General features: G+C 62.5%; 101 protein-coding genes, 1 tRNA gene and 1 pseudogene (2 of these 103 only partly in view). 47 read left to right on the forward strand and 56 right to left on the reverse strand.

What is annotated here, in order from left to right; translation table 11 throughout:
* From gpgF to H621_RS29220, 5 genes and pseudogenes are all read right to left on the reverse strand, one after another.
* Positions 1–547, reverse strand: partial view of a glucosaminyl phosphatidylglycerol flippase gene (gene gpgF, locus H621_RS0110480; RefSeq protein WP_028943352.1) — the 5' portion only. Its footprint begins 467 nt before the window's first position; only the first 547 of its 1014 coding nucleotides appear in the window; its start codon is at positions 545–547; its stop codon lies off the left edge, out of view.
* Positions 544–1296: an N-acetylglucosaminyl phosphatidylglycerol deacetylase gene (gene gpgD / locus H621_RS0110485; protein WP_028943353.1), complete on the reverse strand. Its 753-nt coding sequence runs from the start codon at positions 1294–1296 to the stop codon at positions 544–546. The genes gpgF and gpgD overlap by 4 nt, the downstream gene beginning before the upstream one ends.
* Positions 1289–2410, reverse strand: a complete 1122-nt coding sequence (gene gpgS / locus H621_RS0110490) for an N-acetylglucosaminyl phosphatidylglycerol synthase (protein WP_028943354.1) — start codon at positions 2408–2410, stop codon at positions 1289–1291. Before gpgS ends, gpgD begins: the two co-directional genes overlap by 8 nt.
* Before the next feature lie 142 nt (positions 2411–2552).
* Positions 2553–3317, reverse strand: a complete 765-nt coding sequence (locus tag H621_RS29215; RefSeq protein WP_371261989.1) for a methyl-accepting chemotaxis protein — start codon at positions 3315–3317, stop codon at positions 2553–2555.
* A 93-nt stretch (positions 3318–3410) separates the two neighbouring features.
* Positions 3411–4433 (reverse strand): annotated as a pseudogene (locus H621_RS29220) (HAMP domain-containing protein); the annotation flags it as partial.
* 170 nt (positions 4434–4603) lie between these two features.
* Between H621_RS29220 and H621_RS0110505 the strand changes: the two are divergent.
* A complete protein-coding gene (locus H621_RS0110505; protein ID WP_028943356.1) occupies positions 4604–6082 on the forward strand; it encodes a helicase HerA-like domain-containing protein in 1479 nt (492 codons plus the stop codon).
* A 53-nt stretch (positions 6083–6135) separates the two neighbouring features.
* On the opposite strand, the gene H621_RS0110510 is transcribed toward H621_RS0110505, so the two are convergent.
* Positions 6136–7608: an inorganic phosphate transporter gene (locus tag H621_RS0110510; RefSeq protein ID WP_028943357.1), complete on the reverse strand. Its 1473-nt coding sequence runs from the start codon at positions 7606–7608 to the stop codon at positions 6136–6138.
* Positions 7609–7947: 339 nt separating this feature from the next.
* Positions 7948–8148 carry a hypothetical protein gene (locus tag H621_RS0110515; protein ID WP_028943358.1) on the reverse strand — a complete coding sequence of 67 codons (201 nt, stop codon included), beginning with the start codon at positions 8146–8148 and terminating at the stop codon, positions 7948–7950.
* Positions 8149–8727: 579 nt separating this feature from the next.
* Between H621_RS0110515 and pcaR the strand changes: the two genes are divergently transcribed.
* From pcaR to pcaC, 9 genes are all read left to right on the forward strand, one after another.
* Positions 8728–9603, forward strand: a complete 876-nt coding sequence (gene pcaR / locus H621_RS0110520) for a pca regulon transcriptional regulator PcaR (protein WP_209420936.1) — start codon at positions 8728–8730, stop codon at positions 9601–9603.
* Between the two features lie 278 nt (positions 9604–9881).
* Positions 9882–11228, forward strand: coding sequence for a 4-hydroxybenzoate transporter PcaK (gene pcaK / locus H621_RS0110525; protein WP_028943360.1), 1347 nt, complete (start codon positions 9882–9884; stop codon positions 11226–11228).
* 149 nt (positions 11229–11377) lie between these two features.
* Positions 11378–12238 (forward strand): CoA transferase subunit A, encoded by an 861-nt coding sequence (locus H621_RS0110530; protein ID WP_028943361.1) that lies wholly within the window; start codon positions 11378–11380, stop codon positions 12236–12238.
* Complete coding sequence (locus H621_RS0110535) at positions 12235–13014, forward strand: CoA-transferase subunit beta (protein ID WP_028943362.1); 780 nt, start codon at positions 12235–12237, stop codon at positions 13012–13014. The genes H621_RS0110530 and H621_RS0110535 overlap by 4 nt, the downstream gene beginning before the upstream one ends.
* Positions 13011–14216, forward strand: coding sequence for a 3-oxoadipyl-CoA thiolase (gene pcaF / locus H621_RS0110540; RefSeq protein ID WP_177431060.1), 1206 nt, complete (start codon positions 13011–13013; stop codon positions 14214–14216). Before H621_RS0110535 ends, pcaF begins: the two co-directional genes overlap by 4 nt.
* 119 nt (positions 14217–14335) lie before the next feature.
* A complete protein-coding gene (locus H621_RS0110545; RefSeq protein WP_028943364.1) occupies positions 14336–15625 on the forward strand; it encodes an MFS family transporter in 1290 nt (429 codons plus the stop codon).
* A gap of 19 nt (positions 15626–15644) precedes the next feature.
* Entirely contained in the window at positions 15645–17009 is a 1365-nt protein-coding gene (locus tag H621_RS0110550; protein ID WP_028943365.1) for a 3-carboxy-cis,cis-muconate cycloisomerase, read from the forward strand.
* A gap of 11 nt (positions 17010–17020) precedes the next feature.
* Entirely contained in the window at positions 17021–17812 is a 792-nt protein-coding gene (pcaD, locus tag H621_RS0110555) for a 3-oxoadipate enol-lactonase (protein ID WP_028943366.1), read from the forward strand.
* Between the two features lie 10 nt (positions 17813–17822).
* The gene (gene pcaC / locus H621_RS0110560; RefSeq protein ID WP_028943367.1) at positions 17823–18215 is read left to right on the forward strand and encodes a 4-carboxymuconolactone decarboxylase; all 393 of its coding nucleotides are present in this window, start codon (positions 17823–17825) and stop codon (positions 18213–18215) included.
* A 48-nt stretch (positions 18216–18263) separates the two neighbouring features.
* On the opposite strand, the gene H621_RS0110565 is transcribed toward pcaC, so the two are convergent.
* From H621_RS0110565 to H621_RS0110580, 4 genes are read right to left on the reverse strand one after another with little or no spacing between them, the layout of a single operon-like run.
* Positions 18264–18764: an Mpo1 family 2-hydroxy fatty acid dioxygenase gene (locus tag H621_RS0110565; protein ID WP_028943368.1), complete on the reverse strand. Its 501-nt coding sequence runs from the start codon at positions 18762–18764 to the stop codon at positions 18264–18266.
* A 57-nt stretch (positions 18765–18821) separates the two neighbouring features.
* Entirely contained in the window at positions 18822–20423 is a 1602-nt protein-coding gene (locus H621_RS0110570) for an arylsulfatase (RefSeq protein ID WP_028943369.1), read from the reverse strand.
* 9 nt (positions 20424–20432) lie between these two features.
* Complete coding sequence (locus H621_RS0110575) at positions 20433–21257, reverse strand: ABC transporter ATP-binding protein (protein ID WP_028943370.1); 825 nt, start codon at positions 21255–21257, stop codon at positions 20433–20435.
* Positions 21254–22849, reverse strand: a complete 1596-nt coding sequence (locus H621_RS0110580) for an ABC transporter permease (RefSeq protein ID WP_028943371.1) — start codon at positions 22847–22849, stop codon at positions 21254–21256. Before H621_RS0110580 ends, H621_RS0110575 begins: the two co-directional genes overlap by 4 nt.
* A 277-nt stretch (positions 22850–23126) precedes the next feature.
* Here H621_RS0110580 and H621_RS0110585 point away from each other — a divergent pair, with 277 nt between their 5' ends.
* The gene (locus H621_RS0110585) at positions 23127–24173 is read left to right on the forward strand and encodes an ABC transporter substrate-binding protein (protein ID WP_028943372.1); all 1047 of its coding nucleotides are present in this window, start codon (positions 23127–23129) and stop codon (positions 24171–24173) included.
* Here H621_RS0110585 and H621_RS0110590 read toward each other — a convergent pair.
* A complete protein-coding gene (locus H621_RS0110590) occupies positions 24130–25056 on the reverse strand; it encodes a LysR family transcriptional regulator (RefSeq protein WP_028943373.1) in 927 nt (308 codons plus the stop codon). The genes H621_RS0110585 and H621_RS0110590 overlap by 44 nt on opposite strands.
* 182 nt (positions 25057–25238) lie before the next feature.
* Between H621_RS0110590 and H621_RS0110595 the strand changes: the two genes are divergently transcribed.
* Positions 25239–26144 carry a TauD/TfdA dioxygenase family protein gene (locus H621_RS0110595; RefSeq protein WP_028943374.1) on the forward strand — a complete coding sequence of 302 codons (906 nt, stop codon included), beginning with the start codon at positions 25239–25241 and terminating at the stop codon, positions 26142–26144.
* 41 nt (positions 26145–26185) lie between these two features.
* Here H621_RS0110595 and H621_RS0110600 read toward each other — a convergent pair whose 3' ends face one another.
* From H621_RS0110600 to H621_RS0110615, 4 genes are all read right to left on the reverse strand, one after another.
* Positions 26186–27439: an OprD family porin gene (locus H621_RS0110600; RefSeq protein ID WP_028943375.1), complete on the reverse strand. Its 1254-nt coding sequence runs from the start codon at positions 27437–27439 to the stop codon at positions 26186–26188.
* A 297-nt stretch (positions 27440–27736) separates the two neighbouring features.
* Positions 27737–29191 (reverse strand): AdeC/AdeK/OprM family multidrug efflux complex outer membrane factor, encoded by a 1455-nt coding sequence (gene adeC, locus H621_RS0110605; RefSeq protein ID WP_028943376.1) that lies wholly within the window; start codon positions 29189–29191, stop codon positions 27737–27739.
* Positions 29188–32340 (reverse strand): efflux RND transporter permease subunit, encoded by a 3153-nt coding sequence (locus tag H621_RS0110610; protein ID WP_028943377.1) that lies wholly within the window; start codon positions 32338–32340, stop codon positions 29188–29190. The genes adeC and H621_RS0110610 overlap by 4 nt, the downstream gene beginning before the upstream one ends.
* Before the next feature lie 3 nt (positions 32341–32343).
* Positions 32344–33495, reverse strand: coding sequence for an efflux RND transporter periplasmic adaptor subunit (locus H621_RS0110615; RefSeq protein WP_028943378.1), 1152 nt, complete (start codon positions 33493–33495; stop codon positions 32344–32346).
* Between the two features lie 257 nt (positions 33496–33752).
* On the opposite strand from H621_RS0110615, the gene H621_RS0110620 reads away from it, so the two are divergent.
* Entirely contained in the window at positions 33753–34385 is a 633-nt protein-coding gene (locus tag H621_RS0110620; RefSeq protein WP_028943379.1) for a TetR family transcriptional regulator, read from the forward strand.
* Between the two features lie 50 nt (positions 34386–34435).
* On the opposite strand, the gene H621_RS0110625 is transcribed toward H621_RS0110620, so the two are convergent.
* The 3 genes from H621_RS0110625 to H621_RS0110630 all read right to left on the reverse strand — a co-directional run bounded on the left by H621_RS0110625 (position 34436) and on the right by H621_RS0110630 (position 37145).
* Entirely contained in the window at positions 34436–35893 is a 1458-nt protein-coding gene (locus H621_RS0110625) for an MDR family MFS transporter (protein WP_028943380.1), read from the reverse strand.
* A 98-nt stretch (positions 35894–35991) separates the two neighbouring features.
* A complete protein-coding gene (locus tag H621_RS28720; RefSeq protein ID WP_167332102.1) occupies positions 35992–36165 on the reverse strand; it encodes a hypothetical protein in 174 nt (57 codons plus the stop codon).
* Positions 36166–36236: 71 nt separating this feature from the next.
* Complete coding sequence (locus H621_RS0110630; RefSeq protein ID WP_028943381.1) at positions 36237–37145, reverse strand: LysR family transcriptional regulator; 909 nt, start codon at positions 37143–37145, stop codon at positions 36237–36239.
* 102 nt (positions 37146–37247) lie between these two features.
* Here H621_RS0110630 and H621_RS0110635 point away from each other — a divergent pair, with 102 nt between their 5' ends.
* Positions 37248–38132 (forward strand): MBL fold metallo-hydrolase, encoded by an 885-nt coding sequence (locus tag H621_RS0110635; RefSeq protein WP_028943382.1) that lies wholly within the window; start codon positions 37248–37250, stop codon positions 38130–38132.
* Between the two features lie 30 nt (positions 38133–38162).
* The gene (locus H621_RS27025; RefSeq protein ID WP_051270504.1) at positions 38163–38810 is read left to right on the forward strand and encodes an NAD(P)-dependent oxidoreductase; all 648 of its coding nucleotides are present in this window, start codon (positions 38163–38165) and stop codon (positions 38808–38810) included.
* A 4-nt stretch (positions 38811–38814) separates the two neighbouring features.
* Here H621_RS27025 and H621_RS0110645 read toward each other — a convergent pair whose 3' ends face one another.
* The gene (locus H621_RS0110645) at positions 38815–39717 is read right to left on the reverse strand and encodes a LysR substrate-binding domain-containing protein (protein WP_028943383.1); all 903 of its coding nucleotides are present in this window, start codon (positions 39715–39717) and stop codon (positions 38815–38817) included.
* A gap of 114 nt (positions 39718–39831) precedes the next feature.
* Here H621_RS0110645 and H621_RS0110650 point away from each other — a divergent pair, with 114 nt between their 5' ends.
* Both H621_RS0110650 and H621_RS0110655 read left to right on the forward strand, forming a co-directional pair.
* Positions 39832–41469: a 5-guanidino-2-oxopentanoate decarboxylase gene (locus H621_RS0110650; protein ID WP_028943384.1), complete on the forward strand. Its 1638-nt coding sequence runs from the start codon at positions 39832–39834 to the stop codon at positions 41467–41469.
* Positions 41466–42905 carry an aldehyde dehydrogenase family protein gene (locus H621_RS0110655; RefSeq protein ID WP_036989684.1) on the forward strand — a complete coding sequence of 480 codons (1440 nt, stop codon included), beginning with the start codon at positions 41466–41468 and terminating at the stop codon, positions 42903–42905. Before H621_RS0110650 ends, H621_RS0110655 begins: the two co-directional genes overlap by 4 nt.
* A 114-nt stretch (positions 42906–43019) precedes the next feature.
* Here the strand turns inward: H621_RS0110655 and H621_RS0110660 are convergent, their stop codons facing one another.
* Positions 43020–43949, reverse strand: a complete 930-nt coding sequence (locus H621_RS0110660; protein ID WP_028943386.1) for an AraC family transcriptional regulator — start codon at positions 43947–43949, stop codon at positions 43020–43022.
* A 202-nt stretch (positions 43950–44151) separates the two neighbouring features.
* Between H621_RS0110660 and H621_RS0110665 the strand changes: the two genes are divergently transcribed.
* Both H621_RS0110665 and H621_RS0110670 read left to right on the forward strand, forming a co-directional pair.
* Positions 44152–44460 carry an antibiotic biosynthesis monooxygenase family protein gene (locus H621_RS0110665; RefSeq protein ID WP_028943387.1) on the forward strand — a complete coding sequence of 103 codons (309 nt, stop codon included), beginning with the start codon at positions 44152–44154 and terminating at the stop codon, positions 44458–44460.
* A 38-nt stretch (positions 44461–44498) separates the two neighbouring features.
* Positions 44499–44729 (forward strand): hypothetical protein, encoded by a 231-nt coding sequence (locus H621_RS0110670; RefSeq protein ID WP_028943388.1) that lies wholly within the window; start codon positions 44499–44501, stop codon positions 44727–44729.
* Here the strand turns inward: H621_RS0110670 and H621_RS0110675 are convergent, their stop codons facing one another.
* The 6 genes from H621_RS0110675 to bglX form a co-directional block, all read right to left on the reverse strand.
* Complete coding sequence (locus H621_RS0110675; protein ID WP_028943389.1) at positions 44730–45341, reverse strand: flavin reductase family protein; 612 nt, start codon at positions 45339–45341, stop codon at positions 44730–44732.
* A gap of 113 nt (positions 45342–45454) precedes the next feature.
* The gene (locus H621_RS0110680) at positions 45455–45742 is read right to left on the reverse strand and encodes a hypothetical protein (protein WP_028943390.1); all 288 of its coding nucleotides are present in this window, start codon (positions 45740–45742) and stop codon (positions 45455–45457) included.
* Positions 45743–46009: 267 nt separating this feature from the next.
* Positions 46010–47329 carry an MFS transporter gene (locus tag H621_RS0110685; RefSeq protein WP_028943391.1) on the reverse strand — a complete coding sequence of 440 codons (1320 nt, stop codon included), beginning with the start codon at positions 47327–47329 and terminating at the stop codon, positions 46010–46012.
* A 172-nt stretch (positions 47330–47501) separates the two neighbouring features.
* Positions 47502–48833: a sigma-54-dependent transcriptional regulator gene (locus H621_RS0110690; RefSeq protein WP_028943392.1), complete on the reverse strand. Its 1332-nt coding sequence runs from the start codon at positions 48831–48833 to the stop codon at positions 47502–47504.
* Positions 48833–50584: a sensor histidine kinase gene (locus H621_RS0110695; RefSeq protein WP_028943393.1), complete on the reverse strand. Its 1752-nt coding sequence runs from the start codon at positions 50582–50584 to the stop codon at positions 48833–48835. The genes H621_RS0110690 and H621_RS0110695 overlap by 1 nt, the downstream gene beginning before the upstream one ends.
* A gap of 60 nt (positions 50585–50644) precedes the next feature.
* Positions 50645–52936: a beta-glucosidase BglX gene (gene bglX, locus H621_RS0110700; protein WP_028943394.1), complete on the reverse strand. Its 2292-nt coding sequence runs from the start codon at positions 52934–52936 to the stop codon at positions 50645–50647.
* Positions 52937–53120: 184 nt separating this feature from the next.
* Here bglX and H621_RS0110705 point away from each other — a divergent pair, with 184 nt between their 5' ends.
* From H621_RS0110705 to H621_RS0110720, 4 genes are all read left to right on the forward strand, one after another.
* Complete coding sequence (locus H621_RS0110705) at positions 53121–53723, forward strand: LemA family protein (protein ID WP_036989687.1); 603 nt, start codon at positions 53121–53123, stop codon at positions 53721–53723.
* Complete coding sequence (locus tag H621_RS0110710; protein ID WP_028943396.1) at positions 53723–54469, forward strand: TPM domain-containing protein; 747 nt, start codon at positions 53723–53725, stop codon at positions 54467–54469. Before H621_RS0110705 ends, H621_RS0110710 begins: the two co-directional genes overlap by 1 nt.
* Before the next feature lie 27 nt (positions 54470–54496).
* Positions 54497–55114: a TPM domain-containing protein gene (locus H621_RS0110715; protein WP_028943397.1), complete on the forward strand. Its 618-nt coding sequence runs from the start codon at positions 54497–54499 to the stop codon at positions 55112–55114.
* Between the two features lie 106 nt (positions 55115–55220).
* A complete protein-coding gene (locus H621_RS0110720; protein ID WP_028943398.1) occupies positions 55221–56444 on the forward strand; it encodes a class I SAM-dependent methyltransferase in 1224 nt (407 codons plus the stop codon).
* A 123-nt stretch (positions 56445–56567) separates the two neighbouring features.
* On the opposite strand, the gene H621_RS0110725 is transcribed toward H621_RS0110720, so the two are convergent.
* From H621_RS0110725 to H621_RS0110745, 5 genes are all read right to left on the reverse strand, one after another.
* Positions 56568–57455, reverse strand: a complete 888-nt coding sequence (locus tag H621_RS0110725; protein WP_028943399.1) for a DMT family transporter — start codon at positions 57453–57455, stop codon at positions 56568–56570.
* Between the two features lie 100 nt (positions 57456–57555).
* Positions 57556–60108: a TonB-dependent receptor gene (locus H621_RS0110730; RefSeq protein ID WP_036989689.1), complete on the reverse strand. Its 2553-nt coding sequence runs from the start codon at positions 60106–60108 to the stop codon at positions 57556–57558.
* A 113-nt stretch (positions 60109–60221) separates the two neighbouring features.
* Positions 60222–61169: a FecR family protein gene (locus H621_RS0110735; RefSeq protein WP_028943401.1), complete on the reverse strand. Its 948-nt coding sequence runs from the start codon at positions 61167–61169 to the stop codon at positions 60222–60224.
* On the reverse strand, positions 61166–61705 hold the full coding sequence (locus tag H621_RS0110740; protein ID WP_028943402.1) for an RNA polymerase sigma factor: 540 nt from the start codon (positions 61703–61705) through the stop codon (positions 61166–61168). Before H621_RS0110740 ends, H621_RS0110735 begins: the two co-directional genes overlap by 4 nt.
* 85 nt (positions 61706–61790) lie before the next feature.
* A complete protein-coding gene (locus H621_RS0110745; protein ID WP_028943403.1) occupies positions 61791–62813 on the reverse strand; it encodes a DUF4917 family protein in 1023 nt (340 codons plus the stop codon).
* Between the two features lie 110 nt (positions 62814–62923).
* Between H621_RS0110745 and H621_RS0110750 the strand changes: the two genes are divergently transcribed.
* Both H621_RS0110750 and H621_RS0110755 read left to right on the forward strand, forming a co-directional pair.
* Positions 62924–63997, forward strand: coding sequence for a glycerophosphodiester phosphodiesterase (locus H621_RS0110750; RefSeq protein ID WP_028943404.1), 1074 nt, complete (start codon positions 62924–62926; stop codon positions 63995–63997).
* Positions 63998–64066: 69 nt separating this feature from the next.
* Positions 64067–64702 (forward strand): LysE family translocator, encoded by a 636-nt coding sequence (locus tag H621_RS0110755; RefSeq protein WP_028943405.1) that lies wholly within the window; start codon positions 64067–64069, stop codon positions 64700–64702.
* Between the two features lie 58 nt (positions 64703–64760).
* Here H621_RS0110755 and H621_RS0110760 read toward each other — a convergent pair whose 3' ends face one another.
* The 6 genes from H621_RS0110760 to H621_RS0110785 all read right to left on the reverse strand — a co-directional run bounded on the left by H621_RS0110760 (position 64761) and on the right by H621_RS0110785 (position 70558).
* Positions 64761–66449 carry a SulP family inorganic anion transporter gene (locus H621_RS0110760; protein ID WP_028943406.1) on the reverse strand — a complete coding sequence of 563 codons (1689 nt, stop codon included), beginning with the start codon at positions 66447–66449 and terminating at the stop codon, positions 64761–64763.
* 242 nt (positions 66450–66691) lie between these two features.
* Positions 66692–66765: transfer RNA gene (locus H621_RS0110765), tRNA-Gly, on the reverse strand.
* A 157-nt stretch (positions 66766–66922) separates the two neighbouring features.
* On the reverse strand, positions 66923–67810 hold the full coding sequence (locus H621_RS0110770; RefSeq protein ID WP_028943407.1) for an alpha/beta fold hydrolase: 888 nt from the start codon (positions 67808–67810) through the stop codon (positions 66923–66925).
* A gap of 320 nt (positions 67811–68130) precedes the next feature.
* Positions 68131–68823, reverse strand: coding sequence for a pseudouridine synthase (locus H621_RS0110775; protein WP_028943408.1), 693 nt, complete (start codon positions 68821–68823; stop codon positions 68131–68133).
* 27 nt (positions 68824–68850) lie between these two features.
* Complete coding sequence (locus H621_RS0110780) at positions 68851–69072, reverse strand: cysteine-rich CWC family protein (protein WP_028943409.1); 222 nt, start codon at positions 69070–69072, stop codon at positions 68851–68853.
* The gene (locus H621_RS0110785; RefSeq protein ID WP_028943410.1) at positions 69065–70558 is read right to left on the reverse strand and encodes a sensor domain-containing diguanylate cyclase; all 1494 of its coding nucleotides are present in this window, start codon (positions 70556–70558) and stop codon (positions 69065–69067) included. Before H621_RS0110785 ends, H621_RS0110780 begins: the two co-directional genes overlap by 8 nt.
* Before the next feature lie 213 nt (positions 70559–70771).
* On the opposite strand from H621_RS0110785, the gene H621_RS27030 reads away from it, so the two are divergent.
* Entirely contained in the window at positions 70772–71146 is a 375-nt protein-coding gene (locus H621_RS27030; protein WP_084167952.1) for a hypothetical protein, read from the forward strand.
* Positions 71147–71151: 5 nt separating this feature from the next.
* On the opposite strand, the gene H621_RS0110795 is transcribed toward H621_RS27030, so the two are convergent.
* Positions 71152–72258, reverse strand: coding sequence for an enoyl-CoA hydratase/isomerase family protein (locus tag H621_RS0110795; protein ID WP_028943411.1), 1107 nt, complete (start codon positions 72256–72258; stop codon positions 71152–71154).
* A 127-nt stretch (positions 72259–72385) separates the two neighbouring features.
* On the opposite strand from H621_RS0110795, the gene ung reads away from it, so the two are divergent.
* Positions 72386–73078 (forward strand): uracil-DNA glycosylase, encoded by a 693-nt coding sequence (ung, locus tag H621_RS0110800; protein WP_028943412.1) that lies wholly within the window; start codon positions 72386–72388, stop codon positions 73076–73078.
* Between the two features lie 46 nt (positions 73079–73124).
* Here the strand turns inward: ung and H621_RS0110805 are convergent, their stop codons facing one another.
* From H621_RS0110805 to H621_RS0110825, 5 genes are all read right to left on the reverse strand, one after another.
* A complete protein-coding gene (locus tag H621_RS0110805) occupies positions 73125–74168 on the reverse strand; it encodes an AbrB family transcriptional regulator (RefSeq protein ID WP_028943413.1) in 1044 nt (347 codons plus the stop codon).
* The gene (locus H621_RS0110810) at positions 74161–75675 is read right to left on the reverse strand and encodes a tripartite tricarboxylate transporter permease (protein ID WP_028943414.1); all 1515 of its coding nucleotides are present in this window, start codon (positions 75673–75675) and stop codon (positions 74161–74163) included. Before H621_RS0110810 ends, H621_RS0110805 begins: the two co-directional genes overlap by 8 nt.
* A gap of 1 nt (position 75676) precedes the next feature.
* Positions 75677–76135, reverse strand: a complete 459-nt coding sequence (locus H621_RS0110815) for a tripartite tricarboxylate transporter TctB family protein (protein ID WP_028943415.1) — start codon at positions 76133–76135, stop codon at positions 75677–75679.
* A gap of 86 nt (positions 76136–76221) precedes the next feature.
* Positions 76222–77202 carry a Bug family tripartite tricarboxylate transporter substrate binding protein gene (locus H621_RS0110820; protein ID WP_028943416.1) on the reverse strand — a complete coding sequence of 327 codons (981 nt, stop codon included), beginning with the start codon at positions 77200–77202 and terminating at the stop codon, positions 76222–76224.
* 34 nt (positions 77203–77236) lie between these two features.
* Entirely contained in the window at positions 77237–78526 is a 1290-nt protein-coding gene (locus H621_RS0110825; protein WP_028943417.1) for an OprD family porin, read from the reverse strand.
* Between the two features lie 203 nt (positions 78527–78729).
* On the opposite strand from H621_RS0110825, the gene H621_RS0110830 reads away from it, so the two are divergent.
* Together H621_RS0110830 and H621_RS0110835 are read left to right on the forward strand one after the other, a co-directional pair.
* Positions 78730–79401, forward strand: coding sequence for a response regulator (locus H621_RS0110830; protein WP_028943418.1), 672 nt, complete (start codon positions 78730–78732; stop codon positions 79399–79401).
* A complete protein-coding gene (locus H621_RS0110835) occupies positions 79394–80773 on the forward strand; it encodes a sensor histidine kinase (protein WP_028943419.1) in 1380 nt (459 codons plus the stop codon). Before H621_RS0110830 ends, H621_RS0110835 begins: the two co-directional genes overlap by 8 nt.
* Here H621_RS0110835 and H621_RS0110840 read toward each other — a convergent pair.
* The gene (locus H621_RS0110840; protein ID WP_028943420.1) at positions 80770–81579 is read right to left on the reverse strand and encodes an HDOD domain-containing protein; all 810 of its coding nucleotides are present in this window, start codon (positions 81577–81579) and stop codon (positions 80770–80772) included. The two genes, H621_RS0110835 and H621_RS0110840, sit on opposite strands and share 4 nt — an antisense overlap.
* Before the next feature lie 61 nt (positions 81580–81640).
* A complete protein-coding gene (gene ygfZ, locus H621_RS0110845; protein ID WP_028943421.1) occupies positions 81641–82582 on the reverse strand; it encodes a CAF17-like 4Fe-4S cluster assembly/insertion protein YgfZ in 942 nt (313 codons plus the stop codon).
* Between the two features lie 165 nt (positions 82583–82747).
* Here ygfZ and H621_RS0110850 point away from each other — a divergent pair, with 165 nt between their 5' ends.
* Both H621_RS0110850 and H621_RS0110855 read left to right on the forward strand, forming a co-directional pair.
* Positions 82748–83002 carry an FAD assembly factor SdhE gene (locus H621_RS0110850; protein WP_028943422.1) on the forward strand — a complete coding sequence of 85 codons (255 nt, stop codon included), beginning with the start codon at positions 82748–82750 and terminating at the stop codon, positions 83000–83002.
* A complete protein-coding gene (locus H621_RS0110855) occupies positions 82986–83438 on the forward strand; it encodes a protein YgfX (protein WP_028943423.1) in 453 nt (150 codons plus the stop codon). Before H621_RS0110850 ends, H621_RS0110855 begins: the two co-directional genes overlap by 17 nt.
* Here H621_RS0110855 and nadB read toward each other — a convergent pair.
* A complete protein-coding gene (gene nadB / locus H621_RS0110860) occupies positions 83407–85023 on the reverse strand; it encodes an L-aspartate oxidase (protein WP_028943424.1) in 1617 nt (538 codons plus the stop codon). The two genes, H621_RS0110855 and nadB, sit on opposite strands and share 32 nt — an antisense overlap.
* Before the next feature lie 431 nt (positions 85024–85454).
* Here nadB and rpoE point away from each other — a divergent pair, with 431 nt between their 5' ends.
* The 11 genes from rpoE (at position 85455) to pdxJ (ending at position 95448) form a co-directional block, all read left to right on the forward strand.
* On the forward strand, positions 85455–86036 hold the full coding sequence (gene rpoE / locus H621_RS0110865; RefSeq protein WP_010220971.1) for an RNA polymerase sigma factor RpoE/AlgU: 582 nt from the start codon (positions 85455–85457) through the stop codon (positions 86034–86036).
* Positions 86037–86067: 31 nt separating this feature from the next.
* Positions 86068–86658 (forward strand): RseA family anti-sigma factor, encoded by a 591-nt coding sequence (locus tag H621_RS0110870; RefSeq protein ID WP_028943425.1) that lies wholly within the window; start codon positions 86068–86070, stop codon positions 86656–86658.
* Between the two features lie 12 nt (positions 86659–86670).
* Entirely contained in the window at positions 86671–87636 is a 966-nt protein-coding gene (locus tag H621_RS0110875; protein ID WP_028943426.1) for a MucB/RseB C-terminal domain-containing protein, read from the forward strand.
* 218 nt (positions 87637–87854) lie between these two features.
* Positions 87855–89234, forward strand: coding sequence for a DegQ family serine endoprotease (locus H621_RS0110880; protein ID WP_167332104.1), 1380 nt, complete (start codon positions 87855–87857; stop codon positions 89232–89234).
* Positions 89235–89423: 189 nt separating this feature from the next.
* Positions 89424–91223: a translation elongation factor 4 gene (gene lepA / locus H621_RS0110885; RefSeq protein ID WP_028943428.1), complete on the forward strand. Its 1800-nt coding sequence runs from the start codon at positions 89424–89426 to the stop codon at positions 91221–91223.
* A 5-nt stretch (positions 91224–91228) separates the two neighbouring features.
* Positions 91229–92083 carry a signal peptidase I gene (gene lepB, locus H621_RS0110890; protein WP_028943429.1) on the forward strand — a complete coding sequence of 285 codons (855 nt, stop codon included), beginning with the start codon at positions 91229–91231 and terminating at the stop codon, positions 92081–92083.
* A gap of 129 nt (positions 92084–92212) precedes the next feature.
* Positions 92213–92338 (forward strand): hypothetical protein, encoded by a 126-nt coding sequence (locus H621_RS29105; RefSeq protein ID WP_256585885.1) that lies wholly within the window; start codon positions 92213–92215, stop codon positions 92336–92338.
* Entirely contained in the window at positions 92335–93024 is a 690-nt protein-coding gene (gene rnc / locus H621_RS0110900) for a ribonuclease III (protein WP_028943430.1), read from the forward strand. Before H621_RS29105 ends, rnc begins: the two co-directional genes overlap by 4 nt.
* A complete protein-coding gene (era, locus tag H621_RS0110905) occupies positions 93017–93919 on the forward strand; it encodes a GTPase Era (protein ID WP_028943431.1) in 903 nt (300 codons plus the stop codon). Before rnc ends, era begins: the two co-directional genes overlap by 8 nt.
* Positions 93920–93976: 57 nt before the next feature.
* Positions 93977–94660, forward strand: a complete 684-nt coding sequence (recO, locus tag H621_RS0110910) for a DNA repair protein RecO (protein WP_028943432.1) — start codon at positions 93977–93979, stop codon at positions 94658–94660.
* Positions 94661–94722: 62 nt separating this feature from the next.
* Positions 94723–95448, forward strand: coding sequence for a pyridoxine 5'-phosphate synthase (gene pdxJ / locus H621_RS0110915; protein WP_413694615.1), 726 nt, complete (start codon positions 94723–94725; stop codon positions 95446–95448).
* Between the two features lie 98 nt (positions 95449–95546).
* On the opposite strand, the gene H621_RS0110920 is transcribed toward pdxJ, so the two are convergent.
* Entirely contained in the window at positions 95547–96929 is a 1383-nt protein-coding gene (locus tag H621_RS0110920; protein WP_028943434.1) for a heavy metal sensor histidine kinase, read from the reverse strand.
* Positions 96926–97600, reverse strand: coding sequence for a heavy metal response regulator transcription factor (locus H621_RS0110925; RefSeq protein ID WP_028943435.1), 675 nt, complete (start codon positions 97598–97600; stop codon positions 96926–96928). The genes H621_RS0110920 and H621_RS0110925 overlap by 4 nt, the downstream gene beginning before the upstream one ends.
* Positions 97601–97804: 204 nt before the next feature.
* Here H621_RS0110925 and H621_RS0110930 point away from each other — a divergent pair, with 204 nt between their 5' ends.
* From H621_RS0110930 to H621_RS0110950, 5 genes are all read left to right on the forward strand, one after another.
* Positions 97805–99064: a TolC family protein gene (locus H621_RS0110930; protein WP_156905608.1), complete on the forward strand. Its 1260-nt coding sequence runs from the start codon at positions 97805–97807 to the stop codon at positions 99062–99064.
* Between the two features lie 58 nt (positions 99065–99122).
* On the forward strand, positions 99123–100361 hold the full coding sequence (locus H621_RS0110935; RefSeq protein WP_028943437.1) for an efflux RND transporter periplasmic adaptor subunit: 1239 nt from the start codon (positions 99123–99125) through the stop codon (positions 100359–100361).
* Between the two features lie 18 nt (positions 100362–100379).
* Positions 100380–103541, forward strand: a complete 3162-nt coding sequence (locus H621_RS0110940) for an efflux RND transporter permease subunit (protein ID WP_028943438.1) — start codon at positions 100380–100382, stop codon at positions 103539–103541.
* Positions 103542–103675: 134 nt separating this feature from the next.
* Positions 103676–104965, forward strand: a complete 1290-nt coding sequence (locus H621_RS0110945) for an OprD family porin (RefSeq protein ID WP_051270517.1) — start codon at positions 103676–103678, stop codon at positions 104963–104965.
* Between the two features lie 98 nt (positions 104966–105063).
* Positions 105064–105264, forward strand: a complete 201-nt coding sequence (locus H621_RS0110950) for a hypothetical protein (protein ID WP_028943440.1) — start codon at positions 105064–105066, stop codon at positions 105262–105264.
* A gap of 72 nt (positions 105265–105336) precedes the next feature.
* Here the strand turns inward: H621_RS0110950 and cmoB are convergent, their stop codons facing one another.
* From cmoB to H621_RS0110990, 7 genes are all read right to left on the reverse strand, one after another.
* On the reverse strand, positions 105337–106293 hold the full coding sequence (cmoB, locus tag H621_RS0110955) for a tRNA 5-methoxyuridine(34)/uridine 5-oxyacetic acid(34) synthase CmoB (protein ID WP_028943441.1): 957 nt from the start codon (positions 106291–106293) through the stop codon (positions 105337–105339).
* Positions 106290–107033: a carboxy-S-adenosyl-L-methionine synthase CmoA gene (cmoA, locus tag H621_RS0110960; protein ID WP_028943442.1), complete on the reverse strand. Its 744-nt coding sequence runs from the start codon at positions 107031–107033 to the stop codon at positions 106290–106292. Before cmoA ends, cmoB begins: the two co-directional genes overlap by 4 nt.
* A gap of 86 nt (positions 107034–107119) precedes the next feature.
* Entirely contained in the window at positions 107120–107512 is a 393-nt protein-coding gene (locus tag H621_RS0110965; protein WP_028943443.1) for a protease inhibitor I42 family protein, read from the reverse strand.
* A gap of 81 nt (positions 107513–107593) precedes the next feature.
* Positions 107594–110014 (reverse strand): endopeptidase La, encoded by a 2421-nt coding sequence (lon, locus tag H621_RS0110970; RefSeq protein WP_028943444.1) that lies wholly within the window; start codon positions 110012–110014, stop codon positions 107594–107596.
* 129 nt (positions 110015–110143) lie between these two features.
* Entirely contained in the window at positions 110144–112552 is a 2409-nt protein-coding gene (locus H621_RS0110975) for a glucose/quinate/shikimate family membrane-bound PQQ-dependent dehydrogenase (protein WP_028943445.1), read from the reverse strand.
* 61 nt (positions 112553–112613) lie between these two features.
* Positions 112614–113972 (reverse strand): carbohydrate porin, encoded by a 1359-nt coding sequence (locus tag H621_RS0110980; protein WP_051270506.1) that lies wholly within the window; start codon positions 113970–113972, stop codon positions 112614–112616.
* Positions 113973–114271: 299 nt separating this feature from the next.
* A protein-coding gene (locus H621_RS0110990) for a TonB-dependent receptor (protein ID WP_028943447.1) crosses the window boundary here: on the reverse strand, positions 114272–115343 show its 3' portion. The gene runs 968 nt beyond the window's last position; only the last 1072 of its 2040 coding nucleotides appear in the window; the start codon falls outside the window, past its right edge; its stop codon occupies positions 114272–114274.

Raw genomic sequence — 115343 nt, forward strand, 5'->3', positions numbered from 1 at the left:
GGCGCAACAGTCGCCCATTGACCCGCAGCAACGCCCGCCGACATTTCACCAGCGCTACTCCAGCCACCAGCATTCCGAACATCAGCAGCGCGCTGCCCGCCAACATGCCTTCGAGGCTTCGACCCAGGCTGTGGAACAGGGCATAGCCGGCAATCCCCAGCATGGCGCAGAGAAAGAACAGTAAATCGTTGATCTGGTCGGCGGCAAACACCGCCCCGCTGCGAGCGGGGCCGATCCGGTCACGGGCCAGCAGAGCCATCAGGGCCAGTGGCCCGCCGCTGCCGCCTGGGGTGGTGCAGATGGCAAACTCGGTGGCCATGATCACCCCCAGGCTTCGTACACGGCCCAGATTCGACCCCTGGCTGCCGAGTAACAGCCGCAGGCGGATGGCATTGATGATCCAGCAGAGCAGGATCATGCCCAGCAAGCCAAGCATCAGCCCGGGCGCAAAGGCACGCAGGCGGGTCAGCAGGTCGCTGCCACCGAGCAACGCCGGTACCAGCAGCGCAAGGATGAGCGCAAAGAGCAACCACGCCAGGCGCTTCACGATGCCAGCCAGGCTGATTTGGTCAGGGGAGTACGGCCTTGTTGCAACAACTGCTGCAAGGTTCGCATCCAGTACTGGCGGGAAAAACCGTGGCGCATATCTACCGGGTGCAAGCCCAGGCGAATCACGGGGGCTTGCTCAAGGCGCGCGGCCTGAAGCTCGCAGGCAATCCGCGACAATCCCCGTCGCCAGCTGCTGCGGGCACTCCACACAAGTCCGGGGGCCGCGACGGGGGAGAAGTGCGGCAATCGATAGAGGTGACGCGGGTCACTGGTGTACTGCAACGGCAACCTCCGCAGGGCCTGGCGAGTGCCCTCGCTCATCAACCAGGCCGGGGCGACGAAGCCTGCCAACGGCCAGTCGAATCGCTCGAACAGCGCCATGCCGGCCTGCAAGCGCTCCAGGGCAGTCGCCTGGTCGAGGCTATAGAACTCGCCTTCGTGGGTGTAGACGCGACGCATGAACCAGTTACCCGGCGAGTGCGGGGCCGGGCTGTCATCTAGGTGGTAATAGCCATGCAGGACCAGTTCGTCACCGCGATGCAGGCGCCAGTCCAGCAGTCGGCGAAAATGTTTGGCCTGTATCAGCGGGTCGCGCTTGTGAAAGTCGGGTACCACCAGCCAGGTCAGGGGGATGTTGCCCAAGGCATCCACTGCTTCGACGAATGGCTGGTAGTCCGGCCAGGTATGGGGCGCCACGTCGTGCAGCACCAGCAGCAGGCTGCGTCGGCTGTCAGTAAGGTCAGGCATGGGCACGTACCGGCAGGCTATAGCCGAGCACCGCACGGTAGTGGGCCAGCAGGCCGTTGACCACCGTGTCCCAGGCGTAATGCTGCTCGGCATGCAGGCGTCCTTGTTGGCCAAGCTGCGCGGCGCCTTGCTCGAAAACCTCCCGCACGGCCCTGGCCATGGCCAAGCCGTCATTGGGTTGGCACAGGCGGCCGAAGCGCTCGTCGACAATTTCCTCGAATGCGCCGGCCGCTACCGCAATCACCGGAATTGCACTGGCCATGGCCTCGAGAATCACCAGGCCGAAGGTCTCCTGATCGCCGGCATGGACCAGGGCATCGGCGCTGGCCAGTAGCCGCGCGACTTCATTGGCGGGGCAGAAGTGGTCGATGACTGTGACATTGGCTGGAACCATGGCGGGCATGTGCGAGCCGACCAGCAACAGGTGATAGTGCTTGCCCAGGCGCCTCATGCAGTCGAGCAGCACCGGCAGGTTTTTCTCTCGCGAGCCGCGGCCTGCAAACACCAGCAGGTGGGTGTTGTCGGCAATGTTCAACTGTTGGCGCACCGTGTTATCGCGGTGACGCGGGTGAAAGGCCGTGAGGTCGACGCCCAGGCGTTGTACATGAACGTTGTCGATACCCAGGCCTCGCAGTTTGTTGGCCATCACCTGGCTTGGGGCCAGGACCCGGTCGAAATTGCCGTACAGCTTGCTGACATAGGCTTCGACATTGGGAGTGAACCAGTTACCCATGCGGTTGCTGACCAGCAGCGGCAGATCGGAATGATAAAAGCCGATCACCGGCACATCGAGCTGGCGCCGCGCATCCAGGGCCGCCCAGGCGGTCAGGTAGGGGTCGCCGACCTCGATCAGGTCGGGTTGCAGATCGTGCAGCACGTTGCGCCAGGGGGCCAGGCGCAACGGGAAGCGGTAACCGTTACCGAAGGGCAGGGCCGGGGCGGGCACGTGGTAGATGCCATTGGCATGACTGGCGCTGGCGCCGGGAATCAACAGGCTGTGGCGGACATCGGGGGTGAGTCCAAGGCGGCGATGTTTGGCATCAAGATAAGTACGCACGCCGCCGCTGGCGGGGGCGTAGAACATGGTGATGTCAGCGATGTGCACGATCAGCATCCCTCCGAGATCGCATTCAGAGTGTGTCATCAGGCATTGGCATGCACCTGAGGACGCGCCCTAAGGTTGACCTCTGTTAAGGATAGTTTGTTCGATCGGGCTTAAGGGGAGGGGCAGCGGCGGGCGCGGCTGCCCCGGGCGCTTAGATGCGGAAGCTGCCCACCAGCTGTTTCAGACGGCTGGCTTGTTGCTCGAGGTCGGCGCAGGCGCGCAGGGTCGATTGCAGGTTCTCGACCCCTTCCTGGTTGAGCATGTTGATCTCGTTGATGTCCATGTTGATCGAGTCGACCACGGCCGTCTGCTCCTCGGTGGCAGTGGCCACCGACTGGTTCATGCCGTCGATCTCGCCGATGCGCAACGTGACGCTGCCCAGGCGCTCGCCGGCCTGGTTGGCGATTTCCACGCTGTCCTGGCTGTGGCGTTGGCTCTGGCCCATGGTATCGACCGACTCGCGCGCCCCTACCTGCAGCTCTTCGATCATGTTCTGTACCTGTTGTGCCGACTCTTGGGTGCGATGGGCGAGGTTGCGAACCTCGTCGGCGACCACGGCAAATCCGCGTCCGGCTTCACCGGCCCGCGCCGCTTCAATGGCGGCGTTGAGGGCGAGCAGATTGGTCTGCTGGGAAATGCTGGTGATCACTTCGAGGATTTGGCCGATGTTCACCGTCTTGCTGTTGAGCGTCTCGATGTGCGAGCTGGAGGTGCAGATCAAATCCGACAGACGGTTCATCGCCGCGATGCTGCGATCGACCACCTGCTGGCCTTCCTCGGCCAGGTGACGGGCAGAGCTTGCCTGCTGCGAAGCTTGCGCGGCGTTGTGGGCAATTTCCTGGGCGGCGGCGCCGAGCTGGTTGATGGCAGCGGCCACGCTGTTGGTGCGGTTGGACTGCTCGTCGGAGTTGACCATCGAGGAGTTGGAGGCGCTGACCACCCGCAGGGCGACTTCGTTGACCTGCTCGGTTGCTGACGACACTTCACGAATCGAGCCGTGGATACGTTCCACGAAGCGGTTGAATGCCGTGCCCAGGGTGCCGAATTCGTCGTGGTTGTGGATGGTCAGGCGTTTGGTCAGGTCGCCTTCGCCTTCGGCGATGTCTTCCATGGCCCGGGTCATGGTGTGCAGCGGTTGCAGCAACACGCGGATCAACAGGCCGAGCAGGGCGATGATGATCGCCACGGCCACCAGGGTGGCGATCACCGCCGAGGTGCGGAACTCGCTGAGCATTGCATAGGCTTTGTCTTTATCGACAGACAGGCCGATGTACCAGTTGGCCGAGGGCAGGCCCTTGACCGGGGCGAAGGTCAGCAGGCGGGTTTCGCCGTTGAGCTGGACTTCGCTGAGGTCCTTGGTCAGGCGCGGGGTGTTCTGCGGGAACAGGTCCGACAGCGACTTCATCACCAGGTCCTTGTCCGGGTGGACCAGGATTTTGCCCTGTTCGTTGACCAGGAAGGCGTAGCCCATGCCGCCGAAATTCAGCGAGTTGATGATTTCTACCAGGCCGTCCAGCGCCAGGTCGCCACCCACCACGCCGACATTGCGTGCGGCGGTGGCGACGACTGATATCACCATCTTGCCGGTGCTGACATCAATGTAGGGTTCAGTCAGGATCGGTCCGTTGGCAGCCATGCCGTCCTTGTACCAGGGGCGAACGCGTGGGTCGTAGCCATCGGGCATTTTGGTTTGCGGGCGAATGGTGAAACCACCGTTGACGTCACCCAGGTAGATCGTCAGAAAACTTGAGACCAGTGCTTGCTGACCGAGCAACGTGCCGATGTGTTCGGCATCGGGGTAGGTGGCAATGTTTTGTGCCACGTTTTGAACCAGGAGGATGCGGCCATCAAAAAGGCTCTTGATAGTGGTCGAAGTGCTGTCGCCCATCTCGGCAAGATAACTTTCCAGATCTTCGCGAATAGCATTACGCTGCAAGAAATCGTTGTACAAAGTAAAGAGTGTGAACGCGATCATGACGATCAGAGAAGCGGCCAGAAGGATCTTGTGGCTGAATCGGAGGCTTTTGTTCATAACGTGTCGGTCCGCTAAGGTTTTGTTATCCGGGTTCGTTCGCACAAAGAACAGTTTGAAAGCAGTGCAGGTCCCCTTTCCTTATCGGGCTATTCCTGTCTTTCTGGTGGTCTATCGCTAACTTGATATCGGCCGCTTCGAGCCAAAGCTTAAACAGAGGGTAAAAATACATGCCTGACTCTTCGCAGTTCATGCTCGGCGCGGATCTTGCCGGTCAACCGGTGTCCCAGGCCATGCGCCTGGCCAACCGCCATGGGTTGATCGCTGGCGCCACCGGCACTGGCAAGACCGTGACCCTGCAGCACATGGCCGAGGCCTTCAGCGATGCCGGCGTGGCGGTGTTCGCCGCCGACGTCAAAGGCGACCTGTGTGGCCTGGGCGCCGTGGGCAATCCGCAGGGCAAGGTGGCCGAGCGTATTGCCGGGATGCCCTGGCTCGAGCACCGGCCGCAGGCATACCCGGTCAGTCTGTGGGATATCCACGGCCAATCCGGCCATCCCTTGCGCACCACCCTCAGTGAAATGGGCCCGCTGCTGCTGGGCAACCTGTTGGAACTGAGCGACTCCCAGCAGGCTGCGCTCTATGCCGCCTTCAAGGTGGCCGACCGTGAAGGTCTGCTGCTGCTTGATATCAAGGATCTCAAGGCACTGCTGGCACATCTGAAGGACAACCCGCAGTTGCTGGGCGAAGACAGTGCGCTGATGACGACCGGCTCCAGCCAGGCGCTGTTGCGGCGCCTGGCCACCCTCGAGCAGCAGGGCGCCGAAGCGCTGTTTGGCGAACCGGCGCTGCAGTTGGAAGATATCCTGCGCCCGGATGCCGATGGTCGCGGGCGCATTCACCTGCTGGATGCCAGCCGCCTGGTGCATGAGGCGCCGAAGGTATATGCGACCTTCCTGCTGTGGCTGCTGGCCGAACTGTTCGAGCAACTGCCCGAGCGCGGCGATGCCGACAAACCATTGCTGGCATTGTTCTTCGATGAAGCGCACCTGTTGTTCAACGGCACGCCCAAGGCCTTGCAGGACCGGCTGGAGCAGGTGGTGCGGCTGATCCGTTCCAAAGGTGTCGGGGTGTACTTCGTCACCCAGTCGCCGAGTGACCTGCCTGATGATGTCCTGGCGCAGTTGGGCCTGCGTGTCCAGCATGGCCTGCGGGCGTTCACCGCCAAGGAGCAGAAGTCGTTGAGGGCCGTGGCAGAGGGTTTTCGTCCCAACCCTGCGTTCGACACCTTGAGTGTGCTGACCGAGCTTGGCATCGGTGAAGCGCTGGTGGGCACCCTGCAGGAAAAAGGCACGCCGGGCATGGTCCAACGGGTGCTGATCGCGCCGCCGCAGTCACGGATCGGACCCTTGAGCGCCGCCGAACGCACCGCGTTGGTTGCATCCTCTGCGCTGGGCGGGCGCTACGACAAACCCGTTGACCGTGAGTCGGCCTACGAAATGCTCACCGCGCGAAAGGGCGAAGCACCGACACCCGGGCAAGCGCCGGCTGCCGCAGAGGAGAGCCTGGCCGACAAAGCCGGTGAGTTCCTGCAGAGTGCCGCGGGGCAAGCGATCAAGTCGGCGGTGCGTCAGGCCGCCAACCAGTTTGGTCGTCAGCTGGTGCGTGGCTTGATGGGGTCGTTGCTGGGCGGCAGCAAGAAGCGCTGAATCGCAGGCATGAAAAAGGCGCCTTGAAGGCGCCTTTTTCAATGCGGGACAGTTCAGACGATGAACTTGGTCGCCAACCAGAACAAGGCTGCCGACAGACCCACGGTTGCCGGCAGGGTCAGTACCCAGGCCAGCAGGATGGTGCGCACGGTGCCGCCTTGCAGGCCGCTTTTGTTCGCGACCATGGTACCAGCCACGCCCGACGACAATACGTGGGTGGTCGACACTGGTAGGCTGAAGATGTTGGCCATGCCGATGGCACACGCCGCGGTGATCTGTGCCGACATGCCCTGGGCATAGGTCATGCCCTGCTTGCCGATCTTCTCACCGATGGTCAGTACCACGCGCTTCCAACCAACCATGGTACCCAGGCCCAGGGCCAGGGCAACGGCGATGATCACCCAGAATGGGGCGTATTCGGTGGTGGCGGTCAGGTCCTTGCGCAGTTTGTCCAGGTCAGCCTTTTCACGTGCCTGCAGGCCCGGCAGCTTGCCTACCTTCTTGGCCGTGTCGTCCAGGCAGAGCAGGTAGCGACGCACTTCGATGCGCTTTTCAGGCGTCAGCGAACGGTACTCGGTCACGCCCTTGAGCGAGTGCAGCAAGGCGTTGATGGTCGGCTCGGTCTGCTGCGGGTTGCAACTGAACTGCTCCGGCAGGTCGCCATCCTGAGCTTTGCCCAGGGCCAGGAACTCACCCAGGGTAGCTTCGTTGCGCTGGTAGAACTGGCTCAGGTGCAGGGTGGCGTCGCGGGTACGCTCGATCTGGTAGGTGGTGCTGTTGAGGTCCAGGACGAACTGCGCAGGAACGATACCGATGAGCACCAGCATGATCAGGCCGATGCCTTTCTGGCCATCGTTGGAGCCATGCACGAAGCTGACCGCCATGGCCGAGATCACCAGAACCAGACGGTTCCAGAACGGCGGGTGCTTTTTATCGTCGAGTTTGCGGCGCTGTTCAGGCGTCTTGTGCATCTTCGACAGCGGGCGCCACCATTTCAGGCCCAGCAACACCAGGGCTGCCACGGCAAAACCGGCCATGGGCGAGAGCACCAGGGACATGCCGATATCGATAGCTTTCTGCCAGTTGACCCCGTCACCCAATGGAATGTCGCTGATCAGGGCGTTGGCAAGGCCTACACCGAGGATCGAACCGATCAGGGTATGAGAGCTGGACGCCGGAATTCCGAAGTACCAGGTACCCAGGTTCCAGGCGATGGCTGCGGCCAGCAGGGAGAAGACCATGGCCAGGCCGTGGCCTGTGTTCACATTGATCAGCAGCTCTACCGGCAACAGGTGAACGATGGCATAGGCCACCCCGACACCGCCGAGCAGAACGCCGAGGAAGTTGAACACCCCGGAGAAGAACACCGCCAGGTGAGGCGGCATGGCTTTGGTATAAATGACTGTAGCTACCGCGTTGGCGGTGTCATGAAAGCCATTAATGAACTCGAAGGCGAGTACGAAGGTCAAAGCGAGCAGCAAGCTCACCAGTACCCAGGCATCAAGTCCGCTGAATAAATCGATCATGAAGGTTTTCTGACCCGGTCATAAGGGGGCGCGATTATGCCAGAAAAGCCTGTTAATCGATGCACTTGCTGCCGACCGGTTTACGCCGTTGCGACGCTGTCCCTCGGGTTAAAGTGTCGGGAACGATCAGGAAAACCCCCTCTAAAATCGGTAAAAATCCAGAAAATTTAAGGGTTTACGTTGTTGGTTGGCTGTAATGAAAAATTCAAACAACTGTATTAAATTTGTGAGATTACGTTACCAGTCACTGTAGGTCGCGTAACGATCGGTCTTGAGAATTTCGACCACGCGCACCCTCGGCCGCCTGCACCCGGCAGGCGGCAGCGACCCTTCGAGTGGCTAGCCTTCGTCGGTCTTGAGTTCTTTTTCTATTTTCTGCAGTTCCTGGGCAAACGCCTGGTCGAGGATGCTTGCGCGTTTGCGCCAAGGCTTGCGTTCAGGGTCGGGCTGGGCGGCGTAAGTGGTGACCTCTCCGCCGTAAACTTCCTTGTAACGTTGTTCCTGGCGCTCAAGTTCCGCGCGCAGTTCGTCTTTCGTCACAGTGCTACCTGTTGGTTGTGAATAAACTCTGGCGTTAACGCGTAAAAGCTGCGCAACAGCACAACTTGCACACGGCTACGCTGCCAGAGCGGCATAACTGTCGCAGCAACAGTAGGTTCAGAGTATGCATGCAGGAAGAATACTGATGTATTCAACCTTGCGGTAATTGCACCTGCCCTGCACCCAGTGAGTTCAGTCAGGCGCGGCTTGGATCCGAAGACCAACTGCCGGCGAGTGGGCACAGCACTTTATTATAGCTCGCACGTTACATAACGAAGTCAATCGGTATTCGCTGTTTGCTTATGACGGCGACCCCACCGTGTTTGTTACATCGGTATCGAGGTTCGGCCGGGGCAATTTCTTCAGGGGCAGGTGAGGCGAAAACCGAAGGAGAAAAAAACGGCCTCGCTTCGTGGGCAAGGCCGTGCCTGGGACTTCTACGGTGGGTACCTGACCAGTCTCTCCAAGAAGCCACATGGTGGCGGTAGAAAGGTATAAGCAATTGAGGGTGGCGGTCAATTGCGATTATCGGTCGTTGGTTCGATAATCGCCCCAGTGACCGTGTTGCCGAGGTGAACCATGACAGAAGAAATACCGCCCAAAGGGCCCGGGTTGAACGATCAGGTGCGCAGTTCGTTTGCGTCGCTGGCACCCCCCATCGTCGCTTCGCCGGCCAAGCGTATCCAGGCCTTCACCGGTGACCCCGACTTCATGACGTCGCTGGCCCGAGGGCTGGCTGTGGTCCAGGCGTTCCAGGAGCGCAAGCGCCACCTGACCATCGCGCAGATCAGCCACCGCACCGAAATTCCCCGCGCCGCCGTGCGCCGTTGCCTGCACACCTTGATAAAGCTGGGTTACGCCACCACCGACGGGCGTACGTATTCGTTATTGCCCAAAGTGCTGACCCTGGGGCATGCCTATTTATCGTCGACGCCGCTGGCGGTGTCGGCGCAGCCGTACCTGGACCGCATGAGCGACCAGTTGCACGAGGCCTGCAACATGGCCACCCTCGAAGGCGACGACATTCTTTACATTGCCCGTTCGGCGACGGTGCAGCGCCTGATTTCGGTCGACCTTTCGGTGGGGGGACGGCTGCCGGCCTATTGCACGTCGATGGGGCGAATCCTGTTGGCGGCCCTGGACGATGCCACCTTGCATGAATACCTGGAGCATGCCGACCTGCAAGCCAAGACCAGCCGTACCATTCATGACCCGGTAGCATTGCTTGAATGTCTGCAGCAGGTCCGCCAACAGGGCTGGTGCGTGGTCGACCAGGAGCTGGAGCAGGGCCTGCGCTCTATAGCTGTACCGGTCTACGATGCCTCCGGTCAGGTGCTGGCTGCGCTGAACGTCAGCACCCACGCGGGCCGGGTCAGCCGCAACGAGCTCGAGCAACGTTTCTTGCCCATCATGCTCGCGGCCAGCCGTGACTTGAGCGCCCAGCTGTTTGCCTGACACTGCACTTCCTGTTCGATAAACGCACACAGATGCGTTTATCGAATTGCGCCGATTCCGGCGTCTTATTAATGTCGCTCGCATCGGTCAGCCTGCCCTGACCGCCCATAATAATGAGCGAGAGGCGAATGCCCCCATGACTGATATCCCATCCAGGCACCGCCTGCAGCCGTTTCAGTACGCGCCGCGCGGCTGACCCGTACGCCTAACCGATCCTCTCCGTCTGTGCCGTTCACGCGCGCACCCGCACACCTGCGCGCTCCTACTGGATAAAAATAATGAACAGTCCCCACGCTGCTGTTGGAAACTGCCTTGATGTGCAGTTCTTCATCAATCAACAACCGCTGTCGCGCTATCAGTGGCGGGTGGTGATCCTGTGTTTTCTGATTGTTTTCCTTGATGGCCTGGACACGGCGGCAATGGGCTTTATTGCGCCAGCGCTGTCACAGGACTGGGGTATTGATCGCGCAAGCCTGGGCCCGGTGATGAGCGCCGCGCTGATCGGCATGGTGTTCGGCGCCCTGGGCTCCGGGCCACTGGCTGACCGCTTTGGCCGCAAAGTGGTGTTGGTGGGGGCGGTTGTACTGTTCGGCGCCTTCAGCCTGGCATCGGCCTACAGCACCAACGTCGACCAGTTGCTGGTGCTGCGTTTTCTGACCGGCCTGGGCCTGGGCGCAGGCATGCCCAATGCCACGACGCTGCTGTCCGAATACACGCCTGAGCGGCACAAGTCGCTGCTGGTGACCAGCATGTTCTGCGGCTTCAACCTGGGGATGGCCGGTGGCGGCTTCATCTCGGCCAAGCTGATCCCGACCTTCGGCTGGCACAGCCTGCTGCTGATCGGTGGTGTGCTGCCGCTGATCCTGGCCGTGGTACTGCTGTTCTGGTTGCCCGAGTCGGCACGCTACCTGGTGGTGCGTAACCGCGGCACCGACAAAGTGCGCAAGACCCTAGCCCCTATCGAGCCTTCCATTGTCGGCCAGGCGTCGAGTTTCAGCGTGCCGGAACAGAAAACCGTCAAGGCGCGCAACGTGTTTGCGGTGATCTTCTCGGGTACCTACAGCGTCGGCACGTTGCTGCTGTGGCTGACCTACTTCATGGGCCTGGTGATCGTGTACCTGCTGACCAGCTGGCTGCCGACCCTGATGCGCGACAGCGGCGCGAGCATGGAACAGGCTGCCTTCATTGGTGCTCTGTTCCAGTTCGGCGGAGTACTCAGTGCCGTTGCCGTGGGCTGGGCAATGGACCGTTACAACCCGCACAAGGTTATTGGCACTTTCTATCTGTTGGCCGGGGTGTTTGCCTACGCGGTCGGGCAGAGCCTCGGCAACATCACCTTGCTGGCGACCCTGGTGCTGATTGCCGGCATGTGCGTGAACGGTGCGCAGTCGGCCATGCCATCGCTGGCTGCGCGTTTTTATCCGACCCAAGGCCGGGCCACGGGTGTTTCGTGGATGCTGGGCATCGGTCGCTTCGGCGCCATCCTCGGTGCCTGGATGGGCGCCACCTTGCTGGGCCTGGGCTGGAACTTCGAGCAGGTGCTCACCGCGCTGGTGATCCCGGCAGGCGTTGCCACCGTGGCAGTGATCATCAAGGGCGTAGTCAGCCACGCCGACGCCACGTAGGAGCGGGTCATACAACTTGTTCGATAATCGAACGGTTAGTCGATTATCGGATTGTGCCGGCCAAAGCCCCACCGTAATCTGAATTCATACCGGCGCCACCCAAGGCGCCTTGCACACCGACCTCGACTCAGCATATCCAGGAGTCTGCAATGGCTGAAATCCTCTCGCTCCACGACGCCGTGAAGCAGTTCGTCCACGACGGTGACAGCGTCGCCCTCGAAGGCTTCACCCACTTGATTCCAACCGCCGCCGGGCATGAAATCATTCGTCAGGGCAAGAAAGAGCTGACCCTGGTACGCATGACGCCTGACCTGATTTACGACCAGCTCATCGGCTCCGGTTGTGCTCGCAAGCTGATCTTCTCCTGGGGCGGCAACCCGGGTGTCGGCTCCCTGCACCGTCTGCGCGATGCTGTCGAGAAGCAGTGGCCGCAAGCCATGGAAATCGAAGAGCACAGCCACGCCGACCTGGCCAACGCCTACGTCGCTGGCGCTTCGGGCTTGCCGTTCGCGGTACTGCGTGCCTACGCAGGCTCCGATCTGCCCAAGGTCAACCCGCTGATCAAGAGCGTTACCTGCCCCTTCACTGGTGAAGTCCTGGCCGCCGTCCCTTCGGTTCGCCCGGATGTCACCGTGATCCACGCACAGAAGGCTGACCGCAAGGGCAACGTACTGCTCTGGGGCATCCTGGGTGTACAGAAGGAAGCGGCCCTGGCAGCCAAACGCTGCATCGTGACCGTCGAGGAAATCGTCGACGACCTGAACGCGCCGATGAACGCCTGTGTACTGCCTACCTGGGCACTGTCGGCGGTATGCCTGGTACCAGGCGGTGCTCACCCGTCCTACGCCCATGGCTACTACGAGCGTGACAACCGTTTCTACCAGGCCTGGGACCCGATTGCTCGCAACCGTGAGACCTTCACCGCCTGGATCGACGAATACATTCGCGGCACCGCCGACTTCAACGAATTCAAGGCAAAACTGGCCAGCGCTTCGGAGGCTGCACAATGAGCTACTCCACCAATGAAATGATGACCGTCGCCGCAGCCCGTCGTCTGCGCAATGGTGCAGTGTGCTTCGTGGGCATCGGCCTGCCTTCCAAGGCCGCGAACCTGGCCCGCCTGACCTCGTCGCCCGACGTGGTGCTGATCTACGAATCCGGCCCGATCGGTGCCAAGCCGAGCGTACTACCGCTGTCGATCGGTGACGGCGAGCTGGCCGAAACCGCCGACACCGTGGTGCCGACCGGCGAAATCTTCCGCTATTGGCTGCAGGGTGGCCGGATCGACGTGGGCTTCCTCGGCGCAGCCCAGGTCGACCGCTTCGGCAACATCAACACCACCGTGGTGGGTGACTACCACCAGCCAAAAGTGCGCCTGCCAGGTGCCGGTGGCGCGCCGGAAATCGCCGGTTCCGCCAAGCAGGTGCTGATCATCCTCAAGCAGTCCAATCGCGCTTTTGTCGACAAGCTCGACTTCATTACTTCGGTCGGCCACGGCGAGGGCGGCGATTCGCGCAAACGCCTGGGCCTGCCAGGCGAGGGGCCGGTCGGCATTATCACCGACTTGTGCATCATGGAGCCGGAAGCCGGCACCCACGAGTTCGTGGTGACTTCGATTCACCCGGGCGTGACCCGCGAGCAGATTATTGCCGCCACCGGTTGGGCCATTCGTTTCGCTGACGATGTGGCCACCACTGTCGAACCAAGCGAAGTCGAGCTTACCGCCCTGCGTGACCTGGAAGCGCGCACTGCCGCCGCCCACGGCCAAGCGCCAGGAGAAGCCTGATGCGTGACGTATTTATCTGCGATGCCATCCGCACGCCCATCGGCCGCTTTGGCGGTGCCCTGGCCGGTGTGCGCGCCGACGACCTGGCGGCCGTGCCGATCAAGGCCCTGATCGAGCGCAACCCGCAGGTGCAATGGGATCAGCTGGACGAAGTGTTCCTCGGCTGCGCCAACCAGGCCGGTGAAGACAACCGCAACGTCGCCCGCATGGCACTGCTGCTGGCCGGCCTGCCGGACAGCGTACCGGGCGTGACCCTCAACCGTCTCTGCGCCTCCGGCATGGATGCGGTGGGCACCGCGTTTCGCGCCATTGCCAGCGGCGAGATGGAGCTGGCGATTGCCGGCGGTGTCGAGTCGATGTCCCGTGCCCCGTTTGTCATGGGCAAGGCTGACAGCGCCTATTCACGCAACATGAAACTGGAAGACACCACCATCGGCTGGCGCTTCATCAACCCGTTGATGAAAGCCCAGTACGGCGTCGATGCCATGCCGCAGACCGCCGACAACGTTGCCGACGACTACAAGGTCTCCCGCGCCGACCAGGATGCCTTCGCCCTGCGCAGCCAGCAACGCACTGCCGCTGCCCAGGCCGCAGGCTTCTTTGCCGAAGAGATCGTGCCGGTGCGTATCGCCCATAAAAAAGGCGAGACCATCGTCGAGCAGGACGAGCACCCACGTGCGGACACTACCCTCGAAGCACTGACCCGTCTCAAGCCGGTCAACGGCCCGGACAAAACGGTCACGGCCGGTAACGCCTCGGGCGTCAACGACGGTGCCGCCGCCCTGATCCTGGCGTCGGCCGAAGCGGTGAAAAAGCACGGCCTGACCCCTCGGGCCCGGGTTCTGGGCATGGCCAGCGCCGGCGTCGCCCCGCGCGTCATGGGCATCGGCCCGGTGCCTGCGGTGCGCAAGCTGACCGAGCGCCTGGGCGTGGCCGTCAGTGATTTCGATGTCATCGAACTCAACGAAGCCTTCGCCAGCCAGGGCCTGGCTGTGCTACGCGAACTGGGCCTGGCCGATGATGCACCGCAGGTCAATCCGAACGGCGGTGCCATCGCCTTGGGTCACCCGCTGGGCATGAGCGGTGCACGCTTGATCCTCACGGCTTTGCACCAATTGGAGCAGTCGGGTGGGCGCAAGGGCCTGGCGACCATGTGTGTAGGTGTAGGGCAGGGCCTGGCCCTGGCTATCGAGCGGGTGTAAACCAATGACCCCGGACAGGCGGCCCCCACGCAGGGTCGTGGGTCCGGGGTGATTGCTTGTGGAACAAGAGTGTTACTGGTTGTGTCTAGACTCCAGTAACCCTCCAAGAGTGAACTGTCATGACTTCAGCCTATTACACCGGTGAGGAACGCAGTAAGCGCATCTTCGCCATCGTCGGCGCCTCCTCGGGCAATCTTGTGGAATGGTTCGACTTCTACGTCTATGCCTTCTGTGCCATCTACTTTGCCCCGGCGTTCTTCCCCTCCGACGATCCGACGGTGCAACTGCTCAACACCGCCGGGGTATTCGCAGCCGGCTTTCTGATGCGCCCCATTGGTGGCTGGTTGTTCGGTCGCGTGGCCGACCGTCATGGCCGCAAGAATTCGATGATGATCTCGGTGCTGATGATGTGCGCCGGCTCTCTGGTCATCGCCTGCCTGCCGACCTACGCCTCGATCGGTGCCTGGGCGCCGGCGCTGCTGTTGCTGGCGCGCCTGTTCCAGGGCCTGTCGGTGGGCGGCGAATACGGCACCACGGCGACCTACATGAGTGAAGTGGCCCTGCGCGGCCAGCGCGGTTTCTTCGCCTCGTTCCAGTATGTGACCCTGATCGGCGGTCAGTTGCTGGCGGTACTGGTGGTGGTAATCCTCCAACAGTTGCTCAGCGAAGATGAACTGCGCGCCTGGGGCTGGCGCATTCCGTTCGTGGTTGGCGCTGTGGCCGCCGTGATCTCACTGCTGCTGCGCCGTTCGCTGGAAGAAACCAGCAGCGCAGAAACCCGTAACGACAAAGAGGCCGGCAGCATCAGCGGGCTGTTCCGCAACCACACGGCAGCCTTTATCACCGTGCTTGGCTACACCGCTGGCGGTTCGCTGATTTTCTACACGTTCACCACCTACATGCAGAAGTACCTGGTGAACACCGCTGGCATGAGCGCCAAGACCGCCAGCTTCATCATGACCGGCGCGCTGTTCCTGTACATGTGCATGCAGCCGCTGTTCGGCATGCTCTCCGACCGTATTGGCCGGCGTAATTCGATGCTCTGGTTCGGCGCCCTGGGCACCTTGTGCACGGTGCCGATCCTCATGACCCTGAAGACCGTCACCAGCCCGTTCCTGGCCTTCGTGCTGATCACCCTGGCGCTGTGCATCGTCAGTTTCTATACCTCCATCAGTGGCCTGGTCAAAGCCGAGATGTTCCCGCCGCAGGTGCGCGCGCTGGGCGTAGGCCTGGCCTATGCGGTGGCCAACGCCGTGTTTGGCGGTTCGGCTGAATACGTGGCGCTGGGGTTGAAATCCATGGGCCTGGAAAACACTTTTTACTGGTACGTTACCGCCATGATGGCGATCGCCTTCCTGTTCAGCCTGCGCTTGCCGAAACAGGCAGCCTACCTGCACCACGACCATTGACCTGTTGAAGGACTTGTAGATGAACCCGCGACCGGGCAATCAGCTGTTCGATGCCTACTTCACCGCAGTCGCCATGCGTGAAGTATTCAGTGACCGAGGCCGGGTGCAGGGCATGCTCGATTTCGAGGCTGCCCTGGCCCGGGCCGAAGCGGCCGTGGGGGTGATTCCGCAGGTTGCGGTGGCACCCATCGAGGCCGCCTGCCAGGCCGAGCACTATGACTATGCCGCGCTGGCCGAGGCCATCGGCATTGCCGGCAACTCGGCCATCCCGCTGGTCAAGGCACTGGGCAAGGTGATCGCCAGCGGAGTGCCCGAGGCCGAGCGCTATGTACACTTGGGCGCCACCAGCCAGGATGCGATGGACACCGGGTTGGTCCTGCAACTGCGTGCCGCCCTGGGCCTGATTGAAGACGACTTGCAGCGCCTGGCCGACGCCCTGGCGCATCAGGCCCAGGCCCATGCCGATACACCGTTGGCCGGACGTACCTGGTTGCAGCATGCAACGCCAGTCACCCTGGGCATGAAGATCGCTGGCTGGCTGGGCGCCTTGACCCGTCACCGCCAGCGTTTGCAGGAGCTCAAGCCACGCTTGCTGACACTGCAGTTCGGCGGCGCCTCCGGCACCCTGGCGGCACTGGGTGACAAAGCGCTGCCGGTGGCCGAAGCCCTGGCCCAGCAACTGGACCTGCAACTGCCCGAGCAACCCTGGCACACCCAGCGCGACCGCCTGGTGGAGTTCGCCTCGGTGCTGGGCCTGATCGCCGGCAGCTTGGGCAAGCTGGGTCGCGACATCAGCCTGCTGATGCAGACAGAAGCGGCGGAAGTGTTCGAACCGTCTGCACCGGGCAAGGGCGGATCCTCGACCATGCCGCACAAGCGCAACCCGGTGGGCGCTGCCGTATTGATCGGCGCTGCCACGCGAGTGCCGGGGCTGGTGTCGACGATGTTTGCCGCCATGCCTCAGGAGCACGAGCGCAGCCTGGGCTTGTGGCATGCCGAATGGGAGACCCTGCCGGAAATCTGCTGCCTGGTTTCCGGTGCGTTGCGCCAGGCGCAGATCATCGCCGATGGCCTGCAGGTGGATGCCGAACGCATGCGCCAGAACCTCGACCTGACCCAGGGCCTGGTGCTGGCCGAAGCGGTGAGCATCGTTTTGGCTCAACGCCTGGGCCGCGACAGCGCCCATCATTTGCTGGAACGCTGCTGCAAGCGCGCAGTGGCCGAGCAGCGACACCTGCGCGCCGTGCTCGGCGACGACCCACAGGTGAGCGCCGAACTTTCACCCGACGAACTCGATCGTCTGCTCGACCCCGCCCACTACCTTGGCCAGGCTCGCGCCTGGGTCGAGCGGGCGCTGGCCGAACATCACCGTTTCAATGCCTGAAGGAGGCTGCAGTGGCACAGGTACAACTCGCCGATGGCGCACTCAACTACCAACTCGACGGGCCTGAAGGCGCGCCGGTGCTGGTGCTGTCCAACTCGCTGGGCACCGACCTGCACATGTGGGACACCCAGGTGCCGGCCTTTACCGCGCACTTTCGTGTGCTGCGCTACGACACCCGTGGCCATGGCGGTTCGCTGGTGACCGATGGACCGTACAGCATCGAGCAACTGGGCCAGGATGTACTGGCGCTGCTCGACGCGCTGAAGATCGAACGCGCGCATTTCTGCGGCTTGTCCATGGGCGGGCTGATCGGTCAGTGGCTGGGCATCAATGCCGGCGAGCGCTTGAATCGCCTGGTCGTTTGCAACACCGCCGCCAAGATCGGCTCGCCAGATACCTGGAACCCGCGTATTGAAATGGTCCTGCGTGATCGCCAGGCGGCGATGGTCGGTTTGCGCGATGCCTCGATCGAGCGCTGGTTCACCCCGGGCTATTCCTCGACCAATCCGGATCAGGCCAAACGCATCACCGACATGCTCGCCGCCACCTCGCCAGAAGGCTATGCGGCCAACTGCGGTGCAGTGCGCGATGCCGATTTTCGCGATCAACTGGGCGAAATCAAGGTGCCGTTGCTGGTGGTGTCGGGCAGTCATGACGCGGTCACGCCGCCGTCGGGCGGGCTGTTCATCCAGGAGAACGTGGAGGGTGCCGAGTACGCTGAATTCCATGCCGCGCACTTGTCCAACGTCGAAGTGGGCGAGCCGTTCAGCCGCCGTGTGATCGACTTTCTGCTGGCCCGCTGAGGAGCATCCCGTGGACGAGAAACAACGCTACGAAGAGGGTATGAAGGTGCGTCGTGCGGTACTGGGCGATGCCCATGTCGATCGCAGCCTGAGCAACCTCACCGCGTTCAACGGTGAGTTCCAGGAGATGATCACCCGTCATGCCTGGGGCGATATCTGGACCCGCCCGGGTTTGTCGCGGCATACGCGCAGCCTGATCACCATCGCCATGCTGATCGGCATGAACCGCAACGAGGAGCTCAAGCTGCACTTGCGCGCGGCCGCCAACAACGGCGTAACCCGCGAAGAGATCAAGGAAGTGCTGATGCAGAGCGCAATCTACTGCGGTATTCCGGCGGCCAATGCCACCTTCCACCTGGCGGAGTCGGTGTGGGATGAGTTGGGGGTTGAGTCGCGGGGCTGAGGCCATCGCGGGGCAGGCCCGCGCCTACCGGCTGGTAGGCGCGGGCTGTCAAACCACAGGCCCGGCATTGCGCTCCACAGCCTGCTTCAATTCAGGGCACAGCCCCAGCAAGAATGCCAGTTCCGCCACCACGAACAACGGCCCGATGATCAGCCCGCTGACATCATCGACAAAGGCCGGTTTGCGCCCTTCGTAGTAATGCCCTACAAACTGGATCACCCAGCCCACCACAAACAATCCGAGCCCCGCACTGAGCCACACCAGCGTGCTCTGCACGGCCAGGGCCTGCCCGGCCCACAGGCACAAGCCCAGCAGCAAGGCCATGATCAGGCCGAAGCGTTGGTCCAGGCGCAGGTAATACCAGGCCGATGCCAATGCCAGCAGCAAGGCGGGCGACAGCCACATGCCCGCGATGGCGACCCCTGGGCGCGACAGCAGCACCGTGACCGCCACCACGATCATCGGGATACCGACAAAGTGGGTGACGATGTTGCGTGTATCCCGGTGGTAGGCGGCGTATTGGCTGAGGTGTTCGACCAGGGTTTTCATTATTGTTCCTCCTGTTGGGAGTGGGCAGGCCTCACTCCCCTCAGGATAGCCTGCCAGCTAGTCCGGCTGGAACGGTGACTCGCTGAGGATCACTCCGGTTTCTTCGACGTATTTCTGCCACTCGCCCAGCAGCGCTTGCAGCTTGGCCGGTTGGGCCTGCGCCAGGTCGTCGATTTCGCCCGGGTCTCTGGCCAGATCATACAGTTGCCAGGTGGCCGGCCCCACCGGGCCGGGAATGTACACGGCCTTCCATTGGCCCTGGCGAATGGCCCGGCGGCCGAACAGCTCCCAGCCGGTCACGGTGTTTTCGTCATGCACCTGCTCGGTTTCACCCGACAGGTAGCCCAGCCACGATTTGCCGCGCAATGGGGCAACGTCACGACCACGCCAGCGTTTCCCGGGGTGACGTACACCGGCGAGGTCCAGCAGGGTCGGGGTAATGTCCATCACCGTGCTGAACTGATGGCTGATCTGCCCTTGGCGCGCCAGGGCCGGGTAATGCACCAGTGCCGGTACCCGAATCCCCCCTTCGCTGGTGAAGGCCTTGAACAGCCGCGAAGGCGCCGTGGCCGCCTGCGCCCACTGCGGGCCATACCAGACGTAGGAGTTGGCGCGACCGATGTTCTCCAGGCTGTTGTCGTAGTGCTGGTCCAGGTAGCTGGCCAGGTGCGGGCCGAACTTGGGGAAGGCTTCGAGCAGCGCCCCTTCGGCACCGTTGTCGGACATGAACAGCACCAGGGTGTTGTCCAACTGGCCCTGGTTGCGCAAATAGTCCAGTACCCGGCCGATGTTCCAGTCCATGCGCTCGACCATGGCCGCGTAGACCTCCATCGAGCGTGCCGATCGCCGACGCTGTTCGTCGTTGAGGCTTTGCCAGTGGTTGTCGACCGGGTGGGCGCGCGTGTCGGCAGCGATCAGGCCCAGTTGGCGGAGTTTTTCCAGGCGTTCCTGACGCAGCACTTCGGGGCCGGCGTCATAGCGCCCCTTGTAGCGAGCGACCACCTCGGCTGGCGCCTGCAGTGGCCAGTGCGGAGCCGAGAAGGGCAGGTAGGCGAAGAACGGCCGGCTTTGGTCGCGCTCCTTGAGGTACTCGAGCAGCTTGTCGCCGAAGGCGTCCGAGGAATAGAACCCTTCGGGCAGTTGCTCGACGAAGGTTTCGTCTTCGATGTACAGCGCAGGCGTGGACTTGAGCAGGCGCGGGGTCTGCTCGTCGTAGGTCGGCTCGAAGCCGTAGTGGTTGGCCGCGCCCGGCAGCAGGGCAAAGGATCGTTCGAAGCCGCGCGCATGGGGCGCCAGTTCCGCTTTCAGGCCCAGGTGCCACTTGCCGCTCATCAGCGTCTGGTAGCCGGCTTCGCGCAGCAGTTCCGGGAGGGCCACCACACGGTCGTTCAGATGGCCTTCGTAGCCGGGCTTGCCGATTAGCTCCGGGGTCAGGGCTTCGGCCATGGTACCGATGCCGGCGATATGGTGGTCGGTGCCGGTGAGCAGCATCGAACGGGTTGGCGAGCAGGTCGGCGCGGTATGGAAGTCAGTCAGGCGCAGGCCGGCGTTGGCCAGGGCATCGAGGTTCGGCGTGGCGATTTCGCCACCGAAGGCGCCGAGGTCGGAGAATCCCAGGTCATCGGCAACGATGACCAGAAAGTTGGGGCGTTGGCTCATGGTCGGTTCTCAGTAGGCAAGGTAGGAGAGGGGCAGGTTGTGGATCTGGACCGGCGCGGCCGGCAGGTAGCGGTCGTCGGCGGTGAGTTGGTGCAGCAGTGCTTCGCGCAGGCGATGGAATGCCAGGCTTGAGCGCTGGCGCGGGTGGGGCAGGTCGATGCTGTGGATCTGCTTGATGCGGCCGGGGCGCGGTTCGAGTACCACCACGCGATCGGCCAGGAACAGTGCTTCCTCGACGTCGTGGGTCACCAGCAGGGTGGTGATACGCGCCCGTTCGCGGATCGCCAGCAGCTCTTCCTGCATCTGCTGGCGGGTCAGGGCATCGAGGGCGCCGAAGGGTTCGTCGAGCAGCAGGATGCGCGGGCTGGCCACCAGGCCACGGGCAATCGCCACCCGTTGGGCCATGCCGCCAGAGAGTTGGTGCGGGTAGGCCTGGCTGAAGTCCTCAAGCCCGACCAGGGCGATGTAGTGGGTAATGCGTTGTTCACGCTGCGCTGTGCTCAAGGGTTCGTTGACCAGGCCCAGGGCGATGTTTTCCCGCACCGTCAGCCAGGGAAACAGGCGATGCTCCTGGAATACGATGCCGCGCTCGCGACCGATGCCGGTCAGCGGCTGGCCGTCGATCAGGATCTGCCCCTGATAGTCGTTGTCCAGGCCGATCAATAGGCGCAGCAGGGTGGATTTGCCACAGCCGCTGGCGCCGACGATGGCGACGAACTCGCCGTCGGCGATCTGCAGGTTGAAGTCGCGGATGGCTTCCAGCTCGCCGCCGGCCACCGCAAAGTGTTTACCGACCTGATTGAAGCTGACCAAAGGATGGGCAATGGCGTTCATGCTCGTCTCCAGCGTGTGGCACGCGATTCGATGTGTTGTCCGAGGGCGCCCAACAGTGCGCCGGTGAGGCCGACCAGAAGCATCCCGGCCATGATCAAGTCCATGCGCAACAACTGCTGGGCGCCGATCATCAGGCTGCCGATGCCGCCACCGGAGGGCATGAAGTATTCGGCGCCGATGGTGCCGAGCCAGGCATAGATCAAGCCCACGCGCAGGCCGGCGAAAATCCCCGGTGCCGCCCCTGGCAGCACCAGCTGCAGCAAGCGCTGGCGCAGGTTCAGGTGCAGCACCCGGGCGGCCTCATCCAGTTGCGCGGAGCGGTTGGCGACACTGCGCTGGGTAGCGATGAACAGGGGGAAGAAGGCGGCCAGCCCGACAAATACCCACTTGGCCAGCTCGCCCAGACCGAACCAGGCGGTGAGCAACGGCACCCAGGCAAAGATTGCGATCTGCCGAACCCCGGCCAGGGTAGGGCCGAGCACGCGTTCGGCAGGGTGCGACAACCCCAGCCACAGGCCCAGGACAAAGCCCAGGCCGCCGCCCAGCAGCAACCCGCCCAGGGCGCGGCCGACGCTGACCACCAGGGCTGAGCTGAGCGAGCCGTCGAGCACGCCGTACCAGGCGGTGGTCAGCACTTGCCAGGGGGCGACCAGGATCTGTGCATCAACCCACTGCAATTGGTTGGCCAACTGCCAGAGCAGCAACAACCCCAGGGGTAGCACCAGCGCATGCAGCCGCTCCGCGCCTTGCAGCTGTTGCCCCCGCAGTTGCGCCCCAGGCGGATGCGGCCAATGCACCAGGCGCCGATCCAACCAGCCCAGGCCACGGTCCATGGCATAGCCAAGCAGCCCGATCACCACGATGCAGACGAAGACGATATCGAGCATGAACAGCTGGCGCGCCCAAACCATCAGGTAGCCGATGCCTTCACTGGAGGCGAGCAGCTCGACTGCCAGCAACGAGGACCAGCCGGTGGCCAGCGCCAGGCGTACTCCGGCAAGAAAGGCGGGCAAGGCCGCCGGCAGGATCAGCCGGGTGATCAGCAGAGGTCCTGGCAGCCTGAGCACTGCCGCCGCCTCACGCAGGCGCGGCTGGGCGTCACGCACGCCAACTAGGGTATGCAGAGTGACTGGGACGATGATCGCTTTGACCAGCACCACTAGCTTGAGCAGCTCGCCAATGCCGAACAACACCATGAACAGCGGCACCCAGGCGAGGGTCGGGATCTGTGCCAGGGCGTTGAAAGTAGGCATTACCAGGCGCTCGGCGCGGCGGCTGAAACCCAGCCAGGCACCCAGCACCGCACCGCTGGTGACCCCAGCCACCAGGCCGAGCAGTAAGCGTTGCAGGCTGATTGCCAGGTGCGACCAGAGTTCGCCATGGGCCAGCTCCAGTGCGCTCTGCCAGACCAGGCTGGGCGCAGGCAGTATCTGCTCGCTCATCCAGTGGTTGCGGCTGGCCAGCCACCATAGCAGCGCCAGCCCCAATGGCAGGTACCAGGCCTGCAGCCGCGCCCAGGGCCATGTGCCGGCCCCGCTCGGTGGCGGAGCAGGTGTGCTCAACGAGGGGCTGGATAATGATGCTCGGGCCATGGCGGACCTCCGTGGATTGAAATTTGTATATTCCTTTCAGGTATACAATTATCAATATCAATGCGAATAACTCATAAGAATGTGCATTTAAAACAGCTGGAAAGCGCCGTATCCAATGCATTTGAAGCATATTTTTCGTGTGCCACAGGCATAGTTGGGTGCAAGCCCCGTGGCAGCCCTCTTATGCTAATTAATTATTAAATTGTAATTTAATAGTATTTATTTGCAGCTTCAGGATGTGGTTAGCGTGGCCGTACCACTACAAGGAGCGCGTGCCATGAACCTGTCGATCAACCGTGTTTTCAGTCTGTTTGCCGCCCCCGCCCTGGCTGCCGTGGTCGGATGGCTACCGCCGCTGGCCCAGGCCAGTGCCGTGCGGGAAATCCGCATTGCCGTGCCGGACCTGAGTGCGGGTACGCAAAATTCGGGGGGCGGAATCAGTGATGTGCTGCGCAACCAGCAGTTGCTGGAAAAGGCCTTTGCTGCCGACGGCATCACCATCCAGTGGAACTACTTCAAGGGCGCGGGCCCGGTGATCAACGAAGCCTTCGCCAACGGCCAGGTGGACTTTGCCTACCTGGGCGATCTGGCCGCCATCATCGGCAAGGCCAATGGCGTCGATACCCGCCTTTTGTCGGCTACCGGGCGCGGCATCAAGCACTACCTGGGCGTGGTGCCCGGCAGTGACATCAAGACCTTGCAGGATCTCAAGGGCAAGCGCGTGGCGATCTTCCGTGGCACTGCCAGCCAGCTGTCGTTCGATGCTGCCCTGGCCAGCCAGGGCTTGAGCGAGAAGGACCTGAAGGTGATCAACCTGGACTTCAACGCGGCCGTCGCCGCCCTGGCCGCCCGGCAGATCGATGCCACCTGGGGGCTGTCGGGGTTGACGGCCCTGCAGGCCCGCGGCCTTGCCGATCTGCCGCTCAACACCCGCGACCTGGGCGGTGCCGGCAGCATCCAGGCGGTGCTGGTGGGGGCGGGCGCCTTTGTCGATGCGCATCCCGAGCTGGTCCAGCGCCTGCTCGATGCCCAGCAGCAGGCTGTGCAATGGTTGAGCCACGAGGCCAACAAAGAGGCCTATATCCAGCTGGTATCAGGGTTGGCGAGTTATCCGAAAGTGATCCTCGAGCGTGACTTGCAGGATGAGCCACTCAAGCACACCTTCCGCTCGAGCCTGGACCAGCCGTTCCTCGATCAGTTGCAGGCATCGATCGACCTGGCCGCCGAGCAACGCTTGATCCGCAAGCCGTTCAAAGTTGCCCAGTGGCTGGCGCCCCAGGCTATCCGGCCAGCACCTGCAGCGCTGGCTGCTGATCGAGGCTGATCAGGGTGTCGATCATGGCCTTCGCTGCTGGCGACAGGCGATAACCGCTGCGGCTGACAATGCCGCAGCGGGCGTTGAGGCTATCCAGGTTGGCCGGCAGGTTGCGCCAGTGCAGGCGTATCAGGCGACCCTGCTGGATGTCGTCGGCAAAGGCTTCCTCGGTACCAATACCGATGGCATCACTGCCTAATACCCGGCGTACAAGGGTTGGCAGGTGCTCGGTTTGCAGTTGCGCAGTGAAGTCAGTCTTGCCGCTGAGATTGGCCAGGAGCTTGCGCACGCCGGGCGGGATCAGCGTGGTGGCCAAGGGGTAGTCGAACATGTCGTTGGTCGACAGGCTGTCCTTGGCCAGCAAGGGATGCCCCGGCCGGCAGAAAAACAGCCCGCGACGGGGGCTCAGCGGCAAGGTGTGGAAGTTGGGGTCGGCCTCGAACTGGCGGATGTCCGCGACGAAGAACTCGATTTCCTCACGGTTCAAGGCTCGGCTGAGCTTTTCCCAGTTATCGACTTCAAGGCTGGTACGCACCTTGGGGTGGGCGTCGAGAAACTGCGCCAGCGCCCGGGGCACCAGATGCTCGGCAGGTGCCGGGCCGCAGCCGAAGTGCAATTCGCCGGCGTCGAGTTTGGTCATCTGCAGGACTTCGCTGTTGAGCAAGGCTGCGCCCTGCACCAGGCGCAAGGCGTGCTGCAGTACCACCTGGCCTTCCGGGGTCGGGCGCAGGTCCTTGTTGCCGCGATCCACCAGTACACATCCGAACTCTTGCTCCAGGCCTTGGATGCTGCGGCTGAAGGCTGGCTGGGTGATGCCCATGGCGTCGGCCGCGCGGACAAAACTGCGGTGTTCGTTGAGGGCGATGAAGTAACGCAGTTGGCGAAGATCCATATGCTTTCCCGGCATTCCAAAAATACGGCGAAGGTATTTGCCGCCACGAAGGCTCAGGTTTTAAATGCAAGCTCTTATTCCGTCAATGAAGCACTTGCAAATTTGTTATAGCTTATTTGCATATAGATAGCGCAAGTGTTCCATCGGCACTATTCGCAAAGCAGCCAGACGAGGGTCATACCATGAGCAATGCCGCACGCGCCGTAGCACCCGTCAGCCACGCGCTGGACATCCACCCGGTCGCCGGACGCATCGGTGCCGAGATCCGTGGGGTGCAGTTGAGCGCCGACCTTGAACCTGCCGTGATCGAGGCCATCCAGGCCGCGCTGGTACAGCACAAGGTCATCTTCTTCCGCGCCCAGCATCACCTCGATGACCAGGGGCAGGAAGCCTTTGCCCACTTGCTCGGCGAGCCGATTGCCCACCCCACCGTGCCGGTGCGCGAAGGCACCCGTTTCCTGCTGGAGCTGGACGGCGGTGAAGGGCGCCGGGCCAACTCCTGGCACACCGATGTGACCTTCGTGGATGCCTATCCCAAGGCTTCGATCCTGCGTTCGGTGGTGGCGCCCGAGTCGGGTGGCGACACCGTATGGGCCAACACGGCGACGGCCTATCAGGACTTGCCTGCCGAATTGCAGGCACTGGCCGATCAGCTGTGGGCGGTACACAGCAACGAGTACGACTACGCGGCGGCCAAGCCGAATGTCACCCTGGAGCAGCAGGAGAGCTATCGCCGGATCTTCACCTCCACGGTGTATGAAACTGAACACCCTGTGGTGCGGGTACACCCGGTCAGTGGTGAGAAAACCCTGCTGCTGGGCCACTTCGTCAAGCGCCTGAAGGGCTACTCGCAGTTCGATTCCACTCACCTGTTCAGCCTTCTGCAAAGCCACGTTACCCGCCTGGAGAACACCGTGCGCTGGCGGTGGCAGGCCGGTGACGTGGCGATCTGGGACAACCGCGCCACCCAGCATTACGCGGTGGATGACTATGGCACCCAGGGGCGGGTGGTGCGTCGGGTGACCTTGCAAGGGGATGTCCCGGTGGGCGTGACTGGGCAGCGGAGCCGGACGACGCGCGGGGTCTGATAGCGATTGCGGGGCAAGTCGAGACTTGCCCCGCGATGGTTTCACAGAATGCTGATCGGATAGCTGACGATGAGGCGGTTCTCATCAAAGGCGTTGCTGCTGTAGTCCCGGCGCATGGTCGAGTTGCGCCATTTGAACGAGAGGTTCTTCAGGGCGCCGGACTGGATCACATAGGCCAGCTCTGACTCCCGCGCCCATTCCTTGCCATCGGTGATCGCGCCGGTGTGCACGTTGTCACCGCTGATGTAGCGGTTCATCAAGATCAGGCCCGGCACGCCAACCCCGGCAAAGTTGAAGTCGTAACGCACCTGCCACGAGCGCTCCTGGGCGTTGTCGAAGCTCGAGTTGTAGCTGTCGTTGGCCAGGGTACCGCCGCTGGTACCGTTGACCCGCATCCAAGCGTCGTCGCCGCTGACTTTCTGCAGGCCGACGTAGAAGGTGCTGGCGCCATAGCGGGCCGAGAGCAGCGCCGAGGCGGTGCGGTTGTCGAGGTCGCCTGCGCGGGCTGCGCCGTCTTCCTTGCCAAGGAAGTAGCCAAGGTTGGCGCCCAGGGTCCAGTCGCCCAGCGGCTGGGTGTGGATCAGGTTGATGAACTGCTGGTTGTAGATGTCTTTGAGCTCGGCATTCCACAGGCCGATCTGCGTGCGCTTGTCGTTGAAGCTGTATTCGCCGCCGGCAAAGTTGAACCGGTCGGACGTGAAGGCCGCCCGGCCGTTCATCGACATGTCTTCCATGCTCGCATCGTTGCGCGGGCTGTTGCCGCGGAACTGGCCGGCATACAGGGTCAGGCCGGCGATTTCCTGGGAGGTGATCTGCCCGCCGCGGAAAGTCTGTGGCAGCGAGCGGCCGTCGTCCGAGCGCAGGATTGGTAGCACCGGCATCCATTCACCCACCTTCAGCTCGGTGTTCGATACCTTGGCCTTGAGCGCCACGCCCAGGCGGCCGAAGTCATCGGCCGGGCGACCGTCGTCATGTACCGGCAGCAGGTTGGTGTTAGCCGTGCCCCGGCCGCCATCGAGCTTGACCGAGTACAAGCCCAGTACATCCACGCCGAAGCCGACCACGCCCTGGGTGAAGCCGGAGCGGGCATCGAGGATGAAGCTCTGGGTCCATTCCTCGGCCTTGCCCTGAGGGTTGGCGGGGTCGACGAAATTGCGGTTGATGTAGAAGTTGCGCAGGTTGAGGCTGGCCTTGGCGTCTTCGACAAAACCACCGTCGGCCGCGAAGACGGGCAGGGCGCAAGTCATGGCCAGCAAGCCGGGAAGCAGGTGTCGTGCGGGTGGGAGTGCAGTCATGTTGTCTGTGTCTCTTGTTTTTATGTAAGCCGAAGCCATCCGCTGTGACGGTTAACGGTCACAGGCCGGGCAACGATCTTGGGGTAGAAACGTAGGAGTAGCTGCGAAAGGATGGTGCGGTGGCGGGCGGGGGTGAATCAATTCGTTACAGCCGGAGTTGGGCGATAATCGAACACTAACTGGTTGGTTAGTTTTGGAAGCATCGCGAGGCACGTTCGCTCCTGTGGGGGCGGGCTTGCCTCGCGAAGACATAAAAAAGCCCACCGCAAGGGTGGGCTCCTGAACCACAAGCCAGAATCAGCCTTTTGGCGTATCGACTGCTGCCTGCTGCTGCGCCTGACCGGTCTGCTCGTACCAGCCGCCGCCGAGGGCCTTGTACAGGTTGACCTCGCTGACCAGCTGCGACAGACGATCGCTGATCAACGCCTGCTGGGTGTTGAACAGCTGACGCTGGGCGTCGAGGAAGGTCAGGTTGCTGTCGACACCAATGCGGTAGCGACGCTCGGCCAGGCGGTAGTAGTCCTGGTTGGCGGCGACCAGGTCGCGTTGGGCCTGCAGCTGATCGTTGAAGGTCTTGCGCGCGGCGAGGCCATCGGAGACTTCCTGGAAGGCGGTCTGGATGGTTTTCTCGTACTTCGCGACGTTGATGTCCTTCTGGATCTTCGAGTAGTCAAGGCTGGCGCGCAGGGCACCGGCGTTGAAGATCGGCAGGTTGATCTGCGGCTGGAACAACCAGGTGCCCGAACCGCCCTTGAACAGCCCGTCCATGTCCGGGCTCAGGGTCCCGGCGTTGGCAGTCAGGCTGATGCTCGGGAAGAACGCTGCACGGGCCGCACCGATGTTGGCGTTGGCGGCCTTGAGCAGATGCTCGGCTTCCTGGATGTCCGGACGACGTTGCAGTACCTCGGACGGCATGCCGGCAGGTACTTCAGCCAGTACATCGCTGTCGAGGCTGCGCGCAGCAGGCAGGTCGGCCGGCAGGCCGGTACCGACCAGCACGGTCAGGCTGTTCAGGTCCTGGGCGACCAGGCGCTGGTACTGGGCCAGTTTGACCCGGGCACCTTCAACCGAGGTACGCGCCTGGCTCAAGTCCAGGGCAGAAGCCACACCCACTTCGTTGCTGCGCAAGGTCAGCGCATAGCTTTCCTCGTAGGTCTTGAGGGTGTCTTCGGTCAGCTTGAGCAGGGCCTGGTCGGCCTGCCAAGTGAAGTAGGCGTTGGCCACGCTGGCCACCAGGCTGATCTGGGTAGAGCGCCGGGCCTCTTCGCTGGACAGGTAGATTTCCAGTTGCTGCTCGGTAAGGCTGCGTACCCGGCCGAACAGGTCCAGCTCGTAGGCGCTCACCCCGAGGGTGGCCGAGTACTGGCTGGTGATCTCGGAATCACCGGTCTGCGACAGGTTGGCCGGCATCCGCTGGCGGCTGCCACTGCCGTTGGCGCTGACTGCCGGGAACAGGTCGGCCCGCTGGATGCGGTACTGCGCCCGGTAGGCATCGATGTTCAGTGCCGCGACCCGAAGGTCGCGGTTGTTGACCAGCGAGGTCTGGATCAACTGCTGCAGCGCCGGGTCATGGAAGAACTGACGCCAGCCCTGCTCGGCGGCAGCCACATCCGCCGACTCGGTCGGCGAATAGGCAGGGCCTTGCGGCCACTGCGCGGCCACCGGCGAGTCCGGGGTCTGGTAGTCAGGGATCAGCGAGCAGCCGCCAAGAATGAAAGCGGTTACCGCCAGGGACAACAGGGACTTACTCATTGCCCAGCCTCATAGCGTGGAGTTTCAGGTGTGGCGTCTTCTTCCGGCTTTTTGCTGCCGAACAGTGACGACACCGTAACGAAGAACAGCGGTACCCAGAAGATGGCCAGTACGGTGGCGGTCAGCATGCCGCCGATTACCCCGGTACCGATCGCATGCTGGCTGCCCGAGCCCGCACCGCTGGAGATAGCCAACGGTACCACGCCCAGGATGAACGCCAGCGAGGTCATGATGATCGGCCGCAGACGCATCCGGCAGGCTTCGATGGCCGCATCGATCAGGCTGCGGCCCTGCTCGTGCAGTTCCTTGGCAAATTCCACGATCAGAATCGCGTTCTTCGCCGCCAGACCAATGGTGGTCAACAGCCCCACCTGGAAGTACACGTCGTTGGACAGGCCACGCAGGCTGGTAGCCAGCAGGGCACCGATGATCCCCAGCGGTACCACGAGCATGACCGCGATCGGAATCGACCAGCTTTCATACAGCGCCGCCAGACACAGGAACACCATCAGCAGCGACAAGGCATACAGCGCCGGCGCCTGGGAACCCGACAGGCGCTCCTCGTACGACAGGCCGGTCCACGAGTAGCCGATACCCGCCGGCAATTGCGCGGCGATACGCTCGACTTCGAGCATGGCCTCACCGGTACTGTAGCCAGGGGCTGGCGCACCGAGGATTTCCATGGCTTCTACACCGTTGTAACGCGACAGCTTCGGTGCACCGTAGATCCACTCGCCGGTGGCGAAGGAGGAGAACGGCACCATCTCGCCGGCAGCGTTGCGCACGTACCACTTCTGCAGGTCTTCCGGGCTCATGCGTGAGCCGGGCTCACCCTGGATGTACACCTTCTTGACCCGACCGCGGTCGATGAAGTCGTTGACGTAGCTGGCACCCAGGGCAATCGACAGGGTGTTGTTGATGTCGGCAATGGTCACGCCCAGGGCACTGGCGCGTTCGTCGTCGACGGTCAGCTGGTACTGCGGTTCATCGTTCAGGCCGTTCGGACGTACTGCCGAGAGGATCTTGCTTTGAGCGGCCAGGCCGAGGAACTGGTTGCGCGCTTCCATCAGCTTGTCGTGGCCGACACCGGCACGGTCTTGCAGGAATACGTCGAAACCGGTGGCGTTACCCAGTTCCAGTACCGCAGGCGGGGCAAAGGCAAACACCATCGCGTCGCGGAAGCTGAAGAAGTGCTGCTGGGCACGGGCGGCCAGGTTGAACACGTTGTTCTCGGCAGAACGCTCGCCCCACGGTTTGAGCATGATGAAGGCCATGCCCGAGCTCTGTCCGCGGCCGGCGAAGTTGAAGCCGTTCACGGTGAACACGGAGGCCACGGTATCGGCTTCCTTGTCGAGCAGGTAGGCACGCATTTCATCGATCACCACTTGGGTCCGCTCGGCACTGGAGCCGGCCGGGGTCTGCACCTGGGCGAAGAGTACGCCCTGGTCTTCCTCGGGAAGGAACGCGGTAGGGATGCGCATGAACAGCCAGATCATGCCGACCATGATCAGCAAGTAGGCCAGCAGGTACGGTGCCTTGTGACGCAGGATGTTGCCCACGCCACGCTCGTAGCTTTTGACGCTGCGGTCGAAGTTGCGGTTGAACCAGCCGAAGAAGCCGCGCTTGGGCGTGCCATGCTCACCCTTCGGAATCGGCTTGAGCATGGTGGCGCACAGGGCTGGGGTGAAGATCAGCGCAACGATCACCGACAGGGCCATGGCCGACACGATGGTGATCGAGAACTGCTTGTAGATCACCCCGGTGGAGCCGCCGAAGAACGCCATCGGCAGCAGTACTGCCGACAGTACCAGGGCGATACCGACCAGGGCGCCCTGGATCTGGCCCATGGATTTCTTCGTCGCTTCCTTGGGTGACAGGCCTTCTTCGGCCATTACCCGCTCGACGTTCTCCACCACGACGATGGCATCGTCCACCAGCAAGCCGATCGCCAGCACCATGCCGAACATGGTCAGGGTGTTGATACTGAAGCCCGCCGCGGCCAGGATGCCGAAGGTGCCGAGCAGTACCACAGGCACGGTCATGGTGGTGATGATGGTGGCGCGGAAGTTCTGCAGGAACAGGTACATCACCAGGAACACCAGCACGATCGCTTCGATCAGGGTGTGGATTACCCCGCTGATCGACTCGGTTACCACTGGCGTGGTGTCGTACGGGAACACCGCTTTCATGCCTTCAGGGAAGAAGGGCTCGAGGTCACTGATGGTCTTGCGCAGGGCTTTGGCGGTGTCCAGGGCGTTGGCCCCGGTTGCCAGCTTGACCGCCAGACCCGACGCCGGCTTGCCGTTGAACTGGGCGCTGACGGCGTAGTTTTCACCGCCAAGCGCTACAGTGGCGACATCCTTCAGGCGCACTTGCGAGCCGTCGCGGTTGACCTTGAGCAGGATCTTTTCGAACTGCTCGGCGGTCTGCAGACGGGTCTTGCCGATGATGGTGGCGTTCAGTTGCTGGCCGGGCAGGGCAGGCAGGCCGCCGAGCTGACCGGACGACACCTGGACGTTCTGCGCCGCCACGGCGGTGCGTACATCGACCGGAGTCAGCTGGAACTTGTTCAGCTTGGCCGGATCGAGCCAGATCCGCATCGCGTACTGGGCACCGAAGACCTGGAAGTCACCGACACCCGCGGTACGCGAGATCGGGTCCTGCATGTTAGACACGATGTAGTTGGCCAGGTCGTCCTTGGACATGCTGCCGTCTTCGGATACCAGGCCGATCACCAGCAGGAAGTTCTTCACTGCCTTGGTCACGCGGATACCCTGCTGCTGTACTTCTTGCGGCAGCAGCGGGGTGGCCAGGTTCAGCTTGTTCTGCACCTGGACCTGGGCGGTGTCGGGGTTGGTCCCCTGCTCGAAGGTCGCGGTGATGGTCATGCTGCCGTCGGAGTTACTTTCCGACGATACATAACGCAAGTTGTCGATACCGTTGAGCTGCTGCTCGATCACCTGTACCACAGTGTCCTGCACGGTCTGCGCCGAGGCGCCCGGATAGGTCACGGCAATGGCGATGGCCGGCGGAGCAATGCTGGGGTACTGGTTGATCGGCAACTTCAGGATCGACAAGGCGCCGACCAGCATGATCACCAAGGCGATCACCCAAGCAAAGATCGGGCGATCGATAAAAAATCTCGACATGGTTTACTCCCCTTTGGCCCCTGCAGTCTTTGCATTGGCCTGGGTTGGCTGAGCAGGCTTGACGTTGGTGGCTTCGCTGACCTTGACCTCGACACCTGGCTTGACGAACTGCAAGCCTTCGGTGATCACCCGGTCACCGGCGTTCAGGCCTTCGGTGATCAGCCAGTCGCTACCGACGGTACGCGTGGCCTTGAGCTGGCGCAGCTCGACCTTGTTCTCCTGGTTGACGATCAAGGCGGTTGGCTGGCCCTTCAGGTCGCGGGTCACGCCTTGTTGCGGGGCGAGGATCGCCTGGGCGTTGACACCGGCTTTCAGTCGCGCGTGGACGAACATGCCCGGCAGCAGGTTGTGCTCGGGGTTCGGGAACACGGCGCGCAGGGTCACGGAACCGGTGGTCGGGTCGACCGACACTTCGGAGAACTCCAGGCGACCTTCCTGGCGGTAGGTGCTGCCATCTTCCAGGGTCAAGGTGACCTTGGCGGCGTTTTCACCGACTTTCTGCAACTGGCCGCTTTCCAGTTCACGGCGCAGCTTGAGCAGCTCGGCCGAAGACTGGGTGACGTCTACATAGATCGGGTCAAGCTGCTGGATCACCGCCATGGCATCGGCCTGGCCGTTGTTCACCAGTGCGCCTTCGGTAACTGCGGAGCGACCGATACGGCCGCTCAGTGGCGCCAGGACCTTGGTGTAGCGCAGGTCGATCTGGGCGCTGCGCAGTGAGGCTTCAGCCTGCAAACGTTTGGCTTGTGCGTCGTCGTATTCCTGGCGGCTGACCGCCTGTTCGGCCACCAGCTGCTTGTAGCGCTCGGACAGCGAACGGGTCGATTGCAGGTTGGCCTGGGCGCTGGCCAGGGTCGCTTCGTACACCGAAGGGTCGATCTGGTAGAGCTGCTGGCCCTCCTTGACCTCGGTGCCTTCCTTGAACAGGCGCTTGAGGATGATGCCATTGACCTGCGGACGCACTTCGGCGATCCGGTAGGCAGTGGTACGCCCCGGAAGATCGGAGGTGAGGGTATAGGCTTGGGTTTGCAGGGTGACGACGCCGACCTGAGGAGTTTGCGCTTCTGGCGCGGCCTCTTCCTTTTTACAGCCGCTGAGCAGTGTTGCCAGGGCGACGGCGGATACCAGAGCGGTAACAGCTGGCTTGAATTGCATGAAGATCCTCGGGTCGCAAGAGCTGAAGACGCTCAAGAATAAATGGAAAGGATGCGAATAGAAAAAAAGTTGTCGTGTGGATAAATAGCTTGCTAAGGAATATACTTACATTCATGGTTGTTTGTAAATACCTTGCAGGCGATGCCCCATGTCGTCGCAAGCCCAGAATTTAACCGGTAACAACCTGTAAAAAGTTGATCCGGCTCAGCCCCCGGGTGCTCGTGCATGTCCCCGGGTTTTGATGAGGTCGTACTGCCATGGTCCGTCGAACCAAAGAAGAAGCCCAGGAAACCCGCGCCCAGATTCTCGAAGCTGCGGAAAAGGCCTTCTACAAGCGCGGCGTCGCGCGAACCACATTGGCGGATATCGCCAAGCTTGCCGGCGTTACCCGTGGTGCCATCTATTGGCATTTCAACGACAAGGCCGAGCTGGTCGAAGCCATGCTCGACAGCCTGCACGAGCCGCTCGACGCCCTTGCCCGGGCCAGTGAAAGCGAAGAGGAGCTTGATCCGCTTGGCTGCATGCGCAAGTTGCTGGTCCAGCTGATGCACCAGATGGTGCTTGACCCGAAAACCCGGCGAATCAATGAAATTCTGCATCACAAGTGCGAGTTCACCGACGATATGTGCGAGATTCGCCAGCAACGGCAGACCTCGACGGTGGAATGTCATGCCCATATCGCGTTGTCGCTGGGCAATGCAGTGAAGCGCGGGCAACTGCCCGCCGATGTAGATCCGGATCGTGCGGCGATGGCGATCTACTTCTATATTGATGGCCTGATTCGCCGCTGGCTGTTGCTGCCGGAAAGTTTCGACCTCTTGGGTGAAGCGGAGCAGTGGGTCGATACTGGGCTGGATATGCTGCGCTTGAGTCCTTCCTTGCGCAAATGACACTTTGTGAAGGTTTGTGATGAATTGTTTCCACGGCCTTCACTCATTTCCTACTGGCGACCTCGCAATTGCCTATCCGGTAACGCCAATGCCGCTGCCAGCCCGAGCAGCGAGACCATTGCACTGCCGAGCAACAGATTGCGGAACGTCATCGTCAGCTCTTCCTGTATCTGCAGGCTCGGCTCGCCCGCCTTGAGGCTGCCGAGCAGTGCATCCCCAGCCAGGCTCAGGCCGCCATCCTGCAACATCGCCAGCAACAGTGCCGACATGCATGCCACGCCCATGGCACCGCCCAGTGAGCGGAACAGGTTGGTGGTGCTGGTGGCCACGCCGATATCCCGCGGCTCCACCGCGCTCTGGGTCGCCACCAGCGAGGTGGGGAACTGCAAGCCCGAGGCAATTCCGGTCAGGATCATGAACAGGCCACTGAGCCAGGCGGCTTGGGGGGGCGTGAACGCCATGCCGACAATGGCAAATGGCATCATCAACGCACCCCCCAGTATCTGTGGTTTGAAGCGACCGGTGAAACTGGTGAGGCGCCCCCCGCAATAGGCACCGATCGGCAAGCCGATGGCCAGCGGTAGCAGGTGCAGGGCCGCGCTGTCGGCGCCTGCGCCGGTAATGCTCTGGTAGCGCAGCGGCATCAGCATCGTCAGGGAGATGGCCTGGAAACTGGTGAAGAAAATGGTGCACCAGCACAGGGTGGCGACGGGGTTGGAGAACAACTTCAGTGGCAGCAAAGGCTCGGGCGCACGGCGTTCGTGAAGCACGAATACAGAAAGGCCGAGCAGGGCGCAGAGCAGCAGGCTCGCCACTTGTGAGGAGTACCAGGGGTGGCCCTGACCGATCAGGGTGATGCCCAGCAGCAAACTGCTCAGACCAAAAATCAGCAGGGCGGCGCCAACGTAGTCGACCCGCGCCCGACCTTGCGGCACCACCAGGGTTCGCAGCGCACGTCGGGTCACCCACCAAGCCACCAGGCCCAGCGGCAGGTTCAACCAGAACACCCCGCGCCATGACAGGTACTCGGTCAAATACCCGCCCAATACCGGGCCCGTGACACTGGCAAGCGCATACATGCTGCTGAAATAACCCTGGTAGCGACCGCGCTCCCGTGGCGGCACGAAGTCGCCGATGATTGCCTGGCTGACCGAAACCATGCCGCCGGCACCAATCCCTTGCAGTACCCGCGCCAGCACCAGTTGCTCCATGTTCTGGGCAACTGCGCAGAACAGCGACGCCAGGGTGAACAGCGCGGTACCGGTGAGGATCATCCGCCGCCTGCCATACAGGTCACCGAGCTTGCCATAGATCGGCACGGCCACGGTCATCGCGACCATGTAGCCAGAGATCACCCAGGCCAGGAGGCCGACATCGTTGAATTGCGCGGAGATCGCCGGCATCGACACGGCGACGATAGTCTGGTCCAGCGCGCCAAGGAAAATCGCCAGCATCAGGGCGACAAGCACACTGCGCAGGAGGGGTTGCGGGGTATTGAGTTGCGTCACAGGCCAGCTCTGAAGGCAGGGTTGTTCCACAGGCTCATTGCTGTGGAAGTGAGTGCTGGCCAGTGTACTCGATAGCTTGCTAAGCGTCTGCCCCGGTGTTACCTCAGGGCGCTCAGGGTTGCGGTGTGCGGCACGCAATGGGCAAGGCTGCAACTGGCTGCCGAATTTGGCTGATGGCGAGCCTGTTCGACGCGATAGGCGGCTGCGGAGTAGAGCCCGACCACCGAGACGATGGCAAAGACCACGGCGCATTTTCTGGATTTGAGGCCCATGATGCTCACCTCTTTCAACAGCACACAGGTGCTATTGAAAGCATAGGCCAGCTTTGCCAGCAGTGCCCGGTCTAGAGCAGATCGCGGTCCCATTCCGGCTCGGCGGTAAAACGCTCGGCGAGAAAGTCGAGCATGCTGCGCAAGGTGGCCGGCATGTGCTTGCGGGAGGTGTAGACGGCGGTCAGGTTCAGTTCCTGCGGGCGGGCCTTGGGCAGCAAGCGAACCAGTTCGCCACTACGCAGGGCGGCGGCGGTCTGATAGGTGGGCAGCATGGCAATGCCGGCGCCGGCCAGCGCCGCACGCTGCAGCGTCATGGCCTCGTTGGCGCTGATGTTGCCCTGCACCGGCACCGACACCACTTCGCCTTCCACGTCGAAATGCCAGAGGCTGCGGCCGAAGTAGGAGTGGGTCAGGCAATTGTGCCGGGCAAGGTCCTGGACCTGCTCTGGAACCGGGTGTTCGCGCAGGTAGGCAGGGGAGGCGCAGATCACCGAGCGGCAGACGCTCAGGCGGCGGGCGATCAGGTTGGGATCAAGGTCGTTGCTGGTGCGGATGGCCAGATCGATGCGTTCGTCCACCAGGTTGACCGTGCGATCGAGCATCTGCAGGTCGATCTTCACCCCAGGGTAGCGTTTGACGTAGTCGGCCAGTGCATCCATCAATTGCGCCTGGCCAAACGAAGTGCTGACACTGATGCGCAACTCGCCCCGCGGGGCATCATTTGGCGCGCTCACTGCGGCTTGCAGGTCGCCCGCCAGTTCCAGCATCTGCCGGCAGCGCGGCAAGGTTTCCTGGCCGGCGGCGGTCAGGCTCAGGCGGCGGGTGGTGCGCTGCATCAGGCGGGCCCCGACCCAGTCTTCAAGCTCTGCCAGATAGCGCGAAACCACGGGCCGTGAAAGGTCCAGATGCTCAGCCGCCGCCGATTGGCTGCCCAGGTCCACCACGCTGACGAAGACCCGCATTGCGGTCAGACGATCCATGATTTGCCCGATTTCAGAAATAAACTATGTCAAAGCATCGCATTTTTTGTATCGGTTCGTGCAACTAAGCTGTTGCTCAAGCCCACCCACAGGAATTGCCTGATGCGTCGTTCATTCTCCTTTCGCCGCTTGCTGCTGGCTTTCGCCACCTTGGGTGCGTTGGCTCAGGCCAATGCTGCCGGGCAGCTGCTGCAACTGGATGTCTATAACCCGGGTACGGATGCCTTGTTCCCGGTCAGCTCGGTGATCGTCAGTGGCAAGCACGACGCCATTCTTGTCGATGCCCAGTTCGGCAAAGCCCAGGCGGAGCAAGTTCTGGCCAGGCTGCAGGCCAGCGGCAAGCAACTGACCACCATCTATGTCAGCCATGGCGATCCGGACTATTACTTCGGCTTGCAGACCCTGACCGACGCCTATCCTCAAGCCAGGGTCGTGGCTTCGGCGGCAACGGTGGCGCACATCAAGCAAACCATGAACGCCAAGCTGGCGTACTGGGGCCCGCAGATGGGAACCGACAAACCGACCAGGCTAGTGGTGCCGGACGTGATGGATGGCAATCGACTGGCGCTTGAAGGGCAACAGTTGGAAGTGATCGGTCTCGATGGCCCACAGCCGGATCGCAGCTTCGTCTGGATTCCCTCGATCAAGGCGGTTGTCGGCGGTGTGGTGGTCGCGCAGAACCTTCACGTGTGGATGGCCGACACCCAGACGGTGCAGTCGCACAAGGACTGGCTGGCGACCCTTGCGCGCATTGAACAGCTCAAACCGCAGGTGGTGGTGCCGGGACACTATCTGGGACAGCCCGGCGAGTCGCTTGAAGCGGTGCACTTCACCGCCAGCTACATCCGCGCGTTCGACCAAGAATCCGCCAAGGCCGGCAATGCCGCCGAGTTGATTGCAGCAATGAAAAAGCGCTACCCGGACCTGGGTGAAGCGAGCTCGCTGGAGCTCAGCGCCAAGGTCGCCAAGGGCGAGATGAAGTGGTAGGCAACATTCAATTCTGACTGGAGGTGTTTCATGAGCAACATCGCAATCATCGGGGCGACCGGGCGTGCCGGCAGCCAATTGTTGGAAGAAGCGCTGCGTCGTGGTCACCGTGTCACTGCCATCGCCCGTGATCCGTCGAAACTGCAGGGCCGTGAAGGGGTGAAGACCGTGGCGCTGGATGTCAGCGATGCCGTGGGGCTGGAGCAGGCGCTGGCTGGGCATGACGTGGTGCTCAGTGCGGCGCATTTTTCCAGCATCAAGCCCCAGGCAATCATCGAACCGGTGAAGAAGGCCGGGGTCAAGCGCCTGCTGGTGGTGGGCGGGGCGGGTAGCCTGTTGTTGCCGTCGGGGCACAAGGTCATTGATAGCCCGGATTTCCCTGAAGCCTACAAGGCCGAAGCCACTGCTGGTGGGCATTACCTCGACACCTTGCGTCAGGAAAAGGAGCTGGACTGGACCTTTCTGTCACCCTCGGCCGAGTTCGTTGAAGGGCCACGCACTGGCAACTACAACACCGGCAAGGACCACTTGCTGATGGGGGCCGACGGCAAGAGCTGGATCAGTTTTGCCGACTACGCCATCGCCATGCTCGATGAGGTGGAAAAGCCAGCCCATTCGCGCCAGCGTTTCACGGTAGGAGCGGCTGTGGGAGCGGGCTTGCCCCGCGATAGCGTTTAACCTGTCACAGCGCCTCGTAGGGCAAGCCCGCTCCCACAGCGGCCTGCTCACACAGCCAGTCGAGCAATTCCTGCAGGGCCGGCGACGCCGAGCCTTGCGGGCGGACCAGGTAGTAGGCCTGCCCCGTACACACTTTTAGCGGGAAGGGCGTCACAAGCCGCCCACAGCGCAGGTCATCACCAATCAGCGACCAGTCACCAATCGCTACGCCGGTGCCCTGCGAGGCCATGGACATGGCCATGTCCAGGGTCTCGAAATGCTGGTTCTTGCCATGTCCAGCCAGGTGAGCACCGGCTGCACCGAGCCAGACGTTCCAGTCGTGCTGATCGCGTGTCGGGTGCAGCAACATATGCTGCTCCAGGTCCGCCAGCTGCCCCAAGGGCAGGGGGCCAGCCAGCAATTGCGGCGCACACACCGGCGTCAGTTGCTCATCGAACAGCTTCATCTTGTGCAAGCCATGATTGGGCGCCGCGCCATACACCACGGCGGCATCGAACACTTCCCGCCGAAAATCCACACCATGCTGCACCGTGGTGGTCAGTTCCACCGGTACCTCCGGGCGTAACGCTTGCCACTCCATCAGCCGTGGCAACAGCCAGCGCATTACGCAAGTGGGCGCCTTGAGCTGCAAGGTAGCGCTGCGCACGCCGACCTGCTGCACGCCTTCCTCGATCAGTGCGAACACCTGCTGGACCCGTGGCAGCCAGTCCTGGCCTTCACGGGTCAGGCTCAAGCCGCGCGCCTGGCGCAGGAACAGGGCATAGCCGAGGTGATCTTCGAGCCCGGCGATCTGGCGGCTGACGGCCCCCTGAGTAATGTGCAGCAGTTGTGCTGCGCGGGTGAAGTTGCAGCACTGGGCAGTGACCAGGAAGGTGTGCAGGGCGGGCAGGGGCGGGAGGCGTTTCATTGGGAGTCAGCCATGATCTGTAGACATGGCTAGTATGAGCTTTTATGCATTGTGCCGGTAGCGTTGCGGCGGTCCAATAAAGCCTGTTTTCAGCACAACGACAGGCACACGAACATGGCGACTTGCGGCGAAGTACTGGTCAAACTCCTTGAAGGCTATGGCGTGGACCATGTCTTCGGAATTCCCGGCGTGCATACCGTCGAACTCTACCGGGGGTTGGCGCGATCTTCCATCCGGCATATCACCCCGCGCCATGAGCAAGGTGCAGGATTCATGGCTGACGGTTATGCCCGCACCCGTGGCAAGCCGGGTGTGTGCTTCATCATTACCGGTCCTGGCATGACCAACATCACCACCGCCATGGGCCAGGCCTACGCCGACTCGATCCCGATGCTGGTGATTTCCAGCGTGCAGTCGCGCAATGCACTGGGTGGCGGGCGCGGCAAGCTGCACGAGCTGCCGGCCCAGGGCAGCCTGGTGGCCGGTGTCGCGGCCTTCTCGCATACGCTGATGAGCGCCGATGACCTGCCCATGGTGCTGGCCCGCGCCTTCGCCGTATTCGACGGTGCCCGGCCGCGTCCGGTGCATATCGAGATTCCCCTGGATGTACTTGTCGAAGACGCTGACCACCTGCTGGCCTGCGCACCGGTACGCGTTGCCCGTGCAGGCGCCGCACCGGCTCCGGTAGCGCAAATGGCGGCCTTGCTGGCTGGCGCACGTCGACCGCTGATCCTGGCCGGTGGCGGCGCCATTGACGCCAGCTCGGCGCTGACCCGTCTGGCCGAGTACCTGCAGGCACCGGTGGCCTTGACCATCAACGCCAAGGGTGTGCTGCCTTCGAGCCATCCGCTGCAAATCGGCTCGACCCAGTCGCTGGTGGCCACGCGTGCCCTGGTGGCCGAGGCGGACGTGGTGCTGGCAATCGGTACCGAGCTTGGTGAAACCGATTACGACGTCACCTTCAAGGGCGGTTTCGAAATACCTGGCCGTTTGCTGCGTATCGATATCGACCCAGACCAGACGGTGCGCAACTACCCACCAGAAATTGCCCTGGTGGCCGACGCCACGGTCGCGACCCAGGCCTTGCTGGTGGCCCTGGCCGAACTGCCGGCGCCAGTGCGCGGCAATGAATGGGGCGCCAGTCGTGCCGAGCGCCTGCGTGCAACGCTGCTGGCAGACTGGGACCTGCCGATGCACAGCCAGACGCGCATGCTCAAGACGCTGCTCGACACCCTGCCGGGCGCGATCCTGATCGGCGACTCGACCCAGCCGGTCTACACCGGCAACCTGACCCTGGACATGGACCAGCCACGTCGCTGGTTCAATGCCTCGACCGGTTACGGCACCCTGGGTTATGCCTTGCCGGCGGCCATGGGGGCCTGGCTGGGCAGTGCCGAAGCTATCAATGAGCGAGCGCCGGTGGTCTGCCTGATCGGCGATGGCGGCCTGCAGTTCACCCTGCCTGAGCTGGCCAGTGCCACCGAAGCACAGGTGCCACTGATCGTGCTGCTGTGGAACAACCAGGGCTACGAGGAAATCAAGAAGTACATGGTCAACCGCGCCATTGAACCGGTGGGCGTGGACATTCATACCCCGGACTTCATTGGTGTCGCCAAGGCGCTGGGCTGCGCAGCCGAGACTGTGGCGGGCGTCGAGTCGTTGCGTGAAGCGCTGCGCCAGGCTTGCGACCGCAAGGGGCCGAGCCTGATCGAAATCAACCAGCAGCAGTGGCAGCAGGCGGTGCAAGCATGATGAAGCTGCCAGGCCTTTTCATTGACGGTGTATGGCAACACGGGTCGCATCCGCTGATGGTGATCAATCCGAGCAACGAGCAGTTGCTGGCTGAAGTGCATGGCGGAGATGGGGCCGCCGTGGATCGCGCCACGGCGGCGGCTTGGGCAGCTTTCGGTGCCTGGTCGGGCAGCAGCGGCGCCGAGCGCGCCAAGGTGTTGCGGACCATCGCCGAGGGTGTCGAGCAACGCCGTGAGCGATTGGTGTTTCTGCAGGCCAGCAACAATGGCAAACCGCAGGCCGAAGCGCAGATGGATGTCGACGATGTGATCGCCACCTTCCGCTACTACGCCGAACTGGCCGATGGTCTGGATGCCGGACAGGACAGCGCGGTGGCACTGCCCAGCGATGACTTTGTCGCCCGCCTGCGGCGCGAGCCTTGCGGTGTCGTGGGGCTGATCGTGCCGTGGAACTTCCCCATGGTCACCACCGCCTGGAAGCTGGCGCCTGCCTTGGCAGCTGGCTGCTGTGTGGTACTCAAGCCGTCGGAAGTCACCCCGCTGGCAGAGTTGGAGCTGGCGGGCATCATTGCCGAGGCCGGTTTGCCGGAGGGCGTGTTCAACTTGGTGTGTGGCACCGGTATCGCCGTAGGTGTACCGCTGGCGGCGGACCCGCGCATCGCGAAGATTTCGTTTACCGGCAGCAACGCGGTAGGGGTGCAGGTGATGCAACGCGCCGCTGAAACCATCAAGGGCGTGAGCCTGGAACTGGGCGGCAAATCCTCATTGCTGGTGCTGGCGGAGGCCGACCTTGAACTGGCGGTTGAACTGGCTTGCCTGGGCGGCTTTTTCAACGCTGGGCAAATGTGCTCGGCGACCAGCCGGGTGCTGGTCGCCGAGGCCTTGTACCCGGATTTTATCGCCCGTTTGAAAACGCGTACCGAGATGATCAGGGTCGGTGAGCCGTTCACGGGCGAACATGAAATGGGTCCTCTGGTGAACGCGTTGCAGTACCAGCGCGTGCAAGGGCATATCGCGGCGGGCCTGGAGTCCGGTGCCCGGTTGCTGTGCGGTGGCGCGCGTCCGCTGGATCTACCCTGCGGCTATTTCATCAGCCCTACGGTGTTCACCGATGTGCCGCTGGACAGCGCACTGTGGCGCCAGGAGATCTTTGGCCCGGTGCTTTGTGTGCGGCCGGTTGCCAATGAAGCCGAGGCTGTTGCCCTGGCCAATGACAGCGAATTTGGCCTGGTGGCCAGTGTGATCAGCAACGATCTGGTGGCCGCCGAGCGTGTGGCCAATGCCTTGCAGGCGGGGCTTGTGTGGATCAACGCACCGCAGGTGATCTTCCCGCAGACGGCCTGGGGTGGTTACAAGCAGAGCAGCATCGGGCGGGAGCTTGGGCCTTGGGGGCTGAGCGCGTTCCAGGAGATCAAGCATGTGGTGAGGGCGGTTTAAGCGGTTCGCACTGTAGGAGCGGGCTTGCCCCGCGATAGCGAATGCCAGGTCGTAGCAGATGGGTTGGATGTGCCGGCCCTTCGCGGGGCAAGTCGAGACGTCGCACCGCCGCTCCTACAGGGTGCTGCGCAGGCGCGCCAGGTCGCGTACTGGCGGCGCGCCGTACAGCCGGCTGTACTCGCGGCTGAACTGCGACGGGCTCTCGTACCCCACCCGATACCCGGCCACCGCCGCTTCCAGGCCATCGTTGAGCATCAACCGCCGCGCCTCTTGCAGGCGCAGCTGTTTCTGGTACTGCAGCGGGCTCATGGAGGTGACCGCCTTGAAGCGGTGGTGCAGGGTCGAGCTGCTCAGGTTCACTTCCCGGGCCAGGTCGTCGATGCGCAGCTGGCGATGAAAATGCTGGTTCAGCCATTCGATGGCCTGGCACACCCGATGGGTCTGGCTGTTGGACATGGCAATCTCATACAGCCGGTAACCCTGCGGCCCGCGCAACAGGCGGTAAAGAATTTCGCGGCGAATCAGCGGCGCCAGCACCGCGATATCCTTGGGCGTATCCAGCAGGCGGATCAAGCGCAGCAAGGCATCGAGCAACTGCGGGTCGGTACGCTCCACATACAAGCCCCGGCCCGATGGGAGTGCCGGCACGCCCATCGGGCCGGCCTCGGCGATCAGGTTGTTGATCTGTGCCGGATCAATGTTCATCCGCACGCCAAGGCTCGGGTTCTCCGGGCTGGCCTCCAGCAATACGCCACTGATCGGCAATGCCACCGACAGCACCATGTAGTGCAACGGGTCGTAGACGTAGCGCTCATCGCCCAGGCAAATCTCTTTGCTGCCATGGGCCAGGATGCACAGGGCGGGCTCGGCCAGGGCCGGCATCGAACGCACGCTTTCGGTGTATTGCACCACGTACAAGTCTTCAATTGCCGATTCGACGTTGGCGGCGCGCGGTGCGTGACGACGTACCAGATCAGCCAGCTCCTGGCGTTGCTGCTCCAGGGCAGGATCGAGGATCTGGCGGTCAGGGGTGGCAGTGTTCATGGCGGCGATTCCGGATTAGAACCTGTGCAGCATAGGTTTGTGCAAGCAGTGACGCTAGCCGGGTGCTGTCGTCTGCTTGCCTGATCCTGCCGCGCGCAGGATCAGGCAATCGCGCGACAGGAATGGCCTAACGGCACGCGCGAGGCGTCGCCTAACCTGTGCAGCCTGGCAATAACAACTGGCTGCTCTAGGAGACATGCTCATGACCTCGTCGCATTTGGTCACCCACCTTGCTTTCATCCGGGCCAGCAGCGGTCGTTCAGTGGAACTGGGCGAGCGCTTGCGCCAACTGCTGGAACCGTCGAGACAGGCGCCGGGGTGCCTGCACTTCAACCTGCAACAGTCCCAGGCCGATGCCGATCTGTGGCTGTTGAGCGGTTTCTGGCGCGATCACCAGGCGATGAGCGGCTACTTTGCCTCGCCAACACTGGACCTGTTCGGCGAACTGGTTCAGGCCCAGGTGGTCGCCAGTCTCGACCTGCATACCTTTGGTGAGCCGTCTGCGGGTTAGAATGGCGGTTTCAGGCAATCGATGTGGATCTGAGGCACATGGCACGTAAAGAGTTTTCGCAGTTTGAAGCCGTTTCGGCAGCCGTCCGCGGTGAAGAAGGATACAACGCAGCAATCGCCGTCAAAGGCCTGGGCGCCACCGGCGCACCGCGCTTTCACAAGGTGCTTGAGGGGCAGACCTTCAAGACCGCCCTGGCCGCCGACGAAGCGGCCTGCGCCGAGCTGGAGCGCCTGCAGGGCGTCAGCGACGAGGCCGAGCTGATCTGGTAATCAGCCGTTGACTTGCGGGCGGGCCATCTTGAACAGGTTGCCCAGCTCGAAGTAATCCGCAGGACCACCCCCCCGCAGGATCGGCTGCGCCGCGGCGGTATCGTATATACCGTCCTTGAGCAGATGCTCGGCAATATGCACCGCTACTACTTCACCCAGGATCAACCAGCTTGGCACCAGCACCTGGTCTGCCCGTTGCAGTTGGATGATCTGGGTGACCTTGCACTCGAACGACACTGGGCTTTCCTGCACCCGGGGTACGGCAATGACCTTGGACGCCACGGGGGTCAGGCCACTCAAGGTGAACTCATCGACCTCGGGCGAAACGGCGGCGCAGCTCTGATTCATGGCCTCGGCCAGCGGGCGCGTGGCCAAGTTCCAGGCGAACTCACCGGTCTTCTCGATGTTGTTCAGGCTGTCTTTGCGCCCGACGCTGGAGAAGCCGATGATCGGTGGAATGTAGTTGAAGGCGTTAAAGAAGCTGTAGGGCGCGAGGTTCAGCCGGCCTTCGGCATCCTGGGACGAGATCCAGCCGATGGGACGTGGGCCGACGATGGCATTGAAAGGGTCGTGGGGCAGGCCATGGCCTTTTGCGGGTTCGTAGTAGTACATCTGCGCTGGCCGTAAGGCCTTTCCTGTGAGAAAGCGCCTAGTGTGCCAAGGCTTTGCCTGGCTGAAAACGATTAAGCCCGGCCGAAGCCGGGCTGACTGCTTCACATCAGGGCTTAACTGATGCGGTGGGCCTGGGTGCGATCGAAGCCATCTTCAGCGAAGCGGGCACCGCCAGTGCGGTCAAAACCGTCTTCGGCGAATTTGGCGGCGCCGGTGCGATCGAAGCCGTCTTCAGCGAATTTGGCAGCACCTGTGCGATCGAAACCATCTTCTGCATACGTAGCCGACTGGCTCTGGATAGCGCTGAAGCTGTGGGCGTTGGTGCGGTCGAAACCGTCTTCGGCGAAAGCGTTGGCAGCCAGTACCGAGAAGGCCAAGGTCAGGATCAGTTTGCTTTTCATGGTGGTTGCTCCGGGGTGGTGTGGGGTTGTTTGTTTCTATGGGTTCAATGCTACGCCGATTAAATTGATTAAAAAGCGCAAAAAATTACGCATAACAATCGTATTGTTCGATATTTGAGCGCGCGGCAAGCCCGCTCCTACCGGGTAGGAGCGGGCTTGCCGCGATTCACATCCTTACAATGAACCCCCCGGATTAATTACCCGTTAAACGAAAAAGGGGCGTCCATTGCTGGACGCCCCTTTTGGCTACCGGGTTTGGCCGAGGCTTCAGTCAGTGGTAATGCGCGAGTGCTTCTGGGTGTCCTTCATGAACAGGTACACCAGCAGTGAACAGGCGATACACGCGGTCACGTACCAGTAGAAGCCAGTCTCCATGCCGACGCTCTTGAACCACAGCGCCACGTACTCGGCGGTACCGCCGAAGATCGACACGGTCAGTGCGTAGGGCAGGCCGACGCCCAGGGCGCGGATCTCGGTCGGGAACAGTTCGGCTTTGACCACGGCGTTGATCGAGGTGTAGCCGCTGACGATGATCAGCGCCGCCATGATCAGGAAGAACGCGCCCCACCAGCTCTGGATGGTGTGCAGGGTGGTCAGGATCGGTACGGTGAACAAGGTGCCCAGTACGCCGAAGGCGATCAGGATCGGGCGACGGCCGATCTTGTCGGACAGGGTGCCGATAATCGGTTGTAGGCACATGAACAGGAACAGCGTCGCCGCCGAAATGGTGGTCGAGTCGCTGATGCTCATGCCCACCGTGTTCACCAGGTACTTCTGCATGTAAGTGGTGTAGGTGTAGAACGCCAGGGTACCGCCCATGGTCAGGCCGACCACGGTTGCCAGTTCCTTCGGATGGCGCATCAGGGTGCGCATCAGGCTTTCCTTGGACTTTTCCTTCTTGGTGAAGGAGGCGGTTTCTTCCATCCCGCGACGCAGGTACAGGGCCACGACCGCGCACAGGGCTCCGATCACGAACGGTACGCGCCAGCCCCAGGCATACAGCTGCTCGGTGGTCAGGGTCTGCTGGAGGATGATCAAGACCGCCAGGGCGATGAGCTGGCCGGAGATCAGGGTGACGTACTGGAAGCTTGAGAAAAAGCCGCGACGTTCCTTGGTGGCCATTTCGCTGAGGTAGGTGGCCGAGGTGCCGTATTCACCGCCAACCGACAGGCCTTGCATCAGGCGCGCGACCACCAGCAGGACAGGGGCCGCCACACCAATCGTTTCGTAGCCCGGAGTCAGGGCAATGACCAGCGAACCCGCGCACATCAGCAGCACCGAAGCCATCAGGGCAGCCTTGCGGCCCTTGCGGTCGGCGTAGATACCCATCAGCCAGCCGCCGATCGGGCGCATCAAAAAGCCCACGGCGAAAATCGCGGCGGTGTTCAGGAGCTGTGCGGTGGTGTCGCCGGTCGGGAAGAAGGCCTTGGCGAAGTACAGGGAAAACGCGGCGTAGACGTACCAGTCGTACCACTCGACCATGTTGCCGATCGAACCACTGAAGATCGACTTGAGACGGCTACGAGTGGTTTTTTCTGCGGCAGGCGCAATAGCCGCCCCAGCAGGCAGGGTAGAGGAGTTATCCATTGACGGAACCTTCTAGTTGTTTTTGTGGAGCGCGCCGAAACGCAGCCTGGCAGGGCTATAGCAGGAGCTGTGCCAGGTTCAGGAGGCCCGTTCTAGAAGGGTTTGCGCAAATAGATGAGCGGAAATCCGCCTATTGTCCGGCGGTCGATAGGCAATATTCCGCTCATTGGGGTCAGTTGGGGGCGAGGAAGTCTTCCCGCTGCAGGCCATGGCGCTGCATTTTCTCGTTGAGGGTACGCCGGGGAATCTGCAGCTCTTCCATCACCGCCTTGATCTCGCCCTTGTGCCGGCCCAGGGCTGCACGCAGGCACTGGGCCTCGAAGGCTTCCTGCTGGGCGGCCAATGACTGGCCGGACTCGACCGTAATGACCGGGTCACCCAGGCCCAGCGCGTGGCGCTCGGCGGCGTTGGCAAGCTCGCGCACGTTGCCGGGCCAGTCGTGGCTCAGCAGTCGACCCAGGTGCGCCGCGCTGAGCAAGGGTGCGGTACGGCCCACACGTTCGGCGGCGTTGCGGGCAAAGTGCTCGAACAGCAGGGGAATGTCTTCGCGCCGCTCGCGCAGTGGCGCCAGGCGCAGCTCGGCGACGTTAAGGCGGTAGGCAAGGTCTTCGCGAAAGCGCCCGGCGCGGGCTTCCTCGAGCAGGTCGGGCTTGGTCGCGGCGATGATGCGCAGATCAACGCTGATGCTCTGGTTGGCGCCCAGGCGCTCAAGCTTCTGCTCTTGCAGTACACGCAGCAGCTTGGCCTGCTGAGCCAGGGGCATGCTCTCGATTTCATCGAGAAACACCGTACCGCCATTGGCGTATTCAAGCTTGCCGATGCGCTTGCCCTGGGCGCCGGTGAAGGCGCCGCTCTCGTGGCCGAACAGCTCTGCCTCGAACAACTGCTCAGGGATTGCGGCGCAGTTCAGCGCGACGAAGGGCTTGCCGGCCCGCGGCCCGAAGTCATGCAGGCAGCGCGCGACCTGTTCCTTGCCGCTGCCGGTTTCGCCACGGATCAGCACATTGACCGGCAGGCTGGCCAAGTCCAGCACTTGCCGACGCAGCTGTTGCATACCCTGGGACATGCCCAGCAGGTTCAGTTCCAGGCGCGCCTTGAAGTCGGCCTGCTCGTGCAGGCGGCGGTTGTCCAGGATCAGCTGGCGCTTTTCCAGGGCGCGACGCAGGCTGCCCAACAGGCTTTCCGGGCTGAAGGGCTTTTCCAGAAAGTCATAGGCGCCATTGCGCATGGCCTCGACTGCCATGGGCACGTCGCCATGGCCAGTCAGGAGGATTACCGGCAGATCGGGATCGCGCGCCTGAAGTTGCTCAAGTAGCTGCAACCCGTCCATGCCCGGCATGCGCACATCACTCAGGATGACACCGGGAAAGTGCCCAGGCAGTTGCTTGAGGCAGTCTTCGGCACGGCTGAACAACTGTACGTCGAAGCCCGACAGGCTCAGCCACTGCTCCACGGCAGTACGGATGCTGGCTTCATCATCGACAACCATAACCGAATTGAACATCAAGTCTCCGGATCGCAGGGCAGGGTAAGGCTGAAGCAAGCGCCGCCGGGTTGGTTCTCCACCGTCAGGCGCCCGCCGGCTTCATGAATGATGCCATAGGATATCGCCAGGCCCAGGCCTAGGCCTTCACCTACAGGCTTGGTGGTGAAGAACGGGTCGAAGACCTTGGTCAAATGTTCGGCGGGGATACCACCGCCACTGTCGAGCACACTCAGGCGCCACTGCTCGTCCTGGGCTTCGATGCGGATCTCCAGACGTTTGTAGCTTTTGCCGACCATGGCATCCAGGGCATTGCGCATCAGGTTGATCAGCACCTGCTCAAGGCGGATCGCATCGCCGCGGACCCAGGCCGGGCGGGCCAGGTACAGGGCCACGTCCACCTGTTCGGCACGAATGCGCGCATCGAGCAACTGCAACGACTGGTCGACCACGGTGGCCAGGTCCAGGCGCTCGCGCAGGCCGCTGGGGCTATTGCGGGCGAAAGTTTTCAGGTGGCCGGTGAGTGCTGCCATGCGTGTGAGCATTTGCTCCAGTGGCTCCAGGGCCTGGCGAGCTTCGTCATAGCGCTGGTTGTCGAGCAGCAGGCGCAAGGTCGCCAGTTGCATGCGCTGGGTGGTCAGCGGCTGGTTGATTTCATGGGCCAGGGCCGCCGACATCTGCCCGAGGGCGGCAAGCTTGGCCGATTGCACCAGACCTTCCTGGGCCGTGCGCAAGTCGCGGGTACGTTCCTCGACCAGGCGCTTGAGCTCTTCGCGGCTGCGCTGGCGCAGGCGGGCCAGGCGCAGCCGCTGGCTGATGAACAACAGGGCGAACACCAGGCTCAGCCACACCGCCGCCGCAGCGAGGGCTGCATTGCGACCGTCGTCGCTGACCTGCGGCTTGCGCAGCAGGTGCAGGGTCCAGCCCTCGGCTTCCAGTGGCAGGCTTTCCCACAGGTATTCGGTGCTGCCTCCAGGCCCTTGCACGCGGGTCAGGGTGCTGTGCTCGTTGAAGCGGCTGAGCACCTGATGCTGCAGCGGCACCAGAGGTTGCTTGTCGTACTGGCGGGTAGCGGCAAGTTCGGCGTGGTCGGCGCTGCTCAAGGGCTTGAGTTCGCGATAGCGCCAGCCGTCCTGGTTGGCGATGAAAATGATCCCGCGGGCATCGCTGACCAGCAGGATGTCGGTGCCCTGGCGCCATTCGCGCTCAAGCTCCGGGAATTCCAGCTTGACCACCATGGCGCCGAGAAAGCGGCTGTTTTCATCCATCACCGCGCTGGATAGAAAGTACCCTGGCACGCCACTGGTCACGCCCACGGCATAAAAGCGCCCGCTGCCTTGGCTGCGGGTCTGCTTGAAGTAGGGGCGAAAGCCGTAGTTGGAGCCGACGTATGTGCTGGGCAAGCGCCAGTTACTGGCTGCCACTGCCAGGCCGGTGCGGTCGAGCAGCTCCAGGGTCGAGGAATTGGCCGCACCGTTGATGCGTTCAAGCTTGCGGTTCAAGGCGTCCTGCACCGGGCCCTCGACCGGGCCCTTGAGGGCGCTGATCAGCTCCGGGTCCAGGGCCAGCACGGCGGGCAAGGCGCGGTAGCGTTCGATCAAGGTATGCAGCGAGGTGGCGTACAGGCTCAGTTGCTGGCTGGCGCGCCCGGCATCGTCGACCATCGACTGGCGCTTGGCGTGGTGCATGGCCCAGCCAGCCGTGAACAGGGTGCCTGCGAGAATGAATAAAACGATCAGCCCCAGACGCAGGGCGCGAAAGGAATAAGGCATGGTGCAAGTCCCGGCGGTTCGGGAAGGCCTCCTGGCCTTCCCTTGGAGCGTGGCAACGGTTTACAGCAGTTCGAAACGTTGTTGCTGCACGGCTTGAGAGTCCAGCCCGACCTGGACGTTGAACTCGCCAGGCTCGGCTGCCCATTGCAACTGGGTGTTGTAGAACTTCAGGTCATCTTCACTGAGGGTGAAGCGCACGGTGCGTTCTTCGCCAGCCTTGAGCATGACCTTCTGGAAGTTCTTCAGCTCCTTGACCGGGCGGCTCATGGAGGCGGCGATGTCTTGCACATACAACTGCACCACGGTTTCGCCGTCACGTTTGCCGGTGTTCCTCACCTGGATGCTGGCTTCGAGGGTCTGGCCTTTCTTCAGGGTCTTGCTCGACAGGGTCAGCGCCGACAGGCTGAAGTCGCTGTAGCTCAGGCCGTAGCCGAAGGGGTACAGCGGGCCATTGGGCTCCTCGAAGTACTGCGAAGTGTAGTTGCCAGGCTTGCCCGGGGTGAAGGGGCGGCCAATGCTCAGGTGGTTGTAGTACATCGGGATCTGCCCGACCGAGCGCGGGAAGGTGATCGCCAGCTTGCCCGAGGGGTTGTAGTCGCCGAACAGGACATCGGCGATGGCGTTGCCGCCCTCGGTACCGCTGAACCAGGTCTCGAGGATGGCGTCGGCTTGCTCACGCTCCCAGGTCAGCGACAGCGGACGGCCATTCATCAGCACCAGCACCAGCGGCTTGCCGGTGGCCTTCAGGGCCTTGATCAGTTCGCGTTGGGCCGCCGGGATTTCCAGGGAGGTACGGCTGGAGGACTCGTGGGACATGCCACGCGATTCGCCAACCACAGCCACGACCACATCCGACTGCTTGGCAGCCTTGACCGCTTCGTCGATCAACACGGCGGCAGGACGTGGGTCGTCGACGATTTCCGGGGCATCGAAGTTGAGGAAATTCAGGTAATCGAGGATGGCCTTGTCGTGTGTGACATTGGAGCCCTTGGCGTAGATCACCTTGGCCTTGTCGCCCAGCACCTGGCGCATGCCTTCGCGCACGGTCACCGACTGGGCCGGACGCCCGGCGGCGGCCCAACTGCCCATCATGTCGATGGGGGCGTCGGCCAGCGGGCCCACCAAGGCGATGGTGCCCGCTTTTTCCAACGGCAGGGTCTGCTCGCGGTTTTCCAGCAGCACCAGGCTGCGGCGGGCCACATCACGGGCTTCGGCGCGGTGCAGGCGGCTGTCGGCGTAGGTGTCGGCCGGGTCTTCGCTGGCCACGCCGATGCGGCGGTACGGGTCGGCGAACAGGCCCATGTCGTACTTGGCACCGAGCACTTCACGCACGGCGTTGTCGATGTCGGCCTGGTCGATTTCACCGGCCTTGAGCAGGCTGGCCAGTTCCTCGCCGTACAGCGAGTCGTTCATGCTCAGGTCGATGCCGGCCTTGATCGCCAGTTTGGCGGCTTCGCGACCGTCGCGGGCCACGCCATGACGCACCAGCTCGGTGATCGCGCCGTGATCGCTGACGGTCACGCCTTTGAAGCCCCAGTCCTTGCGCAGCAGATCGTTCATCAGCCAGGTGTTGGAGGTGGCCGGTACGCCGTTGATCGAGTTCAGGGCAACCATCACGCCACCGGCGCCGGCGTCGATGGCCGCGCGGTAGGGGGGCAGGTAGTCGTTGAACATCTTGGTCGGGCTCATGTCGACGGTGTTGTAGTCGCGCCCGCCTTCCACTGCACCATACAGGGCGAAGTGCTTGACGCTGGCCATCAGGCTGGTGGGCTCTGCCGGGCTTTTGCCCTGGAACGACTCGACCATCACCTTGGAGATGCGCGAGACCAGGTAGGTGTCTTCACCGAAACCTTCACTGGTACGGCCCCAGCGCGGGTCGCGGGCAATGTCGACCATCGGTGCGAAGGTCATGTCGATGCCGTCGGAAGCCGCTTCCAGTGCAGAAACCCGGCCGACCTTGGCGATTGCGTCCATATCCCAGCTCGACGCCAGGGCCAGGCTGATCGGGAAAATGGTGCGGTGGCCGTGGATCACGTCGTAGGCGAAGAACATCGGGATCTTCAGGCGGCTACGGCCCGCCGCGTCCTGCATCGGACGGTTTTCGGCGCGGGTGATCGAGTTGAACGTGCCGCCTATGCGCCCGGCGGCGATCTCCTTGCGGATCATCTCGCGGGGCATTTCCGGGCCGATGCTGATCAGGCGCAACTGGCCGATCTTTTCGTCCAGGGTCATCTGCTGCATGAGGTCGGCGATGAACGCCTGTTTGTTCTTCAGTGGCGCGGCAGGGGTATCGGCAAACGCCGACTGACTGGCCAGGCTGACAAGAAGGCCCAGCAAACACAGCTTGTTCATTGAATTCAGTTCTCGAGGCTTGCGGCAGTGTTCACGGTAATACTGCCCGGCCGAAGTTGGGGAAGCGGCTATTGTTGTAGTTTGCTGGGGCATCTTTTAGCCGATCGGGCCATTACGATCCAGCGGCGGTGACGGATTATGCCTCAAGTACGATGACTCACGCTGATCAAGGAGCAAGGCCACTATGCAGGTAATCCAGTTCAAGGGCATCAGGGTGGGGCTGTTGCTGATGCTCGCAAGCCTTGTGTCCGGTTGCGGGATCAACAACATTCCCAACTACGACGAACAGGTCAAGGCGGCCTGGGCCCAGGTACAGAACCAGTACCAGCGCCGTGCCGACCTGATTCCCAACCTGGTTGAAACAGTCAAAGGTTATGCCAAGCAGGAGCAGGAAACCCTGACCGCGGTCATCGAAGCGCGGGCCAAGGCGACTTCGATCCAGGTCGATGCCAGCACCCTGGACGATCCGCAGAAGCTGCAGCAGTTCCAGCAGGCGCAGTCGCAGCTGACCGGGGCGCTGAGCCGGTTGATGGTGGTGTCCGAACGCTACCCGGACCTCAAGTCGAACCAGAACTTCCTGGCCCTGCAGTCGCAACTCGAAGGCACCGAAAACCGTATTGCCGTGGCGCGCAAGGATTTCATCGCCGCCGTGCAGCGCTACAACACCGAGATCCGCACCTTCCCGGGCCGGTTGTGGCACACCGTTATGTACAGCAGCCTGCCGCTGCGGGAGAATTTCGAGGCCACTGCCAGCGACGCCGACAAAGCCCCTGAAGTGAAATTCTGATGCGCCTGGTGCATCTGGCGCTGCTGCTGGCGCTGCTCGTCGTCACGCCGTTGCGGGCCGATCCCACTTTTCCGGCCCTGACGGGGCGCGTGGTCGACAATGCGGGCCTGCTCGATGCCGGGAGCCGCAGTCAGCTCGAACGCATGCTGACGGCCCACGAACAGGCCACCACGGAACAGGTCGTGGTGGTGACGGTCGATGACCTGCAGGGCTTGCCCATTGAAGACTTCGGTTATCAGTTGGGGCGTCATTGGGGCATCGGCCAGAAGGGCAAGGACAACGGTGCGCTGTTGATCGTCGCTCCCAAGGCGCGCAAGCTGCGCATCGAAGTCGGTTATGGCCTGGAAGAGCGCCTGACCGACGCCCAGGCGTCCGTCATCATCAACGGCATCATCACCCCGGCGTTCAGGCGCGGGGAGTTCAGCCTGGGTATCGTCCAGGGAACGGCGGCCATCCTCCAGGTACTGGGCGGCAATCCGCTGGCCGAGCCGTCACGGGCCCAGGGCGGTGGTGGCGGGGAAGAGGCGCCTGGTTGGTCCATAGGCCTGTTCATCATGCTGATCGTGATCGTCTTTGCCTTGCAGTCCATGGGCCTTGGCGGCAGTGGCCGTGGCGGTCGGGGCGGCATGGGCGGCGGATTCGGCGGTGGTTTTGGCGGTCTTGGTGGCGGCCGCGGGGGAGGTGGTGGCGGCTTCGGTGGTGGCGGCGGTGGCTTCGGCGGTGGCGGGTCCTCCGGTGGCTGGTAGAACAATAATCAAGGAGAACACCTGCGTATGACTTTGCTCAGTGAACACGAACAGCGCCAGGTCGCCGAGGCAATCGCCCAGGTCGAGCGGCACACCGACGCGGAGCTGGTCACGGTGCTGGCCAGTCGCGCCGACGACTATGCCTATATCCCGTTGCTCTGGGCCAGCCTGCTCGCTTTGCTGGTGCCGGGCCTGTTGTTCTACCTCACTGGCGGGTTCAGCGTTAACAGCCTGTTGATTGTGCAGTGGCTGACCTTTCTTGCGCTGTGCCTGCTGTTTCGCATCCCTAGCCTCACCACCCGCCTGATCCCACGTTCCGTGCGCCACTGGCGCGCCTCCAACCTCGCCCGGCGACAGTTCCTCGAACAGAACCTGCACCATACGGTGGGCAGTACCGGGGTGCTGATTTTTGTCAGCGAGGCTGAGCGCTATGTCGAGATCCTGGTGGATGAGGGCATCTCCCGGCACCTGGACAACGAGGTGTGGGAAGGTATCGTCAAGCGCTTTACCGAGCAGGTGCGCCAGGGCCAGACCGTGCAGGGTTTTGTCAGTTGCATCGAAGCCTGTGGCGAGCTGCTCAGCCAGCATGTGCCCCTGACTCATGAGCGCAACGAACTGCCCAACCGCCTAGTGGTGCTGGCCTGAGCCAGGAACGCTGATCGACAAAAGCTGGGCGCGGGCCGGTCATCCACGTAAAATGCCTGCCATTGCGCCTAGCCGCTCCCTCCGCAACCCGAGGCACCCACCCCCGATGTCCGATACCTCCACCGCCCAGGCCGCGCCGGATGCCCGTGCGCAGTTTCTGAGCCTGCTCGCCACCAGCCTGCAACAGAATGCCCTGATCAAGCTGGTGCTGGCGCGCCATGTCGGCACCGACGAAGCCCTGCAGCGGATCATCGCCAAGCCGCTGACGGTCAAGGGCGAGGCTTGCCTGTCACTGGTCTACCGCTACAAGACCCGCGACATCACCCGCAACTTGCCCAATGATGAAGCCCTGGCGCTGGTGGCCGAGCTGCTGCCGGGTTCATTTCGCAATGCGCACCTGCTGAGCTTGAGCGACGAGGCGCAATTGGAGTTCAGCAAGAAGGGCAAGCCGATGCTCCACAGCAAGGCCGTGCAGCAAGCGCTGCAGGCCCCGGCAGGCGAGCACGACCGGGAGAAAAAGCGCTACCTGGAGCTGAGCCGGCCGTTTCTCCACGACCTGGGCGTGACCGACAAGCAGCAGGCGCTGATTCCGTCGATGTCGCGCAAGTGGAAGCAGATCAACAAGTTCATCGAGGTGTTTTCTCACGCGCTGGCTTCAGCGCCGCTGGCGGCGGATCAGCCGCTGCGTGTGGCGGATTTTGGCTCGGGCAAGGGGTACCTGACCTTCGCCATCCACGACTACCTGCGCAACAGCCTGCAGCGTGAGGCCCAGGTCACCGGCGTCGAATTGCGCCAGGACATGGTCGAGCTGTGCAACGCCGCCGCCGCGCGCCTGGAGCATCCGGGGCTGGTGTTCGAGTGCGGCGATGTGCGCAGTGTGGTGCCCAGTGCCATCGAGGTGATGATCGCCTTGCATGCATGTGACATCGCCACCGACTATGCGATTCACACCGGCATCCGCTGTGGCGCGGCCATCATCATGTGTTCGCCGTGCTGCCACAAACAGGTCCGCCCACAATTGCAAACCCCGGGGTTGCTCAAGCCGATGCTGCAATACGGCCTGCACCTGGGCCAGCAGGCCGAAATGCTCACCGACAGCCTGCGTGCGCTGTACCTGGAAGCCTGTGGCTACGAGACCAAGGTGTTTGAGTTCATCTCCCTTGAGCACACCAACAAGAACAAGATGATCCTGGCGGTGAAGCGCAAGGCGCCGGTGGACTCGGCGGCGTTGCTGGAAAAGATCCAGCAGTTGAAGGAATTCTATGGCGTCAGGGAGCATTGCCTGGAGACGTTGTTGCAGGCCGATGGCTTGATCGACGCTCGGACCTGAGTTGTTTTGTAGCCGCTGCCGCCAGGCTGCGATTGGGCGCGAAGCGGCCACAAACCTTGGCCAGTGAGCGACTGCTACGCAACCGATCGCAGCCTGGCGGCAGTGGCTACAGTGTCGGTGCTGTCAGGTGGTCTGCGCTGCCGGGTACACACGGGTCTTGCGCCCCAGCACCACGGTGCCGATCACGCCCGCCGCAAACACCCAGGTAATCGGCTCGACCTGTTCACCAAAGAACAGCGCCGAAAAGGCGATGGTGAAGAAGATCTGCAGCAACTGGATCTGGCTTACCCGCGCAATCCCGCCCAGCGCCAGCCCCGCATACCAGGCAAAGAAGCCAATGAATTGCGAGAACAGCGACACATAGCCAAACGCCCCCCAGGCCTTGGCACTCACTGGCCCTTGATGCTGCAAGGCCAAGTACACCACCGGCCCAAGCAACAGCGGCGCCGACAGCACCAGCGCCCAGCAGATCACCTGCCAACCACCCATCTCCCGCGCCAGCCTGCCGCCTTCGGCATACCCCAGGCCGCCGACGGCAATTGCCGCCAACATCAGCAGGTCGCCGGCCTGGATCTGTCCTGCGCCCATGATGACTGCGTACACCAACACCAGCGCACTGCCCAGTGCCGCGCAGGCCCAGAAGGCTTTTGACGGGCGTTCATGGGACAGCCACGCCGCATAGAAGGCCACGCACAGCGGTTGCAGGCCGTTGACCAGGGCGCCATGGGAGGCCGGTACGCTCTGCATGGCCCAGGCCGACAACACCGGAAAGCCAAGGATCACGCCCAGCGCTACCAGGCTCAGGCCCTTGATCTGCTGCCAGGTCGGCCACTTTTCCCGCCGCCACAGCAGCAGCGCCGCCGCCGGAATCGCCGCCAGCAGGGCGCGCCCAAGGCCGTTGAGCAGGGGGTGCAGTTCCTGCACGACGATGCGGGTCATGGGCAGGGTCAGGCTGAAGATAATGACACCGAGAAGCCCAAGGACCATCCCGGTGTTTTCGCGGCTGGACATGGCAAACGCCTGTGGCGGGTAAGTGGTTCCATTGAGCCACAGGCGACGCCGATGATCTTGTTACAGTTGGTCACAAGTTCATCCGTACAGTTCGCGCTGCCTAAAAGAAACGAGTGATGCTGACCTTGGCGTTGCGACCCTGGCTGTAAGCGTATTCACCGCTGAGTTCGGAGCGATAGTCATTGTCGAATAGGTTGTCGACGGTGAAGTTGACCTCGGTGCCCTTGAGGTATGGCTGCCGGGGCTTCCAGTTGGCGAACAGGCCGTGGATCTCGTAGTCATCGTTTGCGTAGTGGTCGTAGTAGCGGTCACCCAGGGCACTGCCCGGGCCTTCGCGGTAGTTGTCGCTGGGCAGGCGGTCGGTCTTGCGCACGAACTGCGCCTGCCAACCCACCTTGGCATCCCAGCTGGGGATCTTCACACCCAGGGTGGTGATCCACTTCGGCGCGGGAATGTCCTTGGCCCATACGTCTGGCCCCCAGGGGTTGGTGTAGGCCCCTTCATGGCGGCCGGTGATCCACGAGTACGACACCGAGCCGAACAGGTAGGTCGAGTCGTAGAAGCTTTCAACCTCGAAACCCTTGATGGTCACGCTCTTGATGTTGCGGTAGTTGGACATCAAGCCCCCACCGCAGGACTTGGAAATGCTCTCGCCAGTGACCAGTTGCTCCGGGCAACCGATGCCGGTGGCCTTGAAAATCTCGTCCTTGATCTCGTTGCGAAACAGGGTGGTGCGGATCTGCACACTGTCTCGGTCGGTGAAGACGTCGGACAGGTTGGTGATGTTGCCGGCGCGCAGGGCGGTGATGCGCTCGGGGTCCAGGTTGCGGCTGCTGGCGGTGCGGCTGCCGATGCCCTGGACTTCGTATTGTTCATCCAGCACTGGGGCGCGCCAGGTCTTGCTGTAGTCGGCGAAGAATGCCGTCTGCTCGCTGGCCTTCCAGAACACCGACAGGCGCGGCGACCAGCCGCTGTAGGTTTTCTCGCTGTAGTCGTGGCCCATCTTCGGATCGTTGTAGTACGGCGCCTGGTTTTCCTTGCCCTTGTTGGCGACGTGGTCGTAACGCAGGGACGGCGTGATGGTCACTTCACCGAGGGTGATGGCGTCCTGGATGAAGTAGCCCTGGCTGTCGACGCTGCCACTGGGCATGAAGTACGGCTGATAGCGACCGTAGTTGTATTTGGGGACGTCATAGGTTTTGCCCGGCATCCACATCTGCGTGTCGCGCTCGTGGCGGCGCACTTGGAAACCTGCAGAGAGCGCATGTTCCAGCGGGCCGGTAGAAAACAGGCTGGTGTTGCGCACGTCGAGCATCTGGTCGGTGTACTCGGTGTCCATCTTGCGCCCGCCGGTGGCCGGCTGGAAGAACGCAGTTTCGTCACGCTCGTCGGTCTGCTCGGTATCCGACACCGAGTACTTCACCTGCAGGTCTACCAGCGGGTTTTCGATGGGTTGGTACTTGTAGGTGGTCGACCAGGTGGTGTCGGTGGTAGTGCGATTGGCCAAAAAGCGCTTGAGGGCGTTTTCGTAGCCGTACTTGTCGATGTCGGACTGAGTCGGCGGCGTCGGGTAGGACGTGGACGAGAACGGTGCCCAACGTTCGCTTTCCGAGCGCGACCAGGAAAACCCCAGGCTGTGCTCGTCGGTCAGGTGCAAATTGAACTTGAGTAACGCGCCGTCCAGGTCCAGGGCGCTGTTGGGCAGGCGCTTGGGGTTGATCGGGTAATCGTTCTCGGGGTCGGGCAGGGTGCCGGCCAGTTTCATGTCGTCGCCGTCGCGCTTGGTCAGGTAGACCAGGGCATCCATGCGGCCATCGTCGGTGCGGCCGAACAGGGCCGAGCTGTAGACTTGCTGATGGTCGTTGCTGGCATAACCGTACTTGACCATGGCGCCGCTGTTGCGGCCTTCCTGCAACAGGTCCGGGGCATCCTTGGTGGTCATGTTGACGCTGCCGCCAAAGCCGCCGTTGCCGGTGTAGATCGAGTGCGGGCCCTTTTCGACCTCGATGCTCTTGATCAGCTCCGGCTCGATGAACACGGTGCCCTGTTGATAACGCTCAAAGCCGCTCTTGGTGGCGCCGTCGACGGTCATCGGCACGTCTTCGGCGTCACCCAGGCCCCAGATGTTGATGGTCTGGCCGCCGGGCTTGGCCGAACCGCCCATGTTCACACCGGGCAGGGTTGAGAGCACGCTGGGAATGTTGCTGGGTTGGTAGCGGTCGATCTCTTCCTGGGTCAGGGTCGAGCGGCCGACGGTGCTCGGGTCCACTTGCTGGCCATCGCCAACGATGCTCAAGGCGCCGAGTTGGATACCGTTGTCGGCGGTCGGGTCGTCTTCGCGCAGGCGTACCACATAGGTGCTGCCGACCTTGACCACGGCGAAGCGGCTGTTGCGCAGCAGTTGGGCGATGGCGTCCTCGGCCTCGAAAGCACCCTTGAGTGCCGGGGCCTGCACACTGCGCAGCAACGTTTCGTCGAACAGCAATTGCACCTTGGCCTGCTGGGCCAACTGGCTCAGCGAGGCGGCCAGCGACTGTGGCGGCAGGTTGAGCGCCACCGGCGCCGCCTCGGCCTGCAGGCTCAGGGCCAGGCAGGCTGCCAGCAGCGATGGACGGGCAGACAACGGTGTGAACGAACGAAACGCAGACAACATGAAATCCCCCAGTACGGCAAAAGCCAAAAAGGCCTGCAATGACGACGCAGACGGGAGGAAGACGTGGTGTTGCGCAAAATCCTCATATGCGAATGAAAAATATTCTCAGCTTTTTATTTGCGCTCGATCTGCAGGCGTCCGTCGGCCAGGGTTACGGTCTTGACCGGTAGCAGCGCCGGCAAGGCGTTGAGCAGGGCGTCGGGGTCGTTTACGTCGAAGTTGCCCGAGACCTTGTATTGGCCCAGGGCAGGGTCGGCCAACACGATCGCAGCTGGGCGGTAGAGCGAAATCTCATCGATCAGGCTGCTCAACTTGCGGTTGCGAAAGGTCACGTGGCCGTTGCGCCAGTCGGCAACGTCCTCATCGCTTACGGTCTGCACGCTGAGGCTGCCGCGGGCAGGATCGTAGATGGCGCGCTGGCGTGCGCCGAGCAGGGCCGGGTCGTGTGCCTCGCCCGGCGTGTCGAGGGCAACCTGGCCGTGGGCCACGCTCAGCACCAGCTCCCGCTGGCCGCGGCGCAGGTCGAAGGCGGTGCCGACCACGCGCACCACGGCGCTGCCGGCATCGACGAACAGCGGGCGCTCCTTGTCGGCGGCGACGTCGATGAACAGCTGTCCCTGATCCAGGTGAATCAGCCGGCGCTCGGCGTCGAACTCGATGCGCAGGCGCGTGTGGGCGTTGACGTTCATCTGACTGCCGTCGGGCAGCGTCAGGGTCTGGGGTTCGCTGTTGACCGCCACGGTCTGCCTGGAGTGACCAGGTACCCCACCCAGGTTGCCCACCAGCAAGGCACACAACAGTGCCGCGGCAGTCGCCAGTGCCGGGCGCCAGTGCCGGGCCTTGCGTGGCACGAGGGGCACGGGCGGGTTCATCTGCGTGAGTTCGGCGAGGTCATCCCATAGCTGTTCGAACTGGGTGTAGGCGCGAGCATGTTCGGGATGCTGCATCCACTGTGCAAACGCCTTGCGGGCCTCGCGCGAAGGGTTGTTGCGGTTATGGGAAAACCAGCTGGAAGCCTGGGCATCGACCGAAGGCTTTTCGGTGCCGAGAGTGGGGTTCATTCTGGCTGCTCCATGCCGTTTTCACTGTCCAGGCGTTGCTTGCACTGCAGCAGGGCTGCGGCAATGTGTTTTTCCACCATGCTCACCGAAATGCCCATGCGTTCACTGATCTGTGCCTGCGTCAAACCTTCGAAACGGTGCAGCATAAGGGCTTCGCGGCGGCGCGGCGAGAGCTCGGCGAGTACCTGTTTGAGCTGGTCCAGGCGTTGCTGGTGCTGGACGTGGTGAAGCGGATCGCTGCGGGTGTCGGCTGGCGCCTGCTCATCGGCCTCGGTACTTTCTTCAAGCACGGTGTGGCGTACCTTCTGCCGGCGCCAGTGATCGCTCAACAGGTTGCGCGCCACCTGAAACAGGAACGCCCGAGGCTGCTCCACGCGGGCGCGATCCCGATACCCCAACCATTGGGTGAACACGTCCTGGGTCATGTCGGCGGCATCGCTGGCATTGTCGGTGCGCTTGCGCAAAAAGTGCAGGATGTCGGCATAGAACCCACGACAAGTGTCATGGGCTATGGGGTCGGGTTTGGGGCGTTGCATGCAAACTTTCCAGGAACGCGCAGGGCGGAAAGTTGCGAATGGTATCGAGAATAATTGTCATTTGCTATGGGTAAATCGTATCGGCTCAACGTCGCTTGCGTGTTGTTACCGGAACGGGGACTTCCAGGTCTGTGGCGCCCAGTGGGTGGCTGGTGGCGTCGAAGAAATGCAGGGCCAGCCCAGGCGTGTCTGCAAAGCGTTGGGTGAAGTGCTGCTTCTGGCTGATGATCGAAGCCTCGCTCAAGGGCCGTATGGCAATCGCCAGGTGCGTCGGGCGTGCCTGCTTGATGGCTTGCAGCAGGTGGCGGTCGCTGTTGTCCAGGTGCTGGCCGAACAGGCATAGCCCGCCCTGATGCACCGCCAGTTCGCCCAGGCACCAGCTCAGGTAGTCGGAGCTGCGGATGGCCTTGAGTTTGTCGTCGCTGCTGCCTTCGTTGACGAACAACGGCACGTCACCCGGGGTGTTCACTGCAAAGCCATCGAGCAATTGACCATCGCTGGCGCTGCGTTGACGAGTGCTGCCGTCGGGTTGCTTGAGCAGGTGCAGGCCGCCGTGCAGGTACAGCAGGCGGGTGCCGGGGCGACGGGTCTGACGGATATCGAAGTGGCCCTCTTCATCGAACAACGGCTGGAAGCCTTCCGGCGCCTGGCTGGCTGCCCAGTGGCAGAGCAGGTCGTAGTTGCTCGAATAGACGCTCTGGTAGGTGCGCAGCTCGGCATTGAGGCGTTGCAGGGTGTTGATCGGCAGCAACCGCCAGGGAACATGCACGCTGCGCACGGCGTGGATCAGCGCTTCCTTGATGGTGTAGTAGCGATTCAGCGGCGCCGACGAGCTGACGGCCAGGGCGGCATTGATGCGCACTGTGGCGTTCAGGGCACTGAGCACCGGCTCGAACAGTTCGGTGCCCAGGGACTTGAACAGGGCCTGGTCGGTCAGGTTCAGAGGCTTGTGCCGCACCCGCTGGGCTTCTTCGAACAGCGAAAAATAGGTGAAGGGTCGCCACAGCGCACGACTGGCACCATTGCCCAGCAGCAGGCCGGTGCTGGGGTGTGCGCGGTTCAGGTCTGGCCAGAGGTGAAGGCTGGCGTCGAGGTCGGCGTGGGGCATGAGGTTCTCTGTTCGGCATGTGTTTCGATCGGCGCGACTTTAGCACGCAACACCCTTGTCATCAGGTTCGGCGACTATGCTGGGTTCGCGATCAATGAAGAGGAATGCTCATGAGGGGTAAGAGCGTGCGTCGCTGGTGCTGTCTGGCGGTGCTGCCGCTGGCCGGGCTGGTCGACGCGGGGCAGGGCAGTGAGCTGGCGGCCAGGCAGGGTATCCCGTATCCGGCGGTGATCGCTCATCGCGGCGCTTCGTTCGATGCTCCGGAATCCACCGCCCCAGCCTATGTGCTGGCCCGGGAGCTGGGCGCCGACTATCTGGAGCTGGACCTGCAGCGCACCCGGGACGGTGTGCTGGTGGCGGTACACGATGATGACCTGCAACGCACCAGCGATGTGGCCCAGCGCTTTCCCGAACGCCGGAACAGCCCGGTGAGCGCCTTCACCCTGGCTGAGCTCAAGTCGCTGGATGCCGGCAGCTGGTTCAACCAGGCCTACCCCGAACGCGCCCGTGAGCGTTTCAACGGCCAGCAGATACTCACCCTCGACGAGGTGATGGACATTGCCCAGGGCAATTCGCAGCGTCGTCCCGGGCTGTACATCGAGACCAAGGTGCCAAGCCTGTTCCCCGGTATCGAGGCGGACCTGAAGGCGACGTTGCAGGCCCGTGGCTGGCTGGACAAACCCGGCCGGGTGGTACTGCAGAGTTTTGACCGCAACAGCCTGGCGCTGCTGCACCAGCACATGCCGCAGGTACCCAAGGTGCTGCTGTTGTGGGTCGGCAAGGGTGGCATGGCGTCGGCCTCGGGGCAGACCTTTGTCGAGTCGGGCGAGACCGACAAGGCCGCGTTCTATGCCCGCCAGCAACCCAGCAGCAAGGCCGAGTTCGAGCGCTGGCTCGATTACGCCAAAGCGGCGGGCGCTATCGGCACCGGACCGTCTGCGGCACGCACGGCGGGCGGCGCGCAGAGTTATGCCGACCTGGTGCAGCCGTGGATGAACCGCATGACTCACGACAAGGGCTTGCTGGTGCATGTGTACACCGTCGATGAGACGGTGGATTTCGACAAGGTGCTGGCGGCGGGGGTCGATGGCATCTTCACCAACCGCAGCGGTCAATTGCTGCGCTATTTCTCTCGCTCATTGCCTCTTGGCGAGGCGCAGATTCTCGACGCCAACGGCTATTGATGATCTGGTCTGGCGCCTGCGCCTACCGTAGACTCCGCGCTTTGGCAATCGCTCAGGATTCACTTGCCCATGACCTTTTCGCTGCTGCTTGCCGTGCTGGCCTCCGGATTTATCTATGGCATCACCCCGGGCCCGGGTGTGCTCGCAGTATTGGGCATTGGCGCCTCCCGCGGGCGCAAGGCCGGGGCCGGGTTTCTCTGCGGGCACCTGCTGGGTGATGTGCTCTGGTGCAGCACGGCGCTGGTGGCGATCGTCGGTGCCCGGCAGATTGGCAGCTCGGTGTTCGACATCCTCGGATTGGTCAGTGGTCTCTACCTGTTCTGGCTGGGCTTTCGTGCCCTGCGCAGCCGCCCGGGCAACGGCAATGGCGAGCAAGGGCCGGTGCGCAAGCCGTTCTGGCATGGCATCGTCTTCGGCCTGACCAACCCCAAGGCCTATCCGGTGGCAGTGGCGACCTTCACAGCGCTGATCTCCAGCCGCGCCGAAACCCTGGAGTGGTCGATGCTGCCGGCGCTGATTGCCTTGAGTTTTCTGGGCGGCCTGCTGGCATATGTGATCCTCATCGCCATTGTTGGCGCCCGTCATGTGCGCACCCTCTACACCCGCTATGAACTGTGGATCACCCGTGCTTGCGGGGTGATGTTCATCGGCTTTGCCATCAACGCCCTGATGCATGCATTGCCAGGGCTGATGCCGCGTTCCTGAGGGGATCGCATCGCGGGGCAAGCCTGCTCCTACCAGTAGGAGCGGGCTTGCCCCGCGATCATTCCTTGCGCATCCGGTTGCGCCACACCCGATACGCCCGTATCCCCGAGCGCACCGAGCCGAACAGCATGCCGTCTTCCATCTCGCGGGCAATTCCTGAGCGCACCAACATGCGCAGGAAGCGCCCCTGGGCCCGGGCGATACCGAAGTGAATGCCACGTGCGTGGAGGGTGTCGCGCACCTCCCGCAATGCCGATATGCCACTCACATCAATGGAGCTGACCGCCTCGGCGTCGAACAGCACCGCCCGCGGTTCGTCTTCACGCTGCACTGCTTCCAGAAGGCGCATTTTGAAGTAGTCGGCATTGAAGAACAGGATCGCATCGTCAAAGCGATACACCACCAGCCCTTGCACCGTGCGCGCATCCTTGTGCCGACGAATGTCGACCTGGCCTTCGATACCCGGCACCCAGCCCAGTACTGCATCGGTAGGCTGGTAGATGCTGTAGAGCAGGCGCAGGATGGCCAATGTCACGGCGATGATGATGCCTGGCAGCACGCCGACACCCAGCACGCCGATGGTGGTCAGTACACACAGCCAGAACTCGAAGCGGCTGAGCTTGTAGATCCGCCCCAGGGATTTCACATCGATCAGGCCCCAGCCGGCCATCAGCAGCACCGCCCCCAAGGCCGCCTGCGGAATCCAGGCCATGGGTGCGGTGAAGAACAGCAGGATCACGGCAATCACCAGGGCGGCGATAATCCCCACCAGTTGGCTTTTACCGCCGACCATGTCGTTGACGGCGGTGCGCGAATCGGCACCGCTGATGGCAAACCCCTGGGAAACCCCGGCGGCGATGTTGGTCACCCCAAGGGCCAGGAATTCATGGTTGGCGTTGATCGCATAGCCGTGGCGGGCGGCGAAACTGCGCGCGGTGAGCATGGCGCTGCAAAAACTCACCGTGGCGATACCCAGGGCGTCACGCAGCAGGCTTTTCATTTCCGCGAGGTTGGTTTGTGGCCAGGCCAGTTGCGGGATACCGGCCGGCACCGGGCCAAGCACCGCCACCCCATAGCGATCCAGACCGAACAACCCGACGACCAGGGTCGCCAACACTACGGTCACCAATGCTGAGGGCAGGCGCGGGTAGCGTCGGGGGAGCCAGATCAGCAAGGCCAGCCCGGCAAGGCCGATGCTCAGGGTCATCCACTTGATTTCGCCGAGGCGTTGCAGCAGGTTGATCAGGCTCAGGATGAAACCATCGCCCTCGATGCGAAATCCCAGCACTTTGCCCAATTGCCCGGCCAGCAGGCTCAAGCCGATACCGTTCAAGTAGCCGATCAGGATGGGCCGAGAGAAGAAGCTCGCGATAAAACCAGCGCGTGCCACCCCCGCACCGATCAACATCAACCCCACCAGCACCGTGATAATCACCGACAGTTGCGCCAGCCGCTGTGGATCGCCCATGGCCAGTGGCGCAATGGCACCGGCAACCATGGCGCAGGTGGCCGCATCAGGGCCGACCATCAGCTGCCGTGAACTGCCGATCAGGGCATAGACCATCATTGGCAGGATGCAGGCGTACAGGCCGTATTGCGGCGGCAGTCCGACGATCTGCGCATAAGCGATGGCAATTGGAATCTGGATTGCCGCCACCGACAGACCGGCCTGCAGGTCGGCATGAAACCACTCGCGGCGGTAATGGAGCAGATTGGAAAGGCCCGGAAGCCAGCGGGAGAGAAACATGAACGGGTCCTTTCGAGTGTTTCGCGACGTGGCGGGAAAGCGCGGTATCGGACATTAAAGCGCACCTTGGTCCGACGTAGCAGCGCGCCAGATCAAAAGACAGCGTTGTTCAGCCCGAGACGGGTATGTCGGGACAGGAGGGTAATCAACAGAGTGGGGAGGGGATTGGCCTTGGGCCGGAGACAGGTGGCTCGCCAGAGAGGTAAGCCTGCGTTTCAGGTGTGCTGAAACCGTGTGGAAACTGGAGCGGGTGAAGGGAATCGAACCCTCGTTATCAGCTTGGGAAGCTGGAGTAATGCCATTATACGACACCCGCTTTCAGGCCAGACGTTGTACCAGAAGCGCACTGCGATTTGAAGCCTTGCCTGGAAATAAAGGCGGTGATCGGTGGCGGGTAGCGCAAGGTCTTGCATCTTCCTTCTGCCCCAACGGGCCGCTGATGCAGGAGGCTGCGCTACCGCCGTCCAGGGGTTTCAGATCGCCAGTGCATGGTGCTCCTGGCCGTACTGGTAATGGACACGAGGTTCACGCACGGCTGCCGGCTTGAGGAAACCCAGCAAGGCATCGCGAGTCTGATTGCAGGCTGCTTTGTGTTCCATGTCCAGGAAGTGGCCGGCAGCACGGATTTCGCTGAAGTGGCTGTTGCGCACGTGCTGGCTGAACTGCCGGGCGTCATCGATGGTGGTGTATTCGTCCCACTCACCGTTCATGAACAGTACCGGGATGTCGATCACACGGGCCGAGCGCAGTGCGTTGTTCAGGTCGTGGTCGAGCACCTGGTTGATGTGAAAGTGCATCTGCGCGTACTCGTGGTTATCCAGGCTGCTCACGTGCCGGTAGTTGAAGCGCTTGAATAGCGACGGCAGGTGTTTGCCGATGGTGTCGTTGACCAGGTTGCCGACGTTGTAGCGGTCGCAGGCGCTGAGGTACTGGCAGCCCTTTTCCAGGTAGTCGCGCATCGGTTCGTTGATCACCGGCGAGAACGAGCTGACCACGGCCTTCTGAATGCGCCGCGGCTTGTGCGCCAGGGCCAGCAAGGTGCAGGCGCCGCCCCAGGAGAACGACATGACGTGGTCGGCGGCGAAGTGATCGATAAGCTCCAGCAGGATCTGCCCTTCCGTTTCCTTGGTCAGCAGCCGCTCGTGGCGGTTGTGCGCCTTGGACTTGCCGGCGTAGGGCTGATCGTAGAGCACGACGTTGAATTGTGGATGCAGGCTGCGCACCGTCTGGGCGAAGGAGGCCGTGGTGGCCAATGATCCATTGATCAGGATGATCGTCTTCTCGGCGGCATCTGCGCGATAGAACTCCGTGTAAACCCGATACTGACCTTGTATATCAAGCACAGCAATTTCTGGCCTCATGTCGTCGACTCCTGGCGCAAAAAGGGTGTTCGCACATGCAAGGATGCGCGTTCTTTATGACAGGTAGGCATACGCCTTGAAGAGAAACCGAGGGCCCTTGTCGATCCGCTAATGCCTGGTCGACGGGTATTGTTCTAGGTGGGCAATCTGCCGGACTCCAGTGCATCGAGGCATCGGTAGCCAGCAAAAAGGTGTCTTGGACTACGGGCGTGACTGGTAAGTCACATGCAGACCGACGATTGGATTCAAGCAGGCAGCGAACCAACCCGCAAGTGCCTTTGGGGCAATTGACGGAATTTTTCCGCCAAGCGGTCGCCGGCTCAGATCGCCTGGATTTCTTCGGGATAGAGCGCTCGGTACTCGCCCGGGCGCAAGCCTGGATCGAGGGTGAGCGGGCCCATGCGCTCGCGGTGCAGGCGCAGCACCTTGTTGTCGAAGTGGCCGAACATGCGCTTGACCTGGTGATAGCGGCCTTCAACGATGCTCAGGCGGGCACTGCGCGGACCAATGAGGGTCAGTTCGGCGGGCAGGGTGGTGAGGTCTTCAAAGGCGAAGTACAAGCCCTGGGCAAAGGTGTCGATGTAACGGGGTTCGATCACTTGCTCGGTCTCTACGTAGTAGACCTTGGGCAGTTTGGTTTTCGGTTGGGTCAGTCGCCGCGACCATTGGCCATCGTTGGTCAGCAGCATCAGGCCCGTAGTGTTGTAGTCCAGGCGCCCGGCTATGTGCAGCTCGTGCTTGTTCGCTTCGTCGATCAGGTCCAGCACGGTGGGGGGTTCCGGGTCCTGAGTGGCGCTGACGCAACCCTGGGGCTTGTGCAGCATCAGGTAACGGGCCGGGCGCCCGGCCTGCAACAATTGGTCGTCTACTTCGATGCGGCTGAAGTCGCGTACTTCCAGGCGCGGGTCGCTCACGCAATAGCCGTCCACACGCACGCGCCGCTCCACCAGTAACAGGCGTACTTGTTGGCGGTTGAAGCAGGGCAGGTTGCTGAGGAAACGATCGAGACGCATACAAGGCCGGGGGCTGGGCGTGGCAGTTTAACGGTCGCTGGCTGCTTTTGCTGCGTCCAGTTGTTCCAGTACCTGGGCGCAGGCGGGGCACAGGCAGGCCTTGTTGCGTAGCTCGGCGGGCAAGGCTTCAAGCACCTTGGGGTCGATGCTGACGCTGTAGCACCAGCAGGCCTTGGCGGCAGTACGCGGGTCGGCGAGGCTGCAGCGATTGCTGGCGCCGCAGGCAGGGCAGCGTTGGGGATCACTCATTGTCGGACCTGGGCATCTCTGTGCAGACGCGATTGCGTCCGCTTTGTTTGGCACGGTACAGCGCATGGTCGGCGCGGGCGATCAGGCTGTCCAGGGTATCTTCGCGCTGCAGGGTGCTCAAGCCGATGCTGGTGGTCAGTCTGATCGGTTTGCCGGCGAAGTTGAAGGCCAGCTCCTCGGTACGCTGACGGATCTTTTCGGCGATTTCCCGGGCGCGCGCGCCGTCGGTGTCCTTGAGCAGGACGATGAACTCTTCGCCGCCCCAGCGGCAGATGATGTCTGCCTGGCGCAGGCAGTTCTCCAGCACCTGGGCAAATTGGCGCAGTACTTCATCGCCGGCCAGGTGACCGTGGGTGTCGTTGAGTGCCTTGAAGTGATCCAGGTCGATCAACAGCGCCACCAATGGATTGGGCTCACGCCGGGACTCCTGCAGGGCCTGCGCTGCCAGCAGGTCGAAGCCTCGACGGTTGGGCAGGCCGGTCAGGCTGTCGAGCGTCGCCAGGGCTTCGATGCTTTCTTGATGGCGTTTGACCATGGCATTGAGCAGCGACAGCACCACCAGGCCAATGATGGTGCAGATCGCCAGGTTCAGGTAGAGCGACTGACGCACGTTGTCCAGTGCGCCATCTTCGCGTTTGTCGACGAACAGGTACCAGTTCAGTTCAGGCACCAGGCGGATGTTGAGAAAGTGGCTGCGACCTGCGTCATTGCGGTACTCATGGCTGCCGCTGACCGGCACTGGCATTTGCTTCAGCAGATCGCGCAACCCGCCCAGTTCGCGCAGTGACTGGCCGGTCCGCGCGCCATGGGGGCCGCCATTGGAACCGGTGAGTACCACACGCCCTTGGGGATCGACGAAGAATACCTGGCGCTGGTAGCGCTGCTGGTAGTCGTCGATCAGGCGCACCACCGCTTCGACCGTGAGCCCGATACCGGTGACACCGATGAAGTTGCCGTCGTAGTCGAACATGCGGTAGTTGATGAACACCGTGAGCCGGTCCTGGTTGGCCATGTCCAGGTCGACGTTGATTTCGTAGGGATCGTCCATTTTCAGAACACGGCCGTACCAGGCGTCACGGGGTTCGTTCGGGTCGATCTTTTTGAGTACGCCTTTTTGCGCCTGGTAGTAGTTACCCGTGCGGCTGGAGACAAAAAAGGCGGTGTAGGCCCGGTATTGGCCCATGATCTCGTTCAGGTAGCGGGACAGTTGCTGCGGATCGTGTTCACCTTCAAGGGCCCAGTCACGCAGGAAGGTATCGTGGGCCATCATCGAGGAAATCAGGATCGGCCGAACCAGGTCCTTCTGGATCTCGGAGTACACGGTATCGGAGGTCAGCGGCAGTTCGGTGTTGACGATGCTGTCGCGAATAGCGCTGCGTGAGGCGAAATAACTGATCAGGGAGGTGGCCAGAAAGCCGCAGCCAAGCAACAGCAGCAAGGTCAGTATCAGCGAGCGCTGCGAAAACAGGGCGGAGCGAGACGGCATGACATTCCCTTGATCTAGGCCAGTGGCGTTCATTCTAGTGGTGTGGCCGGAAAATAACTGGACAAAGTTTGAGGTTATCGGCGTTGTTTCAAATTATTGCAGGGCGGGCACCGGATCAGCTTTGCACGGTCTTAATCTGTGTCGATGAACGCTTGCCGATCGACGCCGACCAGCGCCGCTGGGATGGGCAGTTCAGCGGTCCGGGAGGCCGCCATGTATCGCCGACTTTTGCTGATTGCAGTGCTGAGTTCGCTGACCGCCGCGTGTGTCCCTTATGGAGGAAATGGTTACTACCACCGCACCGAGATCTACACCGCCGACCGTTATGGTTATCCGGGTTACTCCCGGCCAGCCTATCCCTACAACCGCGGCTATTATGTCGTGCCGCAGCAGCGCTATTACTCGGCTCCGCCGCAGTACTACCGCCCACCTCCCCACTATTACCGCTCCACGCCGCACTATTACCGTTCGGCGCCAGAGCATTACTACAAGTCCTATCCGGGCCGTGGGTATGACCGTTACCGGCAAGCCCCCTCACGCCATGATCGCAACCGCGACGGTCGCTATGACCGCAAGTGGCATCGCTAGGTAGTTCAGATCAGGTCTGCCAGTGGATGGCGGCCTTCCCATACTTTGGCAAAGTGCGCGGCGATGACCGGTGCTGGCACCTTGGCAATGTCCGGCCAGTGCCAGCGCGGCTTCTGGTCCTTGTCGATCAGGCGCGCCCGCACACCTTCGCTGAACTCCGGATGCCGGCAGCAGTTCAAGCTCATGGCGTATTCCATCTGGAATACCTGGGCCAGTGACAGGTGCCGTGCGCGCTGAATCTGCTCCCAGACCAGGTGCGCCGTCAGAGGGCAGCCTTCCTGCAAAGTTTGCGCGGCCTTGGCCAACAGTGGGTCGCTGCTGTTGCGCAGTTGCACGATCGCCCGCCAGGCACAGACCGGATCGGCGACATCGAGCAACGCATCGATTTTTTCCCGACGGGGCAGCCACTGGGCTTCGGGCATGTCGGTCCGGGCGCGCTGTTGCTGGGCTTTGAGCAGGCTGTTCAGTTGCAGTGCGGTCTGTTCCTGCCAGTTCAACTGCAGCAGGTCGTCGATCAGTTCTTCCTGCTGGTTTTCCCCCAACAGGCGATCGGCCAGGTCCAGGTCCAGCGCATCGCGGGCATTGAGGGGGGCGCCGGTCAAGCCCAGGAACAGGCCGAGCTTGCCGGGCATGCGGGCCAGAAACCAACTGGCGCCGACATCCGGGTACAGGCCGATGCTGATCTCCGGCATGGCCAGGCGGCTGCTGGGGGTGACGATGCGCACACGGGCGCCCTGGAGCAATCCCATGCCGCCGCCGAGCACATGACCATGCCCCCAGCACAACAAGGGTTTCGGGTACGTATGCAGACGGTAGTCCAGGCGATACTCAGCGGCAAAAAAACGCGCGGCCAGCGGTGGAACCTCGCCGGGATGATCACGACATGCCTGTACCAGGCTGCGCACATCGCCACCGGCACAAAAGGCCCTGGGCCCGGCGCCGCGCAGGAGTACGCAGACAATGTCCGGATTGTCGGCCCACTCGGCCAATTGCTGGTCGATCACCTCGATCATCGGCAGCGACAGGGCATTGAGGGCTTTCTCGCTGTTGAGGGTGACGATGCCGAGACGGGCACCATCGACGCCGGTCTGTTCTTCGCACTGTACAAGCATGGGCGGCCTCACTCATCTGATCCGCACAAGTATGGTCGCTGCTGGTGATTGTGCCGGTCGCCGGTCGGAACGATTGACAAGCACCGGCAGCTTTCCTAGTGTCGCGCCATTGTTTACGGATGGCCCCATGACTGACGACGATCGCATCAAACTCGAACCCAGCTGGAAAGAAGCGCTGCGCGCCGAGTTCGACCAGCCCTACATGCAGCAACTGCGCGAGTTTCTACGCCAGGAGTATGCGGCCGGCAAAGAGATCTACCCCCCTGGCCCGATGATTTTCAACGCACTCAACTCCACGCCGCTGGACCAGGTGAAGGTGGTCATCCTCGGTCAGGATCCTTATCACGGCCCAGGCCAGGCGCACGGTCTGTGCTTCTCGGTACAGCCAGGTATTCCGACACCGCCGTCGCTGGTCAACATCTACAAAGAGCTGCAGCGCGACCTGAATATCGAGATTCCCAAGCACGGGTACCTGCAAAGTTGGGCGGAGCAGGGCGTGTTGCTGCTCAACACCACCATGACGGTGGAGCGAGCCAATGCTGCCTCGCATGCCAAGAAAGGTTGGGAGTTCTTTACCGATCGGGTCATCGAGGTCGTCAGCGAGCACCAGCCCAATACGGTGTTCCTGCTTTGGGGTGCCCATGCCCAGAGCAAGGCCAAGCTCATTGATGCCACCAAACACCTGGTGCTCAAGTCGGTACACCCGTCACCGTTGTCGGCCTATCGCGGCTTCTTGGGATGCGGGCACTTCAGCCGTACCAACAAGTTTCTCGAGCAGCACGGTTTGGCAGCGGTGGAATGGGCGTTGCCGCCGTTGTGAGGGTTGCGGGATAGACCAAAGGAAGCCGAGGCTTCCTTTTTTTGTGTCAGTCCGGCAGGGTGCTGCGCTCGGCATGCCAGTGGCGGAACAAGGGTTCGGCCAAGAACAGCACAAACAGCAAGCGCATCACCTGCAGCGCAGTTACCAAGGGAACGGACAGTTGCAGGGTTTCGGCCGTCAGGCTCATTTCCGCAATACCGCCGGGCATCATGCCCAGGGTCAACGAACGCAGGTCCAACTGGGTCAGGTTGCTCAGGATCCAGGCAGCAGCGGCGGCGATCAGCATGCTCAGGGCCGTGGCCACCAGGGTCCGGCCCAGGAACGACGGTGCCCGCCGAAAGAACGCACGATTGAAGTGACACCCCAGGCCGCTACCGATCAACCACTGGCCGATCTGGCTGGCGCCATCGGGCAGGGCAATCTGCAAGTCGGCGCCGACACTGCTCACCGCGGCCACCAGCAGCGGGCCGAACAACCAGGGGTTGGGTTGTTTCATGCGTTGCCAGACCATTGCCAGCAAGATGCCCAACGGGCAAATCACTGCCAGCCAGCCCCAATTGACACTGCCGGCATGGGTGATCGCCACGCCATCGCCGAGCAAGTACTTGAACACCGCCGGCACGCACAGCACCACCGCCAGCACTCGCAGGCTCTGGGCCGCAGCGACCCGACTGAGCACCGCACCGTTGCGCGCGCCGAGGTTGACCATCTCCCCGGAACCACCCGGCATGCTGGCAAAGAACGCGGTGGCGCGGTCTTCACCGGTACGGCGCAACAGCCAGATACCGACCAGGCTGGAGACACTGGTAATCAGCGCTCCGCAGAAGATCAGGCCAAAGTTGCTGGCCACCTGTTCGATCACCGCCGGGGTGAAGTGCAGGCCGATGCCGATACCAATGATCCACTGGCCACATTTTCGCCCACCAGGAATCTCGGTCAATTGCCAGGGCGTCAGGCAGCGCACGAGGATGATCGCCAGCAACGAGCCGACCATCCACGGCAGCGGCCAGCCGATGAGGCTGGCGAGATATCCGCCAGCCAGGCCGACCAGGCCAGTGGCCCAATACAGCTTCAATGGCCCATCAGACATCGGCCAGGGCACGACGCTGGAGGCTGCGTTTACGCCAGATGCGCACGAACGGCAGGATCACCATGAGGCCAGTCAGCGCCCAGACCGTCATGCTGATTGGGCTGGACCAGAGAATCTCCAGGCCACCATTGGAAATCGACAACGCCCGGCGCAGGTTCTGTTCCATCAGGCCGCCGAGGATGAAGCCGAGCAGCAGCGGCGACAGCGGGAAGTCCAGCTTGCGCAGGATGTAGCCGAAGATGCCGATGGCGATCATCAGGAACAGGTCGAAGGTAGTGGCATGCACCGCGTACACACCGATCGCGGTGATGATGGCGATCACCGGCACCAGGGTCCAGTTGGGCACCGAGAGAATCCGGGTGAAGATACGCACCATCGGAATGTTCAGGATCAGCAGCATCACGTTGGCGATGAACAGCGAGGCGATCAGGCCCCAGACGATGTCGGGTTGCTGTTGGAACAACAGTGGGCCGGGGGTGATGTTGTAGAGGGTCAGGGCGCCGATCATCACTGCAGTGGTACCTGAGCCTGGAACTCCGAGGGTCAGCATCGGCACCAGGGCGCCGCAGCAGGAAGCGCCAATGGCCGTCTCCGGTGCGGCCAGGCCACGCTTGTCACCCTGGCCAAACTTGCCGCTGGCACCTGCCAGTTTCTTTTCGGTCATGTAAGCCACGGCACTGGCCAGGGTCGCACCGGCGCCAGGCAACACGCCCATGATGAAGCCCAGGACGCCGCAGCGAATGTTCACCAGGAACACCGAGGCCGCCTCCTTGAGGTTGAACATCATGCGCCCGGTGGCTTTTACCGCTTGGTGGCCGTGGTGGGTCTTTTCCAGCAGCAGCAGGATTTCACTGATGGAGAACAGGCCCAGTACCAGCACGACGAACTGGATGCCGTCGGCCAGGTGGACGCTGTCACCGGTAAAGCGATACACACCACTGTTGGCGTCGATGCCCACACCCGACAGGAACAGGCCGATCAATGCGGCGATAAAGGTCTTGAGCGGTTTGTCCCCGGCCATGCCGGCCAGGCAGATAATGGCGAAGACCATCAGCACGAAGTATTCAGCGGGCCCGAAGGCAATCGCCCACTTGGCCAGCAACGGGGCAAACAGCACCATGCCGCAGGTGGCGATGAACGCGCCGATGAACGAACTCCATGCCGACAGCGACAGGGCCACGCCCGCCAGGCCTTTGCGGGCCATGGGGTAACCATCGAGGGTGGTCATTACCGTGGAGGCTTCGCCGGGGATGTTGAGCAGAATCGAGCTGATCCGTCCGCCGTATTCACAGCCCAGGTACACCGCCGCCAGCAGGATCAGCGCGGACTCCGGCGGCAGCCCCAGGGCAAAAGCGATGGGGATCAACAAGGCGACGCCGTTGATCGGGCCCAGGCCCGGCAGCAGGCCGACCACGGTTCCGATCAGGGTGCCGCACAAGGCCGTGACCAGGTTGTAGGGGCTCAGCGCAACGCCGAAACCCTGGCCGAGATATCCAAGGGTATCCATGTCAGTTCTCCAGAACGTCAAGCAGGCCAAGGGGCAGTGGAACTTCCATCACGCGGTCGAACAGCCAGTACAGGGCGAGGCTCATCAGGCTGATGATGACCGCACTGGGCAGCCAGCGACCGCCGTACAAGCGGGCCATCGGCACACCGATCAGGATGCTGCTGACAATGAAGCCCAGCGACTCGAACGTGGAGGCGAACACCAGCAGCAGCAAGACACACAAGCCGACCTTGCACAGGGTTTCGCGGTCAAGCTCCGGGTCGTCGTCCTTGCGCACGATGGCGGTAGGGCGAATGGCCAGGTACAGCAGACCGACGCCCATCAGGCCGAGCATCAACAGGGGGAAGGCGCGAGGGCCGACCGGTTCGTAGGAAAACGCGGCCTGGTAGGGCCACGCCATGACTGCCAGCGCCACACAGGCGGCCAGCAGCGTCAAAGCGAAGACGCGTTGCAGGATCATTGGGGGAATCCTCTATTCGCAGGGCAACCCCGCTCCTACTGTAGGAGCGAGCTTGCCCCGTGATGCTCTTTAGGAGGGTTGCAAGCTTACTGAATCAGCCCGAATTCCTTGGCCAGGGCCTTATAGTCGGCCACCTGTTTCTTCACATAGGTGTCCAGCTCGGCGCCGGTCATGGCGAAGGGGAACAGTTCGCGCTGGTCGCGCAGCTGGGCGAAATCGTCGGAAGCCAGCAGCTTGTCGAATGAGGCTTTCCACCAGTCGTACTCTTCGTCGGTGACCTTCGGCCCCATGTAGAAGCCGCGCACTACCGGCCAGACGATGTCGTAGCCCTGTTCCTTGGCGGTCGGAATGTCTTTCATTTCCGGTTCGTCGAGGCGGTTTTCGGCAAACACCGCGAGCAGGCGCATGTCGCCACTCTGGATGTGTGGCATGGAGTCGGAAATATCGGTACTGCCCACCTGGATGTGCCCACCGAGCAACGCGGTGGCGATTTCGCCGCCGCCTTCGAGGGCGACATAGCGCAGGTCGCGCGGGTTGATGCCGGCGGCCTTGGCGATCAGTGCCGTCTGCATCCAGTCCTGGCTGCCGACCGTACCGCCGGAGCCGATCACCACTTTGCTCGGGTCTTTTTTCAGCGCGGCGACCAGATCATCGAGGGTTTTGTATGGTGAGTCGCTTTTCACTGCAATAGCGCCGTAGCTGGTGCCGACGGCGGCCAGCCAACGCACGGCGTTCTCATCGAAACGACCGAATTTGCCCTGGGCCAGGTTCAGCAGCGAACCGCTCGACCAGGCCACCAGGGTGCCGGCATCGGCCGGACGTTGGGCCACTACGGCGTTGTAGGCTACTGCACCGACACCGCCGGGCATGTAGGTCACGCGCATGGGTTTGCTGAGGATCTTCTCGTTGACCAGGGCGCTTTGCACCAGTTTGCAGGTCAGGTCGAAGCCGCCGCCAGGCGAGGCGGGGGCAATGCATTCAGGGCGCTTGGGTTCGGCCGCCAGGGCGTGGCCGGTCACCATCAGGCAGGCAGTGGCAAGGGCAATACGGCGTAGTGAAAAGGTCATCGTCTATCTCCGTTGGCATTATTGTTATCGGGGACTACCACAGCGCAAGGCTGTAACTCACCAGCAGTCGCACTTCGTCGGCATCGCGGGCGAAGTTGGAACGGAAGGTGGCGTTGCGCAGGCGCACGGCGACGTTTTTCAGGGCGCCACTTTGCACCACATACTTGAACTCGGTGTTGCGTTCCCACTCTTTGCCCTCGCCACCATCGGCCAGGCTGACATTATCGCCATTGATGTAACGGGTCATGAAGGTCAGGCCGGGAATGCCCAGTTTGGCGAAGTCATAGTCGTAGCGAGCTTGCCAGGAGCGTTCGTCGGCGCCGGCGAAGTCGTTGATCTGGACGAAGTTGACCAGGTACGGATCGGCACCGTCGACGTAGGGGAAGGCCGTGTCGCCGGAGAGGTGTTGGTATCCGGCACTGAATTTGTGGCCGATGACGCTGTAGCTGAGCATGCCGTTGAGCGCAGTGTTGTCGATGTTGCCGCCACGGGCCTGGCCCTGGTCATCGCTGAAGGCCATGCGCAAATCGGCGCCGAAGGTGCCGGGCCCCCACGGCTGGCTGGCGATCATGCCGACGAAGTGCTGGCGGTAGACATCATCGAGCTGGGCCCAGTGGTAGCTGCCGGTGATCTTGTCGGTGAACTTGTAGTCCAGGCCGGCCATGTCGAAATGGTTGCCGGCAACAGTGCCTAGAAATCGACCGTTCTTGTTGTTCAGGGCAATGTCCTGGTTGTCGGTGCTGTCGCGGTCCTTGGCTTTTTCCAGGCGTCCGCCGGTGAAGGTCAAGTTCTTGATTTCGCCGGAAGTCAGCAAGCCGCCCTCGAAGGTCTGCGGCAGGATGCGGCCGTCGTTGGGTTGCAGGGTGGGCAGTTCCGGCATCAGGGTGCCGACTTTCAATTCGGTTTCCGAGATCTTCACTTTGCCGGTCAGGCCGAGCTTGGAGTACTCGTCGGCGGCGCGCCCGTCATCGTGGGTCGGAAGCAGGCCGCTGCCGGTGCGGTCGGGGCTGGAGTCGAGCTTGATTCCGAGCATCCCCAGGGCGTCGAGGCCAAAGCCTACGGTGCCGTCGGTGTAGCCTGACTCGAAATTGAGCATGAAGCCCTGGGCCCACTCGTCACGCTTGGATTGCTGGGCACTGGTGCCGTCGCGAAAGTCGCGGTTGAAGTACATGTTGCGGGTTTCGAAGGTGGCCTTGCTGTCTTCGAAGAAGGCGGCCTGGCTGAGCGGGGCGACGCCGGCAAGGGCGAGGGCGCTGGCAACTGCGGTCTGGCGGGAAGGCAAGCGACGGATAGGCGAATACGCCTGAGGCTGCGTGGACAGCATGGTCGAGTAACTCCGTTATTGTTCTTATTAGTTCGAGCCTGAAGGCTCGGTTGTACGGCAAGCAGAGTGAGCCGTGAGAGGATGCTAGGGGCTGAACCTTTCGCTAACCTTTCAGCAGCTTTTCATCGTTGCGAAGGCTTCACAGGTGGGCTGTCGGCTGTACACTCCGCGCCATTGACCGTGACGCAACCGGGGAGAAATCGATGCGTGTGCTGCTCGTCGAAGACCATCTGCAGTTGGCAGAAAGCGTGGCCCAGGCCCTCAAGAGCACCGGCTTGACCGTTGATGTGCTGCACGATGGCGTGGCCGCCGACCTGGCCCTGGCCAGTGAGGAATACGCGGTGGCCGTGCTCGATGTGGGGCTGCCGCGCATGGACGGCTTCGAAGTGCTGGCGCGCTTGCGCGCCCGCGGCAAGACCCTGCCGGTGCTGATGCTGACAGCGCGCAGCGACGTAAAGGACCGGGTCCACGGCCTGAACCTGGGCGCCGATGACTACCTGGCCAAGCCATTCGAACTGACCGAGCTCGAGGCACGGGTCAAGGCCTTGCTGCGCCGCAGCGTGCTCGGTGGTGAGCGCCAGCAACGCTGTGGTCCGCTGGTGTACGACCTGGATACCCGGCGCTTCACCCTGGGCGATGAGCTACTGACCCTGACCTCCCGCGAGCAGGCCGTGCTGGAGGCCATGATCGCCCGCCCGGGGCGAGTGATGAGCAAAGAGCAACTGGCGGCTCAGGTCTTCGGCCTGGATGAAGAAGCCAGCGCCGATGCCATCGAGATCTACGTCCATCGTTTGCGCAAGAAGCTCGATGGGCATGCCGTGGCCATTGTCACCTTCAGGGGGCTCGGTTACCTGCTCGAGCACCGCGATGCTTGATAGCGGCAGCCTGCGCGGGCGGCTGGTCTGGAACCTGGCGATTCTGCTGGTGGTGCTGATGCTGGCCAGCGGCCTGAGTGCCTACTGGAACGGCCGGGAGGCTGCCGACACCGCCTACGACCGTACCTTGCTGGCGTCGGCCCGCACCATCGCTGCGGGCTTGTCCCAGCGTGATGGCACGCTCAGCGCCGATGTGCCCTACGTCGCACTGGACACCTTCGCCTATGACAGTGCCGGGCGTATCTACTACCAGGTCAACGATATTCACCAGCGTCTGATCTCAGGCTACGAGAACTTGCCGCCGCCGCCGCCGGGCACTCCGCGCACCGACGACTACCCGGCCTTGGCGCGCTTCTACGACGCCCGCTACCTGGGCCAGGATGTGCGGGTGGTGAGCCTGCTCAAACCCGTCAGCGAACCGAACATGAACGGCATGGCCGAGATCCGTGTGGCCGAGACTGAAGAAGCGCGCGTGCGCATGGCGCGCGGACTGATGGCCGACACCCTGTTGCGCCTGGGGATGCTGGCGCTGGGTGCATTGATGATGGTGTGGTTCGCGGTCAGCGCCGCGCTACGTCCGCTCGAGCGCTTGCGCCGCGCCGTGGAAGAACGTCAGCCCGACGATCTGCGGGCATTGCCATTGGTCGAAGTTCAGCGTGAGTTGAGTCCGCTGGTGCGGGCCTTGAACCATTTCACCGAACGCCTGCGCGGGCAGTTCGAGCGCCAGGCCCAGTTCATTGCCGAAGCCGCTCACGAGTTGCGTACTCCACTGGCGGCCCTCAAGGCCCGCGTTGAACTGGGGCTACGCTCCAGCGAGCCGCAGGTCTGGCGTGACACCCTGGAGTCTGCCGCCCAGGGCACTGATCGCCTGACCCACCTGGCCAATCAGTTGCTGTCGCTTGCACGGGTGGAGAATGGTGCGCGGGCCATTGCCGAGGGGGGCGCGCAAGTGCTTGACCTGAGCCAGCTGGCCCGCGAGCTGGGCATGGCCATGGCGCCGCTGGCCCATGCCCGGGGCGTTGCCTTGGCGCTGGAAGCCGAGGAGTCCGTGCATGTGCGCGGAGAACCTACCTTGCTCAACGAATTGCTCAGCAACCTGGTGGACAACGCCCTGGCACATACCCCCAAGGACGGCAATGTGATCTTGCGCGTGAGCGCACCGGGCATTCTGGAAGTCGAGGACGACGGCCCTGGCATTCCCGAAAGCGAACGCGAGCGGGTGTTCGAGCGTTTCTATCGGCGTAGTGCCCAAGGCACGGGCCTGGGCCTGGCCATTGTCGGCGAGATCTGCCGCGCGCACCTGGCTCAGATCAGCCTGCATGACGGCGAGCGGGGCGGCTTGAAGGTACGGGTCAGTTTTACCGTTGACTAACGGAACATGCTGCGGGCATTGAGCAAATCGTTGGCGACCAGCTCAGTGCCGGTGGGCAGGCCCAGGTGCCGGTAGGCCGGCAAGGCGGCCAGGGGGCGGGTTTTGCTGGTTCCCAGGCTCAGGGCCCGAGCGATCTGGACGATGTCCACGTAGTCGACCCGGTCGCTGCAGCGGTCCAGGTCCTGGACGCGCCCGGGCAACTTGACCAGTTGCTCGGGAAACTCCCAGGTGCCGAGAATCTTGTCGCCCAAGGCTGGATGGATCTGGTCGATCACGTAGTTCAGGCACACGGGGTCGGACAACAGTTCGTTGTGCTCTTCGGCGTAAATCAGAATCGGCAATACACCAATCTGGTGAACCAGGCCGGCCAGGGCGCCTTGATCCGGCTTGAGCTGGGTGTGTCGCAGGCAAAGTTCGTAACTGATGCCCGCCACCTCCAGGCTGGTGGCCCAGACTTCACGCATTTTTCGCTCCACTACCTCGGACCGGGCATGGAAGATCTGCTCGATGACTAGACCGATAGCCAGGTTGCAGCTGTAGTTGATGCCCAGGCGGGTGATGGCCGTCTGCAGGTCGGTCACTTCAACGGTGGCGCGCAGCAGCGGACTGTTCACTACTTTGATCAGGCGCGCCGACAACGCGGCGTCGCGGCCAATGACTTTGCTCAGGGTGCTGACGCTGATCTCGGTGTCTTCTGCGGCCTCGCGGATACTCAAGGCTACCTCCGGCAAGGTCGGCAGCACCAGGTCATCGTTGTCGATGGCGGCCAGCAACTGGGCCTGGACCATCTCGGCCAGCTTGTTCATGGTGATTCTCTAACGCAATTCAAGAAATGCCCCGGTAGGCAAGTGCCGGGGCAGGGGTGACTCAGCGCTGGATCTCGCGGTCACGATCCAGCGCGTAGGGGAGCGACAGCAGCGTCAGGTCGGGACCGTCGGCGCTGCCCAGGTGCAGGTTGTTGTCTTCGACTGCGTCGGCAGTCAGTACCGCCAGCAGCTCGCAGCCTTCAGCGGCGCGGGCAGCCAGCACCACCTCACCGACCGAAGAGTTGTGAGTAGGCGAGAAAATCTCGGTGCCAGGCTCTGGCAGTTGGTCGCTGGCCAGGGCCACACGGTACTGGCGACGCTTGAGCTTGCCCAGGTACTGCATGCGCGCGACGATTTCCTGGCCGGTGTAGCAGCCTTTCTTGAAGCTGACGCCACCGACAGCCTGCAGGTTGATCATCTGCGGGATGAACTGTTCGCGGGTCTGGGCCATGACCTGGCCGATGCCGGCGCGAATCTGTCCGAGCAGCCAATCGTTGAGCGTGCCTTCTGGAAGGTGCGCGGCCAGTTGTGCCTGCACCGCCGCTGCCTGCTGGGCAGGGACCCAGAGCTCGATGCGCCCGGTGGACACGACAACGGCAATCAAGCCGTCGTGGCGCGTTATTCCGTCGACCTGCGCCGGCACCCCCAGTCCCAGCGCCTGCAGGGCGGCGTCACCGTCGTTCAGGCCGAAGCGTACCCAGGCATCGCTGTCGTCGGTCAGTTTGGCCTTGGAAAATACCGCGTACTTTTTCAGGTCGGCCAATTGTGGCTCGAGCAGCTCGCGGGTCATGGCCAGTACAAAGCCATCGGCCTCGGACAGGATGCGAAAGCTCGACTGCATGCGGCCCTTGACCATGCAGCGTGCGCCCAGGCTGCTGGTGCTGTCATTGAGGTAATTGAGGTTGCAGGTCAGTTGGCCTTGCAGGAATTTGCCGGCGTCCGAGCCGCGGACGGCGAGGACGCCTTCGTGGGAAAGGGTGCAGAAAAAAGCAGAATCGGCCATGGGTCATCGCAGGGTAGTAAGACTGGGTCCCATGATAGAGCGCTGTCGGCAAAATAGGTAGTTGAGTGCTGCCCTCTGTCATTATTTGCTCACAGGTCCGGACCAACGTCTCGTGTCCCTCGGGCGCGGCCTCTGTATACTGGCGGCCTATTTTAGGAGGGCTTCATGGTCGAACAAACTGAACTCAACCGGCTCTTTTGGCACAGCCGCCGTGGCATGCTCGAGCTCGACGTACTGCTGGTCCCTTTCAGCAAGGACGTCTATCCGACCCTGAGCCAGGAAGATCGTGACCTGTACAAGCGCTTGCTGAGCTGCGAAGACCAGGACATGTTTGGGTGGTTCATGGAACGCAGCGAGTCCGAAGATCCGGAGCTGCAGCGCATGGTTCGCATCATTCTGGACCGTGTCCAGCCCAAGTGATCGGTTCGAGTGTCGCTGGCAAGGCTCCCGGGCCTTGCTGGCGGCCTACCTGGCCAGCCTGCTGCTGGCCTTGCTGGCGCTGAGCCTTCTGCAGTTGCCGTGGTGGGCGAAGCTGCTGGGGAGTGTGTGTTGCTTGCTGCATGCGGGCTGGATGATTCCCCGGCGAATTCTGCTCTTTCATCCCCGAGCCGTTACCGGATTGCGCCGAAAGCCTGATGGTTGGGAGCTGTTCAGCCTTGCCCTGGGCTGGCAGTCGGTCCAATTGCGCCCCGACAGCCTGGCGCTGCCGGGTTTGATTGTGCTGCGCTACCGCCGCAAGGGGGGCTACCTGAGCGAAGGTCTGTGCATCGCCCGTGACGCATTGGAGCCGGCACAGCACCGGCGCTTGCGTGTAAGGCTGAAGTTCAGTCGGCGTAGGTGGATGGCTGCAGAATAGTGTCGTGGGCCTCGGGCAGCATGCCGGGGTAATCCAGGGTGTAGTGCAGGCCGCGGCTTTCCTTGCGTTGCATGGCGCTGCGGATCATCAGTTCGGCTACCTGGGCCAGGTTGCGCAGCTCGATCAGGTCGCGGCTGACCTTGTAGTTGCTGTAGAACTCGTCGATTTCGTCCAGCAGCAGACGCACCCGGTGTTCGGCGCGCTGCAGGCGCTTGCTGGTACGCACGATCCCCACGTAATCCCACATGAATCGCCGCAACTCATCCCAGTTGTGCGCAATGATCACGTCTTCATCCGAATCGGTGACCTGGCTTGCGTCCCAGCAGGGCAGCGCCCTGGGCATTGCAATCTGGTCCAGGTGCGCCTCGATGTCGGTGGCTGCGGCACGGCCGTAGACGAAACATTCGAGCAGCGAGTTGCTGGCCATCCGATTGGCGCCGTGCAAGCCGGTGAAGCTGGTTTCACCGATGGCGTAGAGGCCGGGCACGTCGGTATGGCCATGATCGTCCACCATCACCCCGCCACAGGTGTAGTGGGCTGCAGGTACCACCGGGATCGGCTGGCGGGTGATGTCGATGCCGAAAGTCAGGCAGCGTTCATACACGGTGGGGAAGTGGCTCTTGATGAAGTCGGCCGGCTTGTGGCTGATATCAAGGTACACGCAGTCCACGCCCAGGCGCTTCATCTCGTGGTCGATGGCGCGGGCAACGACATCGCGCGGTGCCAGCTCTTCACGCGGGTCGAAGCGCGGCATGAAGCGTTCGCCGTTGGGCAGCCGCAGCAGGGCGCCTTCGCCGCGCAGGGCCTCGGTGATCAGGAAGCTCTTGGCCTGGGGGTGGTACAGGCAGGTGGGGTGGAACTGGTTGAACTCGAGGTTGGCCACACGGCAGCCGGCGCGCCAGGCCATGGCGATGCCATCGCCACAGGCCCCGTCGGGGTTGCTGGTGTACAGGTAGACCTTGGCGGCGCCGCCCGTGGCCAGCACGGTGAAGCGTGCGCCGTAGGTGTCGACTTCGCCGGTGTTGCGGTTGAGCACATAAGCGCCCAGGCAACGGTCGCCGTCCTTGCCCAGGCGCCGCTCGGTGATCAGGTCGACCGCCACCCGCTGCTCCAAAAGCTCGATGTTCGGACGCTGGCGTGCCTGGCTGAGCAGGGTAGTGAAGATTGCAGCGCCGGTGGCGTCGGCGGCATGAATGATACGCCGGTGACTGTGGCCACCTTCGCGGGTCAGGTGAAACTCGAAACCGCCATCGTCGACACTGGCATGTTCATCACGGGTAAAAGGTACGCCCTGATCGATCAACCATTGGATCGACTCGCGGCTATGCTCAACGGTGAAGCGCACTGCATCTTCATGGCACAGTCCGCCGCCTGCATTGAGCGTGTCCTCGACGTGGGATTGCACCGTGTCGGTGTCATCCAGCACTGCCGCGACCCCGCCCTGGGCCCAGAAGGTCGAACCGTTTGACAGGTCGCCCTTGCTGAGTACGGCAATGCGCAGGTGGTCGGGGAGGGTCAGCGCCAGGCTCAGACCAGCAGCGCCGCTGCCGATCACGAGGACATCATGTTGGAATTGTTGGCTCATGTCAGGACACTAGTATCTGAAGGGGGGGATCGGCACAATAGTCAGGCGCGTATGGCATTGTGAAACTATCGTGAATCTGGACCGGTTGCCTTTATAGCAGCCCCAAGGCCCTGATTTCCAATGGCGACTGCGTGTCGTTGACGCCTTTTTTGGAACTTTCCATGCTGTGTGGATATCCATAGAAGGTTGCCCGCACGCCACAATGCCGCGGCGACGCATGGCAGTAGCTGGTCACTCGGCGCTGTCGGCGTATTCGAGACCCGATTATCGACGCAGCCGGCCGTGACCGTGCTGCGTTTTTCGTGCGAGCCGACCAAGGGCCGCAGGAAACTTGCTTGGAGGGGAGAACTTTTGCGCAAAGCCCGAGTCTATGGTTGCAAGCCTGAACGATGCTTGATGCAACGCTCCTTCAAGATCACCGAGGAGTGTTCATGCTAACCCAGGAAGAGGATCAGCAGCTTGTCGAGCGCGTGCAGCGTGGCGACAGGCGAGCGTTCGATCTGTTGGTGCTGAAGTATCAGCACAAGATTCTCGGGTTGATCGTGCGTTTTGTACACGACACCCATGAAGCGCAGGACGTGGCGCAGGAAGCTTTCATCAAAGCTTACCGGGCGCTTGGTAATTTTCGCGGCGACAGTGCCTTCTACACCTGGCTGTACCGCATTGCCATCAACACGGCAAAGAACTATCTGGTGTCTCGCGGTCGGCGGCCACCAGACAGCGATGTGAGCTCCGAGGATGCGGAGTTCTACGACGGCGACCACGGCCTCAAGGATCTTGAGTCTCCAGAGCGCGCGTTGTTGCGGGATGAGATCGAAGGCACCGTCCATCGGACTATTCAGCAACTGCCAGAAGATTTACGTACGGCGTTAACTTTACGTGAATTCGATGGTCTGAGTTACGAGGACATTGCGAGCGTCATGCAGTGTCCGGTGGGTACCGTGCGCTCTCGAATCTTCCGCGCTCGGGAGGCCATAGACAAAGCCCTGCAGCCGTTGTTGCAGGAAACCTGAGACAGCGGCGACAGCCAAGAGAGGAACCGCCATGAGTCGTGAAGCTTTGCAGGAATCGCTGTCCGCGGTGATGGATAACGAAGCGGACGAACTGGAATTACGTCGGGTATTGAACGCCGTCGACGACGCCGAAACCCGTGCCACCTGGTCGCGTTACCAGGTTGCTCGTGCGGCGATGCACAAGGAACTGGTGCTGCCACAACTGGATATCGCCGCTGCTGTGTCTGCAGCGTTGGCCGACGAAGCCACGCCAGTCAAGGTCAACCGTGGCCCATGGCGCAGCCTGGGTCGCCTGGCGGTGGCGGCTTCGGTCACTGTTGCCGTGCTGGCCGGTGTACGCCTGTACAACCAGGACGAGATCAGCGGCGCCCAGCTGGCTGCCCAGCAACCTGCCCAGCAGGGACTGAGCGTGCCACAGGTTCAAGGCCCTGCCGTGCTGGCAGGCTATAGTGAAAGTGCAGAGCAGCCAGGCCCTATGGCCAACGGCGTCCTGCAGGGGCAATCCGGCTGGCACGACCAGCGTCTGCCCGGCTATCTGCGCCAGCATGCTCAGGAAGCAGCACTCAAAGGAACCGAGAGCGCTCTGCCTTATGCCCGTGCGGCAAGCCTGGAAAATCGCTGAGTAAGGAGGATCATGCGCGCGCTACCTCTCATACCGCTGTTGTTGGGTGGCTGGCTTTCACTGCCGGCCCTCGCTGCCAACTCCTCGCCGCAAGCGAGCGACTGGCTCAAGAAACTGGCACAAGCCGAGCAACAGCAGAGTTATCAAGGCACTTTCGTTTACGAGCGTAACGGCAGCTTTTCCACCCACGACATCTGGCATCGTGTCCAGGACGGCAAGGTCAGCGAGCGATTGTTGCAGCTCGATGGCTCGGCCCAGGAAGTCGTGCGTGTCGACGGGCATACCCAGTGCGTGAGCGGAACCTTGGTGCCGGGCGTGAGCAACTCGCCAGAGTCCACGGCGCGAGTACTCGATCCTCTGAAGTTGATGAGTTGGTACGACCTTGGGGTCGCCGGCAAATCCCGGGTGGCAGACCGTGAAGCGGTGATTGTCACCCTCAGCCCTCGAGATCAACATCGCTATGCGTTCGAGCTGCACCTGGATCGACAGACCGGCTTGCCTTTGAAGTCGCTGATGCTCGATGACAAGGGACGCTTGCTGGAGCGATTCCAGTTCACCCGACTGCAAACCGCCCAGGCGCCGACCGACGACGAGCTCAAGGCGAGCGATCTGTGCAAACCGGTCACTCAGGTGGCCGAGCAAGCAACACAACCGGCCACTGGCTGGCGTTCCGACTGGCTGCCTCCCGGTTTCGAGCTCATCGATAGTTCGATCCACAAGGACCCGCAAGGCAAGAACACTGTCAGTAACCTGATGTACGATGATGGCCTGGCGCGTTTTTCGGTCTTTGTCGAAGCATTGGGTACCGGTTCGGCTGCGGACATCCGTACCCAGTTGGGCCCTACGGTTGCCGTATCCCGGCGCCTGACCACGCCCAAGGGTGAAGTCATGGTGACCGTGGTGGGCGAAATCCCGATCGGTACGGCTGAACGGATTGCCTTGTCGATGCGATCCCAGGACACCCAGGCTCAAAAATGAACAGCAGGTGCGCTGACCGTTTGAGGATTGCTTGGCTGACATGATTCGCAAGCTTTGCAGTTTGCAAAAATTCCAGATTTTTTCTATAGGTCAGTCCTTTCGGGGTCTGGCCTTTCCTGCGTTTGCAGGGCCCTACTGCTAACCACGCTCGATGTGACGGGAGCCGTATGTCAATACCACGCTTGAAAACCTACCTATCGTTGTTCGCCGCCGTGTTCATGCTCGGTCAGGTGGTCACTGCCCAGGCCGAAGCTTTGCCGGACTTCACGACCCTGGTCGAGCAGGCATCGCCGGCTGTTGTGAACATCTCGACAAAGCAGAAGCTGCCGGATCGCAAGTACGCACAGAGCCAGATGCCAGACCTTGAAGGTCTGCCGCCGATGTTTCGCGAGTTTTTCGAGCGCAACATGCCTCAGGCCCCGCGCTCGCCGCGCGGTGATCGCCAGCGTGAAGCGCAATCCCTGGGCTCGGGCTTCATCATCTCCGACGATGGCTATGTACTGACCAACAACCATGTGGTGGCCGACGCTGACGAAATCATCGTCCGTCTGTCCGACCGCAGCGAACTGCAAGCCAAGCTGGTCGGCACCGACCCGCGCACCGACGTGGCCCTGCTCAAAGTCGAAGGCAAGAACCTGCCAACCGTCAAACTGGGCGATTCCAGCAAGCTGAAAGTGGGGGAGTGGGTGTTGGCGATCGGCTCGCCGTTCGGTTTCGACCATTCGGTGACCAAAGGTATCGTTAGCGCCAAGGGTCGTACCCTGCCCAACGACACCTATGTGCCGTTCATCCAGACTGACGTTGCGATCAACCCCGGTAACTCCGGTGGTCCACTGTTCAACATGAACGGTGAGGTGGTGGGTATCAACTCGCAGATCTTCACCCGTTCCGGTGGTTTCATGGGACTGTCGTTCGCCATCCCGATCGACGTGGCGCTGGATGTCTCCAACCAGCTGAAGAAGGACGGCAAGGTCAGCCGCGGCTGGCTTGGCGTGGTGATCCAGGAGGTCAACAAGGACCTGGCTGAATCCTTTGGTCTGGACAAGCCTTCCGGTGCCCTGGTAGCCCAGGTACTGGAAGATGGCCCGGCAGCCAAGGGCGGCCTGCAAGTGGGTGACGTGATCTTGAGCATGAACGGTCAGCCGATCGTCATGTCGGCCGACCTGCCGCATCTGGTCGGTGGCCTGAAAGACGGCGCCAAGGCCAAGCTTGAGATCATCCGCAATGGCAAGCGCCAGAACCTGGACGTCACCATCGGCGCACTGCCGGACGATGACGCCGAGATCACCACCAGCGCTACCGGCGGTGTCGAGCGCAGCAGCAACCGCTTGGGTGTGTCGGTTTCCGACCTGACCGCCGAGCAGAAAAAGACCTTGGAACTCAAGGGCGGCGTCGTGATCAAGGAAGTTCAGGACGGTCCTGCGGCCTTGATTGGCCTGCGTCCAGGCGATGTCATCAGCCACCTGAACAACCAGGCGATCCTGACCGCCAAGCAGTTCACCGAAATCGCCAAGGAACTGCCGAAGAACCGTTCGGTGTCGATGCGCGTACTGCGTCAGGGGCGTGCAAGCTTCATTACCTTCAAGCTGGCTGAATAAGCTGAACTGAACGGAGAAGGGCGGCGTAAGCCGCCTTTTTTCGTAGGGGTGTCCATTTATCCTGGGGCAAGCCTGTTCCTGCAGTCGCGAAGGGCAATACGGAATCTCCCATATCCCTTCAGCTTCAGGTACAATTCCCGGCTATTTTTCGGTGGGCGTTCGTCCCGCAGCCTTTTTGAGTGTTGACCCGTGAGTGATTTGAGTCATATCCGCAATTTCTCCATCATCGCCCACATTGACCATGGCAAGTCGACCCTGGCGGACCGTTTCATCCAGATGTGCGGCGGCTTGACCGCGCGTGAGATGGAAGCCCAGGTACTCGATTCCATGGACCTGGAGCGTGAGCGCGGTATCACCATCAAGGCCCACAGTGTCACCCTGCACTACAAGGCGCAGGACGGCAAAACCTACCAGCTGAACTTCATTGACACCCCCGGCCACGTTGACTTCACCTACGAAGTCAGCCGCTCGCTGGCAGCCTGCGAAGGCGCGCTGCTGGTGGTCGATGCCGGCCAGGGCGTAGAGGCCCAGTCGGTCGCCAACTGCTACACCGCTATCGAGCAGGGCCTCGAGGTCATGCCGGTACTCAACAAGATGGACCTGCCCCAGGCAGATCCAGACAAGGTCAAGGACGAGATCGAGAAGATCATCGGCATCGACGCCACCGACGCCGTGGCTTGCAGTGCCAAGAGCGGCATGGGCGTGGACGAGGTGCTCGAGCGTCTGGTGCATACCATCCCTGCACCGACCGGTGACATCGAAGCGCCCCTGCAGGCGCTGATCATCGACTCCTGGTTCGACAATTACCTGGGCGTCGTGTCCCTGGTGCGTGTGCGTCACGGCCGGGTGAAGAAGGGTGACAAGATCCTGGTCAAGTCCACCGGCAAGGTGCACCTGGTCGACAGCGTCGGTGTATTCACCCCCAAGCACACCCAGACGGCAGACCTGAAAGCCGGTGAAGTAGGCTTCATCATCGCCAGCATCAAGGATATTCACGGGGCGCCAGTGGGCGATACCCTGACCCTGAACTCGACCCCCGAGGTCGAGGTGCTGCCAGGTTTCAAACGTATTCAACCACAAGTTTATGCCGGTCTGTTCCCGGTCAGTTCCGATGATTTCGAAGATTTTCGTGATGCATTGCAGAAGCTGACCCTGAACGACTCGTCGCTGCAGTACCAGCCGGAAAGCTCCGATGCACTGGGCTTCGGCTTCCGTTGCGGCTTCCTTGGCATGCTGCACATGGAAATCATCCAGGAGCGCCTGGAGCGCGAATACGACCTGGACCTGATCACCACTGCGCCAAGCGTAATCTTCGAGGTCAAGCTCAAGACCGGCGAGACCATCTATGTCGACAACCCGTCGAAGCTGCCGGATGTGTCTGCGGTCGAAGACTTCCGCGAGCCGATTGTCGCCGCCACCATCCTCGTGCCTCAAGAGCACCTGGGCAACGTCATTACCTTGTGCATCGAGAAGCGCGGCGTACAGCGCGACATGCAGTTCCTCGGTTCGCAGGTACAGGTGCGCTATGACCTGCCAATGAACGAAGTGGTACTGGACTTCTTCGATCGCCTGAAGTCCACCAGCCGCGGCTATGCTTCGCTGGACTACCATTTCGACCGCTACCAGTCGGCCAATCTGGTCAAGCTCGATGTACTGATCAACGGTGACAAGGTCGACGCGCTGGCGCTGATCGTTCACCGCGACAATGCGCACTACAAGGGCCGCGCATTGACCGAGAAGATGAAGGAACTGATTCCTCGGCAGATGTTCGACGTGGCAATCCAGGCCGCCATTGGCGGGCAGATTGTGGCGCGAACCACTGTCAAGGCGCTCAGAAAGAACGTGCTGGCCAAATGCTACGGTGGTGACGTGAGCCGTAAGCGCAAGCTTTTGGAAAAGCAGAAGGCCGGTAAGAAACGCATGAAACAGGTCGGTAACGTGGAAATTCCACAAGAAGCCTTCCTCGCCGTGCTCAGGTTGGATAGTTAGGTCCTATGTCGCTAAATTTCCCGCTGTTGCTAGTCATCGCCGTTGCCGTCTGCGGTCTGTTGGCCCTGGTCGATCTGCTGTTCCTGGCGCCTCGCCGGCGTTCGGCGATCGCCAACTATCAGGGCAGCGTTCGCCAGCCCGAAATGGCAGTGGTCGAGCAGTTGAACAAGGAACCGTTGCTGGTCGAGTACGGCAAGTCGTTCTTCCCGGTGCTGTTCATCGTCCTGGTGCTGCGTTCGTTCCTGGTCGAGCCTTTCCAGATCCCATCGGGATCGATGAAGCCGACCCTGGAAGTGGGCGATTTCATCCTGGTGAACAAGTTCTCCTACGGGATTCGCCTACCGGTGATCGACAAGAAGGTCATCGAGATCGGTGATCCACAGCGTGGCGACGTGATGGTGTTCCGCTATCCGAGCGACCCGAACGTCAACTACATCAAGCGTGTGGTTGGCCTGCCGGGCGACCAGATCCGCTACACCAGTGACAAGAAGCTGTTCGTCAACGGTCAGCCGATTGCCGAACAACTGGTCGGCACCGAGCCAGGAACCTTGGGCAGCGCCGAGCTGTACAAGGAAAAGCTCGGCGAAGCCGAACACCTGATCCGCAAGGAAATGAGCCGTTACCGCATGCCGCCTGACCAGCAATGGACAGTCCCGGCCGGTCACTACTTCATGATGGGCGACAACCGCGACAACTCCAACGACAGCCGTTACTGGGATGACCCCAATATTCCCAAGGCGCTGCATGGCATGGTCCCGGACCAGAATATCGTCGGCAAGGCCTTCGCGGTCTGGATGAGCTGGCCAGAGCCCAAACTCAGCCACTTCCCGAACCTTTCGCGGGTGGGCCTGATCAAGTAACACCACAACGGCGCTGTCCTGGGACAGCGCCGAATGCATTTCTGGCATAGGCTTGTTCAGGGATCGACCGATCCAACTGGGCCGCCGGCGCCGGTGGGCATGAGCCAAACTGTCTTTCAGGATGTTGATTTGAACAAAGCGTTGAATCCGACGGCAGCGGCCCCGATGGCGGCCCTGTACGAACAAATGTGCGAGCCTTGCGCCCAGGCGCCTGGCCTTTACCTCGACCACGAACAGCGCGTGGGTACACTGTGAGCGTTTCCTTGAGCCGCCTCGAGCGCCAGCTCGGCTACACCTTCAAGAACCAGGAGCTGATGCTGCTGGCCCTCACGCACCGCAGTTTTGCCGGTCGCAACAATGAACGCCTCGAGTTTCTCGGCGATGCGATCCTCAACTTCGTCGCCGGCGAGGCGCTGTTCGAGCGCTTCCCCCAGGCGCGCGAAGGCCAGCTGTCACGCTTGCGTGCACGCCTGGTCAAGGGCGAGACCCTGGCTGTGCTGGCCCGTGGCTTCGACCTGGGCGAGTACCTGCGCCTGGGTTCCGGCGAGCTTAAAAGCGGTGGTTTCCGCCGCGAGTCGATCCTGGCCGACGCCCTCGAGGCGTTGATTGGCGCCATCTATCTGGACTCAGACATGCAGACCGCCCGCGAGCGCGTGCTGGCCTGGCTGACCGGTGAGTTCGAGAGCCTGACCCTGGTCGATACCAACAAAGATCCGAAAACCCGTCTGCAGGAATTCCTGCAGTCGCGGGCCTGCGAACTGCCGCGATACGAAGTGGTGGATATTCAAGGTGAACCCCATTGCCGGACGTTTTTCGTCGAATGCGAAGTGACCCTTTTGACTGAAAAAAGCCGAGGGCAAGGTGTTAGCCGGCGTATCGCCGAGCAAGTGGCGGCCGCTGCAGCACTGATCGCCCTGGGCGTGGAGAATGGCAATGACTGATACGAATACTACCCGCTGCGGCTATGTTGCCATTGTCGGCCGCCCGAACGTGGGCAAATCGACCCTGCTCAACCATATCCTCGGCCAGAAGCTGGCGATCACCTCGCGCAAGCCGCAGACTACCCGCCACAACATGCTGGGTATCAAGACCGAGGGTGATATCCAGGCGATTTACGTCGATACCCCGGGTATGCACAAGAGCAACGAGAAGGCGCTCAACCGCTACATGAACAAAACCGCCTCGGCTGCTCTCAAGGACGTCGACGTGGTGATTTTCGTGGTCGACCGCACCAAGTGGACCGACGAAGACCAACTGGTGCTGGAGCGTGTGCAGTATGTGCAGGGCCCGGTGATCCTGGCGATCAACAAGACCGACCGGATCGAAGAGAAAGCCGACCTGATCCCGCACCTGCAGTGGCTGCAGGAGCAACTGCCGAACGCCGAGATCGTGCCGATTTCCGCACAGCAGGGGCACAACCTCGAAGCGCTGGAAGGCTTGATCGCCAAGCACCTGCCGGAAAACGACCACTTCTTCCCGGAAGACCAGATCACCGACCGCAGCAGCCGCTTCCTCGCTGCTGAACTGGTGCGCGAAAAGATCATGCGCCAGTTGGGTGCGGAGCTGCCGTACCAGATCACCGTCGAGATCGAGGAGTTCAAGCAGCAGGGCAAGATCCTGCACATCCATGCGCTGATCCTGGTCGAGCGTGACGGCCAGAAGAAGATCATCATTGGCGACAAGGGCGAGCGCATCAAGCGCATCGGCTCCGAGGCGCGCAAGGATATGGAAGTGCTGTTCGACGCCAAGGTCATGCTCAACCTCTGGGTCAAGGTCAAGGGTGGCTGGTCCGACGACGAGCGCGCGCTGCGTTCGCTGGGCTACGGCGACCTCTGATCCCTTCAGGCCCGGTAGCGTCCGCTGCCGGGTCGAACCTCTTTCGAAGCGCCGCTCATGGATCTGCCAGTTGGCCAACCGGCCTACGTGCTGCACAGCCGGGCCTACCGTGAAACCAGTGCGCTGGTTGATTTCCTCACCCCGCAAGGGCGCCTGCGCGCAGTGATGCGCCGTGCCCGTGGCAAAGGTGGCAGCCAGGTACGTCCTTTCGTCCCCCTTGAAGTGGAATTGCGCGGTCGTGGCGAGCTCAAGACCGTCGGGCGCCTGGACAGCGTTGGCACGGCGGCCTGGCTGCATGGCGACGCGTTGTTCAGCGGCCTGTACCTCAACGAATTGCTGATCCGCCTGCTGCCCGCCGAAGATCCTCACCCGGTGGTGTTCGAGCACTATGCAGCTACCTTGCAGGCCCTGGGGACCGGGCGGCCGCTGGAGCCGCTGCTGCGCGCCTTTGAATGGCGCCTGCTGGATGAGCTGGGCTACGGCTTTGCCCTGGACCAGGACGTCAACGGGGAGCCACTGGCCATTGATGGCCTGTACCGCTTGCAGGTGGATGCCGGGCTTGAACGGGTCTACCTGCTGCAACCCGGTTTGTTCACCGGTGCAGAGCTTGCGGCCATGGCCAATGCCGACTGGGAGGTACCTGGCGCCCTGGGCGCCGCCAAGCGCTTGATGCGCCAGGCGCTGGCGGTTCACCTGGGCGGTCGGCCGCTGGTCAGTCGCGAACTGTTTCGCAAGCGTTAAGCACGTCGTATGCTGTGAGGCTCAATTTTCAGGAGAGCCTCTTCGTGACTCAAAGCAACCGCATGCTGCTTGGCGTGAACATCGACCACGTGGCGACCCTGCGCCAGGCGCGTGGCACGCGTTACCCGGACCCGGTCAAGGCCGCGCTGGATGCCGAAGAGGCGGGCGCCGATGGCATCACCGTTCACCTGCGCGAAGACCGCCGGCATATCCAGGAGCGCGACGTGCTGGTGCTCAAGGACGTGTTGCAGACGCGCATGAACTTCGAGATGGGCGTGACCGAAGAAATGATGGCATTCGCCGAGCGAATTCGCCCGGCGCACATCTGCCTGGTACCGGAAACCCGTCAGGAGCTGACCACCGAAGGTGGCCTGGACGTGGCTGGCCAGGAAGCGCGGATCAAGGCGGCTGTTGAGCGTCTGTCGCGCATCGGCTCGGAAGTGTCCCTGTTCATCGACGCCGACGAGCGCCAGATCGAAGCGTCGCGCCGTGTGGGCGCCCCGGCCATTGAGTTGCATACCGGTCGTTATGCCGATGCCGAAACCCCGACCGAGGTGGCCGAAGAACTCAAGCGCGTTGCCGACGGCGTGGCCTTTGGCCTGGCCCAGGGCCTGATCGTCAATGCCGGTCACGGCCTGCACTACCACAACGTTGAAGCGGTTGCGGCGATCAAGGGCATCAACGAGCTGAACATCGGTCATGCGCTGGTGGCCCATGCGCTGTTCGTCGGCTTCAAGTCGGCCGTCGCCGAGATGAAAGCGCTGATCATGGCCGCCAGCCGTAGCTGACCCTTCGAGCCACGACCGCTTTGCGGCCGATCACAGGCTGACGCCAGCGGCTACGAAGGCTGCGGTCGACCGTGTAGCGGTCGCCAGGCAGGAGCGGTTCAGTCCGGGAACACCAGGCTGAACCGCGTCTTGCCATTCACTTCGCTGCGTACCTCTACCTCTCCTCGATGCACCTGCATGATCGACTTCACGATCGCCAACCCCAGCCCCGTCCCGCCTTCGAGCCGCGAACGCCCTGAGCCTGCGCGATAGAAGCGCTCGAACAAGTGCGGCAGATGCTCCTGGGCAATCCTGGGCCCCTGATTCTCGACCCACAGACAAACCGCATCACCACAGCGTTCGATGCCAATATCGACCGCGTGCCCCGAGGGGCTGTGGCGGATGGCATTGCTCAGCAGGTTGGACAGCGCCCGCTGCACCATCAAGCGATCGGCCATGACCGTCCCCCAGCCCTGCTGGCGCAGGACGATGTGTTTTTGCTCGGCACTGAACTCGAACAGCTCGCTCACCCGCGTGACCTCATCGGCCAGGCTCACCGGTTTGAGCGGCACTTGGGCCTGTGGCTGGCTGACCTGGGCGAGAAACAGCATGTCGGTGATGATTCGGTTCAGGCGGGTCAGCTCTTCGATGCTGGTTTCCAGTACCTCCTTGTACTGCTCGACCGGCCGCTCCCGAGCCAGGGTTACCTGGGCCTTGCCCATCAGGTTGCTGATCGGGGTACGCAGTTCGTGGGCCAGGTCGTCGGAGAACTGCGACAGCCGCTGCACACCGCCGTCGATGCGGTCGAGCATCACATTCATGCTGCCGGCCAGGTCACTGAGCTCCTGCGGCAATCCCGTTTCAGGCAGGCGCAAGGTCAGTTGCTGGGCCGACACCTGCTCGGCGATCCGACGAAACCGGCGCAATGGCGTCAGGCCGCGTTGCACCAGTTTCCAGGCGACAAAGCCGATCAACAGCAGCAGCAGGGGCAAGGTCCACAGCGTCGAGCGCAGGTAGGCCTGCAGCAGGCTGTTGTCATCGGCGCGATTGACGGTGAGCAGCACCCGCACTTCGGTGCCGTCCTGCAGACGCATCAAGCGCGAGGCGGTGAGCAGTTGATCGTCGTTGCTGTCCTGCCATTGGCTGAAGGTCAGGTGTTGGTCGCTGTGGATGCGCAGTAGCCGGTCAGCCTCAAGCCCCGGCCCCAAGGTCAGCAAAGCTGAATGCCGGCCAGTCAGGGCGATCACGCTCAGGCTCAGGTTGTCATGGCCCATGACTACATCCAGCAACGGGTGGGCGCGGGACTGCAAGTCATCGGCCATGAGGTCGATGCTCAAGCTGTGTTCGATCTGGCTCATCTTTGCCATCAGGCTCTTGCGCGCCCGGCTGTCCAGTTCGTGGTCCAGGGCCAGCACCGCCAGGCAGGCCAGCAGCAGCACCAAGGCCGCGCCCATCAGGATCACGCTCAGGCCCAGGCGCAGCGACAGCCGTGCGGGTCTCATTCGCGGGCCTCTAGCACGTAGCCGACGCCGCGCAGGGTATGGATCAGCTTGTCGTCGAACGGGTCGTCGATCTTGGCGCGCAAGCGACGGATCGAGACTTCCACTACGTTGGTGTCGCAATCGAAGTTCATGTCCCATACCAGCGAAATGATCTGAGTGCGCGACAGCACTTCGCCGCTCTGGCGCATCAGCAGATGCAGCAGGGCGAACTCCTTGGCGGTCAGGTCGATGCGCTGGCCGCTGCGGTAGGCGCGATGACGACCCGGGTCCAGTTCAAGGTCGGCGACCTTCAGGGTGCTCGGCTGCAGCGCCTGGTCGTTGCGGCGCAGCAGGCTGCGGATACGGGCGAGCAACTCGGGAAATTCGAACGGTTTGAGCAGATAGTCGTCAGCGCCCAGGTCAAGGCCCTTGACCCGGTCCGACAGCCTGCCATGGGCCGTGAGCATCATGATGCGCGTGCTGGAGTCGGCACGCAGGCGTTGCAGAACAGTCCAGCCGTCGAGCTCGGGCAGGTTGACGTCAAGAATGATCAGGTCGTATGCCTGCTGGCGGGCCAGGTGCAGGCCGTCGGCCCCGGTGTGGGCGCAATCGACGATGTAACCGTTTTCGCTCAGTCCCTGTTGCAGGTAGTCGGCGGTACGAAGCTCGTCCTCGATGATCAGTAAACGCATGGGATGACTCGGTGGTGTAAAAGGCGGTGATTCTCAACCCTGAAGCAGCTGTAAGGTCAAGGGCTGAAAAGGCGTCGAGCGGCGGATACTAAGTCATCTGTCTGGCATCGTTGGCTGGATAACAGATTTGTAATTTTCGAGTCATCTTGGGGATAAACCCCGATTACTACAGTGCGGGCTCCGAAAAAGGCGCAGGAGCCTGCCATGCTTTTCTCCCTGGACCGGCCCGGCGCAGGCCGCGGCCGCATGCTGCTGGTGCTGGTGCTGCTGGCCTTGCCCTCGCTGGCACTGGCGTCGCCCCAAGACAACGTAATGACCCTCGACTATGCCCTGCAGACGGCCCAGGCCAACAACCCTGAGCTGGCGGCGGCGCGTTGGGAAATCGACATTGCCGAAGGCCAGCGGCGCCAGGCCGGTGTGCTCCCCAACCCGGAGGTGGGGTGGGAGATGGAAGACACCCGCAACGGCTCGCAGACCACCACCGTCAGTGTCAGCCAGTTGTTCGAGCTGGGCGGCAAGCGCGGTGCACGCCTGAACGTGGCTGGTCGGGACGCCGAACTCGCAGCACTTGAACTTGAACGCCAGCGCAATGTGCTGCGAGCCGAGGTGATCGGTGCATTCCAGGCCGCCGTGCAGGCTCAGGAAGGCCTGCAGCTGGCCGAGCAATCCCTGCAACTGAGCGAGCGCGGCCTGCAAGTGGTGCAGGGGCGGGTCAAGGCCGGCAGCGCTTCGCCGGTGGAGGCCACCCGTGCCCAGGTGCAGGTGTCTGAAATCCGCTTGGAAAAAGCCCGTGCCGAACAGACGCTGACCGTCGCCTACCAGCAATTGGCCACCGTCACGGGCGCGCCGATGGCCCGCTTCAGCCGGGTCGAAGGCCTGGATGACAACGACGCGGTCGTGCCCGGCCGCAACCAATTGCTTGAACGCCTGGAGCACACGCCCGACTTGCGCCTGGCCCGGCTGCAGATCGATCAGCGCGAAGCTGCGTTGGACCTGGCGCGCACGCAGCGCATCCCCGACCTGACGGTGAGTGTCGGTAGCCAGTACAGCGAAACCGACCGCGAGCGCATCAATGTGGTTGGCGTGTCGGTGCCGATTCCGCTGTTCGACCGTAACCAGGGCAACGTGCTGTCGGCCGCCCGCCGCGCCGATCAGGCCCGCGACCAGCGCAATGGCGCCGAGCTGCGCTTGCGCAGTGAAGTGATCCAGGCCCTGGCGCAGTGGGGGACAGCAGAGCAGGAAGTGCAGTCGTTCGATCGCTCGATCCTGCCTTCGGCGCAGCAGGCGCTGGACGCGGCAACCCGCGGTTTCGAACGCGGCAAGTTCGCCTTTCTGGATGTGCTCGATGCCCAGCGCACCCTGGTTGCGGCGCGCTTGCAGTACTTGCAGGCCCAGGCTCAGCGCAGTGATGCGCGGGTGCGTCTGGAGCGCATTTATGGCGACTTGAGCCTGGCCGGTCGCTGATCGCCTTTTCCCATCTTTTGATTGTTGCCGCCCGGGCGGTGAGTGCTAAGGAGTCTGCATGAACAAGAAGTCCACGACGCTGCTGGTCGCAGCTTTGTTGCTGGGCCTGGGGCTGGGTGTGCTGCTGGCACGTCAGGGTGGCCCTGCGCTTGAGGCGTCAGCATCGGCCCACGATCACGCCGAGGCTGAATCGGGCCATGCCGAAGACGAACACGGCGAGGGCGGGCATGGCGAGTCCGCAGGTGGCGAAAAGGGCCACGAGGAAGAAGAGGGCGCAATCGCCCTCAGCCAGGAGCAGATCGACCTGGCTGGCATCGAACTGGCCTCCGTCGGCCCACGGCAGTTGCAGCGCACCCTGTCGCTGCCCGGCGAGATCCGATTCGATGAAGACCGTACCGCCCATATGGTGCCCAGGGCCGCCGGGGTGGTCGAGTCGGTAGCGGTGGTGCTTGGCCAGCAGGTCAAGGCCGGCGACCTGCTGGCCGTCATCGCCAGCCCGCAGATTTCCGAACAGCGCAGCGAGTTGGCCGCCAGCCAGCGGAGGCTGGAGCTGGCGCGCAGTACCTATCAGCGCGAGAAAGACCTGTGGCAGGAAGGTATTTCTGCCGAGCAGGACTACCTGCAAGCCCGTCAGGCCCTGCAAGAGGCCGAGATTGCCCAGGCCAATGCCCGGCAGAAAATCAGCGCGCTGAGCGGCACCACGGTGCTGGCGGGCGGTAACCGCTACGAACTGCGCGCGCCGTTTGCCGGGCAGATCGTCGAGAAACACCTGGTGCCGGGCGAGGTGGTCAACGAGACCAGCGCGGCCTTTACCCTGTCCGACCTGTCGCGGGTCTGGGCAACATTTGGGGTGGCGCCACGGGACCTGGGCAAGGTGCGCAGCGGCATGCCAGTGAACATCGTCGCCAGTGAGCTGGGCGAGCAGGTCGAGGGGCGCATCAGCCATGTCGGCAGCCTGCTCGGTGAGCAGACCCGTACGGCCAGCGTGCGCGTTACCCTCGACAACCCGCGTGGCGCCTGGCGCCCGGGCTTGTTCGTGGCGGTGCAGGTGCCGACCGAAACCTTTGCGGCTGCGCTGAGCGTGCCGGACCAGGCCATCCAGACCCTTGAAGAACAATCCACGGTGTTCGTCCGCACGGATGAAGGTTTTGTCGCCCAGCCGGTAGAACTGGGTGCCAGCGCCAATGGCTATGTCGAAGTCCGCAAGGGCTTGCAGGTCGGCCAGCAGGTCGCGGCAGCGGGCAGTTTCGTCCTCAAGTCGGAGCTGGGCAAAGCCAGCGCCGAGCACGCCCACTGACCTGCGCGAGTACCCCTCATGTTTGAACGCCTTATTCAATTTGCCATCGAGCAGCGCCTGATGGTGCTGCTGGCGGTGCTGCTGATGGCGGGGCTGGGTGTGGCCAGCTACCAGAAGCTGCCAATCGACGCCGTGCCGGATATCACCAACGTCCAGGTGCAGATCAACACCCAGGCCGCGGGCTTCTCGCCACTGGAAACCGAGCAGCGCATCACCTTTGCCATCGAGACCGCCATGGCCGGCCTGCCGGGCCTTGAACAGACCCGTTCGCTGTCGCGCTCCGGGCTGTCGCAGGTCACGGTGATTTTCGAGGAAGGCACCGACCTGTTCTTTGCCCGCCAACTGGTCAACGAGCGCCTGCAGCAAGCCCGCGGTCAGTTGCCTGACGGTGTACATGCTGCCATGGGGCCGATCTCCACGGGGCTGGGCGAGATCTTCCTGTGGACCGTGGAAGCCTCCGACGATGCGCGCAAGGCCGACGGCAGCCCCTACACGCCCACCGACCTGCGCGAGATTCAGGACTGGATCATCAAGCCGCAACTGCGCAACGTGCGTGGCGTGGCCGAGATCAACACCATTGGCGGTTTTGCCAAGGAGTACCAGATTGCGCCCGACCCGAAGCGGCTGGCGTCCTACAAGCTGACCCTGGGTGATTTACTCACGGCCCTCGAGCGCAACAACGCCAACGTCGGTGCCGGCTACATCGAGCGCCGGGGCGAGCAACTGCTGATTCGTGCACCGGGCCAACTGGCCGGTATCGAGGACATCGCCAACATCGTGCTGGCCAACATCGACGGAACGCCGATCCGGGTGCGCAATGTCGCTGAGGTCGGTATCGGCCGTGAACTGCGCAGCGGCGCGGCCACCGAGAATGGCCGCGAAGTGGTACTCGGCACGGTATTCATGCTGATTGGCGAGAACAGCCGCACGGTGTCCCAGGCGGTGGCGCAGAAGCTGGTGGAAATCAACCGCTCGCTGCCCGCTGGCGTCAGCGCGGTGACGGTGTACGACCGCACCAACCTGGTCGACAAGGCCATCGCCACGGTGAAGAAGAACCTCATCGAAGGCGCGATTCTGGTGATCGTGATTCTGTTCCTGTTCCTGGGCAATATCCGCGCTGCGTTGATCACCGCCATGATCATTCCGTTGTCGATGCTGTTCACCTTCACGGGGATGTTCAGCAACAAGGTCAGCGCCAACCTGATGAGCCTGGGCGCACTGGACTTCGGCATTATCGTCGATGGGGCGGTGGTGATCGTCGAGAACGCGATTCGTCGCCTGGCCCATGCCCAGCAGCATCATGGTCGACTGTTGACCCGCTCCGAGCGTTTCCATGAAGTGTTCAATGCCGCCCGCGAAGCGCGCCGCCCTCTGATCTACGGGCAACTGATCATCATGGTGGTGTACCTGCCGATCTTTGCCCTCAGCGGTGTCGAGGGCAAGATGTTCCACCCCATGGCCTTCACCGTGGTGATGGCCTTGCTTGGCGCCATGTTGTTGTCGGTGACCTTCGTGCCCGCGGCCATTGCCCTGTTTGTCACCGGCAAGGTCAAGGAAGACGAAAACCTGCTGATGCGCAGTGCCAAGCGTGGTTATGCACCGCTGCTGCACTGGGTGATGGGCCATCGAACCCTGGCGTTCACCTTGGCGGGGGTGATGGTGCTGTTGTCCGGCGTATTGGCCAGCCGCATGGGCAGCGAGTTCGTGCCGAGCCTGAGCGAGGGCGATTTCGCCCTGCAGGCCTTGCGCGTGCCCGGTACCAGCCTCAGTCAGTCGGTGGCGATGCAGCAACGCCTTGAGCAGAGCGTGCTGAGCCAGGTGCCGGAGGTGGAGCGAGTGTTCGCCCGCACCGGCACTGCCGAAATTGCCTCCGACCCGATGCCGCCGAATATTTCCGACAGCTATGTGATGCTCAAGCCGCAAGACCAATGGCCTGACCCGGGCAAGTCGCGCGAGCAACTGATCGCCGATATTCAGCGTGCCAGTGCGCGGATACCGGGCAGTAACTACGAGTTGTCGCAACCCATCCAGCTGCGTTTCAACGAGCTGATTTCCGGGGTGCGCAGTGATGTGGCGGTGAAGGTCTTTGGCGATGACATGGCCCAGCTCAACCGCACCGCCGCGCAGATTGCCACGGCGTTGCAGGCGGTACCGGGAGCCTCGGAGGTCAAGGTCGAACAGACTTCCGGCCTGCCGGTGCTGACCATCGATGTAGACCGCGACAAGGCGGCGCGCTACGGGCTCAATGTTGGCGATGTACAGGACACCATTGCCGTGGCCGTGGGCGGTCGTCAGGCCGGGACGCTGTACGAGGGCGACCGCCGTTTCGACATGGTGGTGCGCCTGGCCGACAACTTGCGCACCGACATCGACGGCCTGTCGCAGCTGTTGATCCCGGTGCCGGCCGGCGCCGCCGACAATGGCCAGATCGGCTTTATCACCCTGGCCGATGTCGCCAGCCTGCAGTTGGTCCAGGGCCCCAACCAGATCAGTCGCGAGGACGGCAAGCGCCTGGTGGTGGTCAGTGCCAACGTGCGTGGCCGTGATATCGGCTCGTTCGTGGAAGAGGCTGGTACGCGTATCGACAGCCAGGTCAGTATTCCGGCGGGTTACTGGATTCGCTGGGGCGGGCAGTTCGAGCAATTGCAGTCGGCCGCGCAGCGCCTCCAGGTGGTGGTGCCAGTGGCGCTGCTGCTGGTGTTCGGCCTGTTGTTCATGATGTTCAACAACCTCAAGGACGGCTTGCTGGTGTTCACCGGTATTCCCTTTGCCCTGACGGGTGGCGTTGTGGCGCTCTGGCTGCGCGATATTCCGCTGTCGATTTCGGCAGGGGTCGGGTTCATTGCCCTGTCGGGTGTGGCGGTACTCAACGGCCTGGTGATGATTGCGTTTATCCGCGGCCTGCGCGAACAGGGGTACTCGTTGCGCAAGGCCATCGATGAGGGCGCACTGACGCGGTTGAGGCCGGTGTTGATGACCGCGCTGGTCGCTTCATTGGGCTTTATCCCCATGGCCCTGGCCACCGGCACCGGCGCCGAGGTGCAGCGGCCCCTGGCAACCGTGGTGATCGGCGGGATCCTGTCGTCCACCGCGCTGACCCTGCTGGTGCTCCCGGCGCTCTATTACCGCGCTCATCGCAAGGATGAAGAAGAGGACCTCGGTGAGGTGACGAAACTGTAATTTCACGCTCATCTTCGGGTTATTCAGCCCTTGTCAGGATACCCACGGCGGCCGCATCAGCGGCCGTCGTGCGTCGTACTGCCAACAATCAGGAGTTGAAGATGGGGAATAAAACCACAGCCTGTGTCACCGGCATGCTGGCCTTGGCCAGTTGTACCGTCAGCCAGGCAGCCACGCAGCCCGAAGGCTTTATCGAAGACAGCAGCCTGAGCGTGCTCAGCCGCAATTTTTACTTCAATCGCGATTATCGCAAAGGCGAGCAGTCACCCACCGGCAAGGCCGGCTATGCCGAAGCCTGGGCGCAGGCATTTATCGCTCGCTTCGAATCGGGCTACACCCAGGGTACCGTCGGCTTCGGCCTGGATGCCCATGCCATGCTGGCGCTCAAGCTCGACAGCGGTGATGGCCGCAGCGGCGGGCGCAGCTCGTTCGACATGCTCCCGGTCGACAGTGACGGCCATACGGCAAGCAACTTCAGCAAGCTGGGCGGCGCCCTCAAGGCCCGCCTGTTCGATACCCAGATCAAATACGGTGATGTCTTCCCGGCCACCCCCGTGGTCCACTTTGGCGACTCGCGGCTGTTACCGGAGAGCTTCACTGGCTGGACCGTGGAAAACGCTACCTTCGAGGGGCTGAACGTGCAGGGCGGACGCTTGCACGCGATGAGCCAGCCGCTGTCGAGCAACAACCGCGATGGTTTCTCGACCTTCTATGCCGGCCCGGTCGACTCACCCTGGCTCGGGTATTTCGGTGGCGATTACCAGGCCACCGACAACCTGAGCCTGACCCTCTACAGCAGTCGCCTCAAGGATGCCTGGGACCAGTACTACGCCGGCGCCAGCTACAGCTACCCGATCAGCGAAACGCTCACCGGCTTCACCAGCGCCAACTACTACAAGGCCAGGGATGAAGGCCAGCAACTGCTAGGCGCATTCGACAACGATATCTGGAGTGTTCGCGCCGGGCTCACCTATGGCGCCCATACCCTGGCGGTGTCTCACCAGCGCAACCAGGGCGACGATGACTTCGACTACCTGCGCCAGTCCGACTCGATCTACCTGGACAACTCGATCCAGTACAGCGACTTCAACTCGCCCAAGGAGCGCTCCTGGATGCTGCGCTACGACCTGGACATGGCCGGCTACGGCGTGCCGGGGCTGACCTTCATGACTCGCTACGGACGCGGTAGCGGTATCGACTATTCCGATGCCAACGCGGTGTACATGCGCCGTGACGCCGAGGGCAACCCGCTGGATGACCAGAAGCGCTGGGAGCGGGATATCGAGGCCAAGTACGTGGTGCAGGGCGGTACCTTCAAGGACCTGTCACTGCGGGTACGCCAGGCCACGACGCGGGCCACGGCGTTCGAGTCGGACCTGGACGAGGTGCGCTTGATTGTCGAGTACCCCCTGACGCTGTTGTAGAGCGTTTCTTGCAGCACTGTAATGTCCGCCTCACCTTGCCGTTAGCTTGCCCTCCGTAAGATTGAACTGTTCTGAAATTCAATCACGAGGTGAGCAACATGAGCCTGATCAAGTATGTGCTGATGGGCGTTCTGGCCCTGGGTAGCAGCGCCGCACTGGCCGAAGGCGGCGCCGAGCGCTCGAAGCAGTTCTGGGAGAACTTCCGCCTCAGCCAGGAGCAAGTCCACGGCCAGAAGGATCAGGCCGTGGCGTCATCCAAGGACCGCGAGGCGGTGCAGGAAAAGGTCGTGAAAAAGTAAGCCCTATTCACCTTTGAAGCTCCCCGCTCCAACGGAAAAGGTGAACGTTGGCGCCTCTTGCGGGCGCCTTTTTTATTTGCGCGCCACCAGCACTGCGCGGCGCGGTGCCGGCAGGCCCTCGATGGTGCGGCTGTGGTCGGCCGGGTCGAGGAAGTCGCTCAATGACTGGTAGCGCATCCAGTCGGTGCTGCGCTGTTCCTCGATGCTGGTGACGCTGACGTCCACACAGCGCACATCGCTGAAACCTGCACGGCGCAACCAGCGCTCCAGCGCCGGCACCGAGGGCAGGAACCAGACGTTGCGCATCTGGGCGTAACGGTCTTCAGGTACCAGTACTTGATGCTCATCACCCTCGACCACCAGGGTTTCGAGGACCAGTTCGCCACCCTTGACCAGGCAGTCCTTGAGCGCCAGCAGATGCTCGATGGGTGAACGGCGGTGGTAGAACACGCCCATGGAAAACACGGTGTCGAAGCCTTCGAGGTTGGCGGGCAGGTCCTCCAGGGCGAAGGGCAGGTGCCAGGCGGGCAATTCGGGCAGGTAGCGTTGAACGGCCTGGAACTGGCAGAAGAACAGCCAGTTGGGGTCGACACCAATCACGCTGTCGGCGCCGGCACCGAGCATGCGCCACTGGTAGTAGCCGTTGCCGCAACCGACATCCAGAATGCGCTTGCCCACGAGGTCCAGGTGCGGGGCAACCCGAGACCATTTCCAGTCCGAGCGCCATTCGGTATCGACGTGTACACCGAACAGGTCGAACGGCCCCTTGCGCCAAGGCGACAAGCCCATCAATGCCTGGCGCATGCGCTCGCGGGTGTCCGGATCGCAGTCGCAATCGAGGTTCAAGCCATTGACCAGATCGACCTGGCTGGGTATCAGGGCGGGCAGGGCATCCAGGGCGTTCTGCCAGCGTTCCAGGTCGCCGTGGCCTTTCTCCATCTTGGCGTCGAGTTGCGCTTGCAGGCCTTGCGACCATTGCGCCAGGGGGGTGCCCGCCAGACGGCGGACCAGGGGAGACAGATCAATCATGGCAGGGCAATCAACGAGGCAAAGTTAAGGCATTGGAACCAGGGCACGACCTTGGAGAAACCGGCCGCCAGCAAACGCTCGCGGTGCTCTTCGAGGCTGTCGGGCTTCATCACGTTTTCGATGGCACTGCGTTTCTGGGCAATCTCCAGTTCGCTGTAGCCATTGGCGCGCTTGAAGGCCACGTGCAGGTCGGTGAGCAGGCCATGCTCCTCGGTGTCATTGAAGCGCAGCTTTTCCGAAAGGATCAGCGCGCCACCGGGCAGCAGCGACTGGCGAATACGGCCGAGCAGGGCCAGGCGCTGCTCGGGGGCAATGAACTGCAGGGTGAAGTTCAAGGCCACCACCGAGGCGGGCTGAAATTCCAGGGCGAGGATATCGCCCTCGATGACGTCTACAGGCAGCAGCTCCTGGAACATCGAGTCCTGGGCGGTGAGGTACTGGCGGCAGCGCTCGACCATGGCGGCGGAGTTGTCCACGGCAATGACCCGGCAACCGTCGCTGCGCACATGCCGGCGCAGGGCCTGGGTGACCGCGCCGAGCGAGCTGCCCAGGTCGTAGAGCGCCGTGTTCGGCTGGGCGAACTGGGCGGCGAGCACGCCGAGGTTCTCGACAATGGTCGGGTAACCGGGCACCGAGCGCTTGATCATGTCCGGGAACACCCGCACCACATCTTCGTTGAAGGCGAAGTCGGGCACCTGGCCAAGCGGCTGGGCGAATAGGCGGTCGGGTTCTTTGCTCACGGGGGCAATCCAGGCGTTGTACGGTAAAGGGCCGGCATTTTAGCCAAACTGGCCGATAGTTGCATGGCCTGGCTGACCAGCGCGGCTTACTTCACCGTGATTGCACAGTCGAAGGTCTTTACCGGATGAACTTCCGGTGCCCAGGGTTGCTGGTAGACCAGGATCAGGTGGCCTTCGCCTGCGGCCTGGGCCTGGTAGCGCCACACCGACTGCCCGGCGCTGCCAACCACGCCGGCATCTTCCGGATGGCTGTACACCTCGGGGCCGAGACTGCGCAGGATACTGTTGGCCGGGTTCTGTACCAGCCAGCGGTAGCCGGTGCTGGGGTTGCTGGGCAGGGTCAGGGTGAGCTGTTGGCCGGTCTGCAACTGCATCGGGCAATCAGCCTGGTCGTCCAGGGCGATGCTGTGGCGGGGCTGCTGGGCACAGGCGGTGAGCAAGGCAAGGCTCAGGGGAACGAGAAGTCGGACGGCAGTCATGGTGGCTCCGGTTGGTCGACGAAGGCGCAGCATAACCGAAGAAAAGGTTGCCGGCGCGGTGCAGGCCCGCGCCGGCAGGTTTTAGAACAACACCTTGGCGACATCGCTGAAGCGCTTGGCGAAATGCACGCTCAGGCCTTCCTTGAGATAGTCCGGCAGTTCTTCGAAGTCGCCACGGTTGGCTTCCGGCAGGATCAATTCGTAGATCTTCTGCCGACGCGCCGCGATCACTTTCTCCCGGACACCGCCAATCGGCAGGACCTGGCCGGTCAAGGTCAGCTCGCCGGTCATGGCCACGCCTTTTTTCGGCGCCTGGTCGCGGGCCAGTGACAGCAGGGCGCTGGCCATGGTGACCCCGGCGCTGGGGCCATCCTTGGGCGTCGCGCCTTCCGGTACGTGCAAGTGGATGAAGGCCTGGTTGAAGAAGGTCGGGTCGCCACCGAACTTCTTCGAGTTGGCACTGACGTAGCTGTAGGCGATCTCGGCCGACTCCTTCATCACATCGCCCAGCTTGCCGGTCAGCTTGAAACCGCGGTTGAGGGTGTGGATACGGGTGGCCTCGATCGGCAAGGTGGCGCCGCCCATGCTGGTCCAGGCCAGGCCCGTGATCACGCCCTTGCCCGCCAGCACCTGTTCGGCACGGAACACCGGCATGCCCAGTGAGGCTTCGAGGTCCTTGGGGCCGATCTTGATTTTTTTCGTCGGGTCTTCGAGCAACTGCACCACGGCCTTGCGTATCAACTTGCCCAGTTGTTTCTCCAACTGGCGCACGCCGGCTTCGCGGGCATAGCCCTCGGCCACAAGGCGCAGGGCGCTGTCACTGATGCTCAGGCTGGATTTGGCCACACCCGCCTTGTTCAATTGCTTGGGCCACAGGTGACGCTTGGCAATGGCCAGCTTTTCTTCGGTGATGTAGCCGGACAGGCGAATGACTTCCATACGGTCGAGCAGCGGGCCCGGGATCGAGTCCAGGGTGTTGGCGGTACACACGAACAATACTTTGGACAGGTCCAGGCGCAGGTCCAGGTAATGGTCGAGGAAGTCGACGTTCTGCTCCGGGTCGAGGGTTTCGAGCAGTGCGGAGGCGGGGTCGCCCTGATAGCTCTGGCCCATCTTGTCGATCTCGTCGAGCATGATGACCGGGTTCATCACCTCGACCTCCTTGAGCGCCTGCACCAGCTTGCCCGGTTGGGCGCCGATGTAGGTACGCCGATGGCCCTTGATTTCGGCCTCGTCGCGCATACCGCCCACGCTGAAGCGGTAGAACGGTCGTCCCAGGGACTCGGCGATGGATTTGCCAATGCTGGTCTTGCCCACGCCCGGCGGACCCACCAGCAACACGATGGAGCCGCTGATCTCGCCTTTCCAGGCACCGACGGCGAGGAACTCGAGGATCCTGTCCTTGATGTCATCGAGCCCGGCATGGTGCTGGTCGAGCACCTTGCGCGCATGTTTGAGGTCGAGCTTGTCCTTGCCGTACACCCCCCAGGGCAGGGCAGTGGCCCAGTCCAGGTAGTTACGGGTAACGGCGTATTCGGGCGAGCCGGTTTCCAGGATCGCCAGCTTGCCCATCTCTTCATCGATGCGTTTTTTACTGGCCGCAGGCAATGTCTTGCCTTGCAGGCGCTGTTCGAACTGCTCAAGGTCGGCACTGCGGTCGTCCTTGGTCAGGCCAAGCTCCTGCTGGATGACCTTGAGTTGTTCCTTGAGGAAAAACTCGCGCTGGTGCTCACCGATCTGGCGGTTCACTTCGGCAGAGATCTCGTTCTGCAGGCGGGCGACCTCGACCTCCTTGCGCAGCATCGGCAGGACTTTTTCCATGCGCTTGAGGATCGGCACGCAGTCGAGCACTTCCTGCAGCTGAGTACCGGTAGCGGAGGTCAGCGCTGCGGCGAAGTCGGTCAGCGGCGACGGGTCGTTGGGGCTGAAGCGATTGAGGTAGTTCTTCAGCTCTTCGCTGTATAGCGGGTTGAGCGGCAGCAGCTCCTTGATCGCGTTGATCAGGGCCATGCCATAGGCCTTGACTTCGTCGGTCGGCTCGGTGGGCTGGTGCGGGTATTCGACTTCGACCAGGTACGGTGGGCGATGGTGCTTGAGCCAGGTACGGATACGGACCCGGGTCAGGCCCTGGGCGACGAATTGCAGCTTGCCGTTCTCGCGGCTGGCGTGATGCACCTTGACCAGAGTGCCGTACAGCGGCAGGGCCGAGGTGTCGAAATGGCGGTGATCTTCTGGCGGGGTGTCCATGAAGAACAGGGCCAGGGAGTGGTGAGGGTTCTTGGCGACCAGATCCAGGGTTTCAGCCCAGGGTTCTTCGTTGACGATCACCGGCAGTACTTGCGCGGGGAAGAACGGGCGGTTGTGGATCGGGATGATGTAGACCTTGTCGGGCAACTGCTGGCCGGGCAGGGCCAGGTGCCGACCGGTATGTTCGGAGGCTTCGAGATGCTCGACTTCGGCATCTTCTGCGGGGTGTTCGGGTAGATCCTGCTGGTCGCTCATGGGGCACCTGCGTCAATGACTATGGTGCTTAGATGGGGCAGGTTGGGGGAGGTTTCAATGGGTGGGGGATCATCGCGGGGCAAGCCCGCTCCTACGCCGTAGGAGTGGGCTTGCCCCGCGATAACCGGTTTACTCAGCCAACTTGTAAGCGATCACGTAATCGCCCATCTTGGTGCCCAGCGAGCCGTGCCCCCCGGCAGTCACCAGGACGTACTGCTTGCCGTCCTTGCCGGTGTAGGTCATCGGGGTTGCCTGGCCACCTGCCGGCAGGCGCGCTTTCCACAGCTCCTTGCCGGTATTGGTGTCATAGGCACGCAGGTACTGGTCCAGGGTGCCGCTCAAGAAGCCCAGGCCACCCGCAGTGACGATGGAGCCGCCCATGCTCGGCACGCCAATTGGCAGGCCGATCGGGATGGGCGAGCTGTCACGGCTGGTGCCGTTCTTGTGCTTCCACACCACTTTTTTACTCAGCAGGTCGATGCCGGCCACATAGCCCCAGGCAGGGGCCTGGCACGGTACGCCCAGAGGCGACATGAACGGGTGCATGATCACCGCATACGGTGCGCCGGTGTTCGGTTGCACACCGCTGGTTTCGCTTTCACGCTTGCTGCCGGCAGCCACTTCGGCGCGCGGCACCATCTTCGACACGAACGCCATGTAGTTGGGGCTGGTGAACATCATCTGACGCACCGGGTCGACCGAAACACTGCCCCAGTTGAACACGCCCACGTTGCCCGGGTAGACCAGGCTGCCCTGGATCGACGGCGGGGTGTACTGGCCTTCGTAGCGAAGCTCGCGGAACTGGATGCGGCAGAGCATCTGGTCGAACGGGCTGGCGCCCCACATGGCTTGTTCGGTCAGGTCCGGGCCCAGCAGGTTGAGATCCGAGCGGGCCTGGGTGGGGGCCGTGTGGTCGCCTTCGACGGCGCCTTGCGGGGCCGGGATTTCGCGGATCGGCACGATCGGGGTGCCGTCGCGACGGTCCAGCACGTACAGGCTGCCCTGTTTGGTCGGTGCGATCAGTGCAGGTTTCACGCCATCGTCGGACTTCAGGTCAATCAGCGTTGGCTGGCTGCCGACGTCCATGTCCCACAGGTCGTGGTGGGTGAACTGGTAGTTCCAGCGCACCTTGCCGTTGCTCAGGTCCAGGGCAACGATGCCGGCGCTGAACTTCTCGGCGCCCGGGGTGCGGTCGGCGCCCCACTGGTCAGGGGTCTGGTTGCCCAGGGGCAGATACACCATGCCGAGTTTTTCGTCGACACTGGCCAGCGACCACATGTTCGCCGAGTTGCGGCTGTAGGTCTTGCCCGGTGCCAGCGGCGCGGTTTCGTCCGGGTTGTTGCTGTCCCAGTTCCACACCAGGCGGCCGTCGTGTACATCGTAGGCGCGGATGACGCCAGACGGCTCGTTGGTCGACTCGTTATCGGTGACATGGCCGCCGATGATCACCAGTTCGCGGGTGATCGCCGCAGGCGAGGTGGAGTAGTAACCGCCGGCGGTAAAGGGGCCGATGCCGGTGGTCAGGTCGATCACACCCTGGTTGCCGAAGCCTTCGCAGACCTTGCCGGTGTCGGCGTTCAGGGCGATCAGGCGGGCGTCGGCGGTGGGCAGGTACAGGCGACGCGGGCAGGCGCGGGCAACGGCCTGGCCGGCATCGCTGATTTTCGGCGCCGGGCTGCCGTCGACGCTGACGTAGTTGTTCTCGTCGTAGTACGACACACCACGGCAAGTCATGTGGGCGAAGCCCTTGAAGCCTACCGGGCTCTTGATCTGCGGATCGAAGCGCCAGATCTCGGCACCGGTGTCCGGATCCAGGGCCAGCACTTTGCTGTGGGCGGTGCAGGCATAGAGCATGCCGTTGACCTTGAGCGGAGTGTTCTGGTTGGTCAGCTCCACCGGGTCATTGGCGGTCGGCAGGTCACCGGTACGAATGCGCCAGGCTTCTTCAAGCTTGTGTACGTTGTGCGGGGTGATCTGGCGCAGCGGCGAGTAGCGATCGCCGTACTCGGTGCGGCCATAGGCCTGCCACTCGCCGTCCGGCATCTGCGGTGCATTGCTGGCGAACTCGGTGGTGTCGCGGCCCAGCTCGCCCTTGATTTCACCCGGGTTGGTGAACTGGCTGGCCACGGCGGTGGCGCCAGACAGCACCACGGCCAGGCCGAGCAGACCGGTGTTGACCTTCGATGGGTTGCCGGCCAGCGGGCGACGCGCCCACGGCAGCAACAACACCACGCCCAGGGCGAACCACAGGGCCAGGCGCGGTACCAGTTGCCACCAGTCCAGGCCGACTTCCCACAATGCCCACAGGGTGCTGCCCAGCAGCACCAGGCCGTAAAGGCCCAGAGCATTGCGGCGCAGCGCCAGCAGCAGGACGCCGGACAGGGCAAAGCCGATACCGGCGATCAAGTAATACAGCGAGCCGCCGAGCTGGCTCAGCTTGATGCCACCGGCCAGCAGGGCCAGGCCCATCAGCAGCAACAGCACGCCGATCAGGCGCGGCAGCCAGCGGGTTCTACTCAAGGCACCATCAGTGCTCATCGTGTGTTCTCCGTTAGGTCAAAAGGGGTCAGGCCAGGGCCCGGTTCAGTCAATTATCTGTTTAGAAGCTGCTCTGGATCTTGATCCCGCCGATCAGCGCGTCATCGACCTGGTTCACGCCACCGGGATGACGGATGTACTGCAGGTTCGGGCGCACGGTGAGCCAGTCGGCCAGGTGTATGCCGTAGTACAGCTCGGCGCTGTACTCGGTGTCCTGCACCGGGCGGTAGGCGGGATTGTCGAAATCGGTGATGCCCGAGGCCTCGTTGATGGCCCGGGCATTCTTGCGGTAGGCAGGGTTGACGTGCACGCGGGCGAGGGCGAAACCGATGTCGTCCTTGGCGCGGGCATCGAAGGGCCCCTTGTACACAACACCTGCCTGAACATAGTTGTCGATGGCATTGGTCTTCTTGTCGTGCAGCGTGGCGTTGGCAAACACGCTCAGGCCACGGGAGTGGTCGGACGCTTGCGACGTCACCTGCTGCTGGGCACCGAGCCAGAAGCCGTGCTTGCTCGAACTGCTGCGATAAGCCTGGCCGCTCAGTGCTGCCGGTTGGTCGTTGCTGTCCTTGTAGACATCAGTTGCCTTGGCATTACTGTAGTAGTAACCGGCGCGATATTCCCCTTTCAGGCCGTTGACCGCCGGGCTCCAGACCAGTTCCACCGGAATCACCGCACCCTGGGTGCCGCTGCCGCTGAGCTTGAAGCCGTTGCCGCGGTCAAGGTTGGAGGGGTTCTGCTCATAGGCGCCAATCTGCGCGTACAGCTCGGGGGTGAGGTTGTACTTGACCCGCAGCGCCCACTGGCTGACGGGCCAGTTGTACCAGATGTTACCCACCCAGTTGCCTACCTGGGAGCCGCAGAAGGCCAGGTTCTGGAAGTCGCAAGGGAAGCTGTTGAAGTCTTCGCCCTGGCCGAAGCGGCCGAATTTCACATCCAGGGCGCCGTCGAAGTATTTCTGCTTGACCCACATCTGCGTCAGCCGCCAGGTCTGACCACGGCCCCAGATTTCCTGGGCCGAGGTAAAACCGCCTACCCGGGGGTCGTTGATGCGGTCATTGCTGATGTTGTCGCCATGGCGCTGGGTGACGGTCAGCTGGAACTCGGCATCGTGCCAGCCGAGGATTTTTTGCAGGTCCAGGTGCGTGCCCAGGGCGAACTGGCCGCTGTAGCGGGCGGTCTGGTCGTCGTCATAGCCGCCGTCGAGGTTGGCGCCCATCTCGCCGGTGTAGCCGAGGGTGAAGTCGTAGCCGCGTTCAGCCAGCTCCGTGCGGGTGCCGCCCCAATCGCCAAGCATCCATGGCGAGTTGCTGGCGAACATCGCTGTGGCCTGGGCACAAGGGGCCAGGCTGGCAATGGCCAGACCCGAAAGCAGCGTCCGGGTGGCGGGGGAAAAGCGGATACGATCAAACTGAGGCATGAGATAGCGCTATCTTTTGATGATTGAAAAACGGCAAGTCAGCCGCGTCCTGGGGATCGTCGGCGATAAGGCTGCAGGGGAAATGACTGAAGCGGTTCAGCTTGCGGCGGGGAGGATATAGCTGAATTTGTAAGAAAAAAAGTCATATCGGCAAAAGGAACCGTTGCCGGAAGGGTGTAGCCGCTGCCGCCAGGCTGCAATCGGTGCAAAGCGGCCGCTTGACCTATGGGCGACTGCTACGCAGCCGATCGCAGCCTGGCGGCAGCGGCTGCATAGCATTTTCGTCTCCAATAAAGGGGTCAGAAGGTAGTGCGCAGGCCTACTTCTACGCTGCGTCCCGGCGCCGGGGCGATGTCGCGCAGGATGGAACTGGCGTAGCGCACGGTCTGGTCGCTGAGGTTTTCAGCACGTACAAAGGCCAGCCACTGGCTCTGGCCGACCTCGAAGCGATATCCCACGCTGGCACCCAGGGTGGTGTAGCCAGCGGTGCTGGTCTCGTTGGCAGGCTTTTTGTGCTGGGCACTGGCGTGTTGTACATCGAGCCGCGCCTGCCAGCGATCCAGCTCCCAGAGCAAACCGCTGTTCAAACGCAGTGGGGCGATACGTGGCAGGTCTTCGCCGCTGTCGAGGTTCTTGGCCCGGGTGTAATCGCCCGACAACTCCAGGGCGAAGCTGCCATAGCGGTTCTGCACCAGTTGCCAGCGGTCCTGGGCCTCGATGCCGTAGAAGCGCGCCCGTACACCACGGTACAGGTACTCGGGCACGTCTCCTGCGTGGTCGTGATCATGGTCGTGATCGTGGCCTTCATCGCCGTGGTCATGGTCATGGCCTTCGCGCAGGTTGCCGCTGGCCAGCAGCCCGATGTAATTGCGGAAGTGGCTGTAGAACATCCCGACGCTGCCTTTGTGCACGCCGTTGTCAAAGCGCAGGGCCAGGTCGCTGGAGATCGCTTTCTCCTTGCTCAGGTTCGGGTCTCCCACCTCATAGGTGCCGGTGGCGACGTGGGCACCGTTGGCGTACAGCTCGTAGAAGGTCGGGGCGCGTTCGGTGTAGCCCAGGGTGGCAGCCAGCGACCAGACTGGCGTCAACTCATAGACAGCGCCGGACGACAGGCTGGCGGCAGTGAAACTGGCAGCGCTGCCGGCGTGGGCGAAGCGCTCGCTGCCCTGGCTGTCCGGATCCACTCGCGTGTGTTCCAGTCGTCCGCCCAGGCTCAGGTTCAGGCGTTCGCTGGCTTGCCACTGTTCGAGCATGAACAGCGCCAGGGTGTCTGTATCGGTCTGCGGCACGAAGGCTTCTTCGCCCAGGGCAGAGAACTCGTTGCGGCTGACCTGTGCGCCAATCACGCCCTCTACCGGGCCCAGGGGCTGA

The organism is Pseudomonas vranovensis DSM 16006 (assembly GCF_000425805.1).
GTDB lineage: Bacteria > Pseudomonadota > Gammaproteobacteria > Pseudomonadales > Pseudomonadaceae > Aquipseudomonas > Aquipseudomonas vranovensis.

Bases quoted from the DNA above. Each gene is read 5' to 3' on its own strand.
- gpgD (WP_028943353.1), bottom strand. From the start codon at position 1,296: ATGCCTGACCTTACTGACAGCCGACGCAGCCTGCTGCTGGTGCTGCAC.
- gpgS (WP_028943354.1), bottom strand. From the start codon at position 2,410: ATGCTGATCGTGCACATCGCTGACATCACCATGTTCTACGCCCCCGCC.
- H621_RS29215 (WP_371261989.1), bottom strand. From the start codon at position 3,317: ATGGTCAACTCCGACGAGCAGTCCAACCGCACCAACAGCGTGGCCGCT.
- H621_RS0110505 (WP_028943356.1), top strand. From the start codon at position 4,604: ATGCCTGACTCTTCGCAGTTCATGCTCGGCGCGGATCTTGCCGGTCAA.
- H621_RS0110510 (WP_028943357.1), bottom strand. From the start codon at position 7,608: ATGATCGATTTATTCAGCGGACTTGATGCCTGGGTACTGGTGAGCTTG.
- pcaR (WP_209420936.1), top strand. From the start codon at position 8,728: ATGACAGAAGAAATACCGCCCAAAGGGCCCGGGTTGAACGATCAGGTG.
- pcaK (WP_028943360.1), top strand. From the start codon at position 9,882: ATGAACAGTCCCCACGCTGCTGTTGGAAACTGCCTTGATGTGCAGTTC.
- H621_RS0110530 (WP_028943361.1), top strand. From the start codon at position 11,378: ATGGCTGAAATCCTCTCGCTCCACGACGCCGTGAAGCAGTTCGTCCAC.
- H621_RS0110535 (WP_028943362.1), top strand. From the start codon at position 12,235: ATGAGCTACTCCACCAATGAAATGATGACCGTCGCCGCAGCCCGTCGT.
- H621_RS0110545 (WP_028943364.1), top strand. From the start codon at position 14,336: ATGACTTCAGCCTATTACACCGGTGAGGAACGCAGTAAGCGCATCTTC.
- H621_RS0110550 (WP_028943365.1), top strand. From the start codon at position 15,645: ATGAACCCGCGACCGGGCAATCAGCTGTTCGATGCCTACTTCACCGCA.
- H621_RS0110565 (WP_028943368.1), bottom strand. From the start codon at position 18,764: ATGAAAACCCTGGTCGAACACCTCAGCCAATACGCCGCCTACCACCGG.
- H621_RS0110570 (WP_028943369.1), bottom strand. From the start codon at position 20,423: ATGAGCCAACGCCCCAACTTTCTGGTCATCGTTGCCGATGACCTGGGA.
- H621_RS0110575 (WP_028943370.1), bottom strand. From the start codon at position 21,257: ATGAACGCCATTGCCCATCCTTTGGTCAGCTTCAATCAGGTCGGTAAA.
- H621_RS0110580 (WP_028943371.1), bottom strand. From the start codon at position 22,849: ATGGCCCGAGCATCATTATCCAGCCCCTCGTTGAGCACACCTGCTCCG.
- H621_RS0110585 (WP_028943372.1), top strand. From the start codon at position 23,127: ATGAACCTGTCGATCAACCGTGTTTTCAGTCTGTTTGCCGCCCCCGCC.
- H621_RS0110590 (WP_028943373.1), bottom strand. From the start codon at position 25,056: ATGGATCTTCGCCAACTGCGTTACTTCATCGCCCTCAACGAACACCGC.
- H621_RS0110595 (WP_028943374.1), top strand. From the start codon at position 25,239: ATGAGCAATGCCGCACGCGCCGTAGCACCCGTCAGCCACGCGCTGGAC.
- H621_RS0110600 (WP_028943375.1), bottom strand. From the start codon at position 27,439: ATGACTGCACTCCCACCCGCACGACACCTGCTTCCCGGCTTGCTGGCC.
- adeC (WP_028943376.1), bottom strand. From the start codon at position 29,191: ATGAGTAAGTCCCTGTTGTCCCTGGCGGTAACCGCTTTCATTCTTGGC.
- H621_RS0110610 (WP_028943377.1), bottom strand. From the start codon at position 32,340: ATGTCGAGATTTTTTATCGATCGCCCGATCTTTGCTTGGGTGATCGCC.
- H621_RS0110615 (WP_028943378.1), bottom strand. From the start codon at position 33,495: ATGCAATTCAAGCCAGCTGTTACCGCTCTGGTATCCGCCGTCGCCCTG.
- H621_RS0110620 (WP_028943379.1), top strand. From the start codon at position 33,753: ATGGTCCGTCGAACCAAAGAAGAAGCCCAGGAAACCCGCGCCCAGATT.
- H621_RS28720 (WP_167332102.1), bottom strand. From the start codon at position 36,165: ATGGGCCTCAAATCCAGAAAATGCGCCGTGGTCTTTGCCATCGTCTCG.
- H621_RS0110630 (WP_028943381.1), bottom strand. From the start codon at position 37,145: ATGGATCGTCTGACCGCAATGCGGGTCTTCGTCAGCGTGGTGGACCTG.
- H621_RS0110635 (WP_028943382.1), top strand. From the start codon at position 37,248: ATGCGTCGTTCATTCTCCTTTCGCCGCTTGCTGCTGGCTTTCGCCACC.
- H621_RS27025 (WP_051270504.1), top strand. From the start codon at position 38,163: ATGAGCAACATCGCAATCATCGGGGCGACCGGGCGTGCCGGCAGCCAA.
- H621_RS0110645 (WP_028943383.1), bottom strand. From the start codon at position 39,717: ATGAAACGCCTCCCGCCCCTGCCCGCCCTGCACACCTTCCTGGTCACT.
- H621_RS0110650 (WP_028943384.1), top strand. From the start codon at position 39,832: ATGGCGACTTGCGGCGAAGTACTGGTCAAACTCCTTGAAGGCTATGGC.
- H621_RS0110655 (WP_036989684.1), top strand. From the start codon at position 41,466: ATGATGAAGCTGCCAGGCCTTTTCATTGACGGTGTATGGCAACACGGG.
- H621_RS0110660 (WP_028943386.1), bottom strand. From the start codon at position 43,949: ATGAACACTGCCACCCCTGACCGCCAGATCCTCGATCCTGCCCTGGAG.
- H621_RS0110665 (WP_028943387.1), top strand. From the start codon at position 44,152: ATGACCTCGTCGCATTTGGTCACCCACCTTGCTTTCATCCGGGCCAGC.
- H621_RS0110670 (WP_028943388.1), top strand. From the start codon at position 44,499: ATGGCACGTAAAGAGTTTTCGCAGTTTGAAGCCGTTTCGGCAGCCGTC.
- H621_RS0110675 (WP_028943389.1), bottom strand. From the start codon at position 45,341: ATGTACTACTACGAACCCGCAAAAGGCCATGGCCTGCCCCACGACCCT.
- H621_RS0110680 (WP_028943390.1), bottom strand. From the start codon at position 45,742: ATGAAAAGCAAACTGATCCTGACCTTGGCCTTCTCGGTACTGGCTGCC.
- H621_RS0110685 (WP_028943391.1), bottom strand. From the start codon at position 47,329: ATGGATAACTCCTCTACCCTGCCTGCTGGGGCGGCTATTGCGCCTGCC.
- H621_RS0110690 (WP_028943392.1), bottom strand. From the start codon at position 48,833: ATGTTCAATTCGGTTATGGTTGTCGATGATGAAGCCAGCATCCGTACT.
- H621_RS0110695 (WP_028943393.1), bottom strand. From the start codon at position 50,584: ATGCCTTATTCCTTTCGCGCCCTGCGTCTGGGGCTGATCGTTTTATTC.
- bglX (WP_028943394.1), bottom strand. From the start codon at position 52,936: ATGAACAAGCTGTGTTTGCTGGGCCTTCTTGTCAGCCTGGCCAGTCAG.
- H621_RS0110705 (WP_036989687.1), top strand. From the start codon at position 53,121: ATGCAGGTAATCCAGTTCAAGGGCATCAGGGTGGGGCTGTTGCTGATG.
- H621_RS0110710 (WP_028943396.1), top strand. From the start codon at position 53,723: ATGCGCCTGGTGCATCTGGCGCTGCTGCTGGCGCTGCTCGTCGTCACG.
- H621_RS0110715 (WP_028943397.1), top strand. From the start codon at position 54,497: ATGACTTTGCTCAGTGAACACGAACAGCGCCAGGTCGCCGAGGCAATC.
- H621_RS0110720 (WP_028943398.1), top strand. From the start codon at position 55,221: ATGTCCGATACCTCCACCGCCCAGGCCGCGCCGGATGCCCGTGCGCAG.
- H621_RS0110725 (WP_028943399.1), bottom strand. From the start codon at position 57,455: ATGTCCAGCCGCGAAAACACCGGGATGGTCCTTGGGCTTCTCGGTGTC.
- H621_RS0110730 (WP_036989689.1), bottom strand. From the start codon at position 60,108: ATGTTGTCTGCGTTTCGTTCGTTCACACCGTTGTCTGCCCGTCCATCG.
- H621_RS0110735 (WP_028943401.1), bottom strand. From the start codon at position 61,169: ATGAACCCCACTCTCGGCACCGAAAAGCCTTCGGTCGATGCCCAGGCT.
- H621_RS0110740 (WP_028943402.1), bottom strand. From the start codon at position 61,705: ATGCAACGCCCCAAACCCGACCCCATAGCCCATGACACTTGTCGTGGG.
- H621_RS0110745 (WP_028943403.1), bottom strand. From the start codon at position 62,813: ATGCCCCACGCCGACCTCGACGCCAGCCTTCACCTCTGGCCAGACCTG.
- H621_RS0110750 (WP_028943404.1), top strand. From the start codon at position 62,924: ATGAGGGGTAAGAGCGTGCGTCGCTGGTGCTGTCTGGCGGTGCTGCCG.
- H621_RS0110755 (WP_028943405.1), top strand. From the start codon at position 64,067: ATGACCTTTTCGCTGCTGCTTGCCGTGCTGGCCTCCGGATTTATCTAT.
- H621_RS0110760 (WP_028943406.1), bottom strand. From the start codon at position 66,449: ATGTTTCTCTCCCGCTGGCTTCCGGGCCTTTCCAATCTGCTCCATTAC.
- H621_RS0110770 (WP_028943407.1), bottom strand. From the start codon at position 67,810: ATGAGGCCAGAAATTGCTGTGCTTGATATACAAGGTCAGTATCGGGTT.
- H621_RS0110775 (WP_028943408.1), bottom strand. From the start codon at position 68,823: ATGCGTCTCGATCGTTTCCTCAGCAACCTGCCCTGCTTCAACCGCCAA.
- H621_RS0110780 (WP_028943409.1), bottom strand. From the start codon at position 69,072: ATGAGTGATCCCCAACGCTGCCCTGCCTGCGGCGCCAGCAATCGCTGC.
- H621_RS0110785 (WP_028943410.1), bottom strand. From the start codon at position 70,558: ATGCCGTCTCGCTCCGCCCTGTTTTCGCAGCGCTCGCTGATACTGACC.
- H621_RS27030 (WP_084167952.1), top strand. From the start codon at position 70,772: ATGTATCGCCGACTTTTGCTGATTGCAGTGCTGAGTTCGCTGACCGCC.
- H621_RS0110795 (WP_028943411.1), bottom strand. From the start codon at position 72,258: ATGCTTGTACAGTGCGAAGAACAGACCGGCGTCGATGGTGCCCGTCTC.
- ung (WP_028943412.1), top strand. From the start codon at position 72,386: ATGACTGACGACGATCGCATCAAACTCGAACCCAGCTGGAAAGAAGCG.
- H621_RS0110805 (WP_028943413.1), bottom strand. From the start codon at position 74,168: ATGTCTGATGGGCCATTGAAGCTGTATTGGGCCACTGGCCTGGTCGGC.
- H621_RS0110810 (WP_028943414.1), bottom strand. From the start codon at position 75,675: ATGGATACCCTTGGATATCTCGGCCAGGGTTTCGGCGTTGCGCTGAGC.
- H621_RS0110815 (WP_028943415.1), bottom strand. From the start codon at position 76,135: ATGATCCTGCAACGCGTCTTCGCTTTGACGCTGCTGGCCGCCTGTGTG.
- H621_RS0110820 (WP_028943416.1), bottom strand. From the start codon at position 77,202: ATGACCTTTTCACTACGCCGTATTGCCCTTGCCACTGCCTGCCTGATG.
- H621_RS0110825 (WP_028943417.1), bottom strand. From the start codon at position 78,526: ATGCTGTCCACGCAGCCTCAGGCGTATTCGCCTATCCGTCGCTTGCCT.
- H621_RS0110830 (WP_028943418.1), top strand. From the start codon at position 78,730: ATGCGTGTGCTGCTCGTCGAAGACCATCTGCAGTTGGCAGAAAGCGTG.
- H621_RS0110835 (WP_028943419.1), top strand. From the start codon at position 79,394: ATGCTTGATAGCGGCAGCCTGCGCGGGCGGCTGGTCTGGAACCTGGCG.
- H621_RS0110840 (WP_028943420.1), bottom strand. From the start codon at position 81,579: ATGAACAAGCTGGCCGAGATGGTCCAGGCCCAGTTGCTGGCCGCCATC.
- ygfZ (WP_028943421.1), bottom strand. From the start codon at position 82,582: ATGGCCGATTCTGCTTTTTTCTGCACCCTTTCCCACGAAGGCGTCCTC.
- H621_RS0110850 (WP_028943422.1), top strand. From the start codon at position 82,748: ATGGTCGAACAAACTGAACTCAACCGGCTCTTTTGGCACAGCCGCCGT.
- nadB (WP_028943424.1), bottom strand. From the start codon at position 85,023: ATGAGCCAACAATTCCAACATGATGTCCTCGTGATCGGCAGCGGCGCT.
- rpoE (WP_010220971.1), top strand. From the start codon at position 85,455: ATGCTAACCCAGGAAGAGGATCAGCAGCTTGTCGAGCGCGTGCAGCGT.
- H621_RS0110870 (WP_028943425.1), top strand. From the start codon at position 86,068: ATGAGTCGTGAAGCTTTGCAGGAATCGCTGTCCGCGGTGATGGATAAC.
- H621_RS0110875 (WP_028943426.1), top strand. From the start codon at position 86,671: ATGCGCGCGCTACCTCTCATACCGCTGTTGTTGGGTGGCTGGCTTTCA.
- H621_RS0110880 (WP_167332104.1), top strand. From the start codon at position 87,855: ATGCTCGGTCAGGTGGTCACTGCCCAGGCCGAAGCTTTGCCGGACTTC.
- lepB (WP_028943429.1), top strand. From the start codon at position 91,229: ATGTCGCTAAATTTCCCGCTGTTGCTAGTCATCGCCGTTGCCGTCTGC.
- era (WP_028943431.1), top strand. From the start codon at position 93,017: ATGACTGATACGAATACTACCCGCTGCGGCTATGTTGCCATTGTCGGC.
- recO (WP_028943432.1), top strand. From the start codon at position 93,977: ATGGATCTGCCAGTTGGCCAACCGGCCTACGTGCTGCACAGCCGGGCC.
- pdxJ (WP_413694615.1), top strand. From the start codon at position 94,723: ATGCTGCTTGGCGTGAACATCGACCACGTGGCGACCCTGCGCCAGGCG.
- H621_RS0110920 (WP_028943434.1), bottom strand. From the start codon at position 96,929: ATGAGACCCGCACGGCTGTCGCTGCGCCTGGGCCTGAGCGTGATCCTG.
- H621_RS0110925 (WP_028943435.1), bottom strand. From the start codon at position 97,600: ATGCGTTTACTGATCATCGAGGACGAGCTTCGTACCGCCGACTACCTG.
- H621_RS0110930 (WP_156905608.1), top strand. From the start codon at position 97,805: ATGCTTTTCTCCCTGGACCGGCCCGGCGCAGGCCGCGGCCGCATGCTG.
- H621_RS0110935 (WP_028943437.1), top strand. From the start codon at position 99,123: ATGAACAAGAAGTCCACGACGCTGCTGGTCGCAGCTTTGTTGCTGGGC.
- H621_RS0110940 (WP_028943438.1), top strand. From the start codon at position 100,380: ATGTTTGAACGCCTTATTCAATTTGCCATCGAGCAGCGCCTGATGGTG.
- H621_RS0110945 (WP_051270517.1), top strand. From the start codon at position 103,676: ATGCTGGCCTTGGCCAGTTGTACCGTCAGCCAGGCAGCCACGCAGCCC.
- H621_RS0110950 (WP_028943440.1), top strand. From the start codon at position 105,064: ATGAGCCTGATCAAGTATGTGCTGATGGGCGTTCTGGCCCTGGGTAGC.
- cmoB (WP_028943441.1), bottom strand. From the start codon at position 106,293: ATGATTGATCTGTCTCCCCTGGTCCGCCGTCTGGCGGGCACCCCCCTG.
- H621_RS0110965 (WP_028943443.1), bottom strand. From the start codon at position 107,512: ATGACTGCCGTCCGACTTCTCGTTCCCCTGAGCCTTGCCTTGCTCACC.
- lon (WP_028943444.1), bottom strand. From the start codon at position 110,014: ATGAGCGACCAGCAGGATCTACCCGAACACCCCGCAGAAGATGCCGAA.
- H621_RS0110975 (WP_028943445.1), bottom strand. From the start codon at position 112,552: ATGAGCACTGATGGTGCCTTGAGTAGAACCCGCTGGCTGCCGCGCCTG.
- H621_RS0110980 (WP_051270506.1), bottom strand. From the start codon at position 113,972: ATGCCTCAGTTTGATCGTATCCGCTTTTCCCCCGCCACCCGGACGCTG.